The 115,343-nt window shown below is 61.3% G+C and carries 99 protein-coding genes, 1 tRNA gene and 9 pseudogenes (1 of these 109 running past the window's edge); 66 read left to right on the plus strand and 43 right to left on the minus strand.

What is annotated here, in order from left to right; translation table 11 throughout:
* The first annotated feature begins 615 nt into the window (after positions 1–615).
* A complete protein-coding gene (locus K307_RS45270) occupies positions 616–942 on the plus strand; it encodes a fumarate hydratase (protein ID WP_419187097.1) in 327 nt (108 codons plus the stop codon).
* Between the two features lie 603 nt (positions 943–1,545).
* Here the strand turns inward: K307_RS45270 and K307_RS02450 are convergent.
* Positions 1,546–2,394, minus strand: a complete 849-nt coding sequence (locus K307_RS02450; RefSeq protein ID WP_042876094.1) for a class I SAM-dependent methyltransferase — start codon at positions 2,392–2,394, stop codon at positions 1,546–1,548.
* 700 nt (positions 2,395–3,094) lie between these two features.
* Between K307_RS02450 and K307_RS02455 the strand changes: the two genes are divergently transcribed.
* From K307_RS02455 to K307_RS02465, 3 genes are all read left to right on the plus strand, one after another.
* The gene (locus tag K307_RS02455; RefSeq protein ID WP_042876096.1) at positions 3,095–4,834 is read left to right on the plus strand and encodes an IS1634 family transposase; all 1,740 of its coding nucleotides are present in this window, start codon (positions 3,095–3,097) and stop codon (positions 4,832–4,834) included.
* Between the two features lie 185 nt (positions 4,835–5,019).
* Complete coding sequence (locus K307_RS02460) at positions 5,020–5,343, plus strand: type II toxin-antitoxin system RelE/ParE family toxin (protein WP_042876098.1); 324 nt, start codon at positions 5,020–5,022, stop codon at positions 5,341–5,343.
* Entirely contained in the window at positions 5,343–5,654 is a 312-nt protein-coding gene (locus K307_RS02465; protein WP_042876100.1) for a DNA-binding protein, read from the plus strand. The genes K307_RS02460 and K307_RS02465 overlap by 1 nt, the downstream gene beginning before the upstream one ends.
* Before the next feature lie 1,350 nt (positions 5,655–7,004).
* Here K307_RS02465 and gabP read toward each other — a convergent pair.
* Positions 7,005–8,454 (minus strand): annotated as a pseudogene (gene gabP, locus K307_RS02470) (GABA permease).
* Positions 8,455–8,914: 460 nt separating this feature from the next.
* Here gabP and K307_RS44080 point away from each other — a divergent pair.
* Genes K307_RS44080 through K307_RS02490 form a run of 4 tightly spaced genes read left to right on the plus strand, consistent with a single transcriptional unit; the run spans position 8,915 to position 13,154 of the window.
* A complete protein-coding gene (locus K307_RS44080; RefSeq protein WP_051974581.1) occupies positions 8,915–9,535 on the plus strand; it encodes a GAF domain-containing protein in 621 nt (206 codons plus the stop codon).
* Positions 9,532–10,488, plus strand: coding sequence for a DMT family transporter (locus tag K307_RS02480; protein WP_051974582.1), 957 nt, complete (start codon positions 9,532–9,534; stop codon positions 10,486–10,488). The genes K307_RS44080 and K307_RS02480 overlap by 4 nt, the downstream gene beginning before the upstream one ends.
* 36 nt (positions 10,489–10,524) lie before the next feature.
* Positions 10,525–12,135 (plus strand): amidohydrolase family protein, encoded by a 1,611-nt coding sequence (locus K307_RS02485; RefSeq protein WP_042876102.1) that lies wholly within the window; start codon positions 10,525–10,527, stop codon positions 12,133–12,135.
* Positions 12,135–13,154 (plus strand): CobW family GTP-binding protein, encoded by a 1,020-nt coding sequence (locus K307_RS02490; RefSeq protein ID WP_051974583.1) that lies wholly within the window; start codon positions 12,135–12,137, stop codon positions 13,152–13,154. Before K307_RS02485 ends, K307_RS02490 begins: the two co-directional genes overlap by 1 nt.
* Positions 13,155–13,859: 705 nt before the next feature.
* Here the strand turns inward: K307_RS02490 and K307_RS02495 are convergent.
* Positions 13,860–15,002 (minus strand): branched-chain amino acid ABC transporter substrate-binding protein, encoded by a 1,143-nt coding sequence (locus K307_RS02495; RefSeq protein ID WP_051975000.1) that lies wholly within the window; start codon positions 15,000–15,002, stop codon positions 13,860–13,862.
* 17 nt (positions 15,003–15,019) lie between these two features.
* Complete coding sequence (locus K307_RS02500; protein WP_051974584.1) at positions 15,020–16,318, minus strand: MFS transporter; 1,299 nt, start codon at positions 16,316–16,318, stop codon at positions 15,020–15,022.
* Positions 16,319–16,869: 551 nt separating this feature from the next.
* On the opposite strand from K307_RS02500, the gene gabT reads away from it, so the two are divergent.
* From gabT to K307_RS02520, 4 genes are all read left to right on the plus strand, one after another.
* Positions 16,870–18,162, plus strand: coding sequence for a 4-aminobutyrate--2-oxoglutarate transaminase (gene gabT, locus K307_RS02505; RefSeq protein ID WP_042876103.1), 1,293 nt, complete (start codon positions 16,870–16,872; stop codon positions 18,160–18,162).
* 43 nt (positions 18,163–18,205) lie between these two features.
* Positions 18,206–18,919, plus strand: a complete 714-nt coding sequence (locus K307_RS02510; protein ID WP_042876105.1) for a haloacid dehalogenase type II — start codon at positions 18,206–18,208, stop codon at positions 18,917–18,919.
* 74 nt (positions 18,920–18,993) lie between these two features.
* Positions 18,994–20,574, plus strand: a complete 1,581-nt coding sequence (locus tag K307_RS02515) for a PucR family transcriptional regulator (protein ID WP_042876107.1) — start codon at positions 18,994–18,996, stop codon at positions 20,572–20,574.
* Between the two features lie 55 nt (positions 20,575–20,629).
* Complete coding sequence (locus K307_RS02520; protein WP_042876109.1) at positions 20,630–20,959, plus strand: tRNA-binding protein; 330 nt, start codon at positions 20,630–20,632, stop codon at positions 20,957–20,959.
* Between the two features lie 63 nt (positions 20,960–21,022).
* Here the strand turns inward: K307_RS02520 and K307_RS02525 are convergent, their stop codons facing one another.
* From K307_RS02525 to K307_RS02575, 11 genes are all read right to left on the minus strand, one after another.
* Positions 21,023–22,477 carry an NAD-dependent succinate-semialdehyde dehydrogenase gene (locus tag K307_RS02525; RefSeq protein ID WP_042876111.1) on the minus strand — a complete coding sequence of 485 codons (1,455 nt, stop codon included), beginning with the start codon at positions 22,475–22,477 and terminating at the stop codon, positions 21,023–21,025.
* Between the two features lie 147 nt (positions 22,478–22,624).
* Positions 22,625–23,353, minus strand: coding sequence for a haloacid dehalogenase type II (locus tag K307_RS02530; protein ID WP_042876113.1), 729 nt, complete (start codon positions 23,351–23,353; stop codon positions 22,625–22,627).
* A gap of 14 nt (positions 23,354–23,367) precedes the next feature.
* A complete protein-coding gene (locus tag K307_RS02535) occupies positions 23,368–24,729 on the minus strand; it encodes an aminotransferase class III-fold pyridoxal phosphate-dependent enzyme (RefSeq protein WP_155301192.1) in 1,362 nt (453 codons plus the stop codon).
* Positions 24,730–24,757: 28 nt separating this feature from the next.
* Positions 24,758–26,188: an FAD-binding oxidoreductase gene (locus tag K307_RS02540; RefSeq protein WP_042876117.1), complete on the minus strand. Its 1,431-nt coding sequence runs from the start codon at positions 26,186–26,188 to the stop codon at positions 24,758–24,760.
* Between the two features lie 1,679 nt (positions 26,189–27,867).
* Positions 27,868–28,821 (minus strand): Bug family tripartite tricarboxylate transporter substrate binding protein, encoded by a 954-nt coding sequence (locus K307_RS02545; protein WP_051974585.1) that lies wholly within the window; start codon positions 28,819–28,821, stop codon positions 27,868–27,870.
* A 56-nt stretch (positions 28,822–28,877) separates the two neighbouring features.
* Entirely contained in the window at positions 28,878–30,377 is a 1,500-nt protein-coding gene (locus K307_RS02550; protein WP_042876118.1) for an aldehyde dehydrogenase family protein, read from the minus strand.
* Positions 30,378–30,401: 24 nt separating this feature from the next.
* Positions 30,402–31,301, minus strand: coding sequence for a 3-hydroxyisobutyrate dehydrogenase (gene mmsB / locus K307_RS02555; protein WP_042876120.1), 900 nt, complete (start codon positions 31,299–31,301; stop codon positions 30,402–30,404).
* Positions 31,302–31,306: 5 nt separating this feature from the next.
* Positions 31,307–32,449 carry a CaiB/BaiF CoA transferase family protein gene (locus K307_RS02560; protein WP_051974586.1) on the minus strand — a complete coding sequence of 381 codons (1,143 nt, stop codon included), beginning with the start codon at positions 32,447–32,449 and terminating at the stop codon, positions 31,307–31,309.
* Positions 32,446–33,699 (minus strand): CaiB/BaiF CoA transferase family protein, encoded by a 1,254-nt coding sequence (locus K307_RS02565; RefSeq protein WP_063771651.1) that lies wholly within the window; start codon positions 33,697–33,699, stop codon positions 32,446–32,448. Before K307_RS02565 ends, K307_RS02560 begins: the two co-directional genes overlap by 4 nt.
* Positions 33,700–33,765: 66 nt before the next feature.
* A complete protein-coding gene (locus K307_RS02570; protein ID WP_155301038.1) occupies positions 33,766–34,602 on the minus strand; it encodes a patatin-like phospholipase family protein in 837 nt (278 codons plus the stop codon).
* Positions 34,603–34,698: 96 nt separating this feature from the next.
* The gene (locus tag K307_RS02575) at positions 34,699–36,768 is read right to left on the minus strand and encodes a flavin-containing monooxygenase (RefSeq protein WP_080744841.1); all 2,070 of its coding nucleotides are present in this window, start codon (positions 36,766–36,768) and stop codon (positions 34,699–34,701) included.
* A 357-nt stretch (positions 36,769–37,125) separates the two neighbouring features.
* Between K307_RS02575 and K307_RS02580 the strand changes: the two genes are divergently transcribed.
* From K307_RS02580 to K307_RS02640, 13 genes are all read left to right on the plus strand, one after another.
* Complete coding sequence (locus K307_RS02580) at positions 37,126–38,232, plus strand: Zn-dependent alcohol dehydrogenase (protein ID WP_042876124.1); 1,107 nt, start codon at positions 37,126–37,128, stop codon at positions 38,230–38,232.
* A gap of 55 nt (positions 38,233–38,287) precedes the next feature.
* Positions 38,288–39,439 (plus strand): 4Fe-4S binding protein, encoded by a 1,152-nt coding sequence (locus K307_RS02585; RefSeq protein WP_042876126.1) that lies wholly within the window; start codon positions 38,288–38,290, stop codon positions 39,437–39,439.
* A gap of 20 nt (positions 39,440–39,459) precedes the next feature.
* Entirely contained in the window at positions 39,460–40,656 is a 1,197-nt protein-coding gene (locus tag K307_RS02590; protein WP_042876128.1) for a cytochrome P450, read from the plus strand.
* Positions 40,657–40,697: 41 nt separating this feature from the next.
* Positions 40,698–41,558, plus strand: a complete 861-nt coding sequence (locus tag K307_RS02595; protein ID WP_042876131.1) for an enoyl-CoA hydratase/isomerase family protein — start codon at positions 40,698–40,700, stop codon at positions 41,556–41,558.
* 70 nt (positions 41,559–41,628) lie between these two features.
* Complete coding sequence (locus tag K307_RS02600; protein WP_042876133.1) at positions 41,629–42,489, plus strand: enoyl-CoA hydratase-related protein; 861 nt, start codon at positions 41,629–41,631, stop codon at positions 42,487–42,489.
* Entirely contained in the window at positions 42,486–43,679 is a 1,194-nt protein-coding gene (locus K307_RS02605) for a CaiB/BaiF CoA transferase family protein (RefSeq protein ID WP_042876135.1), read from the plus strand. Before K307_RS02600 ends, K307_RS02605 begins: the two co-directional genes overlap by 4 nt.
* Positions 43,680–43,723: 44 nt before the next feature.
* The gene (locus K307_RS02610; RefSeq protein ID WP_042876136.1) at positions 43,724–43,927 is read left to right on the plus strand and encodes a ferredoxin; all 204 of its coding nucleotides are present in this window, start codon (positions 43,724–43,726) and stop codon (positions 43,925–43,927) included.
* 49 nt (positions 43,928–43,976) lie between these two features.
* A complete protein-coding gene (locus K307_RS02615; protein ID WP_051974589.1) occupies positions 43,977–44,780 on the plus strand; it encodes an enoyl-CoA hydratase in 804 nt (267 codons plus the stop codon).
* A 58-nt stretch (positions 44,781–44,838) separates the two neighbouring features.
* Complete coding sequence (locus K307_RS02620) at positions 44,839–45,807, plus strand: LysR family transcriptional regulator (RefSeq protein ID WP_196251506.1); 969 nt, start codon at positions 44,839–44,841, stop codon at positions 45,805–45,807.
* Between the two features lie 340 nt (positions 45,808–46,147).
* Positions 46,148–47,665 (plus strand): class I adenylate-forming enzyme family protein, encoded by a 1,518-nt coding sequence (locus tag K307_RS02625; RefSeq protein WP_051974591.1) that lies wholly within the window; start codon positions 46,148–46,150, stop codon positions 47,663–47,665.
* A 23-nt stretch (positions 47,666–47,688) separates the two neighbouring features.
* Entirely contained in the window at positions 47,689–49,113 is a 1,425-nt protein-coding gene (locus K307_RS02630; protein WP_042881138.1) for an aldehyde dehydrogenase family protein, read from the plus strand.
* A gap of 44 nt (positions 49,114–49,157) precedes the next feature.
* Complete coding sequence (locus K307_RS02635; RefSeq protein WP_042876140.1) at positions 49,158–50,192, plus strand: zinc-dependent alcohol dehydrogenase family protein; 1,035 nt, start codon at positions 49,158–49,160, stop codon at positions 50,190–50,192.
* Positions 50,193–50,288: 96 nt separating this feature from the next.
* Complete coding sequence (locus K307_RS02640) at positions 50,289–51,215, plus strand: AraC family transcriptional regulator (RefSeq protein WP_042876142.1); 927 nt, start codon at positions 50,289–50,291, stop codon at positions 51,213–51,215.
* A 47-nt stretch (positions 51,216–51,262) separates the two neighbouring features.
* Here the strand turns inward: K307_RS02640 and K307_RS02645 are convergent, their stop codons facing one another.
* Together K307_RS02645 and K307_RS02650 are read right to left on the minus strand one after the other, a co-directional pair.
* Positions 51,263–52,024 carry an SDR family NAD(P)-dependent oxidoreductase gene (locus K307_RS02645; RefSeq protein WP_042876143.1) on the minus strand — a complete coding sequence of 254 codons (762 nt, stop codon included), beginning with the start codon at positions 52,022–52,024 and terminating at the stop codon, positions 51,263–51,265.
* Between the two features lie 415 nt (positions 52,025–52,439).
* Positions 52,440–53,841, minus strand: a pseudogene (locus K307_RS02650) (transposase); the annotation flags it as partial.
* A gap of 191 nt (positions 53,842–54,032) precedes the next feature.
* Here K307_RS02650 and K307_RS02655 point away from each other — a divergent pair.
* The 3 genes from K307_RS02655 (at position 54,033) to K307_RS02665 (ending at position 55,597) form a co-directional block, all read left to right on the plus strand.
* A complete protein-coding gene (locus tag K307_RS02655) occupies positions 54,033–54,650 on the plus strand; it encodes a fumarate hydratase (RefSeq protein WP_419187098.1) in 618 nt (205 codons plus the stop codon).
* 144 nt (positions 54,651–54,794) lie between these two features.
* A tRNA-Ile gene (locus K307_RS02660) sits at positions 54,795–54,873 on the plus strand.
* 409 nt (positions 54,874–55,282) lie between these two features.
* On the plus strand, positions 55,283–55,597 hold the full coding sequence (locus K307_RS02665; protein ID WP_042881140.1) for an H-NS family nucleoid-associated regulatory protein: 315 nt from the start codon (positions 55,283–55,285) through the stop codon (positions 55,595–55,597).
* Positions 55,598–56,365: 768 nt separating this feature from the next.
* On the opposite strand, the pseudogene K307_RS02670 reads toward K307_RS02665, so the two are convergent.
* Both K307_RS02670 and K307_RS02680 read right to left on the minus strand, forming a co-directional pair.
* A pseudogene (locus K307_RS02670) lies at positions 56,366–59,351 on the minus strand (Tn3 family transposase).
* 931 nt (positions 59,352–60,282) lie between these two features.
* Positions 60,283–60,615, minus strand: coding sequence for a hypothetical protein (locus K307_RS02680; RefSeq protein WP_042876149.1), 333 nt, complete (start codon positions 60,613–60,615; stop codon positions 60,283–60,285).
* Between the two features lie 232 nt (positions 60,616–60,847).
* On the opposite strand from K307_RS02680, the pseudogene K307_RS02685 reads away from it, so the two are divergent.
* Positions 60,848–61,156, plus strand: a pseudogene (locus K307_RS02685) (transposase); the annotation flags it as partial.
* Positions 61,157–61,652: 496 nt separating this feature from the next.
* A complete protein-coding gene (locus K307_RS47325) occupies positions 61,653–61,817 on the plus strand; it encodes a hypothetical protein (RefSeq protein ID WP_196251507.1) in 165 nt (54 codons plus the stop codon).
* 28 nt (positions 61,818–61,845) lie between these two features.
* Here the strand turns inward: K307_RS47325 and K307_RS02690 are convergent, their stop codons facing one another.
* Complete coding sequence (locus tag K307_RS02690; RefSeq protein ID WP_042881145.1) at positions 61,846–62,355, minus strand: MarR family winged helix-turn-helix transcriptional regulator; 510 nt, start codon at positions 62,353–62,355, stop codon at positions 61,846–61,848.
* A 355-nt stretch (positions 62,356–62,710) separates the two neighbouring features.
* Between K307_RS02690 and K307_RS02695 the strand changes: the two genes are divergently transcribed.
* From K307_RS02695 to K307_RS02745, 11 genes are all read left to right on the plus strand, one after another.
* Positions 62,711–63,979 (plus strand): amidohydrolase/deacetylase family metallohydrolase, encoded by a 1,269-nt coding sequence (locus tag K307_RS02695; RefSeq protein ID WP_042876151.1) that lies wholly within the window; start codon positions 62,711–62,713, stop codon positions 63,977–63,979.
* Between the two features lie 10 nt (positions 63,980–63,989).
* A complete protein-coding gene (locus tag K307_RS02700) occupies positions 63,990–66,395 on the plus strand; it encodes a xanthine dehydrogenase family protein molybdopterin-binding subunit (protein ID WP_042876153.1) in 2,406 nt (801 codons plus the stop codon).
* Positions 66,392–67,234 (plus strand): FAD binding domain-containing protein, encoded by an 843-nt coding sequence (locus K307_RS02705; RefSeq protein ID WP_042876154.1) that lies wholly within the window; start codon positions 66,392–66,394, stop codon positions 67,232–67,234. Before K307_RS02700 ends, K307_RS02705 begins: the two co-directional genes overlap by 4 nt.
* Positions 67,231–67,710, plus strand: coding sequence for a (2Fe-2S)-binding protein (locus K307_RS02710; RefSeq protein WP_042876155.1), 480 nt, complete (start codon positions 67,231–67,233; stop codon positions 67,708–67,710). Before K307_RS02705 ends, K307_RS02710 begins: the two co-directional genes overlap by 4 nt.
* A gap of 62 nt (positions 67,711–67,772) precedes the next feature.
* On the plus strand, positions 67,773–68,456 hold the full coding sequence (locus K307_RS02715) for an SRPBCC family protein (protein WP_042876156.1): 684 nt from the start codon (positions 67,773–67,775) through the stop codon (positions 68,454–68,456).
* A gap of 72 nt (positions 68,457–68,528) precedes the next feature.
* A complete protein-coding gene (locus K307_RS02720; protein ID WP_051974593.1) occupies positions 68,529–69,710 on the plus strand; it encodes an amino acid ABC transporter substrate-binding protein in 1,182 nt (393 codons plus the stop codon).
* 67 nt (positions 69,711–69,777) lie between these two features.
* Positions 69,778–70,641, plus strand: a complete 864-nt coding sequence (locus K307_RS02725; RefSeq protein WP_042876159.1) for a branched-chain amino acid ABC transporter permease — start codon at positions 69,778–69,780, stop codon at positions 70,639–70,641.
* Entirely contained in the window at positions 70,638–71,630 is a 993-nt protein-coding gene (locus tag K307_RS02730; protein ID WP_051974594.1) for a branched-chain amino acid ABC transporter permease, read from the plus strand. The genes K307_RS02725 and K307_RS02730 overlap by 4 nt, the downstream gene beginning before the upstream one ends.
* The gene (locus K307_RS02735; RefSeq protein WP_042876160.1) at positions 71,630–72,412 is read left to right on the plus strand and encodes an ABC transporter ATP-binding protein; all 783 of its coding nucleotides are present in this window, start codon (positions 71,630–71,632) and stop codon (positions 72,410–72,412) included. Before K307_RS02730 ends, K307_RS02735 begins: the two co-directional genes overlap by 1 nt.
* Entirely contained in the window at positions 72,409–73,167 is a 759-nt protein-coding gene (locus K307_RS02740; RefSeq protein WP_230625419.1) for an ABC transporter ATP-binding protein, read from the plus strand. Before K307_RS02735 ends, K307_RS02740 begins: the two co-directional genes overlap by 4 nt.
* Positions 73,168–73,174: 7 nt before the next feature.
* Positions 73,175–74,410: a DUF1116 domain-containing protein gene (locus tag K307_RS02745; protein WP_042876161.1), complete on the plus strand. Its 1,236-nt coding sequence runs from the start codon at positions 73,175–73,177 to the stop codon at positions 74,408–74,410.
* A gap of 307 nt (positions 74,411–74,717) precedes the next feature.
* Here the strand turns inward: K307_RS02745 and K307_RS50835 are convergent, their stop codons facing one another.
* Entirely contained in the window at positions 74,718–75,254 is a 537-nt protein-coding gene (locus K307_RS50835) for a helix-turn-helix domain-containing protein (RefSeq protein WP_419187135.1), read from the minus strand.
* Positions 75,255–75,495: 241 nt separating this feature from the next.
* On the minus strand, positions 75,496–76,038 hold the full coding sequence (gene phaP / locus K307_RS02755) for a phasin family protein (protein WP_051974596.1): 543 nt from the start codon (positions 76,036–76,038) through the stop codon (positions 75,496–75,498).
* A 209-nt stretch (positions 76,039–76,247) separates the two neighbouring features.
* Here phaP and K307_RS48935 point away from each other — a divergent pair.
* Together K307_RS48935 and K307_RS02760 are read left to right on the plus strand one after the other, a co-directional pair.
* Positions 76,248–76,394, plus strand: a pseudogene (locus K307_RS48935) (H-NS family nucleoid-associated regulatory protein); the annotation flags it as partial.
* A 389-nt stretch (positions 76,395–76,783) separates the two neighbouring features.
* Positions 76,784–77,221, plus strand: coding sequence for a DUF3800 domain-containing protein (locus K307_RS02760; RefSeq protein WP_042876163.1), 438 nt, complete (start codon positions 76,784–76,786; stop codon positions 77,219–77,221).
* Between the two features lie 257 nt (positions 77,222–77,478).
* On the opposite strand, the gene K307_RS47330 is transcribed toward K307_RS02760, so the two are convergent.
* From K307_RS47330 to K307_RS02775, 4 genes are all read right to left on the minus strand, one after another.
* On the minus strand, positions 77,479–77,790 hold the full coding sequence (locus tag K307_RS47330; protein ID WP_155301039.1) for a hypothetical protein: 312 nt from the start codon (positions 77,788–77,790) through the stop codon (positions 77,479–77,481).
* Between the two features lie 178 nt (positions 77,791–77,968).
* Positions 77,969–78,847: a hypothetical protein gene (locus tag K307_RS48940; RefSeq protein WP_042876164.1), complete on the minus strand. Its 879-nt coding sequence runs from the start codon at positions 78,845–78,847 to the stop codon at positions 77,969–77,971.
* 1,001 nt (positions 78,848–79,848) lie between these two features.
* Entirely contained in the window at positions 79,849–80,268 is a 420-nt protein-coding gene (locus K307_RS45300) for a hypothetical protein (protein WP_155301040.1), read from the minus strand.
* Positions 80,269–82,388: 2,120 nt separating this feature from the next.
* The gene (locus K307_RS02775; protein ID WP_042876165.1) at positions 82,389–83,273 is read right to left on the minus strand and encodes a LysR family transcriptional regulator; all 885 of its coding nucleotides are present in this window, start codon (positions 83,271–83,273) and stop codon (positions 82,389–82,391) included.
* 128 nt (positions 83,274–83,401) lie between these two features.
* Between K307_RS02775 and argC the strand changes: the two genes are divergently transcribed.
* A complete protein-coding gene (gene argC, locus K307_RS02780; RefSeq protein WP_042876167.1) occupies positions 83,402–84,331 on the plus strand; it encodes an N-acetyl-gamma-glutamyl-phosphate reductase in 930 nt (309 codons plus the stop codon).
* Positions 84,332–84,819: 488 nt separating this feature from the next.
* On the opposite strand, the gene K307_RS02785 is transcribed toward argC, so the two are convergent.
* From K307_RS02785 to K307_RS02805, 5 genes are all read right to left on the minus strand, one after another.
* Positions 84,820–85,278, minus strand: coding sequence for a phosphate-starvation-inducible PsiE family protein (locus tag K307_RS02785; protein WP_153954727.1), 459 nt, complete (start codon positions 85,276–85,278; stop codon positions 84,820–84,822).
* A 258-nt stretch (positions 85,279–85,536) separates the two neighbouring features.
* Positions 85,537–86,103, minus strand: a complete 567-nt coding sequence (locus tag K307_RS02790; protein WP_042876172.1) for an Hsp20/alpha crystallin family protein — start codon at positions 86,101–86,103, stop codon at positions 85,537–85,539.
* 72 nt (positions 86,104–86,175) lie between these two features.
* Complete coding sequence (locus K307_RS02795; RefSeq protein WP_042876175.1) at positions 86,176–86,457, minus strand: hypothetical protein; 282 nt, start codon at positions 86,455–86,457, stop codon at positions 86,176–86,178.
* Positions 86,458–86,538: 81 nt separating this feature from the next.
* A complete protein-coding gene (locus K307_RS02800) occupies positions 86,539–86,952 on the minus strand; it encodes an Hsp20/alpha crystallin family protein (RefSeq protein ID WP_022535858.1) in 414 nt (137 codons plus the stop codon).
* A 15-nt stretch (positions 86,953–86,967) separates the two neighbouring features.
* Positions 86,968–87,408 (minus strand): Hsp20/alpha crystallin family protein, encoded by a 441-nt coding sequence (locus K307_RS02805; protein WP_042876177.1) that lies wholly within the window; start codon positions 87,406–87,408, stop codon positions 86,968–86,970.
* Between the two features lie 304 nt (positions 87,409–87,712).
* Here K307_RS02805 and K307_RS02810 point away from each other — a divergent pair, with 304 nt between their 5' ends.
* The gene (locus K307_RS02810; RefSeq protein WP_051369776.1) at positions 87,713–87,943 is read left to right on the plus strand and encodes a ZrgA family zinc uptake protein; all 231 of its coding nucleotides are present in this window, start codon (positions 87,713–87,715) and stop codon (positions 87,941–87,943) included.
* 123 nt (positions 87,944–88,066) lie between these two features.
* Here K307_RS02810 and K307_RS02815 read toward each other — a convergent pair whose 3' ends face one another.
* A complete protein-coding gene (locus K307_RS02815; protein ID WP_196251508.1) occupies positions 88,067–90,091 on the minus strand; it encodes an ATP-binding protein in 2,025 nt (674 codons plus the stop codon).
* Between the two features lie 254 nt (positions 90,092–90,345).
* Entirely contained in the window at positions 90,346–90,936 is a 591-nt protein-coding gene (locus K307_RS02820) for a response regulator (protein WP_022535862.1), read from the minus strand.
* Positions 90,937–91,351: 415 nt separating this feature from the next.
* On the opposite strand from K307_RS02820, the gene K307_RS02825 reads away from it, so the two are divergent.
* From K307_RS02825 to K307_RS50840, 4 genes and pseudogenes are all read left to right on the plus strand, one after another.
* Positions 91,352–92,602 carry a PAS domain-containing sensor histidine kinase gene (locus K307_RS02825; protein ID WP_196251509.1) on the plus strand — a complete coding sequence of 417 codons (1,251 nt, stop codon included), beginning with the start codon at positions 91,352–91,354 and terminating at the stop codon, positions 92,600–92,602.
* Between the two features lie 35 nt (positions 92,603–92,637).
* Positions 92,638–92,952, plus strand: a pseudogene (locus tag K307_RS50245) (EAL domain-containing protein); the annotation flags it as partial.
* A gap of 142 nt (positions 92,953–93,094) precedes the next feature.
* A complete protein-coding gene (locus K307_RS50250; protein ID WP_051974599.1) occupies positions 93,095–93,523 on the plus strand; it encodes an EAL domain-containing protein in 429 nt (142 codons plus the stop codon).
* 621 nt (positions 93,524–94,144) lie between these two features.
* Complete coding sequence (locus K307_RS50840) at positions 94,145–94,453, plus strand: DUF6422 family protein (protein WP_419187099.1); 309 nt, start codon at positions 94,145–94,147, stop codon at positions 94,451–94,453.
* 594 nt (positions 94,454–95,047) lie between these two features.
* Here K307_RS50840 and K307_RS02835 read toward each other — a convergent pair.
* Positions 95,048–95,305 carry a GlsB/YeaQ/YmgE family stress response membrane protein gene (locus tag K307_RS02835; RefSeq protein WP_042876178.1) on the minus strand — a complete coding sequence of 86 codons (258 nt, stop codon included), beginning with the start codon at positions 95,303–95,305 and terminating at the stop codon, positions 95,048–95,050.
* An 83-nt stretch (positions 95,306–95,388) separates the two neighbouring features.
* Between K307_RS02835 and K307_RS47335 the strand changes: the two genes are divergently transcribed.
* Complete coding sequence (locus tag K307_RS47335) at positions 95,389–95,790, plus strand: hypothetical protein (RefSeq protein WP_155301041.1); 402 nt, start codon at positions 95,389–95,391, stop codon at positions 95,788–95,790.
* Positions 95,791–96,239: 449 nt separating this feature from the next.
* On the opposite strand, the pseudogene K307_RS02845 reads toward K307_RS47335, so the two are convergent.
* Positions 96,240–96,535: pseudogene (locus K307_RS02845) on the minus strand (DNA cytosine methyltransferase); the annotation flags it as partial.
* A 98-nt stretch (positions 96,536–96,633) separates the two neighbouring features.
* On the opposite strand from K307_RS02845, the gene K307_RS02850 reads away from it, so the two are divergent.
* Positions 96,634–97,095 carry a hypothetical protein gene (locus K307_RS02850; protein WP_155301042.1) on the plus strand — a complete coding sequence of 154 codons (462 nt, stop codon included), beginning with the start codon at positions 96,634–96,636 and terminating at the stop codon, positions 97,093–97,095.
* A 61-nt stretch (positions 97,096–97,156) separates the two neighbouring features.
* Here the strand turns inward: K307_RS02850 and K307_RS50255 are convergent, their stop codons facing one another.
* Together K307_RS50255 and K307_RS02855 are read right to left on the minus strand one after the other, a co-directional pair.
* Positions 97,157–97,288 carry a hypothetical protein gene (locus tag K307_RS50255; RefSeq protein ID WP_268989165.1) on the minus strand — a complete coding sequence of 44 codons (132 nt, stop codon included), beginning with the start codon at positions 97,286–97,288 and terminating at the stop codon, positions 97,157–97,159.
* Between the two features lie 2 nt (positions 97,289–97,290).
* Positions 97,291–97,803, minus strand: coding sequence for a hypothetical protein (locus K307_RS02855; protein ID WP_051974601.1), 513 nt, complete (start codon positions 97,801–97,803; stop codon positions 97,291–97,293).
* On the opposite strand from K307_RS02855, the pseudogene K307_RS47340 reads away from it, so the two are divergent.
* From K307_RS47340 to K307_RS02880, 6 genes and pseudogenes are all read left to right on the plus strand, one after another.
* Positions 97,796–98,101, plus strand: a pseudogene (locus tag K307_RS47340) (ISKra4 family transposase); the annotation flags it as partial. The gene K307_RS02855 and the pseudogene K307_RS47340 overlap by 8 nt on opposite strands.
* 333 nt (positions 98,102–98,434) lie before the next feature.
* A complete protein-coding gene (locus K307_RS45310; protein ID WP_080745097.1) occupies positions 98,435–98,929 on the plus strand; it encodes a lecithin retinol acyltransferase family protein in 495 nt (164 codons plus the stop codon).
* A gap of 19 nt (positions 98,930–98,948) precedes the next feature.
* Positions 98,949–99,470 carry a hypothetical protein gene (locus K307_RS02865; RefSeq protein WP_042876183.1) on the plus strand — a complete coding sequence of 174 codons (522 nt, stop codon included), beginning with the start codon at positions 98,949–98,951 and terminating at the stop codon, positions 99,468–99,470.
* Between the two features lie 168 nt (positions 99,471–99,638).
* On the plus strand, positions 99,639–100,256 hold the full coding sequence (locus tag K307_RS02870; protein WP_042881166.1) for an RNA polymerase sigma factor: 618 nt from the start codon (positions 99,639–99,641) through the stop codon (positions 100,254–100,256).
* Positions 100,249–100,926, plus strand: coding sequence for an anti-sigma factor family protein (locus tag K307_RS02875; protein WP_155301043.1), 678 nt, complete (start codon positions 100,249–100,251; stop codon positions 100,924–100,926). The genes K307_RS02870 and K307_RS02875 overlap by 8 nt, the downstream gene beginning before the upstream one ends.
* A gap of 158 nt (positions 100,927–101,084) precedes the next feature.
* Positions 101,085–101,312: a hypothetical protein gene (locus K307_RS02880; RefSeq protein WP_042876186.1), complete on the plus strand. Its 228-nt coding sequence runs from the start codon at positions 101,085–101,087 to the stop codon at positions 101,310–101,312.
* A 325-nt stretch (positions 101,313–101,637) separates the two neighbouring features.
* Here the strand turns inward: K307_RS02880 and K307_RS02885 are convergent, their stop codons facing one another.
* Together K307_RS02885 and K307_RS02890 are read right to left on the minus strand one after the other, a co-directional pair.
* Positions 101,638–102,042, minus strand: a complete 405-nt coding sequence (locus tag K307_RS02885) for a VOC family protein (protein ID WP_042876188.1) — start codon at positions 102,040–102,042, stop codon at positions 101,638–101,640.
* Positions 102,043–102,123: 81 nt separating this feature from the next.
* Positions 102,124–103,821: an adenylate/guanylate cyclase domain-containing protein gene (locus tag K307_RS02890; protein ID WP_042876190.1), complete on the minus strand. Its 1,698-nt coding sequence runs from the start codon at positions 103,819–103,821 to the stop codon at positions 102,124–102,126.
* 367 nt (positions 103,822–104,188) lie between these two features.
* Between K307_RS02890 and K307_RS02895 the strand changes: the two genes are divergently transcribed.
* The 5 genes from K307_RS02895 to K307_RS02910 all read left to right on the plus strand — a co-directional run bounded on the left by K307_RS02895 (position 104,189) and on the right by K307_RS02910 (position 107,829).
* Positions 104,189–105,133, plus strand: coding sequence for a metallophosphoesterase family protein (locus K307_RS02895; RefSeq protein WP_042876192.1), 945 nt, complete (start codon positions 104,189–104,191; stop codon positions 105,131–105,133).
* A gap of 93 nt (positions 105,134–105,226) precedes the next feature.
* Positions 105,227–105,517 carry a cupredoxin domain-containing protein gene (locus tag K307_RS02900; RefSeq protein ID WP_419187136.1) on the plus strand — a complete coding sequence of 97 codons (291 nt, stop codon included), beginning with the start codon at positions 105,227–105,229 and terminating at the stop codon, positions 105,515–105,517.
* Positions 105,518–106,280: 763 nt separating this feature from the next.
* Complete coding sequence (locus tag K307_RS48950; RefSeq protein ID WP_042876196.1) at positions 106,281–106,559, plus strand: DUF4148 domain-containing protein; 279 nt, start codon at positions 106,281–106,283, stop codon at positions 106,557–106,559.
* A gap of 361 nt (positions 106,560–106,920) precedes the next feature.
* On the plus strand, positions 106,921–107,313 hold the full coding sequence (locus K307_RS47345; protein ID WP_155301044.1) for a copper resistance protein CopQ: 393 nt from the start codon (positions 106,921–106,923) through the stop codon (positions 107,311–107,313).
* A gap of 147 nt (positions 107,314–107,460) precedes the next feature.
* Positions 107,461–107,829, plus strand: a complete 369-nt coding sequence (locus K307_RS02910) for a transposase (protein ID WP_268989166.1) — start codon at positions 107,461–107,463, stop codon at positions 107,827–107,829.
* Positions 107,830–108,117: 288 nt separating this feature from the next.
* Here K307_RS02910 and K307_RS02915 read toward each other — a convergent pair whose 3' ends face one another.
* From K307_RS02915 to K307_RS02925, 4 genes are all read right to left on the minus strand, one after another.
* Positions 108,118–108,678, minus strand: a complete 561-nt coding sequence (locus K307_RS02915; RefSeq protein ID WP_042876198.1) for a histidine phosphatase family protein — start codon at positions 108,676–108,678, stop codon at positions 108,118–108,120.
* Complete coding sequence (locus K307_RS50260; protein WP_268989167.1) at positions 108,675–108,806, minus strand: hypothetical protein; 132 nt, start codon at positions 108,804–108,806, stop codon at positions 108,675–108,677. The genes K307_RS02915 and K307_RS50260 overlap by 4 nt, the downstream gene beginning before the upstream one ends.
* A 99-nt stretch (positions 108,807–108,905) precedes the next feature.
* Positions 108,906–109,127, minus strand: a complete 222-nt coding sequence (locus K307_RS02920; protein WP_042876200.1) for a DUF2188 domain-containing protein — start codon at positions 109,125–109,127, stop codon at positions 108,906–108,908.
* A 466-nt stretch (positions 109,128–109,593) separates the two neighbouring features.
* Positions 109,594–110,124, minus strand: a complete 531-nt coding sequence (locus K307_RS02925) for a DUF4142 domain-containing protein (RefSeq protein WP_042876202.1) — start codon at positions 110,122–110,124, stop codon at positions 109,594–109,596.
* A 339-nt stretch (positions 110,125–110,463) separates the two neighbouring features.
* Between K307_RS02925 and K307_RS50845 the strand changes: the two are divergent.
* The 4 genes and pseudogenes from K307_RS50845 to K307_RS02935 all read left to right on the plus strand — a co-directional run.
* Positions 110,464–110,724, plus strand: a pseudogene (locus K307_RS50845) (group II intron maturase-specific domain-containing protein); the annotation flags it as partial.
* 676 nt (positions 110,725–111,400) lie between these two features.
* Complete coding sequence (locus K307_RS02930) at positions 111,401–112,840, plus strand: APC family permease (protein ID WP_080744849.1); 1,440 nt, start codon at positions 111,401–111,403, stop codon at positions 112,838–112,840.
* A gap of 1,386 nt (positions 112,841–114,226) precedes the next feature.
* Entirely contained in the window at positions 114,227–114,361 is a 135-nt protein-coding gene (locus tag K307_RS50265) for a hypothetical protein (RefSeq protein WP_268989168.1), read from the plus strand.
* A gap of 249 nt (positions 114,362–114,610) precedes the next feature.
* Positions 114,611–115,343 carry the 5' portion of a substrate-binding protein gene (locus K307_RS02935; protein ID WP_042876204.1) on the plus strand. 380 nt of this gene lie beyond the right edge of the window, so only the first 733 of its 1,113 coding nucleotides appear in the window; the start codon lies at positions 114,611–114,613; the stop codon falls past the right edge of the window.

A 115,343-nucleotide genomic window follows, 5' to 3' on the forward strand; every position in this document is an offset into this window, starting at 1 on the left:
CTACTTCGGAGGAGATTGGCATGATAGCCGACCGGACGTGCAGGGCTGTCTCTTTTCTGGCCGCACGCGTGAAGAGCCGCTTGCGCTTTGCGGCGCCCACCGGCCACAAAGCAAGGAGCCCCTGGCGCACCGGGCGTTCCGGCTGCGGGGCCAGCGAGCATAGCGGTGAATGATGGCTCCTGGCCGGGAAGCGACTTCCGTCAGCCGCAAAGCGGTCGGCTCTTGCCGGATGCCGCCGTCGCGTTTCCCGTCCACTCGGACAAGCAACGGGGTGCCTCAGCGAGCGGCGTTCGGATGAAGGTGACGCAGCAACGCGGGAGGAGGGGATAAGGCACGATAACGTTGCCTTATGGCGAATAATCGGGAGGCACGCTCCGATTCGTCGACGTCTTGCGTGCTTCCGAGATCGGGGGCACCGTCATCTCGGACTTCTCGCTCCCGGTTTCGCGCTGCCGCGCCAGTGCGGACTAAGCATTCCGGGCTGTCAGCTGATTAGGCCGGCTGCCATAAACGTCGCCACACAATGATGAGCCAGACCGCTATTAGGTGTGCCACCGCTGCGGTTATACTCCGCGCTTCGTGCTCGCACGCGAAGCTCAGGCAGCGAAGAAGCGCTTGCTAAAACTCCGCGCCGACACGAAGAAGGCAATCGACGCGGCGAAGCGCGAGGTTGCCCAGGCGGTGGAAGCCGCAAAGTCCGCGCTCCGCTTTGAAAAGCAAGCCGCAAAGGACAAGCTGGCGGCGAAGAAGACCAAGGCTGCGGGCGCCACGAAGGCAACGGGCAACAAAGCTGCAGCCACGAAGGCGGCGCCGAAGAAAGTGGCGCCCATTAGTAAGGCCGCGGCGAAAGCTGTCCCGAAGAAGGCCGCATTGAAATCCGCGACGAAGAAACGGAGTCCGGCGAAGAAAGTGGTTCCGACTGTAGCGACGCCTGAAGCGTGATCTTTTCCTCGGCTGGTACGGGACTTCGCCAACCGGTCGATTGATGCAAGATGGGCGCACCACTGGCGCCCAGAGCGGATCGACTGAGAAAGCCAAGGCCTACCGAGCTTGGCGATGAGGGTTTTCCCCTTCTTAGCTTTATCGGGCCTTTGGCTCATGCCTGGTTAGAGCAGCGGACTCTACTAGTTTGTGCGGAACCGCGACACTCCTCGGAGATTCCTTAGTTATCAACGGGTTGCGCGGTTCTGTATAAGCTAATGGACAGTCATTTTTCCACGGATTTTCCAGTTCGCCTGCAGAGCTATAGAACAGCGGCGGTGGAAAACTGTTCGCAAGTGGTCGCCTTCGGGTAACATCTCGCGCTCCACGCAAGGGCCGGAAGCTTAAGTGGTATAAGCCGTCGACTCATAATCGACTTCGCTCACACCTGCAAACTCGGTTCGGATGTACGCCGACTAACCACGAACGTCCATATCGGGCCGGCAAGCGATTTCGGTCAGTCGCGAGCGGTGGACTCTTGCGCCCGTTCCTGTCGTACAGTTTCGAGCATGAGGCGACGCGATTTGGACCCGTAGGCGACCTTCAGTCTCCAACGGGCGAAAACTATCTTGGCTTGGCGCCCGACCCGATGATAAGTTCAAGCTCGGTCTTGAAGCCTTCACCGACGTCGAACTGCTTTAGGCATTCATAAACATCGTTCCAGGCCCTCAATCTCGCCGCGACGTCGAGGTCCGCTATCACAGCCCGGTATGCCCCGGCGGCTTCCTGCATCAGTTGCAGAGCATCGGACGCGCTCGGCAAGACGAGCTGCGCTCGAACGTGCTGTGTTTTCACATCGCTAAGACCGCTGTCGTTCATCAGGCGTTCCATGACGCCATCGCCTCCCAGTGCGAAGATTCCAGGTTGTCCGGGCGCGGGAGGGGACTTGCCCGCGTGGCGCAGAAGGATCGCCATCGGCTGGGCCATAAAGGGATTGTTGGCCGGCGTCGTGAAGACCAGTGCCGCGAAACGCGCGCCAGGCTTGAGTGCGCGTCGGACAGCTTCCAATGCCTCACTCGGTGACGGGAAAAGCATCAATCCCAATCGGCACATCGCCGCGTCGAACGGGGCCAGTGTCTCGTCCAATTCGTCTGCCGCGCATTCCAGCGTTTCGATATTCTGAAGACCGGCACGAGCGGCATTTCGGCGGACATGCTCCAGCATGGTGCCCGATATATCACTGGCGACCACTTCGCCGCCGGCACCCACTCGCATCGCTGCCTGGATGCTCTGGCTGCCGGCACCGCAGGCCAGATCGAGAACGCGCATGCCCGGCCGGATACCGGCCATATCGATGAGCGTGTCCGTGGCGCCCGAAAGATTGGTGGCGAACACGTGCTCCCACTTCGCCCAGCCGGGTGCTGCCGACTCCCACGTATTGCGAAGATTGGATTTCACTCTGCTGTCGGCCATCTGGAGACTCCCTCAGGACCCGCCGCCTATACAGGAGCATTGTATTGCGCAAGCGATGCGTGTGGGCCCCGTCATGCAGCGCCCGTAAGTTGGCGGTTTCCACGCAGAAGGCTTATGTTCTGCGCACATTTTGGAGGCTGCGCGAGTGAGTGACCGCCTTTCTGAAAGAAATCAACGGTTGAGTGGCAGTTTGATCGGGTCCGCCCTATGACCGAAACTGGGGCCGGAGGCCGACGTCTGAACGTCCGACCGACGGTACGAGTGAATGACGCTTCATGGCCGGCTACCGCCGTTGCACGCCACGCTGTCCGTCGCAAGGCATGGGCGGGGAGAAGAGCGTGACCCGGGTGCATGGCAAACGGCCGATAACGCACCCTTACTTGACGTCATTGGCGCGGAGTACCTGATTCACAACGCCCCGGAAGTGGGGCGAGCAGCCTCCGATGCGCGGTACCGAAGCTGCGAGGTCGACCTAGTGTCGCCCAACGGGCGGTGCTGACTGGAAGCCCTCTGTCACGTTGGTGAGCGACGGCTACGCGGCGTCCTGACTAGCCCGAAGTTTGAGGGCCCGAAATGCAGCTAAGCAAGAGATGGCGCGCCTTTGCGCCATTTTTTGCGTCCTATTTGTTCCCATGTAAATCGTTCAATGTTTGGTGAGATTTGCCTTGAGTTGCGGGCCTCGTTGACTATGCTTTAGCCCATGTATATCGAGACCGTCCCCAATCGAAACTCCCCGCCCGCGATCCTTCTGCGTGAGGGCTATCGTGAGGGCGGCAAGGTCGTCAAACGCACCCTCGCCAATCTGTCGCACTGGGATCCGCAACTCATCGAACACTTCCGCATCTTGCTCAAGGGCGGCATCGCCGTTGCGTCAACCCAGGCGCTGATGAGCATCGAGCGGTCGCTGCCACATGGCCATGTGGCCGCCGTGCTGGGCATCGCCCGGCGCTGCGGCCTGGCCAAGCTGCTTGACCCGGCGCCCGCCCCGGTGCGCTCACTGGTGCTGGCCTTGGTGGTGGCGCGCGTGTTGGCGCCGGGCTCCAAGCTCGCCACCTGGCGCATGTTGCAGCCGGAGTCTGCAACCCATTCGCTGTCGCAGGTGCTGGGACTCGGCGCGTTCGAGGCCGAGCGGCTCTACGCCGCGCTGGACTGGCTCGGCGAGGCGCAGCCGCGCATCGAGCGCAGCCTGGCCCGCCAGCATCTGAGCGACGGCGTGCTGGTGCTCTATGACCTCACCTCGACGTGGGTCACCGGCCGGCACTGCGCGCTTGCCCGCTACGGCTACTCGCGCGACGGCAAGCGCGATGACCCGCAGATCGTGTTTGGCTTGCTGTGCGCCGCCGATGGCTGCCCGGTGGCGGTCGAGGTGTTTGCCGGCAACACCGCCGATCCGGCCACGCTGGCGGCGCAGATTAGCAAGCTCAAGGAGCGCTTTGGCCTGTCTCAGGTGGTGTGGGTGGGCGATCGCGGCATGATTACCGCTGCGCGAATCGAGCAGGTGCTGCGCCCGGCCGGCATGAGCTGGATCACCGCCCTGCGCTCGCCGCAGATCGCCGAGTTGATCGAGGAGCGCGGCCCTTGGCAGCCCTCGCTGTTCGACGAGCGCGGCCTGATCGCATTGGACAGCGCGCGCTATCCGGGCGAGCGGCTGCTGGTCTGCCGCAACCCGGCGTTGGCCGAGGAGCGCGCCAGAAAGCGCGCCGAGCTGCTGGCGGCCACCGAAGTAGAGCTGGCCGCGATCGCGCAGGCCACCGAGCGCACCCGCAATCGCCTGCGCGGCCAAGACAAGATTGGCTTGCGCGTGGGTCGCGTGATCGAGCGCTATCGGATGGCCAAGCACTTTGAGCTGGTCATCACCGAGACGAGCTTTACGTTCACCCGCAAGCAAGAGCAGATCGATGCCGAGACCGCTCTCGATGGACTCTACGTACTGCGGACCAATGTGCCGAGTGAACGGCTATCCGACACCCAGACGGTCCTAGCCTACAAGAGCCTGGCGCAGGTCGAGCGCGCCTTCCGCTCGATGAAGACGGTCGATCTGCAGGTGCGTCCGATCTATCACTTCAGCGAGTCGCGCGTGCGCGCGCACGTGTTTCTATGCATGCTGGCCTACTACGTCGAGTGGCATCTGCGCCAAGCGCTTAAGCCGCTGCTCCATGACGATGAGGACCTGGCAACGCTGCGTGATCAACGTGCCAATCCGGTCATGCCGACGCCGCGCTCGGAGGGGGCTGACGCCAAAGCCGCGCGCCACCGGACCGACGACGACCTGCCCGTGGATAGCCTGCAGACGCTGCTGCAGGACCTCGCCACGTTGACCTATAACGTCACCTCGACCTCGGTCAACCCACAGACCAAGATCGTCATCACGACCCGTCCCACGCCGTTGCAGCGCAAAGCCTTTGCGCTGCTCGGCATCGACCCCGGCTGTTCCCAGTAGCCAACCCCGTGCCGCTTGGAAATCTCTCGGCGCTTCAACAGGTTAGCTTGGTCTCCGAGTCAAACTTCGGACTAGCCTAGTGCGCCCATATAATGTGCAGTGAAGTCAACACGTCACGGCGCGCATCCGCAGTCGAAGAAGCCGAGCAGTCTTGACCCGTTTTCGTTTTTAGACGAAAATTGGCTATGTATGAGATTCGACACTACCTGACTTCGGATCAGCGCGACCTGTTCGACGAGTGGTTGCGCAGCCTGAAAGACAGCACGGCTAAGGTCTCCGTCGTTCGGCGATTGAACCGAGCCGAGCAAGGTAACTTTGGCGATCACAAGTTTTGCAGGGATGGCGTTTGGGAGTTGCGGGTCGACGTGGGCGCCGGCTATCGGGTGTATTACGGCATCGCGAATCGGCAGGTCGTTCTGCTGTTATGCGGTGGCGATAAGCGCACGCAGAGCGCTGACATTGACCGTGCTTGCACGTATTGGCAAGACTGGCAACGGAGGGCTAACTAATGAAAGACCGACACCACGATGACGCGATGGCCGAAATGTTCCGCGAGGATCCGGCCTTTGCCCTGGAGACAATCAACGCCATTCTCGAGGATGGCGATCAAGCCGAACTGATGATCACGCTTCGCCAGCTGACCAAGGCGTTCGGCGGTGTCCAGGCTGTGGCTGAGCAGGCTCACCTGAATCCGACTCAGCTCTATCGCACGCTGTCCCCAACTGGAAATCCCGTACTGAGCAACCTATCGGCGATTCTCAAAGCGATGGGAATGCGTTTGGCGGTCCGTCCAGCGCATGGCGAGCCGGCTCATTCATAAAGGTTCAGTTGCTCTTGTCAGGTGCCCTCAACTGAGGGCAAGCCAAGCTGGTTTAGAAGGCGCGTATTGACATAACGCCCGTAGGGCGATTTTTTGCTTTTGGCTGGCAGTGTTATGTTTGACGGGGCGAGAAGGGCAGGGTGCGGGCGCCGCCGGCACCTCAACTGGTCCTCGATGCGCAGGCGCTGGAATCGGAAATAAAGTCGAAATGGGCGGAGGCATACATGGCATTGCACGCCCAGACTTCTTCGCCGTTCTTATAGAAAGTGACCCACTTGCCGTCGCTGACGCAATGAGCGCCAGGGAAGGCTTCGTCATGGCCATTCGAAACGTCCAGAGGAAAGGGCGCGTGCGGCGTGGCCCAGTAGGGGCCGCTCGGTAGGGGCACAATTGTCTTTGGCATGCTCATCAGCCCAGTGTGGTGTCACAGAAGGCGAGGTCCGGCCTCGCTACAGCGAAACGACGGCGGTGTCAATCGTACAACGACGTAGCGCCGTCTTGTGGCATCTTCGTGTAGTCTAGCCACCAAATCACCTCCTGCTATCCGGTGCGATTTCCCCCGGCAAGTATATCTGCGCAGCGCTGCCGGGGCTGACGTAGCCGGCACTGATGAGGAAGCCGCGACAATGATGTTGATCCGCTGCGAGACAATGCACGACCGTCTGCAGAATCGGCAAAGTTCGGCTACGGATGCTGACGAGCGGCCACGCGCTCGTTGTCGAGAGTCTTGAACTCGGCGAACGCTCGATCTAGCCGCCAGTTAACCGCTGCCTGTGTAGCGCTACTGGGCTGTCCGTTCCCGGTGGCCCGAGCATTTTGGGCTTGCTTCGTCGGCGATGTGATGACCTGAACTCGCGCGCCGCGTAGGAGAGTACCGAGCGCTTTGCTGCCACCTCGGGAAAAGGTCTCTTGCAGGCTCTGCGAGCGCCATGAAAACAGAGCGGCTGAATGTACCAAACCGAAAGTTTCATGATCATGAAATTACGAAAAGTGGCGGCTACCGAATGGTGCAATGAATTGGGCCGCAAAGAGGTTGGCCAACACCCGAGACGCAAGCCCAGAGGACGATGACTGGCCATTCTGCTCAGGGCACGAACTATTTGACAGTCCACAGCCGTACTGCGGCCCAAGCTATTGCACCTTGAATCTCTTCCGGAATAGTGCTCGTCAAGCTGGAATGGAAGCGACCGAAGGTGCGTACCGGCAAGCGTACCGGGGGGTGGTGGAAGCTGAGCGTCGCGCTCAACACGGGCTCCCTTGGTCTCAGTCCACCGCTGCAATTTCGATGTCTCTATTGAAGCGGGGCAGGCGTACTTCGGTCCCGGTCCGACCGTCTGTACCCGACCCTTCTCAGCCCCCGGGCGTGGTCGACCCAATGGCTGCAATCACGTCCTTCCCGGACATTCCGGTGGCATCCAACCTTACGACAGAGTCACCACCGTTTTGTCGACGACAGCGGGTATTACGCCACAATCCTGCCGCGACTACGAAGGCCGCCAGTACACCGGTGGCACCGACTTCCAAGCGATGCTCCGGCCGGAAAATCATCAGCACCAGGACCGCACAGATGAAGATAATCACGGCCCAGGTCAGCCAGGGGAATCCCCACATTCGGAATTCAGGAATTCTACCGAGCCGTGACGATTGATGGCGCATGCGCAGTTGCGATACAGCGACAACGAGGTACACGAGCAACGCGATGGTACCGGAAGAGGCCATTAGCGCAGCGAAGACGCGCTCGGGAACGATGTAGTTAGCAATGACTGCTAGAAAGCCAATCGCCGTTGAACCGAGCACGGCGCAGATTGGCGTTCCTTTCGCATTGGTTCGTCCTGCGTAAGCCGGTGCGTCACCACGGCTAGCCAAAGAAAAGAGCATTCTGGATGCGGTATAGAGCGCCGTTCAAGCAGCTCGCAACCGAGACCAGCACAATCGCGTCGACAAGGACCTTGGCGTAAGGGACACCAATCAGTTCCAGCGCGCGTTGGTAAGACCCATGGGAAGGCAGAAGCGGATCCCGCCATGGAACGAGCGAGACGACGATGAAGATCGATCCTAGATAGAAGATGCAGATTCGCCAGATAACCGAATTGGTGGCTCTGATGATCTGACGCTTTGCATCCGGCGATTCTGCCGCCGCAATGGTCACCACTTCGGTGCCGACGAAGCTGAACATCGTGGTGAGCATTGCGGCGAAGACAGCGCCCATGCCGTTGGGCAAGAGCCCTCCCTTGGCATTCAGTTGAGAGACACCGGTGACCCCGCTATGGGGGAGCATGCCCAGAACGGCTGCCCCGCCGACCGCCAGGAAGGCGATGATGGCAACGACCTTCAGCAAGGATAGCCAGAACTCAAACTCTCCATAGTTACGCACACTGGCTAGGTTGGCCAAGGTGAGCAGGAGCGTAATGGCGAGTGCGTAGATCCACATCGCCACGTCCGGGAACCATGAATGCAGGATGGTAGCCGCAGCATTTGCCTCAAGTGGGATAACCAAGACCCAAAACCACCAGTACAGCCATCCGATACTGAAGCCGGCCCAGCGACCAATCGCGCGATCGGCGTAGGTAGAGAACGATCCCGTATCCGGCGACGCGGCCGCCATTTCACCGAGCATGCGCATTACCAGCAGGACTAACAGCCCGGCAAATACATAGGCTAGCAGCGCAGCGGGACCGGCTGCAGCGATCGCATGGCCTGAGCCGACGAAGAGGCCTGCCCCAATCACTCCTCCTATTGACAACATGGTGATATGGCGCTGCTTGAGGCCATGTGCGAGGGTGTGCCCTGAAATGCTCATTCGGTCTCCTTGCTTATTCTGTAGGTTCGTCCGGTCCCTGGTTCTGAAAAGAAAGACAGGGGTGGGCGGTATGCGGGGCTTGCTCGGAACGTGAGGTCGAAACCTTGTCGGCGCGGCGCCCAGAAAAATCTGGCGGCACTGCCATAACCAGGGCCGCCAGTCCACCAAGTTTCACGGTCCGAGACGCCTCCTCGATACCGTGCGCTTACCAGGCATTGCGGTGAAAGGACTGGCGCCGATACTACGGCGCGGACCACGAGCTGGCATCGCAGCATTAGCAGGAAAGATCGTGGCGAACCTTCTACGGAATAGACGGCGTACGTGCGGAGTGTGAAAGGTGAGTTGGCCCGCTTCCTACCATTTCGAGCAGGATCTCGACTCCAGTTCCTACATTTCGTCGGATGAGATTCGAATATGGCGAGCCTATTCTCGATGGCACAACGATATGAGGAGCCCTGTCATGAATCGCCGTCTGTTTACCGTCGCGACCGCCTTGGGTGCCCTGGCAACAGCGGCTAGAGCTGATGACCCTCGAGCCACGCCGAGCATTGCAAGTGGTGAGGAAAGCACGAGCCGGCTTGATCGGGCCGCCAACGCCATTCGAGGTGCCGATTCGGTGCAGTCCGCACTAGCTGCGTGGATGGAGATAGCTGGCGAGATGCTCCCTATCGTGCAGATGACGGCGCTGGTCGCAAAAGGGCCGGCAACAGGCGAGGCCGCGAACGGCAGCGCGGGCGATGTCCGCAGGATCTTTTCCACGGTACCCAGCGCCTATTCGGTAGGGGGCTGGAAGCATCTCTCCGGCAGTGAGTGGGCGAGCCATGTCCTGCAACAGCAAAAGGTGTTGGTCGCCTCAGGTGATGGTGCGTTGGCACGCTACTTTCCTGATCATGCGCTGCTTTGGTCGTTGGGTACGCGCTCCCTCCTCAACTTCCCCGTGGTCGTGTGCCGCCGGACGGTGGGAGCCTTTGCATTGCTGTGCGGGCAAGAGAAAATCAGTGAGGAGGCAGTCGCCGCTGTCCAGAAGTTGGTGCCATGTGCTGCCGCCGTGTTCGTCGTTGCAGGGAACAGCGCTGCATGAGTCCGGACGCCGCAAATCAGTTGCTAGAGCAGGACGCGGGCGATGGCAAGACGACAAGCCGCAGCGGCCAGGAGATGCCAAACCGAAGGGCCGTGGCTATCGCACTCGCCGTCATGGCGCTGCTGATCTGGAGCACACTGGCGGTATCAGTGGTTAGCCTTTCTGATCTTTCTCCATTGCTCACAACGGGAGTGGGACTGGCAGGCGGAGGGCTGATATGCCTCCCTTGGTTTTCCTGGAAAACGGTGAAACTGCGCCCTGTGCTGGTGGGCACCGCGGCGATGCTGGGTTACCACGCGCTGTATTTTCTAAGCCTGAAGACCGCGGATCCTGTCGCGGCAAACTTGCTGCACTATCTCTGGCCCCTCTTCATCATACTAATGTCGCCGCTGATGTTGCGAGATCATAGTCTGAAGGGTCGACATCTGGTAGCCGGAATCCTCGGATTCGCCGGCGCCGCCATTTGCCTGGGCGCTGTTCCATCGGTGAGTACTTCGGCATGGATGGGATTTGCCCTGGCTCTTTTGTCAGCCGCGATCTGGGCCTACTACTCGGTATGGGCGCGGCGCTTCCCAGAAGTGCCAACCGCAACTGTGTCGCTCTATTGCCTCGTTGCCGGGGTGGTATCGCTGGCGGCCTACTTTGTCCTGAATGCAGGCACGTCGGGAGCATCGCAGGGCTTGGGAGGCATGCTGTCATCTCCTACGCTGAAACAGTGGTTGACGCTTGGCTACCTGTCACTTGGTCCGCTCGGCGGTGCCTTCTACCTTTGGGACTATGCGATGAAAAAGGGGAATCCCCAGGAAATCGCTGTGATGGCGTACGCCGTGCCGATCGCTTCGACGTTCTTTGTCAGCCTGTTCTTTGGGCGCGGCGTCGACGCGGCCACGATCGCCGGTGCTGTGCTGGTGACGCTTGCAGTTGCCGTGGGGAATCGCGCGCGATTGCGGTGACGGCATTGAAAATTTCTTACCTAGGTAGTACATCAAATGGACAACGCATCGAACGCGAACACCAACGCAGCCACGATCGAGATAGGGGAAGAGATCGTCGCCGGATTCGCCAAATATAAGCTTCCAGGCGTTACGGCGGCATCCGGCCGTGACTGCGGAGAAGGGCCCTACGGCAGGCTGATCTTACGCGGCGCAACACTGATCGATGGTACCGGTGCCCCACCGTGGGGACTGGTCGATATCGTTGTGGAAGGCAACCGCATTGTCGACATTGTCAGCGTTGGTTACCCTGGCCTGGCGATCCAGCCAGAACGTCGGCCTGGGCATGGTGACGCGGAAATTGACTGCGAAGGCAAGTTTGTCACCCCGGGATTCGTTGACAGTCACGCACACGTTGGGGCACCTTTCCACGCAGCCAGTGGCGAAATGCCGGGCGCGGACTATGTTTATAAACTGTGGCTGGCACACGGTGTGACCACGGTCCGGGAAACCGGTTGCTTCAACGGGCTGGCCTGGACGTTGCAGCAAAAGCGCGCCTCGTCCTCGCATGCTATCGCTGCCCCTCATCTCTATGCGTACGCGTACTTCCCCGCCATCAACGACTATCTAAAGACAATCCATACGTCGGCCGCCGCCCGCGATTGGGTTCGTCGGCTTGCCGAGAAGGGGGCCGACGGCATCAAATTCTTCGGCGCGCCGCCGGCGGTCATGGAAGCGGCGCTCGACGAAGCCAGGCTCACAGGGCTGCGGACCTGCTGCCACCATGCAACGCTGGCCGTGAGCCGAATGAATGCACTAACCACTGCCAGGTGGGGGCTCTCGAGTTCGGAGCATTTCTATGGGCTGGCAGAGGCGCTGTTCGATGACAGGACCATCCAGTCTTTCCCGTCCGCTTATCACTACAACGACGAGTATCTGCGATTCTCGACTTCAGGCACCACCTTTCTGCAAGCCGCGCAACCCGGTAGCCAAAAGTGGCTTGATGTCCTGGACGCGTTCATCGAAGCTGGCCATACCTTTGTGCCGACGCTCAATGTCTATGACGCGAACCGTGACCTGATGCGCACGCGCCGCGCCGACTGGCACGAGCGCTATACGGACCCGACCCTGATGCGGTACTTTGAGCCACATCGGGGCGGGCACGGCTCCTATTGGTACCGGTGGAGTACCCAGAACGAAGTCGAGTGGCGGGAAACGTTCCGGATCTGGATGCACTTCCTGCGGGACTACAAAAATCGAGGTGGACGGGTATGTGCCGGCAGCGATTCCGGCTTCATGTACCAGGTCTACGGCTTCGGCTTCGTGCGCGAACTGGAACTCCTGCAGGAAGCGGGATTCACCCCACTGGAGGTGCTGCGGGCCGCGACAAACCACGGCGCGGCGCTGATGGGCCTCGAAGAGGAGACTGGCACAGTAGAGGTTGGAAAGCGAGCAGATTTGCTTGTGCACGACTGCAATCCGCTTGATGACTTCAAACTCCTCTACGGCACAGGCGCCTTGCGGCTGGACGAAGAGAAACAGCGCGGTACCTGGCAACGAAGCTTGCGCTATACGATCAAGGATGGCATGGTCTTCGACGCCATGGAATTGTTGGAAGATGTCGAGGCGATGGTTGCCCGGTGCAAGGCCGAGCACCTCGAGGCGTAATGGAAGTCCCACGCGACTTTTTCGTCTTGTCAGGGTTCCTGGGCAGCGGCAAGACTACACTGCTCACCGGCTTTCTTGCTATGGAGGACGACGGTCAGACTGCCGTGATCGTCAATGACGTAGGCCAGGTCAATATCGACGGCGCCCTGATTGCGGTACAGAGCGGGGTGCCAATGACCACCCTCAGCAACGGATGCGTGTGTTGCAGCCTGACGAACGATCTCCCATACACCATCGAGGCGCTGATTGTGGAGCGGCAACGCGCCGGCGGCGCTCCATTTACCAAAGTTATTCTCGAATGCAGCGGCCTGTCGGAGCCCGGCGGCGTACTGCGTAGCCTGGGCCCGCTGGCGGCCCTCGGTATGCGAGTACGAGTCATAACGACCTACGGCTGTGACCGGCCTGTCAGGGACGACGACTTCGCCCTCGCAGCCAACCAACTCTGTGCCGCGCATGTTATTGTTCTCACGCGCCTTGATCTGGCAACAATGGAACAGATCTCCGAGGCCGTGGCATTCGTGCAAGAGTTGGGGCCGATGGCCAGCCTGGTTATGGAGCGTGGTCGCGGGGAGCGATCAAAAGCCGCCTTTGCGACTGAGAATGTTGGCCTGCCATCTCCCGGGCGTTCCGAACGCCTCATTGAACTCAGAGGCAACGGGCACCCGCGAATTGGCGTTTTCGCGATCCAGTGGGATGAAAGGATCGACTGGCCGACACTCGCGGCGTGGCTCGAAAACGCTGCCGGTTACCTCGATAGCAGGCTTCTTCGCGTCAAGGGCCTGGTGCTGCTGACTGGGGCCGATGAGCCCATACTGATACAAGGCGTGGGCCAACACTTCGATACGCCTCGTCGTGTGCCCAGCCAGGAATCGGGGTCAAGTCTGGTTGTTCTCTCCCGTGACACGGATCTTGCCGAGATCGAAGCAATCCAGCCTTGCTTGCCGGTCGCGCGGTACTTCATGCTGCAGTCACCTGGTGCCGTGAACAAGGTCCGATTGGCTCGCCCATCCTTGGCCTAGCCGTGGCGCTGGCGCAGCTCCACGGTGAGAATGCAATCAAGCGGAGTTTGCGCGATTCCCTGGCCAGTCGGTTCCTACCTACAGTATGGCAAGCTTCTTACGAGTAAAGTAAGCAACGTGCGCAGCGCCACCGCAGGTTGCAACGCGCCTTGAGCCTCGAACAGCCCCACGGTGATACCTCGCCATCTCCAGGCGGGTAGGGCGCGCGTGGCCGGGCGCCAAAATCGCTGTCCGCCTGAACAGGGCCGAAAACTTCTCCTCCGTACTTAGCCAACTCCAGGAAGTGGTCGTAGCTTGCCTCGTCTCGCCGGCACATCATGCCACCTCCTGTTCTCGGGTCAGTATTCGTATCGAGCATTACTACGCACAGCCGGCAGCACCTGTCGGGCCGAGCTCTCAACCAACGAGTGGGTGCCTTCCATGCGAATACCCCCCTGGGTCATCGAAAGCACGCGCTTTCAAGGTGGCTTTCGTTTGGCACCCTCATCTGCGATGACAGTCGCGAAACTCACGCCTACCAGCCCCGATTGCTGCTTCAGATGTCGCCAGTCGATCCGCTTGTCCGCGGTTCGGAGCAGCCGATAGAACTCGGCCCGAATGGGGCGGCGCCTTGCTAAGGTGGTGCGCCGCCAGCCGCAGCGCTATTAGCTGCGAGCAAGAAAAAGCCGGGCGAGTCCGCCCGGCTTGCTTGCAACGCTATTTAGGCTAGCGGCCCGCGAGACTTTCAAGAGGCTGCCATTTTCCGGAGACGACTTTATAGATGTTGATCCCGCCTTCCTTGAGATCACCTCGGCTGTCGTAGGCAATGCGCCTGGATGTGACACCCGGCATCGAAGTAGCGGCCAGGGTAGGCAGGTATTTGTCCGGTTCTGCCGAATTCGCCTGGACCATTGCCTTCATCATCGCCAGGGCTCCGTCGTAGGCGTAAGGCGAGTACGTCTGCACCGAGGTGCCGAAGCGCTTCTCATAGCGCTGCTTGTAATCTGCTCCAGCTGGCATTTGCTCCAGCGGAAGACCGGCTAATGAACACAGCGTCCCTTCCGCTGCCGGCCCTGCCAGCTTGATGAAGTTTTCCGTCTTTGACATTTCGCCGGATACCAACACGGATTTCATACCGAGTTCTCGTAGCTGCTTCGCCAATGGTGCCGACTGTGCTTCCGCTCCGCCATAGAAAATCAGCTCGGGAGACTGGCGCTTCAGGTTAGTCAGCACGGCCTTGAAATCCACAGCCTTGTCATTCGTGAACTCGCGCCGGACAATCGTCGCACCGGCAGCCTTGGCCGCCTTTTCAAATTCGTCGGCTAGGCCTTGGCCATAGGCGGTGCGATCGTCCACGATCGCGATGCGCTTCATGCCGAGCTTAGTGACAACGTAGTTTCCGACCACGCTGCCCTGTTGCGTGTCGGAGGTCATCATGCGGAATGCTGTCTTGAAGCCTTGCCGGGTATACTCAGGGGCCGTTGCCATGGCGATCTGCGGAATGCCCGCACGGCTATATACGGCAGACGCGGGAATGCTGGTTCCGGAGTTGAAATGTCCCAGCATGCCCTTGATACCGCTGTCGACCAGTTTCTGGGCGACCACCGACCCCGCCTTGGGGTCGGCCTGATCGTCCTCGGCAACTAGCGTGAACCGCACCTCGCGTCCGGCAATACGCGGCCGAGTCGCATTGAAGTCTTCCACGGCGAGTGCCACGCCATTTTGCATATCTTTGCCATACTGCGCCTGATTACCCGTCATCGGCGCTGCAAAGCCCAGCTTTACCTCCTGGACTTGAGCTGCTGCGAAAGACGATCCTACGAGAGCCCCCGCGGCAAGCGCGGCCGAACACAAACGATGATTGATCATGCTGTCAATGCCTCCGTTCATTGGTATTGCTGGGCCGGCCGGTCGCGGAAGCCCACAGTGACGCCGAGAAAGCTGATTGCTGCTGCAGCGATGACGTAGAGGGCGGGCGCCATAGCGCTGCCGGTGGTGGCGATTAGCCACGTCAGAATCAACGAAGCAAATCCACCAAAGGTCATGACCGCGACGTTGTAGGCAACGGACAGGCCGGTCGACAGAACCCGGCTCGGGAAAATCTCCGAGAAGGCTGCCAGGATTGGACCGGTATAACCCGCAATCAGCAAGCCAAAGACGGCCTGGAACAGAATCAGACTCGTTTGCGTGGGCGACGATACGACCAGTGCGAACATCGGGTAGGCCAGCAGCAGAATGCCGCCAGAGCTGAATGCCAGGATCTTGCGGCGGCCGATGCGGTCCGACCACGCCCCGACGAAGGGGGAGAGGACAGTAATGATGAGGCCACCGATAACGCCCGCAATGAACGACATGGATTGCGGCATCTTCAGCGTCTTGACAGCGTACGTCGGCATGTAGAACAGCAGAACGTAGATGCAGACGGTCCACAAAATGACCATTGAAAACGTAGTGAAGGTCTCGCGCGGGTAGATCTTCAAGACCTCGGAGAACGGCTTCTTCACCTTCTCCTTGGTCGCGAGGAATGCCGGGGTCTCGTCAACGTTGCTGCGGATATAGAAGCCGATCGGACCGATCAGGATGCCCAGCAGGAACGGAATGCGCCACCCCCATGCCTTGACCTCCTCGGGTGTCAGCCACAACGTCAGGATCGTGCCTGCCGTGGCGCCCAGCACCACCGCGAATCCGATACTGCTCTGGATCCAGCTCGCATAGTAGCCTTTCCGGTTTGCCGGCGCGTGCTCTGTGAGAAAGGCCGTTGCGCTGCCCATTTCGCCGCCGGCAGAGAACCCTTGCATCAGCCGGGCGAAAATGATCATGATCGGTGCGGCAATGCCAATCTGTTCATAGGTTGGCGCCAGTCCGATGAGCGCCGTCCCACCTGCCATGAGCAGGATCGTGAGCGACAGGGCTGCCTTGCGGCCGACGCGATCCGAGTACATGCCGATGAGGATCCCGCCGATTGGTCGGACGACAAAGCCAACACCGAACGTGGCGACAGACAATAGCAGCGATGTCAGATCATTGCCGGTCGGGAAGAACAGTTGGCCGATAGTGATGGCAAAGAAGCCATAGACCATGAAATCAAACCACTCGAACCCGTTTCCCAGAATCGTGGCCGTGATTGCTCGCCGCCTCCGCTTGGCCTCATCCTCCGATGAGGTCATTGTTGCTGCGATCTCCATTTTGAGTCTCCTTCGTCTTGGGCCGGATGAATGTCTGCGGACCGATAGCTATCCCGATCCACTGGTAAATGCTCGAATGACCGAGCTGGAATCCATTCAATCGCAGCAGAGGGTCCTTTCCTATCTATCTTTCGCAGGAAGGCTTTACTACGTCGTCCATCGTGTCGTAGGAAGCCCCGAACTGGTGCGAGGCCTGCGCCACCATCGTGCTGAGCGAGCCGTTGGGCTTGGGCGGAGCCTATAACGGCCAGCGTTTTGCCAGACTTCTTGTCCGGTAAGGCTGCGAGGCTCTACGTCCGGGCCGCCTGAGACGCTGAGGCGACATAGTTTCGGTTTCCTCAGGACTCCGTTGCGTAGCCCGGGACGGCCTATCGAGATGGACACTCTTCTGGGCGCTGCATAATCGAAGTAGGGCATTGCAGTCTGCTTTTCCTACTCAAAGTAGGTAGTCCGCGCAAAGTCGCAAATTCTAAGATGGCAGTGCCCCTCGTTGCGAGGGCGGGCGGTCGGAACCGGCCATAGGAAATACAGCAGACGACAGGACATCGAACATGGTAGTGGAGAGCAAACATCAGGGACTTGCACAGGCACGGACGCGTCATGTACCACGCGGTGTGGTAACCGCACATCCGATTTTTGTCGAACGTGCGGAAGGATCCCATGTGTGGGACGTTGACGGCCGCCGGTATCTAGATTTCGTCGGTGGCATTGGCGTGCTGAATGTCGGTCATAACCATCCGCGGATCGTGGCGGCAGTCAAGGCCCAACTCGAGCGAGTAACCCACGCAGCGTTCCAAGTGGCCGGCTATGACGTCTATGTTGAACTGGCCGCGCGTTTGAATCGCCTGGTCGGTGGTGATGAAGCGTATAAGACGGTTTTCCTCACGACAGGCGCCGAGGCAGTGGAGAACGCGATCAAGATCGCGCGCGGCTATCGGAATGCGCCCGGCGTCATTGCGTTCCGCGGCGGATTCCATGGCCGGACGCTGATGGGCATGACGCTGACCGGCATGAGCTCGCCGTACAAGCAGAACTTCGGGCCGTTCGCCGGGGACGTGTATCACACTCCCTATCCGGATACCTATCGAGGCTTTTCGGCAGATGACGCAATTCAGACGATAGAAGACCTGTTCGCCACTCAAATTGCCCCGGAGCGGGTCGCCGCGATTATCATCGAACTGGTTCAAGGCGATGGCGGCTTCCTGGCGGCGGGCCCGGATTTTCTGAAGAAGCTGCGCGAGCTGGCGACCCGCCACGGGATTGTTCTGATTGCCGATGAGATTCAGACCGGCTTTGGCCGGACCGGCGAATTGTTCGCCTTCCAGCAGGCCGGGATCAAGCCGGACTTGGTGACCGTCGCCAAGAGCCTTGCCGGCGGTCTGCCGCTGTCCGGAGTGGTGGGCCGCGCTGAAATCATGGACGCTCCGGAGCCAGGTGGGCTGGGCGGCACATATGCTGGTAATCCGCTGGCGTGCGCCGCAGCCCTCGCGGTGCTGGATTTGTTCCAGAATGAAGGTCTGCTCGAACAAGCCAACCAGCTCGCTGCAGTGCTGCGTGACGGTCTCGACTCTCTCGCAGAACGATTCGCGGAGATTGGTACTATTCGAGGTGTAGGGGCCATGCTCGCGCTTGAATTCGTCAAGGATCGCGATCCGATGCAGCCGGACGCCGCGTTTGCGCAGCGGGTTATCGATGCCTGCCGCGACGGCGGATTGCTGGTGATCAAGTGCGGTGTGCACCGCAACATTGTTCGCCTGCTCGCGCCGTTGACCACATCGAAGAACGATGCGCACGAAGCTCTGGCGATACTGGCCCGCGCGATCGAAACGGCGCGCGTCGCGTAAAGGACTGGGAGATAGCCCCGCTCACATAACAGCGAAGGAAAAAATGGACAGCGATATTGCGGCAAAGTTTGCCGGAAAGACAGTGTTGACGCTCGATATTTATGGCACGCTGATCGACTGGGAGCGGGGCATCTCCCATACCTTGGGAGCCATTTTCCGCGACCACGGCCATGTGCTGAGCGAGGAGGAAATCCTTGAGCGCTACGCATGGCATGAAGCCGCGCTGGAGGCTGGTCCTTATATGACCTATCGGGAAGTCCTTGAAGAGGCGCTGCGCCGTATTGCCGCAGACCTTGGCTTTTCCCCGGAAGAGGCCGAACTTGAGTCGTTCTCGCACTCAGCGGGGGACTGGCCAGCATTCCCCGATTCGCATGACGCGCTCGTTGCGTTGCAAAAGCGGTTTCAGCTCGCCGTCATCACCAATGGTGACGACGAGTCCTTCGCGCTATCGAAGAAGCGACTGGGTGTCGAGTTCGATTACGTGATTACCGCCGAACAGGCACGGAGCTACAAGCCTTCACTAAACAATTTTCACGTCGCGCTTGGCCGGGTACGCGTGCCGCGCGCACAGATTCTGCATGTAGCCCAGAGTTTTTTCCATGACCACGTCCCCGCGCAAGCGCTCGGCTTGCAGACCGTCTGGATCGATCGACGCAAGGGCAAGCCAGGTTTCGGGGCGGTCCCCAAAGCCAATGCCGTGCCGGACGCTGCCTTCGAGGATATGCGCTCATTCGCCGACGCGATACTGCAGGGCTAGGTAAAGACCGCATGTGCGGGCGGCCGGCCCACAGCGACTCCCTCGAGTCTTGAACGGATGTCGAACGGAGAACTATGGACATCTCTACCGCGTTGGAATCAACTGTTCTACGTGGTGCCAGGGTGGTAGGCGGGCACTCAGGATTGCGTAATGAAATCCGGTGGGTGCACGTTATCGACCATCCGGGCATTGTGGACTGGGTCGAGCATGGCCACCTCCTGCTTTCGACCGGCTACAACTGGCCGCAGGACGACCAGAAGGCCAGCCAGCTCATACGTGATCTTTGCGAACGCGGGCTGGCAGGTGTCGTGCTCGCTGTACCTAATTTCCTGGAACATTTCCCGCAATCCTCGGTCTTGGCGGCCAACGATTTTGGCCTGCCTTTGCTCGAAATCGATTGGTCCGTTCCGTTCAGTACCATTACCGAGGAAATTCATTCGAGCATTATTCGCCGCCAAGGCGAGTTGATTGAACGATCCGATGAGATCCATCGCGCGCTCACCACAGCGGCGGTTATGGCCAACACGCTCAGCGACTTGGCGCTAGCGCTTGGCAACCTGCTCGGCCGGGCCGTCAACTTTGTTGATCCGGATGGACTCTTGCTCGGTACGAGCGAAACCGCCAAAGACGGCAAAGTCCTCGGCGACAAGGAGCGCGAATACTTGCGGCTGTTGAATAACCGCATCCTCCTTCGGCATATCCAGGACAGCGTCGATCCGGTCCTGGTGGAGGCGCTGCCGGACGTCGGGGTGCCACGTAGGCTCGGATGCCCGATCCGAATCCGCGGTGAAATCGCGGCGTTCATCTTCGTCGATGAGGGCCTCAGCCCGCTGGGGGAGTTGGACATTCGCGCGACGGAACATGCCTCAATCATCGGCGCATTGCACCTGGCGCATATGCGGGCGCTGCATCTGCAAGAGGAGCGTCTCGGCTATGCCCTGGTCGGCTCCCTGCTGGAAGGGAAGTTTGAGGAAACCCCGTCGGCTTTGGAACGCGCCCGCCTGAGCGGTTGGGACCCGACGGCGAACTATCGAGTTTGCCTGGCGCTGCTCGATGAGCCATTACCGCTTTCGCGGGAGGGGTTCCTGCGACGTGAGCGTTGGGTGGACCGGCTGAGGAAGTACCTGGAGGGGATCGGACAACCACCCCTCATCCTGGCTTCCCTTAACCAGATCATCTTTCTCCTTGCCGGCGACGCGGAGCCAGAGCCACTCTGGCGGGTCTTGGGCAGCCGCGGTACGGCGTTGGCAGTCAGCCGGGTACACAGCGGCATCGCCGGTATGGCGCAAGGCGGCAGCGACGTTCAGTCGTTGCTGCCGCTACTGAAGCCCGGAAAAGTCCATCACTTTCAGGAGGTGATGTTCCCGCGGGCGTTGATGGGCGACGCTGATGCACGGGAGTTGTTCATCCAGAGCAAGCTGGGCCCGCTGCTGTCCGATCGCAAGGGTGAGGCGCTCCTGGAGACGCTCGAAGCGCTCTGCGCGGAGGGATTCCAATTGGCAAACACCGCAAGGCGTCTCGGGGTCCATATCAGTACGCTGCGATATCGCTTGGAACGCATTGAATCGATGCTGGCGACACCGCTGGAAGATCAGGCGAACCGGTTCGAACTGCAGGTCGCTGTCGCCCTGTACAAATTGACGGCAGAGGAGTGATGCCGGTGGTCGCCCCGACCCGAAACTCAGGAAAATTGATGGAGTGGAAGTAAATATGAGTCCCTACGAAGCATTCTCGAGCATTGATCTGCGCGTTGGCACCATCGTCAAGGCAGAGTTGAACGACAAGGCGCGTGTGCCAGCCTACAAAATGTGGATCGATCTCGGCGACCTGGGCGTAATGACCTCTAGCGGGCAATATGTGAACCGCTATCAAGCGGAAGAACTAGTCGGTAAAGTGGTGGTTTGCGCGACCAATCTCGGGGAGCGCCGTATTGGCGGTTTTCTGTCGCAGGTCCTGGTAATGGGGGTGGAGTCGGAGACCGCGATGGTCAACCTGCTAACGGTAGATGGTACCGTTGCAAATGGCAGCAAGGTGTTCTGACTGAACGTCGCCGTCAAAAAAAATGCCGGCTGGTGTGGCCGGCATTTTTCCTGGGAAATCCTGTTATGCGAGATCGAGGTGCAAAGTCTGCACCTCAAGGAACTCCTCGATGCCGTGGTGCGAGCCTTCACGGCCGAGTCCGGACTCCTTGATACCCCCGAACGGCGCTACTGCGGACGAGATCACTCCGGTGTTGAGGCCAACCATGCCGTATTCCAATGCCTCGCCAACCCGGAACACGCGGTTCACATCGCGCGAGAACAAGTAAGCGGCCAGACCGTAAGGCGTATCGTTGGCTCGCCGGATGACTTCGTCTTCGGTCTCGAAACGGAACAAGGCGGCCACCGGACCAAAGGTTTCTTCGCTGGCCATCAACATGCCATCGCGGGCATCGGTCAGAACGGTTGGCATGAAGAACTGGGAACCTTGCTCAGAGAACTCGCCGCCGACAGCTACCCTGGCGCCTTGCCTCAACGCATCCTCCACATGTGTGACGACCTTCTTCACCGCCGATTCGTTGATCAACGGGCCGATCGTTACGCCCTCTTCGGTACCGGCGCCAACACGCAGCTTCCGGATTTCCTCGGCCAGTCGCGCGGCAAAGCGCTCGTAAATGCCAGACTGAACGTAAATACGGTTTGCGCAGACACAGGTTTGCCCGCTGTTGCGGAATTTACTCGCCATCACGCCGGAAACGGCCTGCTCCAGGTCGGCGTCGTCGAACACGATGACGGGAGCATTCCCGCCGAGTTCCATGCTGACCCGCTTGACCGTGTCGGCGCATTGGCGCAGCAAGAGCTTGCCGACCTGGGTGGATCCGGTGAACGTCAGCTTGCGGACGGTGGGATTCGAAGTGAGTTCGCCACCGATCGCTTTGGGCAGGCCGGTCACGATATTCAGCACCCCGGCAGGGATGCCTGCCCGCTCCGCGAGTTCGGCTAGCGCGAGTGCGGAATAGGGCGTGAGTTCCGAAGGCTTGACCACGACGGTGCAGCCTGCAGCAAGGGCGGGAGCCAGCTTACGGGTGATCATCGCGTTGGGGAAGTTCCAAGGCGTGATCGCCGCGCAAACGCCCACAGGCGCCTTGCGGACAATGATCCGGCGGTTCGCCTGCGTGGCTGGGATGGTTTCGCCATAGGCGCGAATGCCTTCCTCGGCGAACCATTGCACGAACGAGGCGCCGTAGAGGATTTCCCCGCGGGCTTCGCCCAGCGGCTTGCCTTGCTCCAGAGTCATCAGCAACCCAAGGTCATCGGCGTGAGCCAGCATGAGGTCATGCCACTTGCGCAGCAGGGCGGCGCGCTGGTGAGTCGTGAGTCCGCTCCACGCGGGCAGGGCGCGGTTCGCTGCTTCGATCGCTGCCCGGGTGTCCTCTGCATTGCAGTCGGGAACGGTACCCAGCGTGGCCCCGGTGGCAGGATTGATCACATCCAGCGTCTTGCCAGAGCGCGCAGCTTGCCAGTGGCCGTCGATATAGGCGTGCTGGCGCAACAGGTTTGTATCCTTCAGGAGATTCATGTCTAGATTCCTGCGAATCGGCCGGTGACAGACGTGCACGCCGCGCGGTGCGCGTCGGCGCTTGCATGCAGCGCCGGCGGAAGTATCAATGGGGAAGGTGTCATGACCCCGCCGCCAAGTGCGGCAGGGGGAATCGACACGAGAACCTCAGGCTTTCAGCTCTTCCTGGTGTGCCCGGGCCAGCGCAATCATGCTTTCGAAGCGGAAGTCATACTTGGGCGTGCCCGGCGGAACCATGGTGGCGCCCCAGCCCTTGTCGGCATGCCTGCGGTCGATCCACGCGGAGGCCAGGCCGAAGCCGTTTGCCGGAGCGTGATCATGGAACAGGCTCTGGGCGGTGTGAAGAATATCGGCTTTCTCCAGGCCGAAATCCCGCTTCAGGCGACCCAGCATGTACTCGAAGTTTCGCGGACTCGGCTTATAGGCGCCTACATCCTGGGCCGTGTAGATAGCGTCAAACTCCACGCCAAGACGCTCGTTGCTGCTGCGGAACGACAGGCGGTCGATGTTGGACAAGATGACCAGCTTGTAGTGCTGCTTGAGGTAGCGGAGCGCTTCGACCGAGTCCGGGAAGGCAGGCCAGTCGGGAACGGACGCACCGAAGGTATTGGCTTCTTCGTCGGTCACGCCGACATTCCACTCATTGGCCAGGCGGCGGTAAACCACGCTCAGCAGCACCGAATAGGCGAGGCTGGGCGTCAGCACCTCCTGGTCGGCTTCGTGCTTGGCATAGTTCTCGAGGATTTCGTCCCGGCTCTTGTCGCCATAGCCTGCCTTTTCAATCAACGGCTTCAGGCCGTTGAAAATGCCGGTTTCCCAGTCGATCAGCGTGCCATAGCAGTCGAAAGTCAGAACTTTAAAGTCGGTCAGTTTCATGATGTGCTCCTATCTTAAGAAATCTCTGCGACGGCTTTGTTGAGGGAAAATCGCAGAATTTGTATTAGCGTATCCACGTCAGTCCGGGTGTAGTTCAGGGCCGGCGCGAATCCGAGGATATCGTCGGCGAAAGCGCGAAACACCAGGCCTTCCGCGAGCGCATGCTCAAGTACCCGTTCGCCAAGGCGCGCTTCCTTTGGTGGTTTTCGTTTCTCCGATTTGTCGGTGACTAACTCCACGGCGGCAAGCAGACCCCGCCCACGGACCTCACCGACATACGGCAGGGCCTCCAGGCCCTTAAGCTGGTCGAGGAAGTAGGCCCCTACCTGTGCGCCGTTGGCCAGCAAGCCGCCCTCGAGGTAAAGGTCGAGCGCCGCATTTGCCACTGCCGCGCTGACCGGATGGCCGGCATGAGTCTGGCCATGACCGAACACAGCGCCACCGTCGCCGGCGTCGGCGATCGCCTGGTAGACCCTTTCGCTGATCAGGGTCGCGCTCATCGGCATATAGCCCGAGGTGAGGCCTTTGGCTACAGTCATCACGTCCGGACTGACGCCTTCGCTTTCGCAGGCAAACAGCGGACCGGTACGGCCAAAGCCGGTGATGACTTCGTCTACGATCAGCAGGATACCGAGTCGGTCGCAAGCATCACGCATCGCACGCAGGAAGCCGGCCGGCGGCACGATAACGCCCCCGGAGCCCTGGATAGGCTCACAAATGAAGGCGGCTACGCGCTGGGCGCCGATTTCCTCAACCTTCGCGTCCAGCGCACGGACGGTGCTTTCCAGTACGTCATGCTGGTCCGGTCCGTCAGCGTGCCGGTAGGGGTATGGCGAAGGAATGTGATGCTGCTGCGGGCCCGGGACGTCGAAGTGGCGATGAAATGCCGGAAGTGCGGTCAGCCCGCTACCCGTGCTCGTGGATCCGTGGTACCCACGCTGCAAGCCGATGAAATGCTTCTTCTCGGGCTGGCCCGTGGCGTTGAAGTAATAGCGTACGACACGGACGGCGGTATCGACCGCGTCCGAGCCGCCCTGGCCGAACAGTACACGGGGCAGGCCTTTGGGCGCGAGTTCCGTGAGACGCGATGCGAGTCGCACCGCCGGTTCGTTGGCGAAGTGGAAGTAGCCGGTCCCATACGGCAACGTCTGCAGTTGTCGATTGGCAGCGTCGATCAAGGATTGCTGGCCGTAGCCGGCATTCACACACCAAAGTCCGGAAAACGCGTCCTGGACGCGACGGCCTTCCGTGTCGATAAGGTGGACGCCTTCGGCGCTGGCCCAGATGCGGGCGCCTTTTGCTTCATGCTGGCGCAGGGACACCACGGGATGAACCCAGTGGCGCCTGTCCTGTTCGACCAGGGAAGTTGTATCGATCATGCGAAGCTCCGTGGGATGGCCGATCTCAGGCGGCCGAGGGAAGCTCAGGAAGCACCTTGCCGCGATTGAGCAGATTGAGCGGGTCCAGCGCCCGCTTGACGCGCCAGCCGATTTCAAGTTCGACCTGGCTGCGCACGTACAGCAGTTCGTCGCGCTTGGCCGTACCGACGCCGTGCTCGGCAGAAATCGAGCCCTGGAGAGCCATGGCGGCCTGATCCACGATCCGGGAAATGTTGTCGCCATACTGGTCCAGGTAAGCCTCGGGCGTCATGTCGGCGGGACGGAGCGGGTTGAAATGGACGTTGCCATCTCCCACGTGCCCGTAGACGACCATGCGCGTCCCCGGGGCGGCTGTCAGGACCTTATCCGAGGTTTCACGAATGAATGCCGGAATGCTGGAGAGCGGCACAGAAACGTCGCACCGCACGCTGCCGCGCGCTCTTGTCTGGGCGTCCGAAATCTCCTCGCGAATAAGCCAGAAATCGGCGGCCTGCGTTTCATTTGCGGCGATGGCGGCATCCGTGATCAAACCTTTTTCGGCAGCGTCGCTGAGCGCCGCCACGAAGATCGCATCGGCATCTTCCTGGTTGGCAGTCGATGACAGCTCGACAAGGACATGCCACAGATGAGAGGTCGGCAGGGGCGAGGTCTGTCGGCCGAGATGGGACAGCACCAGGGCCATGGCATCCTCGGAGATCAGCTCGAAAGCGGTCATATCGGTTCCCAGACGCTTGCGCAGCAATCCGAACGTTTGCAGGGCAGCGTCAAGGGTGTCTACACCAAGGAGCGCAACGCAGACCGCGCGGGGTCGGGGAAAGAGCTTAAGGACGGCCGCAGTGATGATGCCCAGTGTGCCTTCGGAACCGATGAACAAATGCTTCAGGTCATATCCGGCGTTGTCCTTGCGCAGGGCTCTGAGGCCGTTCCATACCTTTCCATCGGCCAGCACCACTTCGAGGCCCAGGACCAGATCGCGCATGTTTCCGTACCGCAGTACTGCGGTCCCGCCTGCATTCGTCGCGAGATTGCCGCCAATCTGGCAACTCCCCTCGGAGCCGATCCGGAGCGGGAACAGCGTCCCGGCCTCTTCAGCGGTCGTGCGCGCGGCGTTAAGGGTGACGCCGGCTTCCACCACCATGGTTGCATTGAGGGTATCAACATGCCGGATACTGTTGAGCCGGGCCAGAGCCAACACCACGGCCTGCCCACTTGCGTCGGGAACGCTGCCGCCCAGCAGCGAGGTGTTGCCTCCTTGTGGCACAACGGGAATCCTGTTCTCGTGGCAGTACGCCATGACCGCGCTGACCTCGTCGGTGCAACCCGGGCGGACCACCGCCAGCGCTTCTCCGCGGAAGACCCCGCGATAGTCGGTCACATAGGACTGTGTGTCGTCTCCAAGCAGCACATTTGCTGCGCCGACAATTGCAACGAGATGAGATATGTGTTGGTCTGACATGCGCGCTCCGACGCTTGAGAGTTGCTCCAGCGGAAAACGAAGGCTTGAGCTCGTTGTTCCGGCACAGTCGAAGGATATGAGCCAACGGCGCGTGGGAATATCTACGATAGATAGGAAATTGCTGGACCTTTTTCCACTCACTGACCCCGTCCAGCAGCGGGGATGCGTATCCTGCAGCTCTAGCCGGCCTCATTTTTGCGACCCAGTACTTTTTGTGTGACACGTGCCGGGATGGACGATCTTTTTCCTACGCTACCTACATATCCGATCCTCTGGCTGGGTCCTACCATGGAGGTTCGATTATGGTTTAGTAGTTTGGGTCATGGTTTCGACTTCTCAGTCCCGGAAGGAAGCGCTTCTCGATTTGCTGAAGGAGGTAAATTGCTGCTCACATGGCCTGGAAATGGCAGCCAGGACAGCAACCCACTTCCACCATGACAATCGAGGCTATCGGGATGTCCTTTGCGCCCTACTTGAGGAACGGCTTCGCTCCAAAGGAGCACGCGAACGAGTGATTGGATTCGCCTGTGCGGCGGTGCTCGGCGTTAAGGTGGATTCGCCTTTTGGCATGCTGCGACATGTCGAAGGGGAAGATGGTTTTGCACTCAGGGTGCTGTTTTGGACGGCGCAACGGCGAATGCGTGCCGCCGCTTCGCGGGCACGGACCCGGGAGGACTTGTAGTGCCCCATTTAGAGTTCATCGACGGCCGCGAGCCACCGTTGTTCTACTCCTCCATTTTTCCACGACTTCAGATGACGATGACTTCCTTACCCACGCCCCAGTACCTTGGCCACGCTGAAATAGCTTTGCAATCTCGGAAAAACGACAAGGCTAAATCTGGCACAGCTTGCGCAACGCCGGGCAACAAAATTTCGAAAAGACCGACATTGACCCTCATGCAAAACTCAGGAGATCGGCCGGACGTCGCAACCGTGGCCATCCTTGGTTACAACTGACCAAGACAGCTTTTGTGATAGATGCTGCTTCTGCGCTGGTGCATTTAGTAGAAGCACGCGTCTCATCGTGGCTTAGGCGATTGCTGTCATCGCTTTGAGGGGCGCTTCCGCGCACATTTGCGGTCGCGTTCCCCAACGGACCATGGAAGACTCTTACTGGCACGCCAAGTGCCGTTGCACTGCCGCCATCCAAGACGGGACGTCCAGCCAAGACTTAGGCCGACGCGTCAAAGAAAACGCACCCGGGCGGCCTGTGCGTCGAGGTCGATCATGGGTGCTTCCCGCATGGCGCATTGGACTATGCCAATCCGTCATGCGGAAATTGGTATCGCGGAATCTCCGGCGAGCAGTAGCTGTGGCAACGTGGCAACAGCGTGAAAGACCACCCGCCAGGCGTTCGATCGAATACCCATACCATGTCATACCGGTCATCCGGCCTATGCGCAGACCGGCGAGGTTTCCTTCAGGAGGGCAACCAATGGCGCAACGGTCTGCATGGATCTCTTGCTCTTGCTGCCTGGTCCGCTCCCCGACATATGAGCATACCTATTATTATCGGTGATTACCGCTCCCGATTCGGAACTGGCGCGCAAGGCTGCGGCACTCGCTGAGCAAGCCCATACAGAGGGTGGGCCGGCATTCGCAAATAATAAGTCGTCCGATGTGCAAGGGGACACGCAACAGCGCACGCCAGGTTGTTTGTACCAATGTTGCAGGCTTCTCTATTCCGGCTTGAGGCCGAGTTGATTGGCAATCTGTTGGTACCGAGCCGTTGTCGCGGCGAGCATATCGCGGAACACCCTGGGCGATGTAGGTGACGGGAGGAATCCCAGCTTTTCCGCGAACGCCTTGAATTCAGGATCCCGCAGGACCTTGAGCATCGCCGCGTTCAGGGTATCGACGACATGAGGATCCATGCCAGCCGGCCCAAGCACGCCGATATAGTTGTCCTCTACGTAACCCGCGATGCCCGATTCAACCAGCGTGGGTACGTCGGGAAGGAGAGGGTGGCGGTGTTCGCTGGTTACGACAAGCGGCTTAGCGCGGCCTGATTTGATGTTTGGCAGTTCTGCGGCAACGCTGTCAAACATCACGGAAACCCTACCCGAAGTCACATCAATAAAACCTTCAGGCGCGCCGCGGTACGACACGCGCATCAGGTCGACACCGGCCAGCGCCTTGATTTGCTCGGTCGCAAACATGATACCCGGCGACGGGGAGGCATAGCTCAAGTTTTTCTCTTTCCGTGCCATCTGGACAAATTCCCGGCCATTGTTGGCCGGAAGGCCCGGGCTGCTGATCAGTACAAGTGTCACCCTGACCAGGCTGGCAATAGGAGTGAAGTCCTTCAGCGCATTGAGTTTGTGCGACGAGTACAACATTGGCCCGATAATCAGCGCGTTGCCGCCGACAAGCAAGGTATGCCCGTCGGGCGGGCTCTTGGCGACAACGCCAGCAGCAATGTAGCCGTTTGCGCCGGGCCGGTTCTCAACGACAACAGGTTCGCCCAGTACCTGAGACAGCTTCTGGCCGAGCGCCCTGGAAAGCATGTCGCTGCCACCGCCCGAGGTGTAGGGAACAATCAGCCGACGGGGCGTCGGGCTATCATGGGCGTGAGACGGCACAGAAACTGTCGTGACCAATGTACAGAGGAACAACGCAATCGACTTTTTCATGACCGGTGTCTCCTTAATATTTTTGGGGCAGAGCGGCGCCCACGGCGCCGCTGCTGCTATGCGAGATTCACGAGAATGGTCTTCATCTGTGTGAAGTGGTCCAACATCGCCTCAAGCGATGCCTCCTTGCCCAAGCCCGAATTCTTGTAGCCGCCATACGAGAGGCCAGGCTGGGCTACGATATTTTGGTTCACTTGCACGAAGCCAGCCTGAAGCCTCAGGCTGGCATCCATTGCAGTCTGCAGATCCCGGGTCCACACTGACGCGGTGAGGCCGTAGTCCGTGTCGTTGGCCATCGCCAACGCCTGCTCATAGCTCGAAAATTTTATGACGCAGACGACCGGACCGAAGATCTCTTCGCGCGCCAACTTACTATCGTTGGTCAGGCCGGTGAACATCACAGGGCGCACGAACAGCCCGGCCCGTAGTGCCTCGTTTGCTGGCAGTGTCGAGCATTCGACCGCGGTTGTGCCGGGCAGTGAGCGCCCGGTTTCAATGTAGCCGCACACCTTGTCATACTGTGCTGGCGAGATGATGGTGCCGATATCTGTGGACTCGTCCATCGGATCGCCAATCTTCATCGCGTCGACCAGCGCCTTCACCTTGATGACAAACGCGTCGTGCACCGACTCATGCACGATCATCCGGCTGGAGGCCGAGCAGCTTTGGCCCTGCCGGGTGAAGCGCATGCCGGCCACAGCGCCAGCGGCAGCCTGATCCAGGTCAGCGTCGGGCATGACGATCATGGGGCTCTTGCCGCCCAGCTCAAGCGTGACGGGGATCAGCTTCTCGGCCGCTGTTTTATAGATGATCTTGCCGGTTTCCACCGAGCCGGTGAAAGTTATCTTATGCACACCCGGATGTGCGACCAGTGGCGCTCCGCACTCGGGACCGTGGCCCGCGACCACGTTGAGCAGGCCCTTGGGCAGCACCCGGTTCAAGATCTGACACACACGCAGCACCGCCAATGGCGCCTCCTCGGCAGACTTCACCACGACAGCGTTACCCGCCACGAGCGAAGGCCCAATCTTCATCGCAAGGATATACATTGGCGCATTCCACGGCAAAATCGCGCCGACGACCCCGATCGGCTCGCGCACCGTGAGGGTCAAGACATCCGGCCGGTGGGGCACCGTCTCGCCCTTCAGCTCCGAGGCCAGTCCGCCGTAGTACTGCAGCATGTCGGCGATACCTTCGGCTTCGGGACGACTCTCGGTTCGAATCGCCTTGCCGGTTTCGAGCGTCACGAGGCGAGCCAGTTCCTCGACGTGTGAGGCTAGCAACCGGGCGCACTCGATTACCAAGGCACCGCGCCTGCGCGCCGGCGTATTGGCCCACTCGTGCTGGGCGCGCTGCGCGGCACGGACGGCGACATCCACGTCATCGGCAACGCTGAAGGGCGCATCCGCGATCTTGCGGCCGGTGGCAGGATTGATCACAGCGAAGGTTCTGCCCGAGCGCGCGGGCGTGAGCTCACCGTCGATGAAATTGTGCCCGCTCAGGGTTCGGGCCAGGTCTTCGGCGTCTAGATTGGGATGGAGCGTGTTAGTTGACACAAATGTCTCCTGGGCTATGCAGCATTAATTGAGGAAAGTGCCGTCTTCGATCAACTTGGATACGACGGTCCAGTCGTGCGCGCCATAGCCAGAGTCACTTAGCTGCCTATACAGTTGGACGGCCCTGGCACCAAAAGGCGTTGCGGCGCCAACCTCATTGGCGGCAGACGCGACAAGGGAGAGGTCCTTGAGCATCAGATCCGCCGCAAATCCAGGCACATAGTCGCGACTTGCGGGCGATGAGGGTACCGGGCCCGGCACCGGACAGTTGTTCGTGAGTGTCCAGCATTGGCCGGTGGACTGAGTGATGATGTCGTACATCGTCTGATAGTCCATGCCGAGCTTACGGCCCAGGATGAAGGCTTCCGAGACCACTGCGCTGCTGACACATGCGATCAGGTTGTTGCACAGCTTGGCAATCTGGCCATTGCCGATGGCCCCGGCATAAAAGATCCTGGCGCCCAACTGGCGCAAGACTGGCTCAGCCTGATCGAACGCCTGCCGGTCGCCGCCGACCATGAATGTCAGCCGGGCATCCCGCGCGCCTGCCTGGCCGCCGGCCACAGGCGCGTCCAGCATCGCAAAGCCAGCTTGCGCCGCTTCGGCGGCGACGGTACGTACCGCAGAAGGTCCTATCGTTGAGCTCTCGATCAGCAAGGTTCCCGGCGTCGCGACCTTCAGGACACCGTCTGCTGCGCAGTACAAGCTTTTCACGTCATCGGCGTTTCTCACGATGGAAATGACTATCGACGCACCATCGACCGCTGATGCGATGGAGCGATGTGATTGCCCCCCATGTTCAGCGAAGCCGGCCATTGCGGCTTCCGAGATATCGAATCCCCGAACGTCGTGGCCTGCACGTACAAGGTTTAGAGCCATTGGCATGCCCATGTTGCCGAGACCAATGAATGCGATTCTTCTCATCTTGCTTACCCCTTATTTGTCAGTTGCCCATCCGATTCCGCATGGAGCGGTGCGAGACTCGCGATGACCACATCGCGATCGTCCTGTTGAGGGCGAAGCATCCTGGGAGCATCGTTTACTGTGCGCGAGTAGCGCGGTGCCGGGCTAGGTTGAATGACGCCGTCGATGGTCGCGAATACCCCGCGCGCGCGCGCGTGCGGGTGATTGGGTGCCTCGCTCATCGACAGTACCGGCGTGACGCAGGCATCGCTGTCGTCGAATATGCGGCACCATTCGTCACGGCTGCGGCTCTTGAAGATCTTGGCAAGCTTGGCCTTGAGACCTGGCCAAGCTTTCGGGTCCCGCTGGCGGTCGAAGTCCGGGTCATCAACCAGACCCAGTCTCTCTCGCAAGAGCGCATAGAACTCGGGCTCAACCGCGCCGATCGCGACGTGCTTACCATCGCTGGTCTCATATGTCTCGTAGAAATGCGCGCCGGTGTCGAGGAGATTGACGCCGCGTTCGTCGCGCCACACGCCGGCGGAACGAAGCGACCACATCATGCCCATCAGCAAAGCGGTGCCATCGACCATCGCGCAGTCCACCACCTGGCCTTCACCCGAGGTTCGTGCATGCAGGATGGCGCTGACCATGCCGAACGCAAGCAGCATGCCGCCGCCGCCGAAGTCGGCGACCAGGTTAGCGGGTGGCGTTGGCTTGCCACCCTCGCGCCCGAAGGCGTGTAATGCCCCGGCGAGCGCGATGTAGTTGATGTCGTGCCCGGCTCGTTGCGCGAGTGGTCCCTCCTGGCCCCACCCCGTCATTCGCCCGTACACAAGCCGCGGGTTGTCTGCCAATAAGACCTCGGGCCCAAGCCCGAGTTTCTCCATGACGCCTGGGCGGTAGCCCTCAACAATGCCGTCTGCGCTGCGTGCGAGCGCTCGGGCCTCGCGCACGCCGTCGGGCGTCTTGAGATCAAGGTGCACGACACGGCGCGAGCGTGCCAGAACGTCCTTGCTCGCATCCATGATGCCTTGTCGCCAGGCCGGTACATGTCGCGCCACACGGATCACGTCCGCGCCGTTATCGGCCAGCATCATGCAGGCGAACGGTGCAGGGCCGATCGCTCCGAACTCGATGATCCGGACGTCTTTCAATGGTCCGCTCATGTTCGCGCTCCCGCGGCGGACTTGCCTGCGGCATCTGCTTCGTCCATGCGACCGGCGACCACATGACCTGCAAAGGCCTTGTCGATCTGCGTCTTCGTCTTACCCAGGCTCGTGAGGAGTTCGCTGGTGTCCTCTCCGAGCAGGGGTGGCCGACCGCGGCTGGCCGCGGGTGTCAGTTCAAAGCGGATGGGCGATCGCAACTGCCGCACCTTTCCGAGCAGTGGATCGTCATCGTCGGAGTACGTGCCATTGTGCAGGACCTGCGGGTCAGCGAAGAACCCGGGAAGGTCGTTGACGCGTCCAAGCGGCACGCTGTACTTCTCGGCAAGCGTCTCGATGGTGGCCGTGTCGATCCTTTGCGCACTGCACCGGATTTCATCCCACATCGCCTCGCAGTGATCGCGACGCTCCTTCACGCCAGCGAAACGGGGATCATCGATAAGATCCAAGCGGCCAAACATTCGACATAGATTCCTGAACTGCTCGTCGGTAAAGATATGGCCCATGACATGGCCGTCCAACGTCCTGATCGGAAAGTAGGTGTTGGGTAGGGCATGCGCACCGATACCTGGCGTTTGAAAGTAGTGGTTCACCATGAGATCCGGCAGCATAAATGCGGCGTAGGAATCCAGCAGCGATACGCAGACCCGCTGGCCCTTCCCACCGGTCCGTTCGCGGTGGACGAGTGCGGCAAGGATTGCCTGGGCGGCGGTGGCAGCGGTAATCTTGTCGACGACCGAATTGCGGACAGGCTCGGGCTTGTCCGGGCTTCCGATGCTCGGCATGGTCCCACTCAACGCCTGAACGACGTGATCGTACGCGGGCCGTGCGGCGTACGGTCCATCTACGCCGAAGCCGTTGATCGACGCGTAGATGAGCTTTGCATTGGTCTGGCAAAGGCCATCATGCCCGAGCCCAAGTTGCTCCATGACGCCTGGGCGGAAGTTTTCAATCAACACATCGGCCGTCAACGCCAGCTCGCGCGCCAGCGCTTGTCCCGAAGGGGACTTGAGATCGATGCACATGCTCCGCTTGCTGCCGTTGAACAGAGCGAATCCGGCCGATACTCCCTGGTGCTGGGGGTGGCCCTTGCGCATGGGATCACCACTGATGGGCTCTATCTTGATTACCTCGGCCCCAAGGTCGGCCAGCATCTGGCCGGCGAACGGCCCCGCAACCATCGTTGCGAATTCCAACACGCGCAATCCTGCGCACGGACCGGACGCTTTGTCCCCGTTGTCGGTAGTCATATTGTTCCCCGAAGTTACTGTACAGCTCGGCGGCGTGTGTGCGACTTTGCCGCTGGGCTCCCCACGTCAGCACACCCGCCATGCGTCTGGCATCTCGCGGACGAATCGTTCACCCTGTTGTCTTCCTGCCTCGGCTGCCACACGGCGCCGGCTCGGATCGAAGTTGTTCTGCCCGATCGCGGCTTCACTGAGCGAGTCGGGAACAATGAGCACGGCATCGTCTCGCTTGCCACATCCGTCGATCTCGGACTGCACGGTGAGGCCGGTCAGATTGCCAGGTCGAGGCGAGATGACGATGCACCGGTCGAATCTCCGTGCCAGCTGGGCATTGGTTACCGATACGCTGCCCCCGTCCACCCAGCGTTTTCCTCCGGCGACAATCACTGGCCAGATTCCCGGTGCCGCACCGCTGGCAGCGGCTGCGTGCACGAGGTCGATGCCCGAATCGCTGGTAAGCAGGTGCAACTCGCCACTGTCCACGTCGATGGCGGTGAGCGTGAGTCGGTCGGACGGCCAATCATCGCGGTCGAGCCGGTCTCGAACGACAGCCAGGCGCAGCCGTATGTCAATAGGAGATGCCGCCAGGGCAAACTCGCCGATGCACCGTCCCGCGAGATGCTCGTTTCCGGAGCATCGCCTCAGAATCGTGGTCAGGGTCTCGATGACGTCTAACGATGAGGCTACCGGCACCTCTTGTACGCCCGCGGAAACCTGCCGTTCGTATGCCCATGAAATACCCCTCTGGTCAAGGAGTGCGGAGCCGGCAAAGGCGCCGGCCGATGTCCCTATCACTTCGCTTACGCCGAGCAGGTCAATGCCACCAGACGCAAGTCCGTGGAGCACCCCAATCTCCCAGGCGAGCCCGAGGACGCCACCGCCCCCAAGAATCAATCCGCGGTTCATGCTCTAAATACCCGTTATCTTGACTTGTTCACAACCCCGCACCGGAAGACCGCCGGCAGGCGGGCTTCCGGACTGCGGGGCGCCGATGGAACTGCCTCAGCGCAGAATGAAGGCTTCCTTGATGGGCTCGCGGGTCATGCGCCAGAACTCAACGTGCCGCCATGGCGTCGGAAGGAGGGGCCGCCCCTTCTGGTTGGTGTAATAGGTATGGGCACGCCGCTCCCAGGCCCAGATCGACCCGGCCATCTTCTCGTCGAGCCTGCGGTTGTGTTCATCAAACGCTTCCTGAGTCACCTCGAGCGAGCGGGCACCCTCCTCGACCAACATCTGCAGGCATTCCATCGCGTAGTGGTTGACGACCTCCGCCATGAAGTTGTGCCCACCGGCATGTCCGGCCCCTGTATGCGGGCCGGAGTTCACGAAGAGATTCGGGAATTTTGGTACCATCCCGCCCAGATACGAGGACGGACTGTTGTCACGCCAGACGTCGGACAGCCGTACGCCGTTGCGGCCCTCCACCTGGATCGGCGACAGCCAGTCGAGGGTCAGCCCGGTTGCGTAGATGATGACGTCCAATTCGATCAGCTTGCCGTCCACGGTAAGAATGCCGTCCGGAACCACCCGCGCGAGCTTGCTGGTTTCGAGGGCCACGTTCGGCTGCGACAACGCGTAGTAGAAGCCGCCAGGGGCAAAATCGTATGGGTCACGCACGCTACGCTTGCCCAGCGGCGCATAGTCCGGCGTCAGCTTTTGAGCCAGCTCGCTGCCCTCACCAAAACACGAGTTGATGTAGTTGATGCAGAACTGCATCAGGCGGTCGTTGGCCGGTGAGATGGAGATGTGTGTCTTCGCCCATTCCGGATCCGCGCGAACGATCGGATATCCGACCTTGTCGCTATAGGTCCAGTATGACTTCAGCCTGTCCCAGTGCAGGAAGTACGGCAGATGCTGGCGCGCCCACCGCTTGCTCTGCGGGATATCCCCGTCTCCCGCTTGGTTGGGAATGATCCACATCGGCTGGCGCATAAAGACGGTGAGGTGATCAACTTCCTGCGAGATCTTGCCGATCACCTGCACACCGGTAGCTCCCGTACCGATGATGCCGACCCGCTTGCCACGCAAATCGACGTCATGTTTCCAGCGGTTGGCGTGAATCGATACGCCTTTGAACGTCTCGCGACCTTGCAGGTCAGGATAGTTCGGGCGGTTGAGGTGGCCCAGGCATGACATGACCGCTGTGGCGCGCACCTTCGAGGCCTCGCGCCCCTTCTTGACCACCATCAACTCCCATTCCTCATCCTCTTCGATCCACTGGATCTTCAGCACTTCGCTCTCGAGCTCAATGAACTCGCTCATGTGGTGCTTCTCGACAATGCCTTCGAGATAGCGCAGGTACTCCGAGCCCACCGGGTAGTAGTTGCTCCACGACGGATTGAGCTCGTATGACAATGAGTAGTACGTGGCTGGTGTATCGACCGCGACACCTGGGTAGTCGTTCGCCGCCCATACGCCTCCGACCTTGTTGTTGCTATCGAAGATGCGGTAGCGGAATCCGCGGTCCTTCGCCTGGATGGCGGCCGCGATGCCAGTCATGCCGGCACCAATGATGGCCAGTTCGATACGCTCGGTCGGGCGACCGCGCTGAGGCAGCACAGGCATGTTGCGCACGAAGCCAGCCTGTTCGAGAAGCATGTCGCCAAACTCGGCATCGATCGGCTCGCCGGTAACCATCGCTGCCATCTTGAGAAACAGATCGGGCTCCAAATCGTAGCCGGACAGGTATTCCGTCTGTTCGGAGGGAGGCTTGTCCAGCGCGGCGACTGCCAGCTCGATCATTTCCTGCCGGATTGCCCCGGGGATGGTGGCGACCTGAGCGAAGCCCTTTAGCGTTTCGACCACCTTCACGCCGGGCATGAGCTCGGCCTTGTCCGGCATCTTCAGTTCCGGCGCGTAGCGGCTGAGCAGCGATGGGTCACGCGTGATATGCACAAGTGACGCCAGCAGCAGTGCGGGGTCAACTTCTGCAAGGTATTTGCGAAGGTCAGATTCTGCAATACGACGTTGACGCGCAATGCTTGTGAAGATGTCGCGGAGTTCGCTCCTGGGCGAAATCGGATTGGTCCGGGCAGTGGATGCAATGGCTGCGTTGGAAGTATCAATGTACATAGTGGATCAGCGTTTCGGTCAAGTGGTTGTTCGTGTGGCACGGCCGTCCAGACTGCGGGGACCATGCCGTCCCTGGTCACGTGTTGGAAGTGTAGGAACGGCGCACTGCCGGGCCAACAGGAACCCGTGAAGATCAGAACTTCGCAAAACGCGATAGGCAACGCCCGCGAGCGCTTGGCCAGGCAAAGCGAACGCGCGCTGACGCAGTGCAGCAGCACATGGAGTGCCCGACGGAGCAGAAGAAAGGTGGGAATTGCTCGAATTGAGCAAGTGAGAACTTCGTGAAACGGTGCAATGCACTCGGATGTGCGCCTCTAAACTTCAAGCGACTGAAGACCGGAAACAAGAGGCGACGAGATGGGAACAAAGGTGCATGCTGCCGTGATGGTGCAGGCCCGCGAACTCCAGGTGGAGTTGCTGGACCTGGATGAACCGCACGATAACGAAGTGATGGTGGAGATTGCCGCGACAGGCGTGTGCCATTCGGACCTGTCCGTGTATCGGGCAGTGCTCCCGACACCGTTGCCGGTGATCCTGGGACACGAAAGCGCAGGCGTTGTCGTAGGCATGGGATCTCATGTGTCGGGCTTGTCGATCGGCGATCGCGTGGTGCTCAGCCTGCTCGCTCAGTGTGGCAACTGTTTCTACTGCAACCATGGCCAGCCGGTGCTGTGCGAGTCGGGCCAGCCATCGATGCTTCACGGCACCATGTCAGATGGCACCACGCGTTTTGCCTGGAATGGCACACCGGTGTTCCAGATGGCCGGCCTGGGAACGCTTGCGCAGCGGGTTGTTGTACCCGCTTCATCGGTCGTTCCGATCCCGAACTCGCTGCCGCTGGAGCAGGCGGCATTGCTCGGCTGCGGGGTCATGACGGGCTGGGGCGCAGCAGTAAACACGGCAAAGGTCGAAGTCGGCGAAGCGGTGGCCGTTCTTGGTTGCGGTGGTGTCGGCTTGCATGCGGTCCAGGGCGCGCGCGTCAGCGGGGCCAGCATGATCATAGCGATCGATCCCCGTCCCGATCGCCTGGAGCTGGCGCGGTCACTGGGTGCGAGCCATCAGCTCCAGCCTGCGCCCGGCCTGGTGGAAAAGGTGCGCGCGCTCACCGGCGGGCGAGGCGTCGAGGTCGCGTTGGAAGTCGCCGGGCGCCAGCAATCCATCGACGACGCCATACGGATGACAAGGCGTGGCGGTCGCGCCGTCATCGTCAGTGCTCCGGGCAAGGACGTGGTGGTGAATATATCCGCCTTTGGCGGACTAGTTCTTACCGAGAAGACCGTCCGTGGCTCGCTTTATGGCTCAGCGCACGTGCGCCGCGACATTGCGCGGCTGGTTGAATTGTACGACGCCGGCAAGCTGCAACTAGCCAACCTCGCGTCAGTCATCTATTCGCTCGACCAGGTTAACGAGGCCATGGCCCATTGCGCCATGGAGGAGGGCGGTCGGGCGATCGTGAAGCCATGAGTTCGCACGCGATGACAGATCACCGCGCACGCGATGCCAACGAACAGGAACACCAATGATGCTTCCTCAGCCAACATCGATCACGCAGCACCTGATTGATCCCGCCATCTGCATCCGCTGCAACAGCTGCGAGGAGTCTTGTCCGATCGGCGCTATCACGCACGACCACAACAACTACGTGGTCGACGTCGAGCGCTGCAGCCATTGCCGTGCGTGCATCCCGCCGTGCCCAACAGGTGCGATTAATCACTGGTACTCGCTGCAGCAGCCGTACACGCTTGAGCAACAGCTTTCGTGGCAGGACCTGCCGCCACGGACGCAACCGAGCACCGAGATCCGTGCCACCGAAGGTCCTGTCAGAGTGAGGGCGCCCGCGTCGGCGAGTGCGCCAGCGCTGCATCTTTACAGCCGCGCTGCACCGGCCGTCGCAACGGTGAAATTACGCCAGCGGGCCACGGCGCTCGACGCTGACGATGACGTTTGGCACATCGTACTGGATTTCGGAGACCAGGCGATGCCCGTATTGGAGGGCCAGAGCATTGGCATCCTACCGCCCGGCATCGACACCAATGGGCGCCCGCACATCGAGAGGCTGTACTCGGTCGCCAGCGCACGAACGGGCGAGCGGCGGGGCACCAGCACCGTTGCGCTGACGGTGCGCCGCAAGCCAGGCGGTCTTTGTTCAAACTATCTGTGCGACCTGGTGCCAGGCGAGACGGTGAGGGTCGTCGGCCCGCTGGGCGACACGTTCCTGCTGCCCATGGAAAGGTCCGCCAACCTGATCATGGTCTGCACCGGCACGGGCGTCGCGCCCTTTCGGGGCTTCATTCAGCATCGCCTGCGCAGTATGCGCGACGCTAGCGGCAGCCTGATGCTGTTCTTCGGGGGCCGTCGTCCTGTAGAGCTGCCTTACTCCGGCGAGGAGAACGGGTTACCGGAGGGCTTCGTAGAGCACTACTTCTGCTTCTCGCGCCAACCGAACGAGCCCCGGATGTATGTGCAGGACGGAATCCGGGCCGCCGGCAAGCGAATCAGGACGCTTCTGCAGGGCGAACTCACGCACGTTTTCCTGTGTGGTCGCAAGGGCATGGAAACCGGTGTGGAGGAGGCTTTCGCGGATGTCCTTCGCGGGGATGGGGCATCTGCATGGCCAATGATCCGGGAGAGCCTGCTGACCAGCGGACGCTATCACGTTGAAACCTACTGACCTTTTCCAGGAGATCCCAGGTGACCGACACCAACCAGCACTCACTACCCCATGACGGGTATGACCTTCTCTCCGACCACTATGTACAGGAGGCGCATGTCCTGTGGAGCGACATCCGTTCCAGCGGCTGCCCGGTTGCGCATAGTGAAAAATGGGGGGGATCATGGCTGCCCACCACATACGAGGACATCCACCACGTCGCTCAAAATCCAGCCGTGTTTTCATCGCGTGCAGCAGAAATTGCGGGCGAGGTACCTTCGGAAGGTTCGGGCCTTGTGTTGCCACCGCTGACCAGCGACCCGCCGGATCACAAGATCCACCGTGACTTGCTCGAACCCTACTTTACGCCCGCTCGCGTTGCAGCGATTGAGCCCTATGCACAGAGCATCGCTCGTCATCATGCGCAGAGGATTGCCGCCAATGGCGAAGCTGACCTTGGTGAAGATTTCTCCAAGCCGTTTGTCCTGTCGCTGCTGACACGCTTCCTCGACGTGCCCGAGGACCGTCAGGAGCGCTTTATGGACTGGGCCATCCGGGTTTTGAAGTATGGGCCGTTCGACCAGGAACTGCGCAAGGCGGCTTTCGACGAAGCCTTCGCCGATCTCGAGCAACTGCTCGATGAGCGGGCACAGGATCCCGGCGAAGACCTCGTCAGTCATATCGCGACGGCCACGATCGACGGCAAGCCCATCTCACGCAAGCACCGAATCGGTAGCCTGCTGCTTGCCGTCCTCGCCGGCGCCGACACTACATGGAACGCGCTCAACGCGAGTCTGAACCATTTGGCCGACAACCCGGCCGACCGGGAAAAGCTCATCAATGAGCCTGCTTTGTTGAGGACTACCGCGGTTGAGGAACTGCTCCGCTTCTACGCGCCGCTGTCTATCGCGCGCGTCACCAGCCAGGAGGCAGAACTGCGCGGGCGCTGCATCGGCGCTGGCGAGCGGGTGATTCTGGCCTACCCGGCGGCGAATCGTGACCCAGCGGTATTCGAGAACCCGGACGAAGTGCAGCTCGAGCGCAAGCGCAACCGCCACCTGACCTTCGGGGTGGGCGTGCACCGGTGCCTCGGGTCCCACCTCGCCCGGATGGAGATGCGCGTCGCCATCGAGGAATGGCTCAAGGCGATTCCGAACTATGAGCGCATATCCGGCGCGGTTAAGTGGTCGGCGGGCAATGCCCGCGGTCCTGAGAATGTGCGTATCCGGGTGCTTTGACGCCTGGTTTCCAAAAGCAGATACAGAACAAGGAGACTCCGTTGAACAGCACAGTTATCCTGGAAAAGGACGGCGCGGTGGCACGGCTGATCTTAAATCGACCGGAGAAACACAATGCTCTGCGCTTCGATGAGATGGACGATCTGGTTGCCGCCTTGCGGGATGCCGAGTACGACGATGACATCAAAGTCATCATCCTGAAGGGCAACGGGCCCTCATTCTGCGCTGGGCACGACTACAACGATGCAGTCAAGTCGTACGGGCTGGAGCTGACACCGGACGGTGGCAAGCCGCGCCGCCCCAGCCAGAGAATGCGCTTGCAGCGGGACCGACGTCTGGGTATGAGCTACATGGCATTCCAGAATTCGGCCAAGCCGGTCATCGCGCAGGTCCATGGCCATTGCACCGGCGTAGGCATCTACCTAGTGGAGTTGGTGGACCTGGCGATTGCCACGGAGGACGCCTGCTTTAGTCATGCGGAGCAGCGATTTGGTCTCGCCGGCAATACCTGGCACATGAACTCGCAGATCCTGATGTACGGCGCCAAGGTTGCTCGGGAACTGATGCTGCTGGGCGAGCGCTTTAACGGCAGTGAGGCTTGCCGGCTCGGTCTGGTCAATCGTGCGGTGCCGTTGGCGGAGCTGGAGTCTACCGTTGAGAACTGGGCCGGGCGTATCGCCAAGCACCCACGTGACGCCTTGGTGACGGGCAAGGCCATGCACCAGATGGCGCTGGAAAGCCTTGGCTGCGCGGCCCAGTTCACGCGGGGCTTCGTCGGTCACACTCTCGGTACGAACCTGAGGTTCGAGAGCGACGAGTTCAACTTCTTGCGCGAGCGCAGCGAGTCAGGCACGACAGCGACATTCAAGCTGCGCGACATGAACCATAGGGACGCCGATTGAGGCAAGGCCCGACCGCCAACCACGACGCACACCTGAGCGTCAATGCTAATCACTCTGACAAGGAGACAGCGTGGAACTGCATGTCACCCAACTGAACGTCGACAACGGTGTCGGTCTGGTTCGGCTCAACCGACCCGGGCGCGGAAACTCTTGGACCACGCGCATGAATGCCGAATATCGCTGGCTGATGTCATGCCTGGACGATGACCCACGGGTGCGCGTGATTGTCGTTACCGGAGCCGGCCAGCAGTTTTGCGTCGGCGCAGACACCAAGGCGCTGGACCATTACCGAGAGTCCGATCAGAACTATCTCGAAAGCTTTAGGAATGACGTGATGGCAACGCCAGGTTACGGCGTGCGCCCTGAATACGAGCACGAGCTGATCTGGCATTGGGGCCTGCAAAAGCCCGTCATTGCTGCAATCAACGGGGCCTGCGCCGGAATTGCCGTCGCCCTGGCCGCTTACTGTGACCTCCGCTATGCCGCGGAAGGCGCCAAATTCACGACGTCAACGCCGCGTCTGGGATTGCCTGCCGAGTTTGGGCTGTCCTGGATCATGCCCCGTATCGTCGGTCTGACCCACAGTGCCGACATCTTGCTGTCGGGTCGCGTGTTCTTGGCGGACGAGGCACGCGCCATGGGCTTTCTCAACGGCGTGATGCCGCGTGAGGAGCTTGAGGAGCAAGTACTCCGAATCGCGCGCGGTTTGGCGGGCTCAACGTCTCCTGTGGCGGTGAAGACGGCCAAGCGTCAGGTCTACGCCGACCTCATGCGGCACGACGCAGGTGCCGCGATTGAGGATTCCCGGGAACTGATGGGGCAGTTGATGAAGGAACCGGATTTCAGTGAAGCCTTGCGGGCCATGAAGGACAAGCGTGCCCCGGCCTTCACTCCGCTGCCGGGCACAGCCATGGGGAGTACCGGGTCATGAGTTCATCCTATCGGCAGGGCCCGCTCGAACGCTTTCGTGTGCTTGATCTTACCCGCCTGCGGGCAGGCCCAACGGCTGTACGCCAGCTCGCGGATTGGGGCGCAGATGTCATCAAGGTTGAAAGCCCGGAGGCGCTTAACGTCAGCGACGGCTGGATCGGAGACCGCCTGGGCTCTGATTTCCAGAACTTGCATCGCAACAAGCGCAGCGTCACTCTCAATCTCAAGGATCCGGAAGGCGTCCGAATTCTTAAGCGTCTGGCCGAGACGGCTGACGTGCTGGTAGAGAACTTTCGGCCAAGCGTGAAGACACGGCTTGGGGTGAGCTATGAGACGCTGCGGCGCAGCAATCCCGGGCTCGTTTACGCAAGCATCTCGGGGTTCGGGCAGGACGGCCCGTATGCCGACCGGCCGGGCTATGACCAGATCGTTCAGGGCATGGGTGGGCTGATGGCAATTACCGGTGAAAAAGGGCAGCCGCCTTTGCGGACCGGCATCTCGCTCGCGGATACCGGAGTAGGCCTGTACGCAGCGCTCGGCATCATGACTGCCCTGCTCGAGCGCGAAGTGTCGGGCCGTGGGCAATGGGTACAGACCTCCTTGCTGCAGGGCATGATCGCACTGACCGACTACCAGGCGGCGCGATGGCTGATGGACGGTGAGGTGCCAGAACAGGCTGGCAACGATCATCCAACTGCGACGCCAACGGGCGTGTTCCCGACCGCCGATGGCCACATCAACATTGCCACGGCTGGTGAGGAGATGTGGAGGCGCCTGTGCAACGCGATCGAGGCGCCCCAGTTGCTCGAGCGGGTCGAATATTCCAGCAACGAATTGCGAACGAAGAACCGGGAGGCGTTGAAGGCCGAGCTTTCGAAACATACGATGCGCAAAACAAGTTCCGAATGGATCTGCACTTTCGAGCAGGCGAGCGTTGCCTGTGGTCCCATTTACCGGATGGACGAGGTATTCAAGGACCGCCAAGCCCAGCATCTCGGCATGGCCGTATCCCTGCAGCATCCGGTGCTTCAGGAGATAAAGGTCGTGGCGCAGCCGTACACGCTTTCCCGAACACCAAGCCAGATGCGCGCGGCAACGCCCGGGCGAGGCGAGCACACCGACGACGTGTTGATGGAACTTGGCTACACCGCGGGACAGATCTCGGACCTGCGCGAGCGTCACGTGGTGTGATTGCAGACGAATGCGTCCAACTAACCACAGACTACGGAGTGACAATGAAAATTCGAATTGAATCGGAGCGATGCAAAGGGCATCAGAACTGCGTCCGGGCGGCGCCGGAATTGTTCGTTGTCGGGGAAGACGGCTTTGCTCAGGTCAGAGAATGTGGCGATGTGCCGCCGGCCCTGAAGGAACAGGCGCTTCTCGCCTGGGCGAACTGCCCCGAGTTCGCTATCGAGGTCGAGGATGCCGAGCGCTGAGCCGGCCTTGCCGAAGGCACCTGACGCGACTGGCGCTTTGAAACGATAATTGGACAACACGATGGAGAATAGCGGACACCTGATCGTCGAGCGTGATGGTGCGACGGGGCGAATAGTGGTCAGCAATGTGGCCCGTCGCAACGCCGGCACTGACTCGATGTGGCGCGCCTTCGCGCCAGCCTTGGACTCGTTCGCTGCTGACCCGGGCATACGAGTCATCCTGATCGAGGGCGCCGGCGGACGGGATTTCATGTCCGGTGCCGACATTGCCGAGTTCAACAGCCGGTTGTCGCAGGCCGATGCCGTACGCACGGTCGAACGCAGTGCGCTGCAGGCTTACAGGGCAGTCTGGGACTGTGCCAAGCCGACCGTGGCAGTCATCCGTGGCTACTGCCTCGGCGGCGGACTCGCGCTGGCATGTTGTTGCGACCTTCGGATCGCATCGGATACGGCGAGGTTTGGCATTCCTGCCGTCAAGCTGGGGGTTGGCTATCCGGGTGACAGCATGGAGAAGATCCGCTCGCTTGTCGGCCCGGCGTTCATGAAGGAAATCCTCCTGACTGGACGCCAGTTCTCTGCATCGGAGGCTCTGCGTATTGGACTTGTCAACACGATCGTGCCTGATATGGAGTTGGCCTCGGAAGCCGGGAGCGTGGCCGCATCCATCGCCGCAGCTGCGCCCTTGACGGTTCGGGCAATCAAGCTGATAGACCGCGATCTGGACAAGCCACCCGTGGACTGGAATACTGAGCGTTGGGACCAATGTATTGCTGCCTGTTTCGCGAGCGAGGACTTTATCGAAGGTTGCAAGGCTTTTGCCGAACGGCGCGCGCCGAGATTCAAGGGACGCTGAGTGGCCTTGATGTCGTGCGCGCAGTGCAGTGCAGTACTGGGCGCAGGAGCAAAGGTTAGTGGACAAGTTCGCGGCTATTCAATCCTTCGTCGCCGTTGCGCAAAGGGGAGGCTTTTCCGCGGCCGCTCGCCAACTCGGCGTGACGGCGTCCATACTGACTCGGCGGATCGCGAGCTTGGAGCAGGAATTGCGCGTGCCGCTGCTCGTGCGCAATACCCGAAAGCTTGCATTGACGCCGGCGGGCGAGGCGTATTTTGTGCGCTGCCGCGAAATCCTCTCGTCCATGGAGGAAGCGGAACAGGAGCTAGAACGTGCCTGCGATGATCCGGTCGGACGATTGCATGTCCAACTGCCGCTGATTGTGGCGCGGCTGCATGTGGTGCCACGCCTCAGTGAATTTGTTGCGCAGTATCCGGGAATCAAACTCAAGATCACACAAGCGGACGGGCTGCAGCACGACCTGATTGGAAAAGGCCTGGACATTGCCGTCTGGGGCGGCGATCTGCCCGACTCACGCCTCGTCGCGCGTCCGCTGACACGGAACCTGCGCGTCACCTGCGCAACGCCGGAGTATCTCGACCGCTGCGGCCGCCCCCAACGCATCGAGGATCTGGCATCGCATAACTGCCTGACTGCGGACCTCTTTCATGGAGGGCGCTCGTGGCTCTTTCAGATGCCGGAGGGAGAACGCCTGGTGCCCGTGAAAGGCAACCTTGCGTTCGACAACAGCGACAACTACCGCGAAGCCGTTCTCGCCGGGTTGGGGCTGGGCCAAGGCCCTTCGATCCTGTTCGATGTCGACGTCAGCGCCGGGCGCCTTGAACAAATCCTGACCAACTACGTCGCGCGCGGTCAGACCCTGTACGCGGTCTACCCGCCAGCGCAAGGCCGAAACGCCAAAGTGAAGGCCTTCGTCGAGTTCCTGTCCCGCGTTCTGCCCGTGGGTTGGAGTGGCATGGCCGTGAGCCAGCCGCGCTCGGATGACTCTGCGTCGATGCCCGAAGGAAAGCTCGCGCAACGGCTGTAAGGCACGTTCGCCGAACGGCGAGCTCACGCCGCTCAATTCGGTACGCCATGCATCTCTCGTCTGGCGAAGTACTCTTGTTCGTTCCGTTTCGTTGATCTCCGTCAGCGCGCAGGGTCTACTACTACCCACGCGATGTGCGATCGGTATCGGGGTATCCCGGGCAATGATCGATACCGCGTGGCCCATGGGTTGGACGCCAGATGTCGATTTCCTGTGCTAGCCCCATCAACGTAAACGTCAGCAATCGTACCTTCCTATGATCTCCCCACGACGCTGGTCTCGCGATGTCGCGAGCGCAAGGGTTGAGAACCACTCAACACTGGTCTATACACATCGTCCGATGTCGCTGGTCGAGTTCCTGATCGACGCGCGCCGCTGGGCTGACCGTCCATTCATCGTGCAAGGTGATCTGCGCCTGAGCACTCAGGATTTCGAGCGAGCCGTGCGGCGCGTTGCCCACTTCCTTGCCGCGCAGGGGATTGGCCGCGGGACGAGCGTCATGTTGCTCGGCTATAACAGCCTCGAGTGGCTGCTTTCATTTTGGGCGGTGCAATGCCTTGGCGGAGTTGCTGTACTTGGCAATGCAATGTGGGGCAGCGCGCAAGCGAAAGCTTCCGCCGAATTGGCTGAACCTGTTCTGCTTATTACGGACAGATCGAAGCGGTTGCTTCAGGGAGCGTGGTTCACCATTGCCTTCGATGAGATTGGCGAGGTCTCTCGCGACGCCACTGCAGAGTTGCTATGCCTGGAGCATGCTCCCGAGATGGAGGACGAGACCGCCGTTGTCATGTTCAGTTCGGGGACCAGTGGCGACCCCAAAGCCGTGGTGATCTCGCATCGGTCGATCATCGCCAATATCCAGAATCTCCTTGTCCTGACCGGGCGTCTGCCTGACGAACTTGCACCCGGAGCGCCGGGCACTATCAGCCTGCTGACGATGCCTCTGTTCCACATGGGCGGCATCCAAATTGCGACGACCACCCTGCTGACCGGCGGTACCCTTGTACTGTTGGAGGGGCGCTTCGACCCGGTTACGGTGCTGGCGCTCATCGATCAGGAAAAAGTACGCGTCTGGGGCAGTGTGCCCACGATGGTCTCGCGCGTGGTCGAGCACGAACTGTTCGGCAAGTTCGATACCACCAGCTTGCGGTCGATTCCAATGGGTGGAGCAGCGCTGTCCGACGACCTTCGAGCCAAGGTGCAGAAGGCGTTCCCGTCCATGCAGAAGCGTGTGGGCAGCTTGTATGGGATGACGGAGGCTGGCGGTGTTGTGGCGGCGGGCTCCAGCGCGGAGATCGAAGGACGGCCTAAAGGCTGTGTTGGCCGGCCGCTTCCCCTCGTCGAGGTGCGGATCGACGCCGCGGACGAAAAGGGCGTAGGGGAGATCATGGTGCGCACAGCCACGATCACCGGCGGATACCTTCGCGACCCTAAGCCGATCACTGACCGGCAGGGATGGTTTGCCACTGGCGATCGCGGCTGGCTCGATGCCGAGGGCTACTTATATTTGGTTGGCCGCTCGAAAGACATCATCATTCGTGCGGGCGAAAACATCGCATGCGTGCAGGTTGAGCAATGTCTTTTGCAACACGGCGACGTGGTCGAGGCAGCAGTCGTGCCACTTCCGCACGCCGACCTTGGAGAGGAGGTCGGCGCCGTCGTTGTCTTAAGGCCCGGTACGGCCATTACGGCTGAGCTCTTGCGCGCCCATGCAGCCGCGCTGCTTGGGCGGCATGAAGTGCCTTCCCGTTGGTGGCTTCGCTCCGAGGCGTTGCCAACGAATGCTACCGGCAAGGTCGCCAAGCGAGAAGTACTGGCTCAGTGGCGGCAGGCGGGGTTGGATCTCCCCACATGCTGATTGAACGACGTGAGACAGGCACTATGATCGAACGCACCACACTCTATATTGGCGGACGTTGGCTGACGCCATCCTCCTCCGGGACGCTGCAGGTTACAGACTCGAATACGGGCGACCTTTATGCCACTATCCCTGCGGGCTCCGAGGCGGATGTGAACGCGGCCGTGAGTGCAGCTCGCGCAGCGTTCCCCCGATGGTCCCGGACCTCGTCAGCCGATCGGGCGAGATTCCTGCAAAAGGTGTCCGATGGGCTGCTGAACCGCAGTAACGAGCTCGCGCGGTTGATTGCCACAGAGGTCGGTACACCGCTGAAGGCTTGCTCACTGGTGCAGGTCGCCGCGCCAGTGAATTCCTGGGCGTACTATTCGAAACTGTCGCAGGAGTTCGGCTACGAGGCACGCGTTGGCAACTCACTGGTCGTGCGCGAACCAGTGGGGGTGGTTGCCGCCATCACGCCTTGGAACTATCCCCTGAACCAGATCACGCAGAAAATCGCGCCGGCGCTCGCCAGTGGTTGCACGGTTGTTTTGAAACCGTCTGAAATCGCTCCGCTTAATGCCTTCGTTCTTGCCGAGGTTATCCATGAGGCAGGCCTGCCGCCGGGGGTCTTCAATCTCGTGACAGGTCTCGGTTCGTTGGTCGGTGAAGCACTGGCAGCGCATCCGGAGGTGGACATGGTCTCGTTTACGGGATCAACACGCGCCGGCAAGCGGGTCAGCAGGGTCGGTTCGGAGACGATCAAGCGCGTCTCGCTGGAGTTGGGCGGAAAGAGCGCATCGATCGTGCTTGAGGACGCTGACCTGGAGAAGGCTGTGAAAGCCACCGTTTCACACTGCTACCTGAACTCTGGCCAGACTTGCGCTGCCTGGACTCGGATGCTGGTGCCGCGAGCCCGCCTCGACCACGTACGCGGATTGGCGAGGCAGACAGCCGATTCGTTCGTCGTCGGAAGTGCCTTCGCCGAAGATGTGAAGCTGGGTCCGCTGGCGTCGGCAGCGCAACGCGACCGGGTGCTCAGCTACATCCGTCTCGGCCTTGAAGAAGGTGCCGAACTCGTGGCCGGTGGACCTGAGGCTCCGGCCGGCACAGGCGGCGGCGGGTATTTCGTCAGGCCTACCGTGTTCGTCGCTGATCATCGGAGCACAATTGCACGGGAAGAGATCTTCGGCCCTGTACTCACGATCATTCCCTATGACTCCGAGGACGACGCTGTGAGTATTGCCAATGACACGATATACGGGTTGTCGGGCGCTGTCTGGGCCGGAACTGACGAGCGTGCGCTCGGTGTCGCGCGGCAATTGCGCACAGGCCAGGTCGACATCAACGGCGGCCGCTGGAACCCCCTTGCTCCGTTCGGCGGATACAAGCAATCCGGACAAGGTCGCGAGAACGGCATTTACGGACTGGAAGAGTTCCTCGAGTACAAGGCAATTCAGCTACGTGCCTGACGCCCGCCTGGTTTCACGCCTGAGACATTCATAGGACGATCGACATGGCGATAGCAATGCGCTTGGGGCGGCCGGCCGGCATCGATCAATTGGTGCCGATCGAAGAGGATCCGGGTCGCCCGGGAGCCGGGGAGGTGCTGGTACGGGTGCGCCGCAGTTCGCTGAACTTCCATGACTACCTTGTGGTGACCGGCCGCATGCCAACCGCGGTCGGCCGTATCCCGTTGTCTGACGGCGCAGGCGAGATAGTCGAGGTAGGGCCCCCACCTGGGGACGAGGTCGATGCCGATCCGTCCATGATGTTGCGGGTGGGCGAAGCTGTGCTGGGAACCTTCTTCCGTCAGTGGCGCGAAGGTGCTCCTGCCCAGTGGAAACATGCCGTAGTGGCAGGCGAGCACGTCGACGGGTACGCACGCGAGTTCGCCGTCGTGCCAGTGGCAGCGCTAACGCGCGTACCGCATGGACTCTCGCTGGCTGAGGCCGCAACGTTGCCCTGCGCAGGCCTGACCGCTTGGCGCGCGCTCAGGTGCTGCGGCGATATCCGTACCGGTGATGTGGTTCTTGTCCAAGGCACTGGCGGGGTGTCGGTATTCGCACTGCAGTTCGCCAAGGCGATGGGGGCAACGGTGGTTGCTACCTCATCGTCCGAGGGCAAGCTGGAGCGTCTTCGTGCGCTTGGGGCGTCCCACGTGATCAACTACAGAGCGGAGCCGAACTGGGGGCGCGCGGTCAAGAGATGGACCGGCGGGCGCGGCGTCGATCACATTGTCGATATCGGCGGCGCCGACCTTCTGAACCAATCGATTGAGGCATGCCGTACTGGCGGCAGCATCGCGCTTGTGGGCCTGCTCGCTGGCACGTCCGGCCGTGTCGCCACAGGCCGGATCATGGCCCAACAAGTTCGGCTGCAAGGGGTCGTGGTCGGCAGTCGGACGGATCAGCTGGAGATGATCCGATCTATCGAGTCACTGGGAGTACGTCCGGTAATCGATTCGAGCTTCCAGTTGCAGGAACTGCCTGCAGCGTTCCGGCACCAGGAAGCCGGTCGCCATTTTGGCAAGATCGTCGTGGAGATGTAGGCAGGCGCTCTGTATATCTGACCTTCAGAGCCGGCTGTCTTCGGGCGTCGGGGATGGAGACTTGTAAAGCGCGGGGGGCTGCGCCATGATTGAAAAATGAAGGAAGATCCGCTCACTGACATTCTCACCTTAGCCAGCGCGCGATGTGTTGACGTTGGGAGCCTGGCGGCGGGAGGATCGTGGGCACTGCGATTCCCTCCGCCCAGGAAGCTCAAGTTTGTTGCCGTCATGAAGGGCGAATGCTGGCTGACCATTGAAGGGAAAGCTGCGCCGCGTCAGGTCATGACGGGCGACGTATTCGTGCTTCCGGCTGATCGGGCTTTCGTGCTGGCCGGCGACCTGAAAACCACTCCCGTCGATTGCAGCGGGCTTTTCGCTGATGCATTGGAAAAGATGGTGACAGTCGGCCATGGTGTCGACTTCTTCGCCGTTGGTGCACACATTGCCTTGGACCAGGAGCGTGGCAAGCTGCTGTCGGAGGTTCTGCCACCTTGCCTTCATATCGGCAGTAATTCGGCCGAGGCGTCGGCCATGCAATGGCTCCTGAATCAACTCGGTCAGGAGCTTGTCTCTGATCGACCAGGGGCGGCGCTGGCATCCAGACAGCTGGCGCAGCTTCTGTGTATTCAGACAATCCGGTCGTATCTCGAGGCCTCCGGACCTCATGTCGTGGGATGGATCAAGGCACTCAGCGACGAGCGCCTCGCGCCCGCGTTGCGCCTAATGCATCGCGAGCCCAGTCGGGCGTGGGGGCTTGGCGAACTGGCGAAGGAGGTTGCCATGTCACGTACGAGCTTCTCCGTTCGCTTTAAGGCCATCGCGGGTATCCCGCCTCTGGCCTACCTTCAGAACCTGCGTATGCGGTTTGCTGAGTACCAGCTGCGCGAGAGTTCCATTTCGATATCGGAACTCGGCTGCTCGCTGGGCTATTCTTCTGAAAACGCGTTCAGCAGCGCCTTCAAGCGCTCGTCGGGAATGGCCCCCGGGCGCTACCGAGCCATCTTTGCGAAGATGGACCGGTAGCGCTCAGGCAAGGGGAGAGAGACTTGCCCCTCCTTCGTGCCGAGGCCTCAGACTTGTCTCAGTCCGCCGTCGACAAACAACTCGACGCCGTTCACATAGCTTGATGCATCGCTGGCGAGGAAGGCCGCAACCTTGGCGATTTCTCGAGCATCACCGATCCGTCCAGCAGGGCTTCGTTGCGCGATCGATTGAACGATAACGTCCGCCATGTCAGCGCCAGCCGCCTTGTCAAGCGCTCTACGCAACGAAGGCGTGTCTACTGCACCTGGGCTCAGGATGTTGATCCGGACGCCCGTGCCTTTCGCATCCTGGATCAGGGATCGGACCATTCCGTGGAACGCTGCCTTAATCGCACCGTAGATGCTCATGCCGGCAGGAGGAGCGACAGATGCTGTCGATCCGATGAGAATGATCGTACCGTCGCTCTCCAGTAGCGGCATCGCAGATTGGATCGTGAAGAGCACGCCTTTGAGATTTACCCCGACCATCTTGTCGAATTGTTCTTCTGTAATCCGGCCTAGCGGCGCGTGCTCGTCAGCGACGGCGTTTGCAATGACTGCGTCCAATCTCCCGTGCTCGGCTTTCACTTGCTTCAGTAGGGCGTCCATCTCGGGGATGCTGGATGCATCTACCCTGGCACCGAAGCTGCGCGGTCCAATTGCCTTGACAGCTTCGTCGAGTGCCTCCTGTTGAAGGGCAGTCACAATGACTTTGGCACCCTCTGCGACGAATTCCTGGGCGATTGCCAGACCGATTCCAGTTGTGCCGCCCGTGATCACGGCAACTTTGCCTTCCAGGGAATAGTTCATGTCGTCTCCATTGGATTGGTTAAAAGTCCTCCTGCAAAAAGATACATCCGTCGGACTGTGTACTGAATGCTTGAGCTTTCACAAAACCTGCGAGAGCGTTCGAAAAAAAGTGCTCATCAGAGCACGGGTGTTTTGAGGCGGAAGCAGGTATGCCTTTGTTTGCGCTGCAATTTACAGGGGTAGCTACCCCTAGTATTTATGCGGGCTTCCGGCAGGCGTCAATGAGAAATGTCAATGAAATCAATGGCTTGCTGACTGCCATCGACCAGCCGGCGATCTCGGGCGGCGGTGGCAGGGAAGGGCGGCGAGCTTCCGAATTGCCGAATGCGGCCCTGAGTCCCTCCGGCTGGAGGAGTACACCGGTCGCGAGCCCAAGGTACGAACTTCTGGGCACCGCCCTTTCGAAGCGGGATGGTTATGCCGTACACCACCGCGCAAGGGAGTCGGACTGGAGCGCCGCAGTGGGCATGAGCCGATGCGCATAGCGAGCGATCGGAAACTCGAAAGTCCCTCGCAGATTGATTCCCTCGAGATGGGTCGGCCCGATATGCCGCAGGTCCACAGCGCGCACTGTTTCGGCCCCGACTCGTTCAAGGATGTCCCAACTGCGTTGCATGTGCATCGTATTCCAGGCCATGACTGCATTGGATAGCAAGGTCAAGGCCGATGACACGGCCGCCAGCGACGCGTCATGCCTCGCCAGCTCGATCGGTATCTTCCCGTGATGGATCGCCCGCTGGACAATGTGCACCGCTTCACCGCGGTTCAACGCGTGCTGCATCTCATGACGAAATGCGGTATTCGTGAAATAGTCGATCAGGAAGATCGTACGAAACAGCCGTCCGAGATGCACGCCGGCCTCATAGACAATCTGCCCGCGCGCCGCCGCCCCAAAGCGCGTGAGTGCCTGGACCGCAGTGCATTGCCCACTTTGCACGGATGCGGCAATCCGTACCAGTTCATCCCAGGCGCGCTCAATGAGGCTCAGTCGAACATCGGCGCCGGTGACGGCAACCAGTTGTCTCGGCAAGTCGTGGTGCCTGGGGACATGCAGGCGCCGGTCGCGCAGGTGGGCCAGTCGCGGGCAGAGATCAAAGCCCAACAGCCGTGACAGGCTCATGGCGAAATCTGTAAAGCCGTGCGTATCCACAGCAAGTTGCGCCACGTCTTCAGAGCCACCTGGTCGGATCACGCCCTCGATTGCTGCACCGGCTTGCCGCTCATTGAGCAGAATAGGCTGGTCATAAAAGATGCCCCACCGATCGCGTACGTGAGTGTACATTCCGATCGATGCCGTACGCCGGCGCGGGTCGGCCCGCGCTTGCCAGACAGAGCGTGTCGTTTCCAACGACATCATGTCTGACGACGCCAGATCGGAGCGCCCCCAATGCTGGGCTATCGGGTGCTGATGCATGAAGGTCAGCACGGCTTCTGCCGCGTGGCGCAGCTTCCGTTCGTCCGCGATACGATGCATCATTTGGCGGATCGCTGGCGGCGACAGCTCCGGCACCATTCGGGCGAGATCCGCAGCTGACATCGACGTGCCATGCGCGAGTATGGCTGCGTAGACCAATAGCAATTCGCTGCGGGAAAGGGGCTCCCTCCCCAGCAAGAGCCAACTGAAGTGCGTGGCGCTGTCGATCTCGAGCAGGATCTCAGGAAGCTGACCGCCGGGGTGCCGCTCGAACAGTGCGCGTCGCAATGTCTCCACAGACGCGGGCGTAGCGCTCGCCACCAAGGGATCGCTTCCCACGCAAGACAGCGTCCCTCAGCTTGACGAAGCCTTCGTCCAGATGCGCGATCACCGGCACCAGAAATGCCTGAGCATTTGGCCGCGGGGAATCAAACAGTGTCACGAGCTTGGCCAGTCGAACAGCCCCACAGGAGCGCTGGGGTTTGACATTGACAACGCGCTATCGAGCGGCTTTGGCTACAGCAGATCGTGCGCTTCGACTTGTCGTCTGTCGCCAGTCCGTAGGACTGGTTTGCGCGCTTACACCGAGTATCGATGGCAACGTGGGGACGCAACGAGTTCATTCTTTCTCTGGTTACCAGCCAAATAACTGGCGGGATTCGCCGCAAGCACAATGAAGAGACTGAGACCACTACTACATTTGCCATTCGCGCGGTTATACTCGGCGCTTTCGAACGAAAAATCACCAAGAAAGGACTCAATCAAATGACTCGGGTCAAAGCAGTTGCCACCAGCAAGCCAGCGGCAAAGAAGGTTGCCGTGCCGATGAAGAAGACCAGCGTGCTCGCGCGCGAGGCGCAGGCCGCTAAAAAGCGTCTGCTGAAGCTGCGCGCCGACACGAAGAAGGCGATCGAAGCAGCAAAGCGTGAGGTCGCCAAGGCAGCGGAAGCCGCAAAGGCTGCAGCTCGCTTCGAAAAGCAGGCTGCAAAGGACAAGGCGGCTGCAAAGAAGGCTAAGGCCGCCGGCGCAAAGAAGGCAACGGCTGGCAAGGTGGCTGCGAAGAAGTCTGCTGCAAAAAAGGCGGTGCCCGACAATAAGGTCGCTGCGAAGAAGGCGGCTCCGAAAGAGGCCGCAGTGAAAGCCGTGACGAAAAAACGGGCCCCGGCAAAGAAGGTGGTTGCGCCGGTAGCCTCGCCTGAAGCGGCGGCCTGATTTATTGCCTCGGCTGGTACGCGATGTTGCCAACCAGCCGATCGGCCGAAGATGGGGGCGCATTTTTTTGCGCTGCGCCCCGCATCGGCTGGGAAAGCAAATGCTGCGCATGGCGCTGACGGTTGTTCCCGCTTTGGTTTTATTGGGCCTCTAGCTCATGCCTGGTTAGAGCAGCGGACTCATAATCCGTTGGTGCCGTGTTCGATTCACGGGAGGCCCACCAAACAACCATCAGATCCTTCGGTACCTGGTACCTCGTCCCAAAGGTGTTGATGTGTCTTGGTCGTTACAAGACACCGCGTTATTCACCGACCGTTGCTATTCGCCCATCCTATAGGACGCCTTACCACCGTCTCTCCACGCAAATTAACGCGTCGCCGGTGATGGGATCTGGTGCAGGAGCGTACCCGTTTCTGCGCTCCTCGGCCGCTGACATCAGGTGCGAATGTCACCCACTTTCAGTTCAAGCCGACATATATGAAGTCCGGGTTGACCCAAGCCAGACATTAATAGCGACCATCCCGATTTGACTCAGCGACCAGGTTCATTTGTAGGCCTTGGAGGATGAATACCTTGCAGACCGTCATTGGAATGCGTATAAGTCAATCGTGACTGAAAAAATGGAGGCGAAAATGGCAACGTATCAGGAACTGATGGCGAAAAAGCAAGCGTTGGAAGCCCAGATCGAAGAGGCGCGTTCGACTGAGGTAGCCGGCGTTATCGAACAGATTCGCGAGCTGATGGTTCGGTATAGCCTGTCGCCGGAAGACTTGGCACCGCGGCGTCGTCGCGGCCGGCCTGCCGGTACAGCTTCCGCTACTACCGAGAAGGCAGCGCTACCGCCGAAGTACATGGATCCCAAATCCGGCAAGACTTGGTCCGGACGCGGCCGGGCGCCGGCGTGGCTAGGCAAGCGACCCGAGCGTTTCCTTATCCAACAGGAATGATCGATTGCACGCGCGTTGTCCCTTCGGTGACGGCGACTCATTCGACCGTCCAAGAATATACAAGCTTCTTGGACGCTCCAGTGTCGAAGCGAAGGGGCAGAGCGGCAGCCCGTCGATGAAAAGAGCTAGCTCGACGGCGGCGGCTGCACACGCTCCGAAGTGATCGGTGAAAAGACGGCTCTCGACCAGTAGCAGAGAGCCGCAGAACGTCCATGAAGAATATCGGATAACGGTGAGTTATCCGCGTTCAGTATCCCACACGCCTCCATGCCAGGCAATCGGACTGTCCACTCTTTCCCAGAAAGTCGGCCTTACTCAAAAAAGAGCCCGCACTCCGCGGAGCGGCGACGCGGGCGGTAGCAGGACTGCCCAGGCATAATAGGGCGTTGTAAGCAACTCTTAAGTCTGAATCAGACGGCGTTTTAGACCCTGTTTCCCCAGATCGCAGTGCGGAGCAGTTGCATTCAGCGGCGCAAAATTCACTTTCAAGCGTAAAAGGTGATCCTAGGGGGATCTGATTGCGCGTCTAGTCGACGAAGATTCACCCTTTCCGATTGGCGGCTCCCGAGCGAGCGGTCAAGAGCGTTTGAGCAGAGTGGCAGCGAGGTGTTGGACTGCTGCGCGAGAAAAAGCCTTCACTTCATCGTACGGTCGCCGCGACGCTAGGGGCACTGCGGTCCTCCCGCCGCTAGTCTTCAGGCAACATTGCAAGTCCGAGATCATCCAGAGGGTCGGCCGGGATTCGCAAAATATCCGCCACATCTCCGGCTAAGCCGCTGATTTGAATAGGAAATCGATCGATGGATCGAGTGGTGGCACGCGCCTCTGCAAGTCAAGTAGGTAATCGCCGAACCGGTTGATATGCTCGCGGCGGTATGGCGACAGACCCTTGAGCACTTCGGCATTCACTGGGTGCCCGCGTTCCTGCAAATCCTTGAGCTTGCGTGACATCCACTGAACGTTGTGGAGGAGGACCATGTTGGCGACCAACTGGTTGTACTTGATCACCTTGCGCTGTTCGTGCCGCAGATTCTCGGCGATGATCCCGTCGCCACCAAACATCAACCACTGCGCAAAGTCATTGAACTGTTCGCTCTTGTTCGTTGCGGCATGAATGGTGCGACGGAGTTCCGGGTCGTCCAGGTACTTCAGCAAGAACACCGTGCGGATGACGCGGCCCAGTTCCCGGAACGCAAAATACAGCTTATTCTTCGTGCTCTCCGAACCCAGCCGGCGCAGGATGGTCGACGGCGTCATCTTGCCGGCCTTGATCGAGACGGCAACCCGCATCATGTCGGGATAGTGTCGTTGGATCAGGTCCCAGTCGATAGACCGGCGGCACAGGCGCTCGATATGGTCGTATCTGCGTCGCCGGTCCGCCTTGTACAGCACCAGGTCCTTGATATTGCGCATGCGTGGCATCAGGTTGATGCCCAGCAGGTGGGAGAGGCCAAACACCGGCCCGCTCTGCGCCTGGGTATCGCCGTGAATGGTATCGGGCTGGATCTCCGAACCGTTGCGGATCAGCCCGTCCAGGATGTACACGGCCTCATGCACGCCGCACGGAATGAAGTTGCTGAAGAGCGCGATGTACATGTCGGAGACATGGTAGTAGCCAATGACGCCGTACCCGCCATAGCGGATGTGATACTCCGACAGCAGGTTCTGCTCATACAGGTTCCACTTCGTGCCATCCGCGGACGCACGTTTGCCACTGCCCCAGTACTTCGGTAGCGCGAACTGATTGTACGCGTTGATAACCTTCACGATGGCCTTGTCGAGCCGTTCTTCCGTGACGTGACGCAGGTTCAGCCAAGCTATTTGCTTGCGGCTCAGCCCCTTGACGGACCGGGCCGTCTGGCTCGGTCCCAAGTTGCAACCGTAGCAGAACAGCGTGCAGATGACGCGCTTGCGAGGATCGTCAAGCTTGGCATCGAAGCCGGACAGTGGCCCGAACAGCTTATGCAGATTCAGCCATTGCTCTGTCTCGGTCAGCACGTCGAGGATGCTGATCTGCGGCATCGACGCCGTGATGGCCTGGTCAATCAGTATCATGTTAGGCGGGTCGGGCGCCTTGCCGGGCCGGTGGATGATCAATCCCTGTTCCCCGAACTCGATGCTGTCGTTCTCAGGGAAATTTGCATCGACCTCATCGAGTGCAGTGCTCAGTCTGTCCCACAGCGCTCTGACGAAGCTACTACCATCTCGTGGCAGGCCAGTGATGTCACAGTAGTGCGGTGACTCCCGCTCGAATACGTCCTCCGATACCTGATGGACGCGGAAGTCATCAAAACGGTCGCTGCCCTCCACGTAAAGATCGCCCGAGCTCAGCTCACGCATGACCTGATCGAACACGCACAGCTCAAAGTACCTTCGATGGAGCAGACGAGTGGTCCGGCTATCCGGGAAGATCGCCTTCTCCCACTTGGCCGGGATCCAGTCGAGCGGAAGATTCAGCAGATCGTCGTCCGTGAGTTGCAGATGTTCGCGGTGCGAGGTCCGGAAGCCCTGTATCCAGGCCAGTGCCACTAAGACAGCCTTGTCCTGCGAACTGGATTTGAGCGGCAAGACCTCAAGGCACTGAAAGAGCAGGGAGCGCTGCTGACGGTACGGCGCAAGCATGAATGGCAGATCAAAGTTGCCCGCATACGCGATATGCTCATTGCAGCGGGCCAGCGCACCCGCCGCATCATTGCCGAGCACTTCACGCACCTTGTCCAGTCGGAAGATGTCGGCGATACCGTCGTCCTCCAGGACCTGCAGCACATCACGGAACTGGCTGACCAGGCCTTCCAATGTGTCCGCATGCGCGAGCTGATATTGCAGTAGCCGGGTTCTGGCGAGGGACTCGAGCTTGCGCATGACCTTGGTGAAGATCTCCGCCACATCATCGAACGCCTTCTGCACCTGCGCGTAGATGAAGAGCACTGCCAAGGTGTGTCGCTTGGCTGGCTTGAGCGCTCGGAGCTCGGCAATATCAAGCGCGCGGGCCTCCGTCACCAATTGCGTGCGTTTGCTCACGGAAAGGAAGGCCGGCGCCTGCGGCAGGCCGTTGGCAAGGTTCCGCAGGGCCTGGATATGTTTGAGGAAGCTCGCGATTTCGCGTGTGGCGGGCCGCTTGGGCTCGCGCTTGAGCTGGTCCCACCCGGATTTGCCGCCCTAGCCATCAAACAATGCCTCGATCCGGCCGATTTGCGAGCCATCGAGCGCCTCGGAGATGGCGCGATAGATGGCTTCATTGCACCGGCTGCGGGCCTGGGTTGCCATTCGGTGCAGGCAGGCAAGTGGCGGCAGTTCGCACCGTACCCGGATCAGTTCTTCGATCAGCACGTTGACGATGTCGGGCAATTCGACCTTGGTGTGCGCCGCATCGGTTGCGAGCGCCTCCAGCCATGTGATCGTGTTGGCATCGACCGGCCGAATGTGGAGGTACCCGCGTAGCAATTTCTGATGCCGGGAGCGCGTGCCGGAGGCATCGTAGTGCCCGCACTGTTGCGCGGGACAGGGCGGGGGACCGCAGTGCGGCACGCACGTGATCGATCACGATTGGTGGCACATCAGTCAGCATGGGGAAGTAGCCAAGGCGCTGCAGCAGTTTGAGCTGCACGAGAATCAGGACGGACGTTGAGGCCCGACGAGACTGGCTGCGCGCGAAGCGGATCTCGGCTGATGTCGGCGTGAACGCAGCTTCCAGTTCGGCGGCGGTCAACTCAGCCGGCAGCGTTGGATAGGCGGTATCGTGGATCGGCGGCATCCTTACTGCTGCGCCAAGTTCAGATTGATGCGCCACAGGTATCGGACATCGTCATCGTTGCAGGTCGTCCTGTCGCCATTTGCGACAGCCAAGGTCTACTCCCTTCCAAAACCGTTCCGCTCCGAAGCCGATATCAGGCACCCTCGAGCAGCGTGTGCGCCGTGGAAAGGAATTTGCACGCCTTTGATGACAGGTTGACGGGCTAAGCGCTCTTGCCTTCCCCTCACTTCGAGGAAATATGCAGTTTTAGCCACTATGCGGTGCAATTTGGGTTCTTTCTGTTCGCCGGGGGCAGGGTGGGTGCCAACCGGGCACTAAAAAACTAGGTTCCATCGATAAATCAATGGGTTGCGCAGGGATGTGGCGGATTTTTTGCGAATCCCGGTCGACCCTCTAATCGCTCGTGATGGGAGGGGGTCTTTTCTCGAATGGGAAAGAATTCTTAGAATAATCTAAGGAAGCAACCGCTTTTCCTGAATGTCTTTAATTGAAGCTCGCTGCATGTGTGCAGCATTCCTTTCACCCAATACTTCGTCTCTGCGCAAATCTGTCTTTTGGTGTAATTCATCGACTTAGTTCACTGGCGCGCTTGTGCGGCAGCGTGCAACGAGCCAAGGAACGCTCGTCAAGCCGGTGATCATGTGGCGTCACTAGCGAATGCTCCCATCGTCTTGCGGATATAGGGTGGTCTGCTTGCCGTCGAAGGCTTGCAACGTCTTGTTGGTCACCGTCGACTTGCTCGGATACGGTTGGTAGACCCAGAATTCAGGCCTCATCGTCAGAGGGCTTGGCTGTGTAGTAGACGTAGCCGTGTTCATTTCCGTAGCCATCACCATTGAATAGAACTTTCGTAAGATAGGGCTGTCCGCTTCGACCAGCGAAGAGATCGACCATTGTGGCGTATGCGTGGCCATTGATTCTGATCGAAACCTTAGAACCTGGAAAAGAGATTGTGTTCGGAACTCATGTATGGCTCATTCTTAACAGTGATTTCTATCCCTTCAAGTGAGCAACTCAGCTCACCCGGCTCTAGCAAAATAAGAATGCCCTTCCTCCGCAACGAAGCCGCCACGGATTCCTTTAGGTAGCCTCGGTCCGTCTTTTCGTCGAAGCTGAATAGGTGGTGCGGATTGTTCGCGTCACTGATAGATATTTCAAAGTAGTCCATCTCAGGAGCGCATGTAGCCTTGATGAAATGCACAGGGTAGTCAGCCCAGGCAATTTTGCAGGCGAAGAGGGCGAGCAGTGCGAACAGGTATTTCATAGATTGAGTTGCATATGGGATGAGAAATTTGGGGTCTGAACAGGCGAAAGAGCGCCTAACTTGTTATATCGCAAAATGCAAATTTAACATGGCATCCTGTCATTAGACATCCTATGTCTGTGGCGTTGTTGCATAAATCCGGGTACCTCGCGACGTGGTGACGTTCACGCGCAACTGGAGGGGCGGCCCGGCTGTTAACTTTGGGCGCTTCTCGATTTTTTCGTGCGAGAAGATGCGCAAGGACGAACACAAGACGCGTGAACCCAAGGGGGTCTACCGCGTCAGGAACTGGTCGGCATACAACGCTGGGCTGATCGCCAGGGGTGACGTCACGATGTGGATCGACAAGAGCGTGCTGAAGCAGGACACCGAGCTTGAATCGCGCAAGCGCGGGCGCCCGTGCGTCTACTCGGATGCCGTCATTCAGATGCTGCTGGGGCTCAAGCAGGTGTTTCGTCTGCCGTTGCGCGCCCTGCAGGGATTTGCCTGCAGCCTTCGCAAGCTCGCCTTCGCCGACTTGCCAGTGCCGATCTACACGAGCTGAAATGGGAAAGTGAGCCAGGGGCAAGTGACATTGCGCATCCATGCGGCTCCTGGCTGGGCATACTTCAATGCGAACACTCCAGGCGCAACGCAATATAGAACGACGGCTTTGGTCTGCGGATTCAACTGCCAGAGCGACGTTGAAGGCAGATGACCATTGGACTCAGATAGCCGCCATCGAGTCGGGGAAGACTCGAACGGCGCAAAAGTCGACAAAGGCCGACCGGCCCGCAACTGGCGGAGGTCGCTTGTCGGGCCGAAAGGCAATCAGCGAGCAGGGCTGCGATGCAACGGCCAAAGTCGAATCATGACAGCCGGCGCCACGCCGGCGGCAGGATTCCCGATGCTTGCGTACTGGTAGGTATAGACCCCAACGGAATAGATCGGTGCGGTCATCCCATTCGCCAGCCACGACAGCTTCATGGTGCTGACGGCACCGGAAGCAGTATTGGTCGGATCCGGCGAGCCCTCCGTGGCGGTGTCCAGAAGACGACGTGGCCGTCACGGATGCCGCCCGCCAGCGCGGCATCGTGGTGCGACCGCTGTCGCGCTATTTCATCGGGGATAAGGTGCAGCGAGGATTGCTGGTCGGCTACGCTTGCGTGCCGGAGGAGGACATCGGCCCGAGCTTCGACGTGTTGCTCGGGTGCCTGCAGTGAGGGTTGGCTGATCCGTCGGCGCGGGCCGTCAGGGCAGCCGATACGGCGCGCTCCCGAGCCCGTTGGTCGCCTCCACCAGCTGGATCAGATATAGCAGGAAACGCTCGCGATCCTCCGCCGGCAACTGGTCGACGGTGCGGTCGTGGGCGCGCTGTACCGCGTCTTCCATCTTCGTCACCAATGCGCGACCCTTGCGCGTCAGCTTGACCAGCTTGACGCGCCGGTCGTGCTCGCCCTGGCGCCGCTCCAGCAGCCCGCGCCCCTCCAGCCGCGGAATGACCTCGGCCACCGTGGTCCGTTCCAGCCCGATCTCCAGCGCCAGTGTGTTTTGGTCGAGTTCGCCGTGCTGATGCAAGGCCGTCAGCAGGCTGTATTGCACCGGCGTGATATTGAACGCCTCGGTCTCTTCCAGGAACAGCGAGCAATGCAACTGGTGCAGGCGCCGGATCAGGAAGCCGGGCCGGCCCAGCAGGGCGGAGCGCTGGCGGGCCGCATCGATCTGGGTCTTGACGGCGGCGGAGCGGGTCTTGTTGGTCATGGCAAAAAGTTGGCCGGACAGGGTCCGGAATCTGGCAGCGGCAGTATCGCACTGACGGCTGCCTTGCAGGAAGCGTTCCAGCACGCTTTCCCTGTCCGGATAGGTGGCATACCCCCTAATGCACCACAGCGGCGCGGCGCGGCCATCTCCATGGCAGCAAGTCGTGCATCGGCACCATTGAAGAACATCGGCCCCGGGGCGAGATACGGGGTATGCCCCCTAATTCGACGACGCCGCACGAATACCGGAGAACCTTGCCGGCAAAGGCTTTGCGGGGAGCGCGCCGCGCCACGGCGGCAGTGCTGGCAGAGTTCTTGCGTTTGGTTGCCTGCACATCGACTTCTCCGAGGCAAGCATGACTGCAAGCGTTGGCGGTACCTTACTGAAGCGGGGCAGGATCATCGATCCGGCCTCCGGCATCGACCAGATCGGCGACGTGTTCGTCCGCGACGGCCGCATCGTCGAGGTGGGCGCCGAGCTCCACCATGAAGGCGTGCAACGGATCGACTGCCGGGGCAGGCTGGTGCTGCCCGGACTGATCGACACCCATGCACATGTCTATCAGTTCGTGACCGGACGCTTCGGGCTGGGCGCCGACATGTGCGGCGTGCAGTCGGGCGTGACCACGCTGATCGACCAGGGCGGCGCCAGCTGCATGACCTTGCCCGGCTTTCGCCACTACGTCGCCGGGCATGCGCAAAGCCGTGTCTATGCCTTCCTGTCGGCCTACCTGGTGGGCGGGCTCGAAGGCCATTTCTATCCGGAGCTGTACCGGCCGGAATGCGTCGACGTCGATGCCACCGTGAAGGCCGCGCTGGCCAATGCCGATCTGGTGCGGGGCATCAAGGCCCACGCCGAACTGGGTGGATTCGCCCGCTGGGGCACCGAGGTGATGCGGGCCTCGGCCGAGATTGGGCGCCAGGCCGGGCTGCCAGTCTATATCCATTTCGGCCAGCTGTGGCCCATGCCCGGACAGGCCACCTTCGACGTGGATCCCGACACCATCCTCGAACAGGTGGTGGATATGCTGAAGCCGGGCGATGTGCTGGCGCATCCGTTCAGCCGGCATCCGGGCGGCTTCGTCGGCACCGACGGCAAGATCCATCCGCTGGCCCGCGAGGCGGCGGCGCGCGGGCTGAAGATCGATGTCGGCCACGGCTCGCACTTCAGCTACCGCATGGCCCGCACGGTGCTGGAAGCCGGCATCGTGCCCGACACCCTGGGCGCCGACATGCACGGCTACAACACGCAGGTGCCGGCGCCCGCCGGCACCCCGGCCGAGCACCCCGACCAGGACCATATGTTCCTCGGGCGCGTGCGCTTCAGCCTCGTTTCCGCGATGACCAGCATGCTGGCGCTGGGCCTGCCGCTCGAACAGGTGGTGCGCATGGCGACCGTCAATGCGGCGGCGATGGCGGGTTTGGCGGATGGCGCGGGCACCTTGCGCCCCGGCGCACCGGCCGACATCACCGTGCTCGACGACCAGCGCGGGCGCTGGGTGCTGCGCGACAACGAGGGGACCCAGGTGGTGACGGAGCGGCTGCTGGAACCGTCGTTCTGCCTGTGCGGCGGCCAGCGCTTCGACGCCAGCGCGCCGATCCTGCCCGCGGCGCAGGTTGCATAAGGAGCCGGCGATGCGGAACCAGACCTCCGGCCATCAGGGCATTGGCGCGCGGCTGCCGCGCAAGGAAGACGACCGCTTCCTGCGCGGCCGCGGCGACTACGTGGCCAACCTGCGCATGGCGGGCATGCAGGACGTCGCCTTCGTGCGCAGTCCGTTGGCCCATGCGCGCATCCGCGGCGTCGACAAACCCCCGGGTCTCGAACAGGCGGTGTTCGTACTGGCCGACCTGGAAGGCGTGCAGCCCATTGTCGCCAACTCCGCGCTGCCGGGCTTCAAGCGCTCGGCGCAGCCGGTGCTGGCCGATGGCAAGGTGCGCCAGGTGGGCGAGATGATCGCCATGTGCGTGGCGTCGGGCCGCGCGGAGGCGGAGGACATCGCGGCCCAGGTGTTCGTCGACTTCGACGAGCTGCCCGCGGTGGTGGACATGCTGGCGGCGCGCGAGGCGGCGTCCGCGCTGGTGCACGAACCGTGGGGCGACAACGTGTTCCTGTCCACCGCCATTGGCACCGACCTCGCCAACGAGGCCGCGCTGGACGCGATCCGTGCCAGCGCGCCGATCCATGTCGAGCGCACGCTGCTTACCGCGCGCCAGAGCATGGCGCCGATGGAAGGGCGGGCGGTGGTGGCGTACTGGGACAAGCGCGCCGACCAGCTGGTGGTGGTCACCGCCGCGCAGATGCCGCATATCAACCGCACCGGCCTGGCCGGCTGCCTGGGCCTGGACGAAGGCCAGGTCCGCGTGATCTCGCCCGACGTGGGCGGCGGCTTCGGCTACAAGGGCATCCTGTTGCCGGAGGAAGTTTGCGTGGCCTGGCTGGCGATGCGCCTGGGCCATCCGGTGCGCTGGATCGAGGACCGGCGCGAGCAGTTGACCGCCAACGCCAACTGCCGCGAGCACGCCTATCGCATCAGCGCCTGGGCCGACCGCGACGGGCGGCTGCTGGCGGTGGACTGCGAGGCGACGGTGGACTCGGGCTGCTATTCGTCCTACCCGTTCTCGGCCTGTCTCGAAGCGGCGCAGGTCGGCAGCATCCTGCCCGGCCCCTACACAATGGAGCGCTACCGCTGCCGTACCTGGTCGGTGGCGACCAACAAGCCGCCGATCCTGCCGTACCGCGGTGTCGCGCGCACCGGCGTGTGCTTCGCCATCGAGACGGTGATGGACGCCATCGCGGACGAAGCCGGCATTGAGCCGCACGAGGTGCGCCTGCGCAACCTGGTACGGCCGGAACAGATGCCGTTCGACAACATCACTGGGAAGCATTTCGACAGCGGCGACTATCCCGAATGCGTGCGGCGCGCGATGCGGGCCATCGACCTGCCGGCGGTACGTGCCCGCCAGCGCCGCGGCGAGGCCGACGGCCGCCGCATCGGCATGGGCCTGGCGGTGTTCTGCGAACAGGGCGCGCACGGGACCTCGGTGTACCACGGCTGGGGCATTCCGATGGTGCCTGGCCGCGAGCCCGCCGCGGTGCGCCTGACGCCCGACGGCGTGCTCGAAGTGCGCGCCGGCGTGCATTCGCACGGACAGGGCATGGAAACCACGCTGGCGCAGATCGCCAGCGAAGTGCTGGGCATCGCGCCGGCCAGGGTCCGGGTGCTGCTCGGCGATACCGCCAGCACGCCGTATTCCACCGGCACCTGGGGCTCGCGCTCGATCGTGATGGCGGGCGGCGCGGTCGGCCAGGCCTGCAAGCAATTGCGCGCGCGCCTGCTGCATATCGGCGCGCACCTGCTGGGCGCCGCGGCGCAGTCGGCGCGCTGGCAGGCAGGCGGCGTCGAGACCGACGGCGGCCGGGTCGAGCTGGCGGAACTGGCGCGCGTCTGGTACCTGAAGCCGCAACTGCTGCCGGCCGATGTCGATCCGGGCGGGCTGGAGGTGATGACCACTTACCAGGCCCGGCGCGACACCGGCACCTTCAGTTACGCCTGTCATGCCGTGGTGCTGGCGGTCGATACCGAACTCGGCAAGGTCGAGCTGCTGGACTACGCGATCGTCGAGGACGGTGGCGTGCTGATCAACCCGATGGTGGTCGACGGCCAGGTCTATGGCGGCGTGGCGCAGGGCATCGGTACCGCGCTCTACGAGGAAATGCGTTACAGCGAGGACGGCCAGCCGCTCGCTTCGACGCTGGCCGACTACATCCTGCCTGGCGCCAGCGAAGTGCCGGCCATCCGCATCGAACATATGGAAACGCCGGCGCCCTATACCGAATTCGGCCAGAAGGGCATCGGCGAAAGCGGCGCCATCGGTTCGCCGGCGGCGATCGCCAATGCGGTCAACGATGCGCTGCGCCCGCTGGGCGCCGCGGTGCACGAGCTGCCGGTCAGCCCGCGCGCGGTGCTGGCCGCACTGGCGCGGGCCAGGCCAGTCCCGCAACGCCACGCTCAGGCCCTGGCGGAGGTGCCGGCATGAAAGCGGCGCGTTTCGACTACCTGCGGCCGGCCAGCGTCGACGAGGCGGTTGCCGCGCTGGCGGCCGGCGAGGGCATGGCCAAGGCGATGGGCGGCGGCCAGTCGCTCGGGCCGATGCTGAACCTGCGGCTCGCCCAGCCGGCGCAACTGGTGGACCTGCGTGCCATCGCGGCGCTGCGCGATTGCACCAGCCTGCCCGATGCCGAGGTGCTCGGCGCCGGCGTCACCCACGCGGCGATCGAGGACGGGAAGGTGCCCGACCCCTCGCGCGGGCTGATGCCCTGGGTGGCGCGCGGCATTGCCTATCGCGCGGTGCGCAACCGAGGCACGCTGGGCGGCAGCCTGGCGCACGCCGATCCTGCGGCGGACTGGATCAGCGTGATGGCCGTGCTGGACGCCACCTGCATCGTGGCCGGTGCCGCCGGCACACGCCGCGTGGCACAGCCGGACTGGATGCTCGGCGCCTTCACCACGGCGCTGGCCGACGACGAGGTGCTCGCCGCCGTCAGCATTCCACGGCTCGGGCCGGCAGCGCGCTGGAGCTACTACAAGGTCAATCGGAAGACCGGCGAATTCGCCGAGGCGATTGCCGCCTTCGTCGCCGACCCCGCGCGCGGCGTTTGCCGCGCGGTGATCGGCGCGGTGGATGGCCCGCCGCATGTGGTCGGCGACGCCGCTGCGCTGGCCGCCGCGCTGGCGGCTGGCCACGGCGAGGATCTCGCCGAGACCGAATTGCGCGCCGCGGGGCTGCTTCCCGGCAACTACGAATACCAGGTGCACGCGGTGGCGCTGCGGCGCGCCGCGCTGGCGCTGGCCGAATTCAAGGAACCACATCCATGAACACGCTCGACATCAAGGTCAACGGCAAGCCGATATGCGCGACGGTAGAGCCGCGCACGCATCTGGCGGACTTCTTGCGCGAACAGCTGAACCTTACCGGCACCAATCTCGGCTGCGAGCAGGGCGTGTGCGGCGCCTGCACGCTGAGCCTCGACGGCGTGCCGATGCGCTCCTGCACCGTGCTGGCCGCCAGCTGCGCCGGCGCCGAGGTGCGCACCATCGAGGATTTCGACCGCGATCCGGTGATGGCGCAGCTGCGCGAGGCCTTCAGCGCCGAGCACGCCTTGCAGTGCGGGTATTGCACGCCGGGGATGCTGGCGACCGCGCGCGACATCGTGCTGCGGCTGCCAGATGCCGACGACGCGCGCATCCGGCACGAGCTTTCCGGCAACCTGTGCCGCTGCACCGGCTATGTGGGCCTTGTACGCGCGGTGCGCCGCGTGCTCGACGCGCGCCGCGCCGGCCTGCCCGCCTGAGCGCCGGGGCCGACCCGTTCCACGACCGCCATTCCCACACGACAAAGCCACAGGAGAGCACGATGCAGCTCCAGCAGTCCTTCGAAGTGCCGTTCGCCCCCGATGCGGTATGGCGATGCTTCGGCGATACGGAAGGCATCGTCGCCTGCCTGCCCGGTGCCGCGCTGAGCGGGCCGGGCGAGCACGGCCGGCTGCCGCTGACCATGACCGTCAAGCTGGGCCCCATCGTGGCGGTCTTCGCCGGCGAGGGCCAGATCAAGCTGGACGACACCACCCGCAGCGGCGCGGTGACTGGCAGCGGCGCCGACCGCAAGAGCGGCTCGCGCGTCAAGGGCGAGGCGGCATTCTCGCTGCACGATACCGGCGCGGCCACCGGCAGCGGCGGTGCGGCTACCCGCGTCGACATCGCCGTCGACTACGCGATCGCCGGCAGCCTCGCGCAGTTCTCCCGCGGCGGCATCGTACGCGAGCTGGCCGCGCGGCTGACCGAAGCATTCGCCGACAACCTGCGCAAGCGGCTGCAAGCGCATGCCGAACTGCCGGCCCCGGCCCCGGCTTTGGCTTCGGCAGGGGCAGCGGCGGCGCCCGATTCGGTTTTGACCTCATCGTCGGTTTCGGCTTCGCATCCCGATTCCGCTGCCGTCCCCACGCCGTCCGCCGCCGCACCGCTGGACCTCGGCTCGCTGTTCTGGCCCGCCTTGTGGGCGCGGCTGCGCAGCCTGCTGGGCCAGCGCCCGCATTCCTGATTCCGACGATTTACCCGCAAGCGAATAGACCTTAGACCTCCCGCCCCCACATTCCATCCAACGAGGCTGAACATGAAATTCAAGCTGTTGATCACCGCAGGGCTGCTGGCCGCCAGCGCGCTGGCGCACGCCCAGTCCACCATCCGCATCGGCGCGCCGCTGGCGCTGACCGGCGGCCTGGCCGATGAAGGCAAGAAGCAGCAGGTGGCCTACGACATGTGGCTCAAACGCGTCAACGCCGCTGGCGGCATTAGCGTGGGCGGCAAGAAGATGAAGGTGGAGCTGGTCAGCTACGACTACCAGTCCGACGAAAAGCGCGCGCAGCAGATGGCCGAGAAGCTGATCACGCAGGACAAGGTGGACTACCTGACCGCGCCCTTCGGCTCCGGCCATACCAAGGTGGTGGCGGGCGTGGCCGAACGCTACGGCGTGCCGGTGATGGCCTCGGTGGCGTCGTCCGAATCGGTGTTCAACCAGGGCTACAAGTACCTGTTCGGTACGCTGGCGCCGAATGGCGGCCTGGTGGACGCGATGATTTCCACCTTCACCACGCAGATGCCGACGGTGAAGAAGATCGCCATCCTGGGGCGCGAGGACGTGTTCCCGCGCTCGATGGCCGCGACCATGAAGGACCATGCCGAGAAGGCCGGCCTGAAAGTGGTCCACAACGAGTACTACCCGGTGGGCGCGCTCGACCACTCGGCCTCGCTGTCGCGCATCAAGGCCGCGGGCGCGGACTGGATCTATGTGACCGGCTATACCAAGGACCTGATCCTGGCGCGCAAGCAGATGGCCGACCTCGGCGTCACCGCGCCGGTGATCACCATGATCACCGGCCCGGCCTACCAGGAATTCATCGACGGTCTCGGTCCGCTGGCCAACAACGTCAGCAGCGCGAGCTGGTGGCACCAGTCGTCGCAATACAAGTCGAGCGACGTGTTCGGCTCCACCAAGGCCTTCTACGACGAGTTCGTGGCGCGCGAGAAGCACGATCCCGACTACGTCCATGCCTCCTCGGCCGCGGCGCTGATCGCGCTGCAGATGGCCATCGAGAAGGCCGGCACCACCGACCGCGCCAAGGTGCGCGACACGCTCGCCTCGCTCGACGTGCTGACCTTCTACGGCCCGATCAAGTTCGGCCCCAACGGCATGAACACCGCCCGCGACCTGCCGATCATCCAGGTGCAGTCCGGCAAGGTGGCGGTGCTGTTCCCGCAGGCGGTCAAGCAGGCCAATCTGCTGGCCGTGAAGTAAGCCAGCTTTCGCGCGGCGGCGCCCGGTGCGCCGTCGCTACTCAACGCTTCGCCGCGGAAATGTCGCCATGAGCCTCTATGCGCAAATCGCGGTCAACGGGCTGATGCTGGGCGCGCTGTATGCCTGCATCGCCGTTGGCTTCTCGCTGGTCTGGGGCGTGCTCAACGTCATCAACATGATGCACGGCTCCTTTATCGTGCTGGGCGGCTACCTGGCCTACTTCGCCTGGTTCCACCTGCAAGTCAGTCCCTTCGCGATGCTGTTTCTGGTATCCGGCCTGCTGTTCGTACTGGGTTTCCTGCTGCAGTACGGCCTGATCAACCGGGTGGTGGCGCAGCCGGTGCTGACCACGCTGACGCTGACCTTCGGCCTGGACATGATCCTCTACAACTTCATGAACCTGTGGTTCGACGCCACGCCGCGCCGGATCTCGCTCGACCTCGGCCGCCTCGACCTGGGCGGGGTGATCGTTCCCAACGACCGGCTGCTGGCGATGCTGCTGGCCTTCGCCATGACCGCGCTGCTGTACTACGTGCTGCGCACCTCGCGCATCGGCCGCGCCATCGTGGCGGTGCGGATGGACCGTGACGCCGCCGCGCTGATGGGCATTCGCGTCAATCGCGTCTATGCCATCACCTTCGGCATCGCGGCGCTGATGGCCGGGGCTTGCGGCGTGCTGATGTCGGTGGTTTTTCCCATCACCACCAATATCACCGGGCTGCTGCTGGGCAAGGCGTTCGTGATCTGCGTGATCGGCGGCCTCGGCACCGTGCCGGGCGCGCTGGTCGGCGGGCTGGCGCTGGGCCTGATCGAGAGTGTCGCCGGCAATTTCCTGGGGGCGCAGGCCGCCATCCTGATCGGGGCTCTGGTGATGCTGGCGCTGCTGATGACCCGTCCCACCGGACTGATCGGAAAGCGAGGTTACCAATGAACGCCAATCGCCTGCGCCGGCACGGCGCCCACCTCGGCTTCGCCGTTGCGGTACTGCTGCTGGCCGCCGTGCCCTTCGTCGCCGACAACTACTATGTGCGCCTGGCCACCTTCGTCTGCATGTATGGCGCGCTGGCGCTGTCGTGGAATTTCATCGGCGGCTATGCCGGCTATCCTTCGTTCTCGACCGCCGCCTTCGTCGGGCTGGGCAGTTATGTCAGCGGCTTGCTGCAGAATGCCGGGGTGCCGATGGTGCTGGCGTGGCTGGGCGCGACGCTCTTCGTCACGGCCTTCGCCGCGCTGGTCGGCGCGGCCATCCTGCGCATGAAGGGACACTATTTCGCCATCGGCTCGATCACGCTGGTCGAGGTACTGCGCATGGTGACCTCGCTGTGGGTCGATCTGACCGGCGGCGGCGACGGCCTCAACATCCGCATCCTGCCGGGCGGCCCGGATTTCGCCGGCCGCGTGTTTCTGTACGCCATGCTTGCCGTGATGTTGTGCGCGTGGCTGACCACGCTGCTGGTGGACCGCTCGCGCCTCGGCTTCGGCTTGCGCTGCATCAGCCAGAATGAGGATGCGGCCGACATGGTCGGCATCGACACCAACCGCTACAAGACCGCGGCCTTCGCGCTGTCCGCCGTGTACTGCGGCACCGTCGGGGCCATCTATGCGTCGTGGGTGTCGTATATCGCGCCGACCGATGCCTTCGCCATCCTGCTGACGCTGAAGGTGCCGGTGATGGCCATGCTCGGCGGCCTGGGCACGCTGTATGGGCCATTGGTCGGCGCGACCGCCTTCGTGCTGATGGAGGAGACCATCTGGGCCCGCTTCCTCGACTACCACCAGGCCATCCTCGGCGTGGTGATCGTGCTGCTGATCTTCTTCCTGCCCGGCGGTTTGCTGAAGGTGGACTACCGCCGCCTGCTGCTGCCGGCACGCGGCCACACGCCGCGCCGCGCCGCGGCCCCCGCCCCGGAGGTGCGTTGATGCCGCGACTGCTCGAAGTGAACGGACTGAACAAGCGCTTTGGCGGCCTGCATGCCACGCGCGATGTCAGCTTCTGCCTGGAGGAAGGGGAGATCGTAGGCCTGATCGGTCCCAACGGCGCCGGCAAGACCACGCTGGTCAACCTGATCACCGGCATAGTGCGCGCCGATACGGGCTCGGTGGTGTTCCGCGGGCGCGATGTCACCGCGCAGCGGCCCTGGCAGGCGGCGCGCGGCGGGCTGGCGCGCACCTTCCAGATCGTGCAGCCGTTTCCGCAGATGACCGTGCTGGAGAACGTCAGCGCCGGCGCGCTCTTCGCCGGCCATGCGGCAAGCCGTGCCCAGGCCGAGCGCGAGGCGATGGAGCACCTGGAGTTCGTCGGCCTTGCCGCCGAGGCGCACCGGCCCGCCACCGCGCTGACGCTGCCGTCGCGCAAGCGGCTGGAGCTGGCCAAGAGCCTGGCGATGCGACCGCGGCTGCTGCTGCTGGACGAGGTCAACGCGGGCCTGAACACGGCAGAGATCGGCCAGGCGCTGGCGCTGATGCGCGCGATCGCCGCGCGTGGCGTCACCATCCTGCTTATCGAACATCTGATGAAGGTGGTGATGTCGCTGAGCCAGCGCATCCTGGTGCTGCATCACGGCGAGCTGATCGCCCAGGGCGAGCCGCAGGCTGTCATCCAAGACCCGCGCGTGGTGGACGCCTACCTGGGTAGCAAGTTCGCCGCGCGCCAGGCCGCCCACACCAGCCAGTACGTCGCCACCGCGGAGGAGCAGGCATGAACGCCGTTTCCATGATGCCGGCGCCGGTGCGCCAGCCCAATACGCCCTTGCTGCAGATCGCCGGGCTGACCGCCGGCTACGGCGACGTGCAGGTGCTGTGGGGGATCGACATCGAGGTGCCGGCGGGCGAGATCACCTGCATCGTCGGCTCCAACGGGGCGGGCAAGTCGACGCTGCTGCGGACCATCTCCGGCATGGTGCCGGCCACCGGCGGCCGGCTGACCTTCGCCGGCCAGGACATGACCGGCGCCGCGCCCGATGCCATGCTGCGCGCCGGCGTGGCCCATGTGCCCGAGGGGCGGCGGCTGTTCCGCGGCTTGTCGATCCGCGACAACCTGCTGCTGGGCGCCTACCTGCGCAACGACAGCCGCGCCGACATCGCTGCCGACCTCGATTTCGTCTTCACCATGTTCCCGATCCTGAAGGAGCGGCAGAAGCAGGACGCCACCACGCTGTCGGGCGGGGAACAGCAGATGTGCGCAATCGGGCGGGGCATCATGTCGCGGCCGCAACTGCTGATGATCGACGAGCTGTCGCTCGGACTGGCGCCGCGCGCGGTGGAAAAGCTGGGCGAGGCGCTGGTGGAGATCAACCGTACCGGCCTGACCATCCTGCTGGTCGAGCAGGACGTGCTGACCGCCTTCGACCTGGCCCGCCACGCCAATGTGGTGGAGACCGGCCGCGTGTCGCTGTCCGGCGAAACCGGCGCGCTGGCGGAAGATCCGCGGGTGCGCCAGGCCTATATGGGCATGTGAGGGCGGCATGACGAACCTGACCGATCGTGTCGAAGCCAACCGGCGCGCGCTTGCGCGCCTGCTTGCGGTGCAGCCGGCCTGGTCGGCGGTGCGCCGCGCCAGGGAGGCGCTGGGGCTGCCGGACCGCACGCTGTTGCATGCCGGCCCGCCGCTGCACGACCCCTGCCGGCCGCCCGCGCCGCTGCTGTCGTCCGCCGTGCTGTGCTGCCTGTACGAGGGTTGGGCGGCGAACGCCGCCGAGGCGCAGCGCCTGATCGCGGCCGGCACGGTGCGGCTGCGCCCGGCGCAGGACTTCCGCGCGGTCACGCCGTTGGCCGCGGTGATCTCGCCTTCGACCATGCTGGTGGAGGTATGCGACCTTGCCGGCGGCGCAGGGCGCGCCTGGTCGCTGCTGGGCAGCGGCGCCGGGTCGCAGCTGCGCTTCGGCAGCCGCGACCCGGCCATCCTGACGCGCCTGGCCTGGCGCGACGGCCCGCTTGCCGCCGAGCTGGCGCGGGGGCTGGAAACGGGGCCGCTGCCCTTGCTGCCGCTGGCCGCGGCCGGCCTTGCCGGCGGCGACGATCTGCACGCGCGCACCAGCGGCGCCAACGCCGCGTTGTGCCGCGCACTGGTGCCGCGCTTGCTGGCCGGGTCCCCCAGTGCGAACGAACAGGCCCAGGCCGTGGCCGACATGCTGGCGCAGACGCCGCTGTTTTTCCTGACCCCGTGGATGGCTGCCTGCCACCTGATGCTGGACGCCGCGGCCGACGCCGGCAGCGATCCCGGCGCGAGCCTGGTGGTTGCGCTCGCGGGCAACGGCGAACGCGTGGGCATCCGCCTGGCCGGGCAGCCCGACCGATGGCACACGGCCGCCGCCGAACCACCGGCCGGCCCCCGCCTCAACGCGCTGGCCGCCGCCGCCACTGCGTCGCCGGTGATCGGGGACAGCGGCGTGATCGATGTCCTGGGCTGCGGCGGCCAGGCGCTGGATCGCGCCCCGGAAGTGGTGGACGCGCTGGCGCCATGGCTGCCGGCCGACTGGCGTTCGCGCGCAGGCGGGCTGTTGGCCGGCAGCCATGCGGGACTGGCGCCGGCAGGCCTCCCGGTGGGTTTGGATGCGTCCGCCGTACGGCCCGACCGCACGCCGCTGGCGGCGATCGCGATGGTGGATGCGGCGGGGGAGTTGGGTTTGCTGGGGCGGGGTTTGTATCTTCCGCCGGCGGCTTTGTTTATCGGGGCGGTGGGCGCTGTGGGGGCTATCTAAGGCCATGGAGGCCGGCAGCGACCGCGCCTGGCGGCATATCGCACCGGATGGGAATGGCGCGATGGCGTACCAGGCGCGGCATTCCTGGACGTCCTGCGCGGGTGGCGTCCATGCAGGCAAAACGAGACACACCGAAGTGCCGACCAATTTCAGCGACCGACGTCTCCCTGCTTCCCATCATCGCCAGAGCGGCTCGACGCTGTTTGGCACGACCTGTGGGTGAGGCGACCAAGTGACCCAGAATGGCGGTTGACTCGGCCTCGGCCAAGCGTTCGCGCGCCTTTTGAAGCATCGGCATTCCATCACCTTACCCGAGCGGTTGCGGGCGCAGTGCTGTCGGTTCGATGCCGAACATGCGCTTGTGCGTCCGGGTAAGGTGAGCCGAGTCCGCAAATCCTGCCTCATGCGCGGCCTCGGTCCAGGACGCGCCGGACATGACCGCCTCGATGGCCAAATTGATGCGCAGCCATAGGAGGTACGCTCTGAACGAGCTGCCGGTCCCGGCGACGAACAGATGCCGAAAACGACTCTCCGACTGAGCGACCGCTGAGGCCACGTCACTCAATAAGAGGGGATTTCGAACGTTTGAGCGGATATAGTCCAGGGCCCGGCTAAGACGCGGGTCCAGGTCTTGGTTCGGCCTGGTTGGGGTCCCACATAGAGGGCTGGCCGGGATTCGCAAATATCTGAAGCTTAAGATATTTGCGAATCCCGGCCGACCCTCGACTACGGAAGGTGCAAGGAATTGGGCCGCAAAGTCAGTGCGTATCCAAGTTGCAAGCCGACGATGCCAAGAACCTAGCTGCTTCGCTGAAGTGGCGAGTTCCCGTGGGGGGCGGAACACCGTATTGCGGCCCAAGCTATTACACCTTGAAGCCCTTCCTGATCACCGATTCGTCAAGCCACAAGACATCACAGCGCACAGCCAGGTGCGACTCGAGGGGCAGGATGGCGAAACGAGGGAGTGCATGCCGTATAGAAATCAGGAGCCGACGTAAAGTCTAGACATAGTGCACCATCTGTCGCAGAAAGCCGGAGCCGCCTCCTACGGCATGCCCCCGGTGACACGCGTCACGCATCGAGCTTCAGGCCTCGGAATCTTCGGGAGTGCTCGATTCTGATTCCATTTCACCGCCGCCGAGGGTGGCATTCGCAAGCTCAGCCGTTTCCTTCGTTACTTGCTGGACTGACAAGTAAGCAGTCTGGGCTGCGTGGATGGCCGACTTCACGATGGCCACGGTCGACTCCGAAGCAACCGGGCTAGCTTCCGAGACCTTCGCAAAGAAGGCCAGCAACTTCTCTGCATTGGCGGCTTGGACGCCTTCAATAAACGCTGAGAAATCAAGCTGGGCGGCATCGGAAATCTCAGAAAGTTGACGGATGTAGCTCAGGAATTTCTCTTGCGCCGGCTTGATGGTCTCCTCGTGGAGCGCCAGGATTTCTTGAGTACTCGTTGCGGATAGCGCTTTCAACGTAACATTGGCGCGGTCAGCGAAATGGGCCCTACTTGCTTGCAGGTTCAACGCCGCAAGCCGCTCCAGGCTTTCGAAGACCTTTAGTGTCAGCCCGCATAAGGTTTCCAGGCTGGCACGCTGCGCGGCGGCGATCTGTTCAGATGTAAGGAACATCTGCGTCTCCTTTATCGCATTTATCTTCAGAGCCGGTACTCTAACCGCTGACGATGACAGCGCAGTGACCAATCGGCTCCGGGTTTACACGATGGGAATCATCTGGGCATGGAGTCTAGAGTAGCTCAGCGAAACTAACCCTTGGTTTCACGCATTGCACCATCCTTTTTCGGCAACGTCCTTGTCGCCGATCAATTTGCAAGCCGCCGGGCTGTTTTGCGCCCAAGCCAGCCGTCCGCGCCCGTTACCACAATGCCGAGGGCCAGACGTGGAACGGGGAAGGGGAGATGCCGGATTGGCTGGCGCGGGCAGTCCGCGCAGGACAGAGCGTGGACCATTTCCGCGTTGCTCCCTAGCATCAGGCTGCCTGTTGAGAACCGCTCACCCACGCTTTGGAAGGCTGCGCCACCAATTCATGGTGCGGATCTAGTGCCATTTTATCGGAAGGGTCCCGAAACCAGGCTCGTTTCGGGAATGCTAGACCGCAGGATGTGCTTCTTAAGCCACTGCGCGTTCACCGCGCCGCCCTCGGCATGCGTGCCGCTGCCCGGACAGTTGGCCGTCCAGGGTTGATATGCAAGGGCAACACCCCATAATGATCGCGTAGCGGCGTCGCGGTTTAAACGATCCGCTCGGCCCGGAACTCCCTGCGACAAATTGCGTCGTGATCGTAAGCGTACTTGGAGTACGTCAGGTCCGGGTACCGCAGCATTCCGATAGCCTCCCTCTGGGAGGCTATTTTCATATGGCGATCACCATCTATCTCGACGAAAGCGGTTGCCTAGGCTGGCAACTCGGTGCCCCATACCAGCGTGGCGGCTCCAGCTGGCATTTCACGCTGGCGTTCCGGGCGCACCCCAATGGCCTGTATAACTACATGGCCAAGCTGCTGTTGCTCGATGTCATGGCGGAGCATGACGCGGTGTGCTTCATTCCCGATGCGCGTTCGCTGAAAACGGAGCTCAAGCACGCCTTGCACGACTACCTCCGAACCGAATTGGCCGTGCGGGGCGCCATGACCAAGTTGCAGACTACCCCATGGGAAAGCAAAGACTGCCTTGCGCTACAGTTCACCGACATCCTCGCCGGCATCGTCTGGGCGCACCATGAGTTTGGCAACAGCGTAGCGTACCGCGCTGCAAGCCAGGCAATTCGGCAGAAGACGTTGTTCTTCCCGCGGTGAGCTAAACGTCCTCAATTGGCTGCAACACACTCAGTGCGCGCTAGCGCGTTAAACGTGAGCGCGAACACTTCATACAGTGAGCGGGCAGATCAAGATGGGAAAGGGCCCAAGGCGCGTTCAATAAGGCGAATCGGATAGCGTCCGTTCGGCAATACTTCACTTGGAATACTTTGGCGCGCGGAAATCACCCGGCGGGCTGCGTGCGCCCCGCTCGGCGATTCGCTCCCGGCGAATGAGGTCAGTCAGGTCCGGAATAGCTATCGACGGCATTCCTCCATGTTCTCAATCGCCAGTTGGAAGTCGAGTGGCGTTTGACGGTCCACATCCGTTGCAGCCATGAGCTCACGGATAAGATAGTTCAGGAGGGCAGGCCCTGCAGCTTTCAACGCGAGCGGAGGTCCCTTTGAAGTATTCGTTTCTGACAACCATCTGCTGCGCCGGGCTAAGCCTGGGGTGAGCGACGACCAAGCATGGCCGACGTCGCCAGCGACGTCGCTTGGTCCACGTTCCTTAGTGTTTGGCAGCTTGACCTTGCTCATACGGCCCAGCACGAAGTCGCGGAAGTCCATCTTCTCCAGCTAGTAGCCGCAGACATGCCAACGGCGTCCCGTCTTAATGATGCTGTGAGGCTCGAGGATTCGCTCGTGCGGCTCCGGGTTGTTCATGGAGATGTAGTTAAACCTTACCCGCCGTCCGCTCAACACGTCGGTGGTGAGCATTGGGGCAAGACAACGAGCCTTGACACAGCTATCGCGTACGAATATAGGCGTCGAAGAGGCCCGCATGCAGGCCACGTAAAGTCTTCCGTCGTTCAACCAAATCATGCTGCCGGCCTTCGCGCTCAAGGAGCAATAACTCCAGCATGATTCGCATCCCCTGTTCGGGTAACGTGTGCGTCGAGGGCTCGGACCGGCGTAGGAGGGCGGCAAGCCCAGGTTTTTCTGTCAATGCCCACGCCGGAAACCACGCAAGATCATCGATTGTGCCGTCACCGTCGAAATTCGCATCGAATACCCGCCGTAGCGCCAGCAAAGGCGAATCACCGAGCGCTTGCATCAGCACGCCAAGCTTCCTCGGCGACAACCACGCAAGTTCGGCCAGGAGCGGCCACGCCTGTTCAAGTCCCTGGAGCCGGTAGACAGCCTCGGCCATCCAGGCGAGCGTGATTGGAATACGTCGCCACGACCCGATCCGCTTTATGCTTTCGCGTGCCGCAGTCCACTCCGCTGCGCGCATCCATAGCGGCGCGGAATGCCATTCCGGCATCTCGCGGTGAAACGGCAATTGCGAGGCGGCTTGCGCAACGGCTCGCCACAGCGGTATGCACCATGCCATGCCAGCCGCGTCGCCGAATGCGCGGCGGGCCGCCGGCACGCTCGGCGAACACCATGCCTCACAGGTGTCACGTAGTGCCGTGTGACTAGTGATGGGCCCTTGGACGGGATACTCAAGAACGCGTACCAGTATCTCGAGGGTCGGCACGAGCGCGTCGGCTGGATATTCTGCGGCCAGCCGACGCAGTGCTTCACGCCCCGCGGCGGCATTGCGTTGCTCAAGCGCTGCAAGCACGTCATTGCGAAGCATGACATCGCGGCTGTGTTCGAAGAGGTCGAGCTGATTCGTCACGGCGTTCAGGTTGGTATGTCCGATTCCAGCCCTGTAGGACGCTCGGAATCACCGGGAGGCAACAAGTCTGCGAGGAATGGTAGCTCGTGCGCCCAAGACGGGCAATTGGCGACGGGTAACTGCTGTGCAACATACGAGGGCTCGGTGGCCTCATACACGTCAGGCGTACCTGTTTCTGCGAAGGGTACGTCCAGAGAGGGTTGGCCGCGGCGCTGGGACGGGCCGAGCGGGCCGAAGCGGAGGGGGCGCTGGCCAGCCAACTGCTGGCAGGCCGTCCGTATTGCATTGCACTGCATGGGGGCCGCCAGTCCTCGGACAACTGCGGATAGCGCTGGGGCCATGTATGCGTCAAATTTGACCGTACAATCTCGCATCTTCGTTGGGGGCACAAGGGCTATATCAGCTCGCGGCCCCTCGCATTAACGCCTTACTGCAACGTGGCGCAACGATAGGCAAGGCCTACGCGCGACTCGGCGACCGACACGCTTGAGCACGGCGCCGATGACGCCCTTGGTCCAGGACTGGCTTGGCCATGCGTCGACGGAAACCGCCCGGATGTGCGATCAACGGGCGCTGCCCCCGGAAGCTCTCATTGTGGACACACCCAGCCCCCAGAGCTTAGACATTATTGCCGGATATGTCGCACGACCTGACCGCGGTCAACGCATACCTCTGCCGCCTGGCGACGTCTTTCACAGACCGGAGCGAGTCTGAGCAGCGCGGTGCCGCAGCCGGTAAGGGACCCCGGCTGGCCGCTACCCGGTCGTCTCTTCCCGACCCGGTCATTCGCCAGGTCAGAGTCGGATGGCTGAAGTGGCCGATGAAGCGACCATCGCCAACCTCGGACTGGATGACCGCTCGTCGGCGCTCACCGGACCTTCCGCAGGCAGAGCAACTTGCTTAACCGCAATCACTCAGAGCCCCTAGTTCGCCGCTCCGGTGCCTTATCGTCGCGAGTCCGATGAATTACGGTAGTTTCAACGCGCTGGTTGACCGCCAGTCTACTGTGCGTCCCGCAAGGCTTTCTCCCATGCTGGGGCCTCCTCGGGGAGTTCGCGATAGCAGTCATGGTTCGCCAGTTGTTGACCACTTGTGATATCGACCAGCGTGCACCACATGTTGAAGTGCAATGATCCAGCTTGATAGGCGACCTGTTTCCCGCTTTCCCAAAATATCCATCTCCACACAAATGGATCTCCTTCGATTCGACGGATAACATGCCTCCGCTGGGCGATAACCAAGGTGGTGGGGTAGCTCTGACCGTCCGCAAACGGATAGCTCTCTGTCCATCCTTCAAGGTCATGCGGCCCCGCCCGATGTGCTGACTCGATTGGCTTGTTTGCCCTCGATGACTGAGCTAAGGCAGCAACAGTCAACAGGAGCATGCCAATGATCGCCAGCTTTCTGCCTGTGCTTTGCATGGTTGATGGGAGCGGATCCGGGCGAGAAAAACGTCACCAACTTCATTCGTACCTTCGTTGCAAGCCCCACGGGGCGAAGGCTGGGGCGGGCAGCAAGTAGTGTGCCACTATGGGATCCAGGATGTCGAGTTCGCCAGAATTGCGTCCGGCGGCGCGATGACATCCATTTGCTCTCGACTTGGATGACCGCTCGTCGCACCTCACCGGCCATTCGTACTCGGAAGCCGGATGCCCGCTCATCGGCCAACTCGGCCGTCCGCCGGGGCACGGGCGGATGGCCGAATCTGGCCGGCCTGCCGCCGTTGCGCTTCCGCCAGCCTTGGCCAGCAACGGTTAGCCGCAGCGCGCGGGGCCAGGAAGAACGTGAGGCCGGCGTTGCCGGGAGCCGGCGATAGGGCACGATAACGCTATCAGGCGATGAGCGGCATGATTTTCGGTGAAGTCCCGGCCTTTTCAAAGGTGATCACTGCCGTCGAAGAGCTTGAGCGCCTCGTAAATTCGGAGAGTCAATGATGAAGACAAGGTTGGTTCGGTGGGACGGTCAAGCGAGACACTTTCACCCGGAGATTCCTGGCTGAAACGTAAATCCATGTCACAGCAAACCGTCCGCGTTTGTTGTGACCGCAAATTCAGGTCATACGCTAGGTGGTTGGTGAATCCAACGAATGGGCGTATCGAGGCGATGCAAGTGGATATATTGAACATAACGCCCGTACTGAGAAATTTTGCTGATTGCCGGAGAGCTATGTTTGATTCGGATAGAAGAGCAGCGTTTCTCCCTGCGCCGCCAGCACCTCAGTCGGCTGTCGACGCGCAGGCGCTGGACACGGCAGCAGAATCGAAATGCGCAGCGGCATATACGGCGTGCGGTGTCACGTAACTCACAAGCCCGCCGCTGCGGAAAAACAGATCGTGTCAATCCTGCAAAGGCGTGACATCGTTGCGAGACAGGCTCGTGTAGGCTCGCAGCCTATCGACTCTTGCTTATCCAGTGTCATTTCGCCATGGCGCCATACCTCCGCATCGCCGTCCGAGCACTCGGCGTCGGCGCCGTCATTGTGATCATCGCCGTAGTCTCACGGCAAGTCTATCTGCGAGTCGCCTCGGCATCTGACTTCGCCGGCGCGGATGAGGAACCCGCGGCAATGCTGTTGATCCGCTGTGAGACGATGCATCACCGCCTGCAGAATCGGCACAGGCCTGCGGACACGGCGTATGCTGACGAGCCGCCACGCGCTCGTTGTAGGGAGTCTTGAGTCGGAGAGCGTCTGCTCAGTCCAGCAGTTCACGCTGCTTGCGTGAAGCTGGCGGTCCACAGCAAGCGGTGAGGCAGATGACCTTGGTTCGTCCCGTTTGACGACCTGCAGCCTAGTTGCAGAGGTTACCAACACATTGCAGCCATGTTGGAAAGAAGCCTTCCGGCCGACAGCGAGCACAATGTGCCAACGCAGGCGCCAGGCAGCGCCACGACCCCAGTACTAAACGCGCGCGACTTGGAACCCAGGCAAAAGAAAGCCCGCTGCAAAGGCGGGCACGAATCCCTTGAGGAGAAAGGGAGGAGACGGACGTAGTATAAACCCTTATGAAAACTTCTGCAGACCGTGCTGTGGTGGTTATCCTGTTGTGGCGGGAACTACGCGGTCTGCCATCCATTTTTCCCCTGTACGCGCGTTACCCAAATCCCGCTTCCAAAGTACAGGAACCGGACTTGGAAACCTGACGCGCCATCTGGCCAGGCATGCGACAACGGGACCTGAGAGGTGCCCAATCTGTAATTTCATGATCACGAAATTATGTCTGTCGCAACGGCACCTGAGAAATCCGCATTGCGGACCAATCTAATACACCTTGGCGCTCTTTCCTGACCGAAGACTCCTCAAGCCGTAAGGATATGGAAGACCATAGCCACAAGCCGGTACCGTCTAGCCAGTTGTTGCCCGGTACATGTTTCGGTGGGCGCAGAAAGGATCCTGCGATGCTGCTGCACGACAAGGATTCTCGGCCGCCTTCGATCCCCATTTCGGTCAATCAAATTTCTACAAACCGGCCATTCATTCGCCGTGGCGTGCAATAAGGCTACCGTCCCAGCGAGAATGAACCGAAGCTGCGACTGGCAACTACTACACCAATCGCAGATCCCACAGCACATCAAGTACGTGTTGGGTGGAGCGTTCAACGTACCCCGCACGATGCGCGATACCGAGCCGACGCCATAACGCCGGGCGCAGCGGACGCATGACGATGCGCTTGTCCGGCAATGGCGTGGTGGCCTCGTGGGGCAACAGCGCCGCGCCGTAACCCGCCGCGACCAGACTCTTGATCGCGTCGTTGTAGTTGAGCTGAATGCGTGGTGCGGGATGGTGTCCCGCGGCCGCGAACCACTCCGCGGTCTGACGCGAGAGGCGCGTGGTCGCGTCATTGAGAATCAGAGGCTGGGCGGCGAGCCATTCCGGCGTGACGCGGGCCGGGCACTGCCAATGCGCCGGCACGAAGGCCATCACGGGGTCGCGGCGCCAGGGCTTTATCACTAGTCCGGCCACCGGCGGCTGAGGCAGTGCAACCAGCCCGATATCCAGCGTGCCGTCCGCCAGTCGGGACAGTGTTTCCTGCGAAGTGAGGACCGCAATCTGAATGTCGATGGCGGGATGCTGCTGGCGCAGCACCTCGAGCGCCTGTGGCAGCAGGTGCGCGATCGCGCCAGTCGACGCACCGAGCCGGGCGCGCCCTTCGAGCCCCTCCACCTGTCGTTGAATATCGTCCAGCGTCTGCTCCGCATCGGCCAGCAGCCGACGCCCGCGCTCCACCAGCACCTCTCCGATCGCCGACGGTCTTACCTGTCCGCGTTTTCGCGACAGGAGCGGTGCCCCGATGCGGTGTTCCAGTTCAGCGATGTGGAGGCTGACCGTGGGCGGCGCAAGGTGCAATGCACGCGCTGCCTCGGCGAATGAGCCATGGTCGGCAATGGCGACCAGCGTGCGCAGGCGGTCCAGGCTGATTTCTCGCATGTTGGCTCCAGATTCAGGAAAACTAAATGTCAAGGTTGTGAAATTCAACTTTCCCTATTCTAGTGGTCCATGGAAGATGGGGCTCCTTCGACGTGTTACCCCCCTTCAGTCACCGGAGTATTCCTCGCATGAGCTCTCCCCTGGTTTTTATCGACGGCGACCAAGGCACCACCGGGTTGCAAATCCACGAACGGCTGCGCGGCCGGACCGACCTCAGCCTGTTCACGCTTGCCGCGTCGGAACGCAAGGACCCACGGCGTCGTGCGGAAGCCATCAATGCCTGCGACATCGCCATCCTCTGTTTGCCCGATGCCGCCGCACGCGAGGCGGTGAACGCCATCGTCAATCCCGCCGTCAGGGTGATCGACGCAAGTTCCGCCCACCGCACGCATCCGGACTGGACATATGGCTTTCCGGAAATGGCACCGGGACAGGCCGCGCGCATCGCGAACGCGCGACGGGTCACCAATCCCGGCTGCTATCCGACCGGTGCGATTGGCCTGCTGCGTCCCCTGGTGCGGGCCGGGCTTGTCCCAGCCAGCTACCCGGTCAGCATTCATGCGGTGTCCGGCTACTCCGGACGCGGGCGTGCCGGCGTGGAGGAGTATGAGGGGCCGGATGCCGTCAGCGCGCCGGCATTCCAAGTGTATGGTCTGGAACTCGCGCACAAGCACCCTCCGGAGATCCAGCAGCACGCCGGGCTCGCGCAGCGCCCCATCTTCGTTCCCGCGTATGGTGCGTTCCGCCAGGGCATCGTGCTGACGGTGCCCCTCGCGTTGCGGCTGCTGGCCCCCGACCTGGATGGCGCCACGCTCCACGCATGCCTCGCCCGCCACTATGCCGGGGCGGCCCATGTACATGTCCTACCGTTGCACGAATCGTGCGCTTTAAAGCACCTGGATCCGCAAGTGCTGAACGGTACGAACGACATGCACTTAAGCGTATTTCCTAACATGGAACACGGGCACGTCCTGCTGTCCGCGGTTTTCGACAATCTTGGCAAAGGCGCATCCGGCGCCGCGGTTCAGAACCTGAACCTGATGCTCACGCAGCAATAGTGGCCGATGGCGTGAGCTAAAGGTCGGCCGCACCCATATGCCAACGATTGCTGCCTGGTCGTGGCCGTCGAATGTCTCATGCTGGCCGTACTCGGCAATTCGCAGTGGGGCGCGGGGTCGAGCTCTGGTGGACCGACGGGCAACTTCCGTTGCCGACCCACTCCTGCCCTTGGATACATCACATCCTAACGGCAGCTTTCGAGGTCCAACGGTCATCCGTGAGCCCGCGGACGCCGAAACGTTCACGGCCTTTCCGGACGGTCACGGATCGCGGGAAAGGGTCGATCAACGCTGCGCCGTGGGTGTCCGTCTCCGGAAGGGCGGCGGGATCACTCCCAACCCGGAGCGGCCTGTAGCTCACCGAAACGCGGTCGGCTCGAACAGCTCTTGAATAAGGATGAGGCGCGCGAGAAGGTGACGGGGCTCTGCTCACCCTTTGCAATCGAGCGTGGCCGGCGCCTCCGCCGCGAGAGCGGCGGCGATCAATGTCATTCCGGGGAGCTTTCCGCTTCCACCGGATCATCGCGCTGACGCATGAGCCAATAGACCCCGCCCAGTGCCAGGAGTGCGGCGGCCAGTGCGCCAATTCGGTACGGATCGGTGTTCGGATCAAGAATGATGAATTTGCGCGCGATCGCGAGCAAAGCAATCAGCACGACCGTTTTCACCTGCACGATATGGTCGCGTCGAAGCATCACGCGGATGATGGAGTGCTTGAATTCCATCGCGATCAACAACGTCATGATCATGCCGAAGACCGTCTGGAACACAGCATGATCCAGCGGGTTCAGCGCTTCCCACACGAGCAATACGACTACCGCGCGGATGAGTTGCCACATTGATATGGCGATGATTACGGAAATGACGCCGCTCAGGATATACGCGACTGCCTGTTCGAAGCGCTCGTAAAAGCCAAGGACGCGCGGCTCCAACCGCAGTGCGTCCATCACTCTGCTGGCCACATTTCTGTTCTCATTCATGGTGAGCTTCCATGTTGTTCATGGTTGCTGTCGTATGCGGGTTGTTTCCAGCTATACCTGTGTGGGTCAAGGTTTCCTTGCTCGTTGGAGGTGCGAACCTCCTTTGAGCGTGTCGTATGCGCGCCGTTAGCGGCGTCGGTCCCGCAGTGCCGCCGGGTGGCGTGGCGAATTATTGCCACGTCACCCGCCGGGCACGCTACCGTCCGACCCTACACGCCGAGGAACTTACTTGATCTCGATCTTCCTGACCGCGGAGCGCGCGGAATCCGTTTTCGGCAAACGAAGCGTCAGGACGCCCTTGTCAAACTTCGCATCCGCCTTGTCGACGTCGACCCCTTCGGGCAGCGGAATCGTGCGAGTGAATGAGCCGTACGACCGTTCCAGCCGGTAGCAGCCATTTTCCTCGCTCCTCGTGTCCTGCTTCTTCTCGCCACGCAGGACCAGGACGCCGTCATCGATGAACGTCTGCAAATCCTCGCGACCCAATCCCGGCAACTCAGCGGTGATACGCAGCGCGTCGCCGTCGTCGACGACATCGATGCGCGGCTGGAACTGCGACGAACTGAAGTCGCCGAACCATCGGTCAAGACCGCCGACGCCTGCGAAGGGATCGTGCAGCAACTCGCCCATCGCCCGCCACGGGTCCGACGAAAAGAGCAGGGACGCATCGGGCCACCCGGTCAACCAATGCTTCGACGTTGGCGCACTGGACGAAGGTTGCTCGTCGGCTTTTTCGGTTTGCGTTTTGCGCAAGAATTTGAACGGGTTCCATTTGCTCAGATCGGTGTTCATTTCATCCTCCTACGAATTGCATGGTGATTGACATGAAGTACGCTCGGAAAGGCCCGACGCCGCCAAGACGTGCTACGCGGCGAAACCAAGCGCTTGCACCGGTTCGCCTAACACACCGCGATTGATCAGTTGCACGGCGTATTGCATGGCGTCGCGTTCGGCTTCCTGCCGGCTGCGCCACCGCTCGCCGTAACGCGGCAGATGCCAGTCCGCTAGCACTTCGCCGTTCATGCAAATCTGTACGATCGCCACATAACCGTCAGGAGCGGATACCGGCGTTTGAATGTGTCGAACCGGCACTGCACGGATGTTGATTTGATGCCCTTTCCAGGATTCCTGTGTCACGTCTTTCATAGCGAACTCCGAGAAGTACAGTGGTGGCGATCCGCGGGCGCCACACCTGGTTTCCTCATTGTCGCGATGGTGTGCTCCGGCTTACCCGAGCTTGACCTCTATGCGACGAGGCCGGGCTTTTTCACTGCGCGGAATGCGTAGCTTCAGCACACCGTCCTGCAGGTTCGCCTCGATCTTGGCCGTGTCGAAGTCTGGACTCAGCGTGAAGGCTCGGAAGTAGCTCGGTGCCGGTATTTCGGCATGCAGCAGCCGCAAGCCGTCGGGTGTCGGCACGCTGGCCTCGGCCTCGATCACGAGGTTGCCGTCCTGCACCTTCACATCGAGCCGGTCCTTCGAAACGCCGGGCAGATCGGCGACAACTGTGATGCCCGTTTGGTCTTCGAAGACATCGACGGCCGGCACGATAGTTCCCCGACGTTCCCCGGACTTCGCCTGCGTGCGCGGCGTCACGCGGGTTTTCTGTTCGCGCTCGACAACTTGAGTGGTATCGCTCATGGCTCTCTCCTCAAATCATTGGACCGTAATCGACCGGGGCCTGGACGACTCATGCTTGCTGACCGTCACGCACAGACAGCCGTCGACATAACGCGCCTGCACCTTGTCGGGGTTAGCGTTCTGCGGGAGTTCGATGACCCGCCTGAAGGTGCCGGCGAAGCGCTCCTCGGCGTAGACCTTCCGGTCGCTATCGCCATCGGGGACTGATGGTTTGCGCTCGCCGCTGATCGTCAACAGGCCCTTGCCGATCGAAACGTCGAGTTCGGCCGGTTTCATGCCGGGCGCGAAAGCGACGATCTCGATGGTGTCGTCGGTGACGCCGATGTTGACTTGCGGGAACGCACCGCGCCTGACGGAGCGGATGCTGGATGGGAAGCCCCCGAAGAGTTCGTCGATCTGCCGCTGAAAGCGGTCGAATTCGCTGAAGAGGTCGTTCCCGAAGTAGAGATCACTCATGGTCGTATCCTCCTTTCATCCACAAAAGGAAGGCGAACGGGCGTACGCGCTCCAGTTCGCCTGCCAGATACCTGACAAACAAATGAAACACGCAGCGCGATAACGCGACTGCCTGAGCGAGATTCAAAATAGGAACGCCTCCGCGAAATTTCAAGAGGTCGCAGGGTCACGTCGCCCGAGCCTTGAAATCCGCTCTGTCGCCCCTATTCTCGACGCGCATTGCGTTTTTTCACAAGGAGGCGAGTATGGATTTCGATGTGGAATGGCTGACGCTGGGCAAACACCGGGCGTCGCGCAACAAGCCATGGCGCGATTGCGCGATGGCGAGGCAATCTTCGTAACATCGCCTGCCGCGGGTTGCCACCTGGAGTCCGTGCAACTCGATTTCGGCGCGTTGACGCCGGCATTCACAGCCGCCAGCGACAGCGCCGCTGAGGCATCGCCGGGCGCGACTCCGGGCGGTGAACATGCCGATCTGGATGCCGACTACACGTTCCGCTGCAAGGCGCCCGCAGCGCTCCATCAGGTCGCGTAGCGGCCGACATGCGATCGATCGTGCCAAGATGTTTGTCGGAAAACCGGGCATCCGGGTTGATGCCATCCACGTGGCCAATGGACGCTGCCCGCCCTGCGAGCGACCTCTTTGGAGGCTGGCAAGTTATTCCACCGCCGGAAGGTGCAGCGTAACGGTCGTGCCCTTGCCTACTTCGCTCTCAAGAGAAGTATGGCCGCGATGCAGCAGCACAATCTCGCGCACGAGGGCGAGGCCCAGACCATCGCCGGCGGACCCGCGCTGCAGCTTGCCGCGGAAAAACTTGTCGAACACCAGCCTGAATTCGTCGACTTTGATCCCCATGCCTCTATCGGTCACTTTCAGCACGGCGTTGCCGCTTTCGTCCGACGCTCTAGCGACCGACACGTTGACTTCTCTCCCAAGGCCGTACTTCACGGCATTCTCGAGCAAATAGCGTATCACGCTGGCGAGGGAGGCGGAGTCGCCCATCACATAGACTGGCTCTCGCGCAGACTCCAGAGTCACCCGGTTATCGTTCCCAAATTCTGCCTCAACAACGTCTCGCACGAGACTTGCGAGATCCACCCGGCGAAACGTCATCTCGGATGCTCCAAGGGTTTCCAGGCGCGTCAGTTGAAGATGATTTGAAACGAACTGGCTGATGCGCTGGGCTTGCGAACGAATCGTGCGATAGATGCCAAGGCGTTTTTCCGGGGGGATCAGATCGGCGGCGAGGAGGTCGGCATATCCGACGACGTTTGCGATGGGAATCTTGCTTTCAGCTTCTACGGTAGCAATGAAATGCGATCTGACCCGTTCCTCGCGCCGCATTGCGCTTACGTCGCAGACAGACACCACGCAGCCAGCGCCGTCGCTGGTATGTACAACACGGATTGCATAGCTGGATGAGTCCGCTATATCGAACTCGATAACGCTGCTGAAGTCGTGTGAGGCTGCGGTCCGGTCGATCTCCGCAAGCAGTTCGGACGGGGTGGCTGAGTCCCGCGTGGGACGTTGGCCTCGATACAGAAGGTCAACGAACCGTTGTGGCGTGGCGCCGCGCAAGTCCCCAGGCGAAGCGCCTAGGGTGTCGCACAGCCCGCCGTTGGCGTCTTCCACCTGGCGATCCTTATTGAAAATGGCAACGCCGCCCGGCACGGCAAAGAACAGCGCATGCAGGTGCTGGTTCCTTTCTCGTAGCCGGCGGCTGACCACTGCCTCCCGATGCGCCAGCTTCGCCATCCTCATGATCGACTTTGCTTGGCGCATCTGGACGAGGATGATCAGTGCGGATACCAAGCTTGCGATGCAAGCGACGAGGAGCAGCCTGCCGCGGTACACTGATAGTGCTTCATGGCGGTTGTAGCCGACCACAACCGCTAGGTTTCCTCTCGATAGCCGATGTACGCCATAAATGCGCTCGACGCCGTTCAGTGGGCTGTTCTCCACCACTTCGGCGTGGGCCGCGGCAACTACAGCTCGCCGGGCTGAGGAGCTCGCCGGCAGTGGCTGCCCAGGGTCGTAAACCGACCCGCTCCAACGCACCCGGTAGATGAAGTCATTGGTACCCAGCAGACCGATTGCACCCTGGCTGCCCAAATGGATGATGCTTTGGGAGATGTTCGTCAGCGAGAGTGGGTCAAGCGACACCGCGACGACCCCCAGGAAACGGCCTGTCGGCGCCACGATTCCCTTGGAAAGCAGGACTACCCAGCGACCTGAACTACGCCCCCGCAGCGGCTTGCTGACAAACAATGTTGGCCTGGGATTGTTGGCATGTACGCTGAAATGCTCGCTATCGCCTACGTCAAGCGCTTCGAAGGTCGGATTGGTCGATGCCCTGAGGACGCCCCTTTCGTCCAGAATCGCGGTTTGAAGGAAGGATTCGGCACTGAGATGACCGTTGCGGGTCCATTCGGCAAGCGGCAAGTCCGGACCTCGTTCGATGACGGCGCCGCCTACCAGAGAGGTCAGTTGGTCCGCCTCCATCAATGTGCGCTCGACGTGCTGGCCAAGGGTATAGGCAAGACGGTCGGCATCGACCTGGATCCTGCGTAATTCGCTGCCTCTGTCCCACCCGGCCCACAGGGCGGATCCCAGCCAGACCAACAATAGGAGCATGAATGCCGAAATACCCGGGGTGATGGTGCCCGCGGTGCCTTCCGCCACTACCGGCCTATATATCTCCAGACCCATGAATCCTGGCCACCCCGAAAAAAAGTAGGTACAGACAGCCGCTAGAGGCGCCGTCGAACGGCGAGGTGGTGCAACTGCCGGAGCACTAGGAAGGCCGGTGCGTGGTTGCGTCTCTCTCCAATACGTGCAAATATGATAGCAACATACTTGTATATGTGCAAAATCGATATACAATGCACGCACGGAGCTTTGGGGTGCGTCACATCCCGCGATTTCGGATAGCAGCTTTAGGCTTGGTTGGCGTCGCGCTGGTTTGTCACCAGCGATCGCAGCATCGATAGCGGAATGGGCTTGGAGAACACATGGATGCGCTTGGGAAGACCACCAAGATCGGCGATCGCGTGCTTGTCAAGCGACGTCACGACCACAACTTGCGACGTGGCACCTTCTGGCCGGGCGTCGAGTGTCCGGCACAAACGAAAGCCGTCCATGCCCGGCATGACGAGGTCGAGGATGATCAGGTCGGGACTTGACCTGCCAATCTGGAGTAGCGCATCGTAGCCATTTCTTGCTTGGAGAATCTCGATTGGGGGCGCCAGGTTCGCTAGGGCGGCGGAGTATATCTCCAGCAGGTGTTCGTCGTCCTCTACCAAAAGGACGCGAAACACTCTTTTGTGGTGATCGGTGCTACGCCCGCTCGACTGATCCCGTTGGTCCGCCACCAGGCGGTCCACCACCTCGGCCGGTATGCGTCGATGACCACCGTCTGTTTTCCATGCCGGGAGGCGTCCGTTTGCAACCCAGAGTTGGATCGTGCGTAGCGAAACGCCAAGCTTCTCAGCAGTGGACTTGGTGGAGTAGTAGCGCGGATCGGTCATCTGGCTTGTGTCATGTGACGCAACCGTGGTGCGAGGAGTTGCGCTTGAATCCCATTATTCTATAGGAAGACGAGAAAACACAACTTCTTGCCAAGAATAAACGCAAATATGATAGTCCCTCGACAACCTGGCGATCGGTGTCAGGTTTTCTTCGGTGCACCCTACGTCGATAGCCTGGGCGACTGGCACGGTAAAGGCAAATCTGTGTGGAAACAGAACCTGGCAAATGAAGTGCTGTTGATATCTGTGCCGAAGCACCACCCTGCGAATCGCTCGGCGGTCTTGCTGCTTTGCTTCTTCGGTGCCTATGAAATTGCGCTTTTACCGGCCGGCTGCGACAGCAGCGGCAGGTTCCAGGAGCCGGCGGTTTTGGCCGGCGATCGCTCTATTCACTTGCCTCTGGGGCGCAGTTGCGTTGTGGCGCATTCTTGCAACCGTAGGTGACGGTGCTCGCGAATCCCTTTCCAATATCAGTCAGCGCTCGTTGACGATCATCGTGCTTTTCGGACTGATTTCCTTCCTCCTGATCGTGCGCTTGCACCTTACACAGGCTCGGACAATGTATGAACTCGCGGCTCTGGCCGAGCGGGAGGCGGTCATCAGCGACGGTCTGAGGAAAAAGAAGGAGCGGCTGCGCACGTTATTCCAAGCGATGCCCGACGGTGTCGCCGCACTTCGGCACGACGGGGTCGTTGATGAAGCCAACGATGCTTTGTGTGACATGCTGGGCGTATCGCTGAGCCAACTGCGCGGCGCCACACATCGCGCATTCGTCCAGTTGCTCTATCGCGGGCGACAGCCTTCGCGGCATGGCTGCAGCGCAGCCGAACTGCTCGCTGAGCTGGACCGCACCAGCGCCGCGACGGATTTTGCAGCGCTGATCGAGTTCGACGTGCCCGACTCGCCAGCCTACGAGGTTCGCCTGGTTCATGCAGCCGACGGAAATGGCACGGTGCTGGTGCTAAGAGACATGACCGATCGCATCCGGCACGAACGGATGAAATCCCATTTCGTGTCGACAGTCGCGCACGAACTCAAGTCACCCATGGCGAGCGTTGCGGGCTACGCCGAGTTGCTGGCGGAAAACACGGTCCCGCAGGAAAAGCGGCCACGCATCTACCAAGCGCTGCGCTGCCGCGCAGCGCAGATCAACGCAATACTCTCCGACCTGCTTGACCTGGCACGTATCGAAGCGCGTAGCACGGGACAAGCCGAGATGCAGGAAGTCGACATGATCTCGCTCGCCCATAGTGTGGTCGCCAACGCGTTCTCGGAAGAGCGGCGGATACGCATAGTGGCAGCGCGTGAGCCGGTCATCGCTATGGGCGATTGGCAACAGCTTGAACGCGCCATCCGCAATCTGATCGACAACGCCCTCAAGTATTCAGCACCGCAAAGCGCAGTCGAAGTCGTGATCGCCGCCGCTGACGCCGGCGACAAGGTCTCGATTTGCATCCTTGACGAGGGTATCGGCATGACGCAGGAAGAAGCACACATGGCGTTCAACTGTTTTTACCGAGCCGGCCGGCCTGGCGGGCCGAGTGGCACGGGTCTTGGGCTGACCATCGTGCGGCAGATCGTACTGCAGCACTGCGGCGAAATTGTGCTGGATACTGAGGCCGGGCGCGGTACGTCCGTCACCCTTTACCTACCAGCGGCAGCGTGAGAAGCGGGCGTGGCGAAGCATCGGTCTTGGCAAGGATGCTAAGGCGTACCTTAGCTGGCGGGTTCCGAGGCCATGGGGCACGGCTGTTGCGGACACTGCGCAAGTCTTCTGCGACGGATGTGCGCCGGGGCCTGCGAAATGGCGAGTTCATTCCGTACTATCAGCCGGTGATCGACCTTGAATTGGGGGCGTGCCTCGGCGTCGAAGTGCTGACCCGCTGGCAGCATCCGCGTCGCGGCCTGCTCGAGCCGGGCGCCTTCATCTCCGTTATCGAACAACGACGGATGGCGGTGGCGCTGACGCGAACCCTAATCCCACAAGTTGTGCGTGACCTGTCGCAACTGACGCTCCCGCCGACATTCCACGTGGCGTTCAACGTCACCGGCGAGCACTTCGCCGATCGTGCGTTCTGGGCCGACGACTCGCCTGTGTTCGACCTGCTAAGCGCCAACGTGACACCCCTACTCGAGATTAACCGAACGCAATGCGATTGTGCTGAGCGAGCCCCAGCGCAGCGAAGTCAAGCGTGCAAAGGCGCGGGGGCTGAAGCTGGCAATCGACGACTTCGGCACGGGGTACTGCAGTCTCGCGTATTTCAAGACGTTCGATCTCGATGTCATCAAGCTTGACCAGAGTTACGTCCAAGCCGGGTCAGGAGATAGAGTCAGTACCAAGGTCATTGACGTGATCGTCGAGTTCGCGAGGGCGTTGGACCTCACGGTAATAGCCGAGGGCGTGGAAACCGAGGACCAGCGGGCTCGGCTTATTACCAAGGGAATACGCCTTGCGCAAGGATATCTCTTCGGCCGGCCGATGGCGCTTTCGTCCTTGCGCCCCTGGCTAGGCGAGCGTGCGCACGGCGTGCCGGTATCAAAAGTCGGATACGGAACCACAAATGACTTTCGGGATTCCGCACCCTAATATGCAAAGGAAGCCTCATGGGCCCTCGACCTGCAACGGCGGCAATGGCCAATGAAGCAACATTCAACATCGCGAATTGAATGACCGCTTGCTGGGTGGAACCGACGCCTGAACGTCCAAAACAACGGTGCGTGTGAGTGACGCTTCTTGGCCGGGAAGGGACCTCGACGTGCGGCAATCCGGTCGTAACCGACGGTTGCGATTGGCGGCGCCGATGACCGATTCACTTTCGATCTGTAGAGCAGGTTTGAACGTGCCGGGGGACATGTTCGAGACCGTCGCCGACCGGGGCCAACCCGCTTTTGGCAGTGCGCCGTGTCGGACCATTTACCCGCTTACTGTGAGAATTCAGCCCAGTTGGTTCGGAACAGTGCTGCGTAACCCCTTGATTTATCTGTGATTGGCCCCATCAACTTTGAGACGGGACACCTGGCGCGGCAAGCGGGCGTCGAACCCGAAAATGCCGTGCAGATCAGTCTGAAACGGCGTGCAGTTGCGTTTTGGTGACCCTCTTCTACGCTCGACTCATTGCCCGGGCGCGCTCGCGTGCGCCGCCCCGAGCGTGGCATGCTTGCTTGTGCGACTTGATAATTTGGCAAGAGCAGTTTCAAGGAGTGACAAATGCCGAAGTATTCACCTCCGGAAAATCTTACGCCCGAACAATCGGAAGTCCTAGAAAAGGCTGCGTTTTTGATTATCAATGCGCGGAACGAAGCCGCCGCGATGCTAGCGCAAGCGGGGGTACCTGATGACGGGTTCGGGTTCGGGACACCGTGTCATGCACACATAGAGGGCTCCGGCGATTGCCCATGTAGAAAGTACACGGGCGATGGTGGGCCCTGTTTGACGCGGATCACCGTCGATCCGATCGCCACGCCCATCCCCTTGCGGAGTTGCGGCCATCCACCTTCAAAGCATTTCTCCACGTAGCATGAACAGGTAGACGGAGAGGCAAGGTGGCGACCGCTTTAACGTCAGCTCTGGGTCAGGGCGGGCATATAAGTCAGCAGTGGGGTCAAACCTCACGGCCTTTCGAAACACGGCGGCTGGAGGCCTTTAGCGTCAAGCTGAATCGCAGGCTACGGCTCTACTCCTACCCGACGCTTGACCACTGGCAAACGCTGGAAGCCGATCCCGCGGTGACCGCTTTTTGCGAGCGGCCGACCACGACCTACATCGAGCTTGGGGGGGACGACGGTTGGCCGATTTCTGGGTTCGGTATGTCAGTCAGCGGCAGAGAGGAACTGCTCGTCCGTGACGCGGGAGAGCCCAGATCAATGCGCGCCTACTGGACAATCTGTTTTGTTGCGCGGAATGCGGAAGACCATATGGGGGCCCGAGTCCCTTCCATTTCGCGCAAGCCTGCCTGGACGGAGCGGCAGCGTGTGACGATTGAGAGGCTCTATTTTCCGCTTGACCTACGCCCGAGTCGCCGGCCGGTAATTCGTGGTGGCAAATTCGCTTCTCCGAGCGGTCGCGTAGCCGTAACACATTGCTGCGGTACGGCTGCCGACCAGTCTACGCTTACCCGCGCGTGATCCCCCGAGTTACGACCAGGATCAGCGCGGCCCCCACGGTGGCCGTGATCAGCGAGCCGATCCACCCCTTGCCGACGTGGATGCCCAGCTTAGCCGCGAGCCAATGGGCGAGGAAGGCGCCTGCCACGCCCAGGACAATGTCCATCAGCAGGCCTAAGCCGCGGCCCTTCATCAGCACACCCGCCAGCCAGCCGGCAATGCCGCCGATCACGAGCAAGACAATTAAGCTTTCTTTGGTAGCCATGTATCCGTCGTTAGAGTTGAGGTTACTTGGCCGCACCGACGGTTGCACCAGCGCGGCTGCCGCGAAGCATAGCGGATTTCGTAATGCGGCCGGTCACGATCCGCGCGTGTTGGAATGATTTCCACGCGGACGCCGTTGCCGAAGCCCTAACAGGGGCAGCCTACGCCGACCCTCGACGAGCTTCAGCCGATGCTGCTCACCCAGCGAACGCCCTGCCTCGGGCCGGCAACTGGATCTACGAGGTGAAGCACGATGGGATCCGGATGATGGCCGCCACCGGCCCGGTAAGAATGAAGACGAAGGGCGGCGCCGACGCGACGACCTGGTTTCCCGAGGTGGCGCAGGTCCTGGCCAGCCTGCCCCCGCAAACCATTCTCGACGGCGAAGTGGTCGTGCAAGACGACATTGGCCGCAGCGATTTCGACAGACTGATGACCAGCGCGCGGCGGCGCCGTTGGTATGCAGGCGCGGATTCCGTCATCTAATGTGTGTTCGACCGGTGGTTCTGCATGGCAAGGACAGACGGGCCGAGCCGCCCGCATCGACAGGGAGGAACTGCTCCTCGTTGATCCTGCGCCCTTTGGACGCTGTAACGGCGGGCGGGCCGCCGACTCCACCCAAAAAAAGAACGCCTGCCTCGCCAGGTGGGGAGACAGGCTCCGCGTATCAAGTGCGCGTCAGTTGCCGGTCGCGAAAAATGTCTGAGGCACGGCTACGATCGTAGCCCCGCTCGCACTATCAAGCAGCTCGAGGCTTTGCACCAGAGCCAACGGCGGTGGATTGGACGACGCCGGCGGCCCGGAGATGAGCCGCAGCACCGGCCGGGTCATGAAGCGGCTGCCGGCGCCGCCGGTGCGTTGAAATCAATCGTCGCAGATGTCCCGGGCGTCAGCGACCCGAGCTCGGTGCGCGCCGTTGGCATCGACGGCGGCTACTTCTTGCCCCGCGGCTTGCCGCCCTTGGCCTTGCTGAAGTGCTTGCAGTTCGGGCTGAACCAGGCGAGGCCGACGGGACGACCCTTCACCAGATCGAGCGGGTCAACGTCCCAGGCGCCTCACAGTGGTGCTCGGTCTGCGGGTGGTTCATAGCGTGCATGGCCACGGCCTCAGGGTCGTGGTTGATGGCAATGTCGACGTGTCGGCCGAGCGCCAGTTCGATGCCGCAGCTGGCGCCGACGCCGCCGATGATGATCTCGGGAGCGATGTCGAGCAGAAACTGGTCGCGGATCATGCTGCGACCTCGCGCAGTGGGACACGATTTCTTACAACTGGGGGAGGTGGCCGTCGGTATCCTTGCGGCAAATTAGCCAACGGCAAACGCAGGTCACCATGAAACCCCTTCTTGTGCTCACCGTGGCCACGGCAGCACTTCTCACCGGCTGCGCCGTCGCTCCCTACGATGACGGCTACTACCACGGCGGTTATTCGCGCCCCATCTACGGCGGCGGTTACTCCGATTGGGACGGCGGCAGGTACTACGGCGGCAACCGAAAGTGGGGCGGTGACTGGGATCGAGGCTGGGACCGGGACGAGAAGCGAAACAGGGGTCGTGATTGGAACGACCGTGACAACCGCGGCTGGAACCGTAGTGGAGATCAAGGCGAAAACCGCGGCGAGAAGCGCGGATGGAATCGCGGCGATGAACGAGCGGAGAATCGCGGCCGGGACCGACGAGGCGAGCGTGGCGAGGACCGGGGAAATGGCCGTGGCGGTAACCGCGGTGAAGACCGCGGGCGGAATCGTGATGCCGACGGTGGCAACGGTCGCGGCGGAGACCGTAACAAGGATTGACGCGCCAGCCCGTGACTTTACGGCGCTACAAAAATGACTTGGTCCGATGCCAGTCAGGCGTTCAACGGAGTTTGTCATCACTGAGGGACTCCTCTGCTTGCTGCTTCATCCAGCGGTAGTTGGAATGGGTGCCGAGGGCGACTGCGCCGAGGAAGGCGAGCGCCATGACGACTAGGTAGACCAGGCTGACCACCGTCAGTCCTCTCGGCCGGGGTAGTAGGTGTCGAAGTCTTCGGCGCAGTCGCCGTCGATGATGAGCTTGGTGCCGGCCGCATACATCTGAAACGGGCTTCGCTCGAAGCCATAGATTGGGCCGATGAAGAGAGTCTTGTCGGCCTCCTGGCCATCGATGCGAAGCCCGAAGATCTTGCCGTCGCTTTCACACACCGCGAATCGGATTTCGCACGAGTACTCGCTCTTGCCTTCATCCTTGTCGAGCCCGATCCACCGGCTGGCGTAGCGCGACTCCTCGATGTGCAGGGTGATCTGGTCGGAGCCTCCACACTCGCAGCCGTCTGGCTTGTTGCGCTCGATAAAGTCATTGATGAGCTCCGATAGCTTGATCTCGGCCGGTGCGGGCTCGAGGAGTTTCGACATCTGCTTCTCGACGTGCTTCGCCAGCACGTTGCCCACATGCGAGTCCACGTGGGCACGCACGATCTTCATGATCAGACCGTTGTAGCCCGGAAGGCCGAGCTGAGAGGCCAAGCTCCTCGGCAAACTCGAGGAATTCATCGTCTACCTGAACAACAACCGGCACTTCATCGTGAACTACGGTGACCGCTATCGGTATGGGGAGCCCATTGCATCAGGGTTCGTCGAGTCGGCCGTCAATCAGGTGGTCAGCAAGCAATTCGTCAAACGGCAACAGATGGCCTGGCGGCCTTGGCACGCGCACAATCTTCTACAAATCCGAACGGCCGTGCTCAATAACCAGCTCCGGTCGTACGTTGAACGATGGTATCCCTCCATCGCCGGTGAAGAAGACCACCACATTGCCGCTTAGTCGGCCTCCGGTTTGGCGCGGTCCCCCTTCTGAGCCTTTGTCAGTTCGGGCTACAACTGCGCCCAGGCACGTCAAGTTGACAATGCCCGCCAGGGAATCACCGGCGTAACGGCGCCGGCGAATCTTCGGCATAAAGGCGTCAGCAAATCACCGCCGTAATGGAGCCACTGCCTGGCGCGGGCTCGAACGTTCATTGACCGCTACGCTTCCGGCGTTCAGCCTGAAGGGAACCTCCAGGTTGCGATATAGGCCGAGTTTGCTCGAATAACTTCCCTCGAGTTGCAGTTATACAGGTGCCGGCACGCAGTGGCGGACGCCCCGGGCAGAATCTACATGAACTGGGTGGCAGCCGCGCGGCGGGTGCGTCGCGGCGCGGGAAGACACGGTTCACCTGGTGGCGCTGTTCGGTCATCCCTGCTGCGTTGCTGCGTGCACGTCCGCGGCGAGGTCGTGCATTACGCCGGCTACCTCCGTAGCCTGCATCCCGGGCTGGAGGAGGAGGTGGACCTCGCGGGGTTCGCGGCTGGCCAGCAGGTCTGGATCGACGCCAGCCAGGCGCCTGTCTACCCGAGCCACGAAGTCGTGCGGCGGGCGCGCTCCCGATTGAATGAGGACCGCTACCGCCTGCTGACCAACAATTGCGAGCATTTCAGTGCCTGGTGCCTGTGCGGCGAGAGCCGCAGCAAACAGGTACAGGCCTGGCTTGCCCAACCGCGATCGGCGCTGCTGGGTGCTGTCAGGCTCTGTAAGGCATTTCAGCAATGCGGGCCCTCGGCATCACGTCCCGGTGCTGCGCTTGTGCATCCCGGCTGGCAGCTCTCTTTATGATTCCTGACGGAGACCCATCATGAGTCACCATCTTCCGATTAAGCCCGCCCGGCGGCCACGCCCGCGCCTTGCAAGCCGCCTTCTCATGCTGGCGGCAGTTGCCTTGGCAGCCGGCTGCGCGAGCCCGGCATGGCAAGCTGTGGCGCCAGGCGCCAGCGAGGAAGAGCTTCAGGCCCGGCTGGGTGCGCCGCGCGAGATTTTTCAATTTCCCGATGGCTTCCGGCGCTGGCTCTATCCCGCGCCCGGCGAGACCAGATGGGCCGCCGACATCGGTCCCGACGGGCGGGTCGTCGGCGTCCGGCAGATGCTGAGCGCGGAGGAGTTCGGCCGGGCCAGGATCGGCGAATGGACCACGCGCGATGTCCTGACTCGCTTCGGGAAGCCTGCTGAGATAAGTCGCTTTCCGCGCATGCACCGCGAGGTCTGGGGCTACCGGTTCGCACAAGACGGCCTGGAGTACGCGACGATGAATTTCTGTTTCGATCCTGCTGGTGTCCTGCGCCTCACCCAGGTGATTCCGGATTTTCTGATGGAGTCATAGACCATGCCAACGCGCGCCATGGGCTCGTCCTGGCGCCGTACTCCGCCGCCCCGTATACCGCCTGGCGCCGAGATTTATTCCCGGAACGAACTCCGAAAAAATTTCGCGGCGTCGGGAATAAATCGCGGTGTCAGGCGGTTTTACATGGGCCTGGGACAGGAGAGCACCGTGATCGCAACCGACAAGTCCAGCCGCTTCGCGAAAGTGGCGTTGCCGCATCTAGACGCGGCCTATAACCTCGCGCGCTGGCTGAGCGGCAGTGCAAGCGATGCGGACGATATCGTGCAGGATGCCTACCTGCGTGCGTTCCGGTTCTTTGACGGCTTTCACGGCGACAATGCGCGCGCGTGGCTGCTGGCCATCGTCAGGAACACGTGGTTCAGCGAATGGCGCAGGCGGCGCGATGCAGCGGATAACACGCCGTACGACGAAGCGCTGCATGGCGACGAGCGATTGCCGGGGTGGATCGACGATATCGGCAGCAATCCCGAAACGCTAGCGGTGCGCCACGACGATGTGGAACTGGTCCACCGCGCGCTCGAACGGTTGCCGGTCGTCTATCGCGAAGTGCTTGTCCTGCGCGAGCTCGAAGACATGAGCTATCGCGATATCGCCCTGGTTGCCGACATTCCGATCGGCACCGTGATGTCGCGCCTGGCGCGCGCACGTCACCTGCTCTGCGCGGCGGTGCGCGCCGAGCAGGCGAGGGTGCGCGGCGGCATTGACGGCATCGCGCGCCGGCAGGTGCCGGTGCGGGGTCATTCGACGGGAGCGAATCATGAATGATGATGCGATGGAAAACTCGCTGCACGGCATGCTGCATGACGGATCGCTCTATCACCGTGCGCCGGCGCATCTGCCTGCGCGCGTGCTGGCAAGGCTGCCGCGCGAACCGCGTCCCCGCATGGCCCGCTTCGCATGGCCCATGCTTTCCTCCAGCGGCGTGCTGGCCTGGGCCGGTGGCGGCCTTGCCGGGGTGGCGGCCTCGGCGCTGGTGTTCGGCGCGCTCATCCTGGTGCGGCCGCCGCAGGCCGATGCACTGGGTCAGGCGATCGTATCGAGCCACGTGCGCGCACTGCTGTCGCAGCATCCGATCGATGTGGTATCTACCGATCAGCACACAGTCAAGCCGTGGTTCAACGGCCGGCTCGACTATGCGCCGCCGGTCACTGACCTTGCGCCGAAGGGCTTTCCGCTGGCTGGCGGCCGGGTGGACTATATCGACCGCCGCACCGTTGGTGTACTGATCTACCGCTACCAGAACCATCCGATCGATCTCTACATCCTGCCGGCGACGAACGGCGCATCGGCAGCGGCAAGCTTTTCCACTGACGGATACGCGATTGCCCGCTGGCACCAGGACGGCATGAACTTCTGGGCCATCACCGATGCGGAGCCCGCGCACCTGCATGCCTTTGTACAAGCGCTGCGAGCCACGCAAGGCGAGCAGGAATAAACCGCGCGCCGCCAGCGTTTTACTGATGCACGGCGCACCTGTTCCGAGGGAATCCTGGATCGCCACGGAGACAGAGCGTCGTGCAGCACCTAGGCACAGTCTCCGTGGCGACACGCTCTGTGCCTCGGACCCTGGACTTACCGCATCTGGAGATTGTCATGAAATTCCTGATTCCGCTGGCTGCCGCTGCGCTGGCATCCTTCGCAGGCCAATCCTATGCCTTCGCTGGTCGCACCGACAATACCTGCGCCGACTGCAATACCCACGTTGCCGGGCCTCGCGATCCGTTTACCAATGGCGCGAAGACAGGCAAATTCGATGTCTTCACGGACGGCGAGAGGGTCACGGACCCGCGCGATCCGTTCACCGACGGCACTCACGCCTGAAATGCTGCTTTTGTGCCGCCGCCGCACGGTAACCGCTGTCGTGGGATCCTGTGCGGCGTGCCGAACGGTCACGTTCTTCCACAACGGCGGCCTGTACCTGGGCGGCGGATTGCGCACGGAGCGCACCGTGGCGGAGCGATTGAAGTCATCGGGGACGAAGCTATGCGTGCACGAGGACGTGCCCAGATTGCGGCGTCCCTGAGGAGGCATCAACCTGCGCCGCGCTTTCCACCTTCCGATTGCACACTTACACCCTTCGGCTGCGACCAAGTGCAACAAGGACACCGGACCTACTGTTGCAGCAACGCACTGCATAGCCCAACCCTCAGAGACCATCTTTCCAGGCCCCCTGCTGAAGTACCACCCTGTAGCCGTCCGGATCCTCGAAAGTGAGCCCCTCCCGGTCCCAGTAAGGGTTGCGCGACGGCACGGCCTCGAAGCCCGCTTGCCGCATGCGCTCGACTGCCGCCTGCCACGCCCCGTGGTCTGGAATATAAAACACGACAAGGTTGTCCTGCGTCGGCGCCCGCCCTGCGCGGTGACCCCGGTGGTGTGTGAATTCAAAGTGATAGGGGCCCTGAGGGACGCCAAGCATGAGTCCGTCGAAGCCCTCATGTTCTTCGAACTCCCCGATGACATGCAGACCCAGGCCGTCGCGATAAAACGGCAAGAGCGCCTTGATGTTGTCTGTTGGCCTGGCAACCCGCAACTTGGAGGTGGGTATGGTCATGTTATTCCTAGTTTAGCTGGCAGCACGTCCGCGCGGTCACGGTCAGCGGCGCCACGGGCGGCCGTGCCGAAGAGGGTGTAGTCAGGCCCGAGGCATCTGCGCCGCCTTGGACAGCACGCGGACAGTCACCGGGTCATCGCGGCCTCGCAGGCGTGCGGAAAGCTGCGGCAGGTCGGCGGCCAAAACGCCGGCATGCTGGAAGACCTGTTCTGAGACAATCGCCTCGCAAGCGAGCTCTTTTGTCAACTGCTCAAGTCTCGAGGCCACGTTCAACGGGTCACCAATCGCAGTGAACGCGACATGCTCGCGAAAACCAATCTGTCCCATTACCGCCCGGCCGCAGTGCAATCCAATGCCAAACCGGATCCTGGTCTGCAGCTGCTGCTCGAGCACATCGTTGAGTTCGTCAATGCTGGCTGCCACCAGCGGCACCGCGCTTAGCGCCTGACGACAAGCGGCGGACGGCTCGCCGCTTAAGCCAAAGATCGCGAGCACTGCGTCCCCCAGGAACTGGTTTGGCACGCCGCCCGCATGGACTACTGCGGAGCAGACCGCACTCAAGAAGCGACTGACCACGAATAGGCTGTCGAACGGTAGTTGTGCCGCCGCAAGCTTTGTGGAATCCCGCATATCCACGAACATGAACGCCGCGAATTGCTCATGCGGCATGACGTCCCACTGGCGCCGTTGCAAGAAGGCTGTGGATGCAGCCGGTGGCACCAGTGGCCACACGGAGAGGTCGTGGGTCGGCCGCAACTGGCAGGCGAGGCGCACTGTCTGCGAATCCGCTCCCAGCCGCTCCAGAACGCGCCGCTCTGCCTCGGCCGGCGCGGGCAGCGGCACATCGCTGAGCACGCGTACCCGGCACAACGTGCATCGGGCGCGGCCGCCGCAGGTGCTGGCATGGGGAACGCCGGCCATGCGGCTGGCCTCGAGAACCGAAAATCCGAGCGGCGCGAATACCTTTCGTCCGTCCGGATACAGCACGCAGACGCGCCCAACTCGGCGCTCCCGCACCGTGCGCACCAGCCGCGCTGCGAGCACCAGCAGCAGAGCACCACCAGCGAAGAGCAAAAAGTCGTTGCGCAGCTCGATGAGCCAGAGATTTTGCAGATCTGTTCCGATGATCGTCGGCCGGGTCGCCGCTGCGCGCCAGACAGGATCCTGTGCAAGCGCCATCACTTCCCGTCCGCCCTGCAAGAAGCCTAGCAGCGCGAGCACCGGGAGCAGCACGGCGATGGTCAGCAGCACGCTCCGCCACGCCGCAAACCATGGCTTCAACCGCAACCAGAACCAGATGCCGTAACACCCGTGCAGCCAGGCGACCACCAACAGCATCAGCTGCACACGACCGAAGAACGGTGAGGTGATCCAGAACGAGTACAGCAACTGTGCGTAACCCTTGTTCAGGCCGAACGCGGCAAAGGCGACCCGCGTATTGACAACATGGTTGGCTAGCAGCGGCGGTATGCACAAGCCCAGGACGAGCTGCGCCACCTCACCTGGCGTCCAGTTCAGCGAGCGCCGTTCGTATAGAGCCCACAGACCCAGGAAGAAATGCGTCACCAGCGCGCTGTACAGCACGGCCGTTCCGAGCCATCCCTGCCAGATGAACTTCTGCACAAGCAGATCACGCTCCAGCCATGCGAGCGAGATATTCCCCAGCGAGTGATTCAGGAGGTGCGTCCCTACGTAAGTGAACAACACCAATCCGGTGGCCAGCCGGACCGTTCGGACACCCGCCGGCCGCAATCGTTGAAGATAGGGAAAGCGCGACATGCTCGACTCTCCAGGCTCTCGATGCGCCAGTCTTGATTACCCATCGCTACAAGCTGCACCCGATCAACATCTATGTTTGACCGAGCCACTACGCGTGCACCGTGCTTCACCTATACGGGCAGCGAGTTATCACCTCGGCCACCAGAGTGCCGCAGGAATGAATTACTGGGCAATTACCAATGCCGGCGAAGCTGAACTGCACGGCTTCATAACGGACCTGCGTGCGCATCCTGCTTCCTGGCCGACGCTGTGCGGTGCTTACGGTGGAATAAAACGGATGGCCTGACAGTCTAGCACTTGAACCCAATCGAGAGGCCCGTCGGATAGTCTGTCGATCTACCTCTCTAACCTTAATCGTGAGGGCATTATGTCATTAGATCTTCCATCCGATCCGTCGCGCCGCAGCGCGTTGAAGTGTCTCGCCTTCGGTGGTGCGGGGACCGTCTTTGTCTTGGCCGGCGGTGTTTTCGCGCCGGTGGAATTGGCCCTTGCCGCCTCAGGGAAGGACCCTTCAGTTGCCGCTGGGGTCCCCCTTTTCCTGCAGATCAGCGACACCCATATTGGCTTCAACAAGGAAGCCAATCCCGACGTCGCGGGCACGCTCAAGCAAACCATCGACTACGTCAACGCCATGCCGATCAAGCCGGCGCTGACGATTCACACGGGCGACATTACGCATCTTTCCAAGGCGGAAGAGTTCGATAACGCGGCCCAATTGATGTCGGGCCTGAATATCACCGAGTTGCATACCGTACCTGGTGAGCATGATGTGACCGATGGGCCTGGGACGGAATACTTCAACCGTTTTGGTCAAGCCTCTGGCAATAGGGGCTACTACAGCTTCGACCACAGCGGCGTCCACTTTGTCGGCTTGGTCAACGTGATGCATTTCAAGCCGAACGGTTTGGGAGGCTTGGGCGATGACCAACTCGCCTGGCTGAAAGCCGATCTGAAGAATCGCTCATCCAGCACGCCGATCGTCGTCTTCGCGCACATGCCAATGTGGACGATCTACCAACCGTGGGGCTGGGGCACCGGCGATGCCGGCGAGGCAATGAGCTATCTGAAGCGCTTCGGTTCGGTCACGGTCTTAAACGGCCATATTCACCAGATTGTGTCGAAGGTGGAAGGCAATATCACTTTCCATACGGCGCGCTCGACGGCCTATCCGCAACCGACGGCCGGCAAAGGTCCCGGACCCATGCCGCTGACGGTGCCGAGCGATCAGCTTCCCCGGATGCTTGGCGTGACCAGCATCAAGATCATGCGCCACCCGCTGACAGCGACGCTTGCCGACACGACGCTCGCCTGAAGTTCCACACACTGCTCACCAACCAGGACCCATATCATGCTAACGACTATCTTTCGCCGCGCCTACGTCGTCCCTCTCGGGGTCGGGATGCTCATGGCAGCATCGGCTTTCGAGTTCTCCGTCGCGCAAGCGCAGGAGACCAATGTCGTCGTTGTGAAGAATTTCATGTTCTCGCCAATGTCGCTAGCGATCAAAGCTGGCTCGACCGTGACCTGGAAAAATCTCGATGGCGAACCGCACACAATTGTCAACGACGCCGGTCTGTTCCACTCCAGCGCGCTCGATCAGAACGACACGTACAAGTTCAAATTCGATAAACCGGGTGTCTACAAGATCTTCTGTGGGATACACCCGCATATGAAGGCGACAATCAGCGTCCAGTAGGTGGCTCTACGGGTGGCGCCGCACATGACTTCCCCTCCTGTTTAGATTGATGGGTGCGATCTCAATCTTGTCACTCGTTGGCAGGCGACTTCAACGTTGACGCGGGACGGGGAAGTCCTTCATATTTGAAAAACTCGCGTATCGCGGGGTCCGCTGCCGACAATCTGTAGTGGTCAAGTTATTTCCAAGCTCCATCGACCAGCAAACCTCGCCGACCGATAATCCTTGGTCTCGCACCATCCTTACCACTTCCAGCTTGAAGCTGGCGTCAAATTGTCGGCGCCTTCTTGTCATCTATCTTTCTTCCTCGTCGATACCGGATTGTCCTCCTATCGATCTGTCCGAGGAAATTAGACCACCACAACGTTCCCAAATTCCGGGACGTCAGCCTTTGCTTCGCGTACGCAGCACCGTGTGGTGTGCTGAGACAACCTCTAACCCGACCGCGGCGCAAGGTGGCAAGACGCACGTGCAAATGCGCGAAGAGCAGATGGAAGCCGAAAAGGCGTGCCGGGTCCTGATCAGCGAAGCAACCTGTCCGGATGACTTACCGCGTACCCAGCAGTATTGGCAGAACCGCTGTCGGGACGCGGGAGGCTATCAAGGGTGCGCATCGGGAATAAGACGGACGTTGCTGTGGTTTGACTAGTGTACGCCGGACGGTTGACAAGGATCGAAGAGATCCCTGCAACTCGTGCGACGCGACGTACCAACAAAGCGCCACACTTACGAAGCAGGACTTTGGATTGCTGATTGAACTGCATTGGAGATTGTCATAAAACATCTCAGTTTGATTGCTGCCGCTACCCTCGCACTGGGGGCTGCGCACGAGTATGCCGCAGACATGGACGTCGCTGCCGGACCCGACGAAAACGGCACCACACTGTCGCAGGCGGCCCCAGCCGCAGGGCAGGCCGCGATGCCGACGACGGTCCGCCCGGCTCCGATGGGCAAGACCCGCGAAGAGGTTCGTCAAGAGCTGATCCGCGCACAGAAGGATGGCACGATGGAGCGCTTGAACGCGCTATATGGCGGAGGCTGAACTGGTGCTCGACATGAGCCGCACGCGCGTGCGGCGGACACACACGCGGCTTCCGGCGATGTGGACACGATCGAAAATGTATATTTGATCCGGTTGCTCCGGATCTTCTGCGGCTCTGCCTCGTTACGCCGACGCTCTGCCCCACCGTGGGAGAGGGAATATTCCTGGTGGTCCGCTGGTACTGCACATGACAGGCAGGAGGGCGCGATAATCGGAGACCACAAGTCTCGCCTGGGAAGACGATTCTTTCCGGCCCATGGCGTCCGGGCGACGTCGACGTACTTGTCGATCGAGCTGCGGATGGCATTGAACGGACATATTCCCGCCCCCAAAGGCCGAGTCAAAGCCGAATGGAGAGATCATGAACAAACTGTGCCCTTTGAAGACTCTGCTAATCGCGGGTACTTTTGCCGCTGCTTTGGCGGCTGGTCTCGCCCACGCCGCGGAGCCCAAAGACAGCACGCATCCAGGCGACAAATATGGCTACGACTCTCACGTAGCCGTGCCGAATGCCTTTGTGGACGGCACACGCAGCGACAAATCTGACCCATATGCCGACGGCGTACGGATCGTCGCGGGGCGCGACCTCACCGGAGTATCGGCATCCCCCGATCACGGGCTGAGCTTTGGCGCTGAGGCTGCTCCCAGCAAGCAGGCTGGCCCATCTGCAGAATCAGTGCGCACTCTTTCCGGCTGGGATCGAACCGGTCCGTCGGCGCCGCCCGAACACAGCATCGAGAAGTCGATCGCGTAGCGATGCCAGGCGATGAGAGGAGTAGGGGAAAGTTCGATGTCTTCAGCGAGGGCAAGAACGCTTGACGATTATTTCGGACGGAGTCGAGGTGAGAGGATTTTCATAACTCTCGTTTTCGACCTGGAAGAATCTGAATTGGAGTGCAAGATGAACTTGCGAGATAGCGTGTTTGTCCTAGTAGGCTGGGTAGGCTTATGTTTGGTAAGTGCAACCCTTGCAACCGTAGCTGCGCGAATACTTATCATCTGGGATGGTGCCAGGCCCCATCGCGCCTCAATGGTCCGCGAGTATCTGGATTCCCTTGAGGGACATATCCACATGACCTTCCTGCCGCCGTACTGTCCCGAGCTCAACCCCGTTGAATACCTGTGGGCATGGCTCAAGCGTCATGCAATTGCGAACTTCTGCCCCGACAACCTCAATGAATTGCAAACGACCGCTCGCAACAAACTCAAGAGCGCTCAGCACCGGCCTTCGATCATCGCCGCGTGCTGGGTTCAGGCAACGTTGTGGTGATGTCATGATTGGAAAGATCAATAGTAGAACCACGCGTCTCATCGTGGCTTAGAAGGCGATTGCTGTCATCGCTTTGAAGGGCGCTTCCGCGCACATTTGCGGTCGCGTTCCCCAACGGACCAAGGAAGACTACTACTGGCCGGCAACTGCCGTTGCACTGCCGCCATCCAAGACGGGACGTCCAGCCAAGCCTTAGGCCGACGCGTCAAAGAAATTTCGCACCCGGGGCTGTGCGTCGAGGTCGACCATGGGTGCTTCCCGCATGGCGCATTGGACTATGCCAATCCGTCATGCGGAAATTGGTATCGCGGAATCTCCTGCGAGCAGTAGCTGTGGCAACTGCGTGAAAGACCAACCGCGAGGCGTTCGATCGAATACCCATACCATGTCATACCGGTCATCCGGCCAATGCGCAGGTACCGCGGGAGCATCGGGAAGACATCCCACGAGAGACGGCAGAACCTTATGCTCCCAGGCAATCAGAACGACGCCCGGCTGTGCCAGTACCTCTGTCATCAGAGCCTCACGATCGTCCTTCAAATGGCTGTCGACGTAATGGACCGGCGAGGTTTCCTTCAGCAGGGCAACCAATGGCGCAACGGTCTGCATGGATCTCTTGCTCTTGCTGCCTGGTCCGCTCCCCGTCGCGAACACTGCAGCAGGCTTCCGTTGCGCCGAAGACGCCCCATCCTTCGGGCAAAAGAACCGGGCCAACGCACCCGCGCGCTGCCACCCGCGGACGGTCAGGCTCTCCGGGTCCACCGCGCCATTGGCTTCGATCCCGGGACCAGCATCATCACCAACCGGCTTTTCCGCGTGCCTGATAATCATGATCCGGTCGGGTGTCATGCCTCACTCCCATGGCGGTCGGACGCGTTACGATGACCGCCGCAATTTTCTTTCATCGGCCGAACTTCCTTGAGATCTTCCGCTATGCTGCGCGTGGCCTCTAATCCCAGTTGGATGATGATCTCCATGCTGATCCCCTACGCCTCTGTGATAGGTCAGGGGTGAAGGCGAAGGTATCGGACAGTGTCCTACAGACAGATTGCGCCAGGCAGCCGATGAGCGGCGCCTTAGCCAGGGATATCGCGCGGGTCGTTGCCCAAAGAATTGCGCGCGCGGATCTGTCCGTCACGGCCGTGGATGAACAACTCGACCTTCTTCTGCTTGGCTCTTTTGGTGCCGGCCGCGATGGCCTCTGCTTGCGTGTCGAATGTCTCCCGGCCGTGTCCGCCCTCGGCTTCAACGGTCCAGCGGTCATTGGCCGGTACCACGTGGATGTTATAGGCTGGCACGGCAGTCTCTTTGAAGTTGGTAAAGTCTCTGCGCCCGGGGGGCTATCGGTATCAGTCGCGGTCCGGAAAAAAAACCGGGTCCATGGCGTGCGCCAGTGGCGCCGACAAGGAGCGGCGACCGGCGTTCGGCTGGCTCGCTGGAGGTCCCGCGTGGCGCCGAAACTACCTACTGGTAGCCAAGTGATCCTCGGCCCGCAGCAGCTTTTCGCGGCGATCCCGCTCTTGCATTTGACTAGCAATGCAAGCTATTGGGCATTTCACCAACTCGCGGTAAAACAGATATGCGAATGTGAAAATTACTCGCGCTTCGTATAGCGTGCGACTAGCTAAGCGGCCAGCCCAACTGCAAGCGTCGCCCTCCGGGGTGCACTTCAGCTTACGGGCTACGGCGGTGTACGGAGACAGCCGCGCTGGACTGCAAGTTAGCCGGCAAGCCTCTCGGCACTCTTGTTGCCTGGGTTTACTGCTATGACTTTCCCTGGGATATCTCAGACGCCATTGTCTTGGCCAGCTCGAGATGATGCTCGAGCGTGGACAAGGTCTTCTTGGCGAATTCTTTGATGTCGCCATCCTTTGCCTCGGCGGAGGCCTTGCGGAAAAGCGCCACCGCGTCGGTGTGCGCTTTCACGCCCACTTCATTCGCGTACTGCTTGTCGAAGCTGGCGCCGTTGAGCGCGCCCAGTCCCTCCAGCGTCTTCTGGTCCGACCCGCTGGGTGTCGTCGGAAGCTGCACGCCCTTGGTCGAGGCGACGCGCTTCAGCTCAGCCGCGGCGGCGCGATGGTCCTGCAGCATCTGGCTGGCAAAAGCCTTGACGGCAGAACTGCCGGCCTTGGCCTGCGCCATGTTGCTCGCCTCGATTTCCATCTGTCCTGCCTCCGCGGCCTTGTTCATGAATTCGACATCGCTGGCGGCTGGCGCGGCAAGGGCGCCATGCGTGGCGATCAAGAGCATTACGGCCAACGCGCCGGCGGCATGTTTGAACGACGGAGGTTTCATGGTTGTCTCCCGTTCGAAGCGATAGTGGGACGCTGTGCGGCGTTGCAACTTTCATGCCGCTGCAGTGGCGGTTCACCATGGCCCTTAGCGGCCATACATGTTGGAGACACTGCCCCTACATGAAATTGGCGGGCAAGTCGCGGGGGCGGTCCTCACCTTGCACGCGCCGAGCCGGATCGGGGAGCGCCTGAGCGCCTTGCAGAACTATGACGCGGGAGACTCCGAGGCCATGCAGGGTGACTCGCCGGAGATCGAGCGCCTCAAGCAGCGTGCTGCGCGAATGGCCGTGGTGGATGCGCCGCTACTCATCACGGCGAGACCGGCACGGGCAAGCGCCACCGGGGCGATCCGATCGATAGCATCATCGCGTCGATCAACCCGCTCCTGCGTGGTTGGTTCGGCTATTTCCGTCATATCCCACCGATACACCTTCTCGTCTGTCGACGGCTTTGTGCGTCGCCGTCGGCGAGCGATCTCCTCAGGCCCCATGCGTCGCCGGCTCCGCCTAGGCTCAGTTGCCGATCCCATGCAACGGTATCCATGGCCACTTGGGCGCCATGCGAAACTCTCACTCCCGCCCGCTTCGAAGGCCGTCTCTAACAACCTGACCCGGCGCACCGATTCAATGCCCATAGAATCCACTGCTCGTGGAGCGGTTTAGCTCAAAGACCTTTTTTGCGCAGCGAAGACGGGGCGTGCACTGCGCGCCCTTGCCGACCATTGCGCGGTCTCCGCTGCGCAAAAAAACCTCTGCCTTACCGACCGGAATCAGGCAGGGGTCTCGTCGTCTTGCTGCGCTGCAAAAGCGTATGGGAGAGTCTCATGCATGGGTGCCACCCCGCACACGGCGTTCGGCTTTCTCGGTGGCAGCGCCAAGGAAGATTGGGCAGCTCTGATGCGTCTCTTTGCTGGCGTAACCGGTGTCGTTAATGCACTGCGGTCGTCTGGGGGCCTGCGGCTCCGGCGTGCACCTTGAGGAAATCGGCCTGCAGCTGTGACGAAACCTTCACTCGCAGTGACATTATGTGTCACAATCGCTTCGCTCCTCAGGTTCTGCCAGACACCTCAATACATTGCCGCTGCTGGCAACTCCCCCGCGCCTCGCGATCTCGTCCTTCCGAGCCCCTTTGCAGCCGTGCAGTCTGACGTAACATGAAAGTACTGGCCGGCAAGCCTGCAACACGACGGCCCCCCGCATCCAACAGGCCCTACGCGCCGTAACCAACTCGAGAGCGATCGCATTGCGATTGCTGTCGCCGATTGGAGCGAGCCTGTCATGAATGCGAAAGCTCAAGGCTGTCTGCAAGCCGGTTCACTGGGCTTCGGTGAGTCCGTCATCATGGGCGTCGCGGGCACTGCGCCCGCCTACAGTATCGAGATCGCTACGTCCACGGTCATTGCGACATCCGGAATCTTCTCGCCGGCAAGCATCTTGGTGTGCGGGCTGATCATGTTCGGCATTGCGTTTGCGTTCATTAACCTCAATAAAGCCATCGCAAACGCGGGAACTTCCTATGCGTGGGTGAGCACTATTTTCGGCAGAACGTTGGGCTTCTTCGCGGGATGGGCGCTTCTCGTCCTTTGCTGCATCTTCATGGTTTCGGCGATGATCCCCGCTGCAAACGCTACCCTGCTCATCTTCAAGCCAGAACTGATGAACAATGTGCACTACGTGACAATCATTGCAGCGCTCTGGCTTACGGCGGTCAGTGCAATCGTAGTAAAGGGCATCAAGCTTACCAGCTATGCGCAGGTGGTCATGACGACCATCGAAGGGCTTATCCTTCTTACGATCCTCATAGCCGGTTTCATTGTATTCCCGCATGCACCTGAGCGTGTGTTCTCGTGGAATTGGTTCTCCCCTTTCAATTTTTCGCCAAGATTTTTTGCCAACGGGGCGCTGGTAGCGATATTTTTTTATTACGGATGGGATGTAACGATGAACCTAAGCGAAGAAACGAAGGATCCAAATCGCATCCCGGGGAGGGGCGCGTTCTGGGCGATGATCTTCCTTATTTTCTTCTTCACGATTTTTATCGTGATCACGCTCCTTGGCCTTTCCGGCGCAGAGATCAAGCACTACAACACCAATATAATTTTTGCGATCGCGGAGAAGCTTTTCGGTGCAACGTGGGGGTATGTTGCAATCATTGCGGTGCTGCTCAGCACGGTTGGAACCGTTGAAACTCAGATGCTCCAGTTTACGCGCACGCTCTTCGCCAAGGCGCGCGACGGAGCTATTCATCCGCGATACTCGAAGCTTCACCATAAATGGCGGACGCCGCACGTTGCGATCCTCTTTATCTGGATCACCGGCCTTGTTTTACTCTTTTTTTCATCTTATCTCCCGACGATCAACGTTATCTTGCAAGACTCGATCACGGCGATTGGCTTCCAAATCTGTTTCTACCTTGGGCTCACTGCGCTGGCCTGCGGATGGTACTACCGGGATATGCTCCGAAGCACGGTATGGAGCGCGATCACCCATGTAATCTGGCCGACGTTGAGCGGGCTCTTTCTCTTCTTTATTGCGATTTACAGCATCCCAACGTTTGACATGATCACTAACATTGTCGGTATCGGCGGAATTGTCATCGGTGTGGTGCCGCTCATCATTAATCGCAAAAATATTTGGAGTGCTAAAGAGCCGCTAACAGATCCGCTCAGCAGAACTGGAGCAGATGACCATGCAAGCAAGGAGGATTTAATCGAATAAAATAGATTAGGCGCTCAGATTGAATGGCCTTGGGGAAATTGCTATGACTAATTCCGGGTGACTCATGCAGTTGCGTTGAGGCGCGACGTGCTGTGGACGATGGCTGTGGCGTAGTCTCCGCTTTGGTGCATGGATGTTCGGCCTCCCTCGCGGAGACTCAGATGCATCGCACTCGCGGATGCGAAAGTTATCACTGTGTGTTCCTTCATTACTAATACGGCGACCGACAACCCGGCCCACGCCGAGCACGCAAACATCGCAGCTTGTGTCGCGATCCTGCGGCGGCCGGCTTAGTTCGTTGCCAGCAGCCCAATATGAAGTGCTCACATCACCATGGCCGGCCATGCGCGTTCTCCTAATGGCTCTCCCGTCAAGTCTCAGCGAAAACCATGCCTAGACAGCCAAAGGTCTCCGCAGATCTCATTTAAATTTAGGCAAAAGAGGGAGGGCCATGTCCTGACCTCGCGATCATGGCGGCGCTGGCTCCGCCAGGCGTCGGCGCCCGAGCGGATCAGGCCTCAGGCCAAGATACGCCCTTATGCTCTGCAGAGCATAAGCGCCTATCTTGGTCGCAGGCCGAATTTAGCCGTTTCGTTCAAGCTGCCCGATATCGGTGGTCGCACACTGGCGTCTCGTTTCTAACAGAAAGGAGCATGGCCATGAATACCACTACCCAATCCACATGCAAGTGCACTGCTTGCCCCGGCGCCGGCTGCGTCTGCGGTTGCCAGAAAACTGCCGAGCATAATGCATGCACCTGCGGGCCGCAGTGCCAGTGCGGAACTGGATGCGCCTGCGGGCCGCAATGCCAGGCTGGAAGCGCCCCTGCAAAGAGCTGATTCACGAACCGACGCCGCGGGACCGGACCATGGAGTGTGGCCGGCCCTGCTGCATTTTCATCATTCCCGATTTTGCGAAGAAATTCCAATATCAAGGAGCAACCGCCATGCTGCGAAAACTTGCTCTCATACTCTCATTCATTGGACTCGCGTCCTTGGTTGCCTGCATGCCGCCGCCATCGGGCTGAACCTCTCGCTAGACCGGCACCGCTGACCGATGCGATCGCCATCAACAAGATGCATGCGTGGGAGATCCAGGTGCGCTCGCCTTCAGGCGAAGCGGTATCGGGCGCCCACATCAGCATTGATGGCGGCATGCCCTAACACGGCCACGGCTTCCCGACCCAACCCACGGTCACGCGTGAACTCGGCGACGGCCGTTACCTGCTCGAAGGCATGAAATTCAGCATGCCGGGCTTGTGGGAAATCAAGCTCAAGATCGACGCCGCGTCCGGGACGGACGAGGTCACGTTCAATACGATCGTCGCTTCCCGCGCTGCGCTGCCGGGTTGTGGGTGCGGTGGTACAGCGCTAAACCGGTGCTGCCATGAAATCTGGAGCGCTTTGGGTGGCCTGCCTGCTGGGCGGCGAGCTGCTCGCTGCCCATGCCGTCGCCGGCCCGTTCGGTGAAAAGGCCGTCGACGGCTGGAACGTGATGCCGGGGAACACGCGGGTGTTTTAGGTCCACAGGTTGAAGTCGGACGCCTGAGCTCGGGTATTCCTTCGAACTGTCGGCCAGGCACTGGGGATGATCGGCCTGTCGCTGAAGCAGCGCGCGGAAATCGCCAAACAGCCTCCAAGAAATCCCGGCGCGGTTCAGCTAGTATGGGTGAGTACCCTTGCTGAAGACAAGTGCTATGCCAAACACTGTGCGCGCACGGCGTTCAAGCCAGCGCTTGTTCCTGGGTCACCTTTGTGAGGAGAGATAGCCATGAAAGGATCATCCATCAAGGTGGGGGTCATCACAGACCAGACCGGTCCGCTCTCGTTCATGGGTATCGCCAATGCCAACGTCGCGAGGATGGTGATCGATGACATCAATGCAAAGGGTGGCTTGCTCAGGCGACAGGTCGAGTTATTCCTCGAAGACAGTGAAACCACAGATAGCGTGGCGGAGGCCAAAGCGACCAAGCTGGTGCAGCAGGATCAAGTTGATGTAATCTTCGGCGGCATTTATAGTTCCACGAGGCAGGCCATCAAAGGTCCGGCCGTAGTGCATGGCAAGAAGCTCTACATTTACCCAGAGCAATACGAAGGGCAGGAATGTGACCCGCTCATCTTCTGTACCGGCCCGGTGCCTGCACAACAGGTCGAACCTCTCATTCCGTGGCTGATGCAGGAAACGGGGGCGAAAAAATTCTATTTGCCGTCGGGCGACTATATCTGGCCGCATACGATGAACAGGAAGGTCCGTCAGGTGGTCACGGCTAATGGTGGCGAGATAGTCGGAGAGGAATACTTTCCCCTCGATCACGCCGACTATGGCGGGACCATTGACAAGATCATGTCCAGTGGCGCGCAGGTGGTATTCAATACGATCGTTCCGCCCGGGCTCACGCCATTCCTCGCTCAGCTTCATGACTCCGGCTTCACGAAGCGAGGCGGACGCATCGTCTGCACGTACTTCGACGAGAACTTCCTGAACCTGGTGCCAGCCGCACATG

This window comes from Cupriavidus necator A5-1 (assembly GCF_000744095.1).
In the GTDB taxonomy this organism is placed as follows: domain Bacteria; phylum Pseudomonadota; class Gammaproteobacteria; order Burkholderiales; family Burkholderiaceae; genus Cupriavidus; species Cupriavidus necator_A.

What these genes read in the sequence shown, in the direction of transcription:
- K307_RS02890 (WP_042876190.1), bottom strand. Translation starts at nt 103,821, where the DNA reads ATGTCGCGCTTTCCCTATCTTCAACGATTGCGGCCGGCGGGTGTCCGA.
- K307_RS02775 (WP_042876165.1), bottom strand. Translation starts at nt 83,273, where the DNA reads ATGCGAGAAATCAGCCTGGACCGCCTGCGCACGCTGGTCGCCATTGCC.
- K307_RS02835 (WP_042876178.1), bottom strand. Translation starts at nt 95,305, where the DNA reads ATGGCTACCAAAGAAAGCTTAATTGTCTTGCTCGTGATCGGCGGCATT.
- K307_RS02645 (WP_042876143.1), bottom strand. Translation starts at nt 52,024, where the DNA reads ATGAACTATTCCCTGGAAGGCAAAGTTGCCGTGATCACGGGCGGCACA.
- phaP (WP_051974596.1), bottom strand. Translation starts at nt 76,038, where the DNA reads ATGTTCCTTACATCTGAACAGATCGCCGCCGCGCAGCGTGCCAGCCTG.
- K307_RS02740 (WP_230625419.1), top strand. Translation starts at nt 72,409, where the DNA reads ATGAACGCCGTTTCCATGATGCCGGCGCCGGTGCGCCAGCCCAATACG.
- K307_RS02695 (WP_042876151.1), top strand. Translation starts at nt 62,711, where the DNA reads ATGACTGCAAGCGTTGGCGGTACCTTACTGAAGCGGGGCAGGATCATC.
- K307_RS02745 (WP_042876161.1), top strand. Translation starts at nt 73,175, where the DNA reads ATGACGAACCTGACCGATCGTGTCGAAGCCAACCGGCGCGCGCTTGCG.
- K307_RS02915 (WP_042876198.1), bottom strand. Translation starts at nt 108,678, where the DNA reads ATGACACCCGACCGGATCATGATTATCAGGCACGCGGAAAAGCCGGTT.
- K307_RS02730 (WP_051974594.1), top strand. Translation starts at nt 70,638, where the DNA reads ATGAACGCCAATCGCCTGCGCCGGCACGGCGCCCACCTCGGCTTCGCC.
- K307_RS02640 (WP_042876142.1), top strand. Translation starts at nt 50,289, where the DNA reads ATGAAGGAAGATCCGCTCACTGACATTCTCACCTTAGCCAGCGCGCGA.
- K307_RS02610 (WP_042876136.1), top strand. Translation starts at nt 43,724, where the DNA reads ATGAAAATTCGAATTGAATCGGAGCGATGCAAAGGGCATCAGAACTGC.
- K307_RS02690 (WP_042881145.1), bottom strand. Translation starts at nt 62,355, where the DNA reads ATGACCAACAAGACCCGCTCCGCCGCCGTCAAGACCCAGATCGATGCG.
- K307_RS02655 (WP_419187098.1), top strand. Translation starts at nt 54,033, where the DNA reads ATGGCAACGTGGGGACGCAACGAGTTCATTCTTTCTCTGGTTACCAGC.
- K307_RS02710 (WP_042876155.1), top strand. Translation starts at nt 67,231, where the DNA reads ATGAACACGCTCGACATCAAGGTCAACGGCAAGCCGATATGCGCGACG.
- K307_RS02895 (WP_042876192.1), top strand. Translation starts at nt 104,189, where the DNA reads ATGTCATTAGATCTTCCATCCGATCCGTCGCGCCGCAGCGCGTTGAAG.
- K307_RS02575 (WP_080744841.1), bottom strand. Translation starts at nt 36,768, where the DNA reads ATGTACATTGATACTTCCAACGCAGCCATTGCATCCACTGCCCGGACC.
- K307_RS02810 (WP_051369776.1), top strand. Translation starts at nt 87,713, where the DNA reads ATGGCGCGATTGCGCGATGGCGAGGCAATCTTCGTAACATCGCCTGCC.
- K307_RS02725 (WP_042876159.1), top strand. Translation starts at nt 69,778, where the DNA reads ATGAGCCTCTATGCGCAAATCGCGGTCAACGGGCTGATGCTGGGCGCG.
- K307_RS02625 (WP_051974591.1), top strand. Translation starts at nt 46,148, where the DNA reads ATGTCGCTGGTCGAGTTCCTGATCGACGCGCGCCGCTGGGCTGACCGT.
- K307_RS02760 (WP_042876163.1), top strand. Translation starts at nt 76,784, where the DNA reads ATGGCGATCACCATCTATCTCGACGAAAGCGGTTGCCTAGGCTGGCAA.
- K307_RS47335 (WP_155301041.1), top strand. Translation starts at nt 95,389, where the DNA reads ATGCGGCCGGTCACGATCCGCGCGTGTTGGAATGATTTCCACGCGGAC.
- K307_RS02450 (WP_042876094.1), bottom strand. Translation starts at nt 2,394, where the DNA reads ATGGCCGACAGCAGAGTGAAATCCAATCTTCGCAATACGTGGGAGTCG.
- K307_RS02515 (WP_042876107.1), top strand. Translation starts at nt 18,994, where the DNA reads ATGGACATCTCTACCGCGTTGGAATCAACTGTTCTACGTGGTGCCAGG.
- K307_RS02630 (WP_042881138.1), top strand. Translation starts at nt 47,689, where the DNA reads ATGATCGAACGCACCACACTCTATATTGGCGGACGTTGGCTGACGCCA.
- K307_RS45300 (WP_155301040.1), bottom strand. Translation starts at nt 80,268, where the DNA reads ATGCAAAGCACAGGCAGAAAGCTGGCGATCATTGGCATGCTCCTGTTG.
- K307_RS47345 (WP_155301044.1), top strand. Translation starts at nt 106,921, where the DNA reads ATGAACAAACTGTGCCCTTTGAAGACTCTGCTAATCGCGGGTACTTTT.
- gabT (WP_042876103.1), top strand. Translation starts at nt 16,870, where the DNA reads ATGGTAGTGGAGAGCAAACATCAGGGACTTGCACAGGCACGGACGCGT.
- K307_RS02520 (WP_042876109.1), top strand. Translation starts at nt 20,630, where the DNA reads ATGAGTCCCTACGAAGCATTCTCGAGCATTGATCTGCGCGTTGGCACC.
- K307_RS02585 (WP_042876126.1), top strand. Translation starts at nt 38,288, where the DNA reads ATGATGCTTCCTCAGCCAACATCGATCACGCAGCACCTGATTGATCCC.
- K307_RS02705 (WP_042876154.1), top strand. Translation starts at nt 66,392, where the DNA reads ATGAAAGCGGCGCGTTTCGACTACCTGCGGCCGGCCAGCGTCGACGAG.
- K307_RS02565 (WP_063771651.1), bottom strand. Translation starts at nt 33,699, where the DNA reads ATGACTACCGACAACGGGGACAAAGCGTCCGGTCCGTGCGCAGGATTG.
- K307_RS02480 (WP_051974582.1), top strand. Translation starts at nt 9,532, where the DNA reads ATGAGTCCGGACGCCGCAAATCAGTTGCTAGAGCAGGACGCGGGCGAT.
- K307_RS02925 (WP_042876202.1), bottom strand. Translation starts at nt 110,124, where the DNA reads ATGAAACCTCCGTCGTTCAAACATGCCGCCGGCGCGTTGGCCGTAATG.
- K307_RS02720 (WP_051974593.1), top strand. Translation starts at nt 68,529, where the DNA reads ATGAAATTCAAGCTGTTGATCACCGCAGGGCTGCTGGCCGCCAGCGCG.
- K307_RS02885 (WP_042876188.1), bottom strand. Translation starts at nt 102,042, where the DNA reads ATGACCATACCCACCTCCAAGTTGCGGGTTGCCAGGCCAACAGACAAC.
- K307_RS02465 (WP_042876100.1), top strand. Translation starts at nt 5,343, where the DNA reads ATGAAAGACCGACACCACGATGACGCGATGGCCGAAATGTTCCGCGAG.
- K307_RS02490 (WP_051974583.1), top strand. Translation starts at nt 12,135, where the DNA reads ATGGAAGTCCCACGCGACTTTTTCGTCTTGTCAGGGTTCCTGGGCAGC.
- K307_RS02910 (WP_268989166.1), top strand. Translation starts at nt 107,461, where the DNA reads ATGAACTTGCGAGATAGCGTGTTTGTCCTAGTAGGCTGGGTAGGCTTA.
- K307_RS50840 (WP_419187099.1), top strand. Translation starts at nt 94,145, where the DNA reads ATGCCGAAGTATTCACCTCCGGAAAATCTTACGCCCGAACAATCGGAA.
- K307_RS02820 (WP_022535862.1), bottom strand. Translation starts at nt 90,936, where the DNA reads ATGACCGATCCGCGCTACTACTCCACCAAGTCCACTGCTGAGAAGCTT.
- K307_RS02495 (WP_051975000.1), bottom strand. Translation starts at nt 15,002, where the DNA reads ATGATCAATCATCGTTTGTGTTCGGCCGCGCTTGCCGCGGGGGCTCTC.
- K307_RS02605 (WP_042876135.1), top strand. Translation starts at nt 42,486, where the DNA reads ATGAGTTCATCCTATCGGCAGGGCCCGCTCGAACGCTTTCGTGTGCTT.
- K307_RS02805 (WP_042876177.1), bottom strand. Translation starts at nt 87,408, where the DNA reads ATGAGTGATCTCTACTTCGGGAACGACCTCTTCAGCGAATTCGACCGC.
- K307_RS02485 (WP_042876102.1), top strand. Translation starts at nt 10,525, where the DNA reads ATGGACAACGCATCGAACGCGAACACCAACGCAGCCACGATCGAGATA.
- K307_RS02795 (WP_042876175.1), bottom strand. Translation starts at nt 86,457, where the DNA reads ATGAAAGACGTGACACAGGAATCCTGGAAAGGGCATCAAATCAACATC.
- K307_RS45310 (WP_080745097.1), top strand. Translation starts at nt 98,435, where the DNA reads ATGAACTGGGTGGCAGCCGCGCGGCGGGTGCGTCGCGGCGCGGGAAGA.
- K307_RS02665 (WP_042881140.1), top strand. Translation starts at nt 55,283, where the DNA reads ATGGCAACGTATCAGGAACTGATGGCGAAAAAGCAAGCGTTGGAAGCC.
- K307_RS02865 (WP_042876183.1), top strand. Translation starts at nt 98,949, where the DNA reads ATGAGTCACCATCTTCCGATTAAGCCCGCCCGGCGGCCACGCCCGCGC.
- K307_RS02680 (WP_042876149.1), bottom strand. Translation starts at nt 60,615, where the DNA reads ATGAAATACCTGTTCGCACTGCTCGCCCTCTTCGCCTGCAAAATTGCC.
- K307_RS02500 (WP_051974584.1), bottom strand. Translation starts at nt 16,318, where the DNA reads ATGGAGATCGCAGCAACAATGACCTCATCGGAGGATGAGGCCAAGCGG.
- K307_RS02900 (WP_419187136.1), top strand. Translation starts at nt 105,227, where the DNA reads ATGGCAGCATCGGCTTTCGAGTTCTCCGTCGCGCAAGCGCAGGAGACC.
- K307_RS02880 (WP_042876186.1), top strand. Translation starts at nt 101,085, where the DNA reads ATGAAATTCCTGATTCCGCTGGCTGCCGCTGCGCTGGCATCCTTCGCA.
- K307_RS02530 (WP_042876113.1), bottom strand. Translation starts at nt 23,353, where the DNA reads ATGAAACTGACCGACTTTAAAGTTCTGACTTTCGACTGCTATGGCACG.
- K307_RS02635 (WP_042876140.1), top strand. Translation starts at nt 49,158, where the DNA reads ATGGCGATAGCAATGCGCTTGGGGCGGCCGGCCGGCATCGATCAATTG.
- K307_RS02570 (WP_155301038.1), bottom strand. Translation starts at nt 34,602, where the DNA reads ATGAACCGCGGATTGATTCTTGGGGGCGGTGGCGTCCTCGGGCTCGCC.
- K307_RS02525 (WP_042876111.1), bottom strand. Translation starts at nt 22,477, where the DNA reads ATGAATCTCCTGAAGGATACAAACCTGTTGCGCCAGCACGCCTATATC.
- K307_RS02930 (WP_080744849.1), top strand. Translation starts at nt 111,401, where the DNA reads ATGAATGCGAAAGCTCAAGGCTGTCTGCAAGCCGGTTCACTGGGCTTC.
- K307_RS02875 (WP_155301043.1), top strand. Translation starts at nt 100,249, where the DNA reads ATGAATGATGATGCGATGGAAAACTCGCTGCACGGCATGCTGCATGAC.
- mmsB (WP_042876120.1), bottom strand. Translation starts at nt 31,301, where the DNA reads ATGAGAAGAATCGCATTCATTGGTCTCGGCAACATGGGCATGCCAATG.
- K307_RS02580 (WP_042876124.1), top strand. Translation starts at nt 37,126, where the DNA reads ATGGGAACAAAGGTGCATGCTGCCGTGATGGTGCAGGCCCGCGAACTC.
- K307_RS02800 (WP_022535858.1), bottom strand. Translation starts at nt 86,952, where the DNA reads ATGAGCGATACCACTCAAGTTGTCGAGCGCGAACAGAAAACCCGCGTG.
- K307_RS02735 (WP_042876160.1), top strand. Translation starts at nt 71,630, where the DNA reads ATGCCGCGACTGCTCGAAGTGAACGGACTGAACAAGCGCTTTGGCGGC.
- K307_RS02560 (WP_051974586.1), bottom strand. Translation starts at nt 32,449, where the DNA reads ATGAGCGGACCATTGAAAGACGTCCGGATCATCGAGTTCGGAGCGATC.
- K307_RS02460 (WP_042876098.1), top strand. Translation starts at nt 5,020, where the DNA reads ATGTATGAGATTCGACACTACCTGACTTCGGATCAGCGCGACCTGTTC.
- K307_RS44080 (WP_051974581.1), top strand. Translation starts at nt 8,915, where the DNA reads ATGAATCGCCGTCTGTTTACCGTCGCGACCGCCTTGGGTGCCCTGGCA.
- K307_RS50265 (WP_268989168.1), top strand. Translation starts at nt 114,227, where the DNA reads ATGAAATCTGGAGCGCTTTGGGTGGCCTGCCTGCTGGGCGGCGAGCTG.
- K307_RS02715 (WP_042876156.1), top strand. Translation starts at nt 67,773, where the DNA reads ATGCAGCTCCAGCAGTCCTTCGAAGTGCCGTTCGCCCCCGATGCGGTA.
- K307_RS02455 (WP_042876096.1), top strand. Translation starts at nt 3,095, where the DNA reads ATGTATATCGAGACCGTCCCCAATCGAAACTCCCCGCCCGCGATCCTT.
- K307_RS02700 (WP_042876153.1), top strand. Translation starts at nt 63,990, where the DNA reads ATGCGGAACCAGACCTCCGGCCATCAGGGCATTGGCGCGCGGCTGCCG.
- K307_RS02540 (WP_042876117.1), bottom strand. Translation starts at nt 26,188, where the DNA reads ATGTCAGACCAACACATATCTCATCTCGTTGCAATTGTCGGCGCAGCA.
- argC (WP_042876167.1), top strand. Translation starts at nt 83,402, where the DNA reads ATGAGCTCTCCCCTGGTTTTTATCGACGGCGACCAAGGCACCACCGGG.
- K307_RS02545 (WP_051974585.1), bottom strand. Translation starts at nt 28,821, where the DNA reads ATGAAAAAGTCGATTGCGTTGTTCCTCTGTACATTGGTCACGACAGTT.
- K307_RS02785 (WP_153954727.1), bottom strand. Translation starts at nt 85,278, where the DNA reads ATGGACGCACTGCGGTTGGAGCCGCGCGTCCTTGGCTTTTACGAGCGC.
- K307_RS02510 (WP_042876105.1), top strand. Translation starts at nt 18,206, where the DNA reads ATGGACAGCGATATTGCGGCAAAGTTTGCCGGAAAGACAGTGTTGACG.
- K307_RS02790 (WP_042876172.1), bottom strand. Translation starts at nt 86,103, where the DNA reads ATGAACACCGATCTGAGCAAATGGAACCCGTTCAAATTCTTGCGCAAA.
- K307_RS50260 (WP_268989167.1), bottom strand. Translation starts at nt 108,806, where the DNA reads ATGGAGATCATCATCCAACTGGGATTAGAGGCCACGCGCAGCATAGCG.
- K307_RS47330 (WP_155301039.1), bottom strand. Translation starts at nt 77,790, where the DNA reads ATGGACTTCCGCGACTTCGTGCTGGGCCGTATGAGCAAGGTCAAGCTG.
- K307_RS02850 (WP_155301042.1), top strand. Translation starts at nt 96,634, where the DNA reads ATGAAACCCCTTCTTGTGCTCACCGTGGCCACGGCAGCACTTCTCACC.